Source organism: Nostoc sp. S13, assembly GCF_029379315.1.
Lineage (GTDB): Bacteria > Cyanobacteriota > Cyanobacteriia > Cyanobacteriales > Nostocaceae > Nostoc.
This window is the reverse complement of record NZ_JAQYWQ010000009.1, coordinates 1-112,693: the sequence shown is the minus strand read 5'-3', so window position 1 is coordinate 112,693 and position 112,693 is coordinate 1. Positions and strand designations below refer to the sequence as shown.

92 protein-coding genes and 7 pseudogenes are annotated in these 112,693 nt (G+C 42.3%); 58 read left to right on the top strand and 41 right to left on the bottom strand.

What is annotated here, in order from left to right; all coding sequences use genetic code 11:
* Window positions 1-507: 507 nt before the first annotated feature.
* Window positions 508-1,143 carry a hypothetical protein gene (locus tag PUQ00_RS05360; protein ID WP_300413863.1) on the bottom strand — a complete coding sequence of 212 codons (636 nt, stop codon included), beginning with the start codon at window positions 1,141-1,143 and terminating at the stop codon, window positions 508-510.
* Between the two features lie 342 nt (window positions 1,144-1,485).
* Between PUQ00_RS05360 and PUQ00_RS05355 the strand changes: the two genes are divergently transcribed.
* The 4 genes from PUQ00_RS05355 (at window position 1,486) to PUQ00_RS05340 (ending at window position 4,678) form a co-directional block, all read left to right on the top strand.
* Window positions 1,486-1,857: a hypothetical protein gene (locus PUQ00_RS05355; protein ID WP_300413861.1), complete on the top strand. Its 372-nt coding sequence runs from the start codon at window positions 1,486-1,488 to the stop codon at window positions 1,855-1,857.
* Window positions 1,858-2,002: 145 nt separating this feature from the next.
* Window positions 2,003-2,335: a DUF565 domain-containing protein gene (locus PUQ00_RS05350; protein WP_300413859.1), complete on the top strand. Its 333-nt coding sequence runs from the start codon at window positions 2,003-2,005 to the stop codon at window positions 2,333-2,335.
* 17 nt (window positions 2,336-2,352) lie between these two features.
* Complete coding sequence (locus tag PUQ00_RS05345; RefSeq protein ID WP_300413857.1) at window positions 2,353-3,360, top strand: glycerate kinase; 1,008 nt, start codon at window positions 2,353-2,355, stop codon at window positions 3,358-3,360.
* Window positions 3,361-3,439: 79 nt separating this feature from the next.
* Complete coding sequence (locus PUQ00_RS05340; RefSeq protein ID WP_300413855.1) at window positions 3,440-4,678, top strand: GUN4 domain-containing protein; 1,239 nt, start codon at window positions 3,440-3,442, stop codon at window positions 4,676-4,678.
* Window positions 4,679-4,862: 184 nt separating this feature from the next.
* On the opposite strand, the gene PUQ00_RS05335 is transcribed toward PUQ00_RS05340, so the two are convergent.
* The 4 genes and pseudogenes from PUQ00_RS05335 to PUQ00_RS05320 form a co-directional block, all read right to left on the bottom strand.
* Entirely contained in the window at window positions 4,863-5,498 is a 636-nt protein-coding gene (locus tag PUQ00_RS05335) for a restriction endonuclease subunit R (protein WP_300413853.1), read from the bottom strand.
* A gap of 266 nt (window positions 5,499-5,764) precedes the next feature.
* Window positions 5,765-7,153, bottom strand: coding sequence for a histidine--tRNA ligase (gene hisS, locus PUQ00_RS05330; RefSeq protein WP_300413851.1), 1,389 nt, complete (start codon window positions 7,151-7,153; stop codon window positions 5,765-5,767).
* A gap of 105 nt (window positions 7,154-7,258) precedes the next feature.
* Complete coding sequence (locus PUQ00_RS05325) at window positions 7,259-7,705, bottom strand: DUF3598 family protein (RefSeq protein WP_300413849.1); 447 nt, start codon at window positions 7,703-7,705, stop codon at window positions 7,259-7,261.
* Window positions 7,706-7,834: 129 nt separating this feature from the next.
* A pseudogene (locus PUQ00_RS05320) lies at window positions 7,835-7,960 on the bottom strand (hypothetical protein); the annotation flags it as partial.
* 51 nt (window positions 7,961-8,011) lie between these two features.
* On the opposite strand from PUQ00_RS05320, the gene PUQ00_RS05315 reads away from it, so the two are divergent.
* Window positions 8,012-8,176: a hypothetical protein gene (locus PUQ00_RS05315; RefSeq protein ID WP_300413847.1), complete on the top strand. Its 165-nt coding sequence runs from the start codon at window positions 8,012-8,014 to the stop codon at window positions 8,174-8,176.
* 606 nt (window positions 8,177-8,782) lie between these two features.
* Here the strand turns inward: PUQ00_RS05315 and PUQ00_RS05305 are convergent.
* From PUQ00_RS05305 to PUQ00_RS05290, 4 genes are all read right to left on the bottom strand, one after another.
* On the bottom strand, window positions 8,783-9,022 hold the full coding sequence (locus PUQ00_RS05305) for a hypothetical protein (protein WP_300413845.1): 240 nt from the start codon (window positions 9,020-9,022) through the stop codon (window positions 8,783-8,785).
* Between the two features lie 53 nt (window positions 9,023-9,075).
* Entirely contained in the window at window positions 9,076-9,255 is a 180-nt protein-coding gene (locus PUQ00_RS05300; protein WP_300413843.1) for a hypothetical protein, read from the bottom strand.
* Window positions 9,256-9,649: 394 nt separating this feature from the next.
* Window positions 9,650-11,071, bottom strand: coding sequence for an aldehyde dehydrogenase family protein (locus PUQ00_RS05295; protein ID WP_300413841.1), 1,422 nt, complete (start codon window positions 11,069-11,071; stop codon window positions 9,650-9,652).
* Between the two features lie 41 nt (window positions 11,072-11,112).
* Window positions 11,113-12,156, bottom strand: coding sequence for a nitrilase-related carbon-nitrogen hydrolase (locus PUQ00_RS05290; RefSeq protein ID WP_300413839.1), 1,044 nt, complete (start codon window positions 12,154-12,156; stop codon window positions 11,113-11,115).
* A 154-nt stretch (window positions 12,157-12,310) separates the two neighbouring features.
* Between PUQ00_RS05290 and PUQ00_RS05285 the strand changes: the two genes are divergently transcribed.
* The gene (locus tag PUQ00_RS05285; protein WP_300413837.1) at window positions 12,311-13,240 is read left to right on the top strand and encodes an NmrA family NAD(P)-binding protein; all 930 of its coding nucleotides are present in this window, start codon (window positions 12,311-12,313) and stop codon (window positions 13,238-13,240) included.
* 109 nt (window positions 13,241-13,349) lie between these two features.
* On the opposite strand, the gene PUQ00_RS05280 is transcribed toward PUQ00_RS05285, so the two are convergent.
* On the bottom strand, window positions 13,350-14,120 hold the full coding sequence (locus PUQ00_RS05280) for a red chlorophyll catabolite reductase (RefSeq protein WP_300413834.1): 771 nt from the start codon (window positions 14,118-14,120) through the stop codon (window positions 13,350-13,352).
* A 156-nt stretch (window positions 14,121-14,276) separates the two neighbouring features.
* On the opposite strand from PUQ00_RS05280, the pseudogene PUQ00_RS05275 reads away from it, so the two are divergent.
* Window positions 14,277-14,573: pseudogene (locus tag PUQ00_RS05275) on the top strand (zinc ribbon domain-containing protein); the annotation flags it as partial.
* A 403-nt stretch (window positions 14,574-14,976) separates the two neighbouring features.
* Here PUQ00_RS05275 and PUQ00_RS05270 read toward each other — a convergent pair.
* Window positions 14,977-16,608, bottom strand: coding sequence for a PQQ-dependent sugar dehydrogenase (locus PUQ00_RS05270; RefSeq protein WP_300413833.1), 1,632 nt, complete (start codon window positions 16,606-16,608; stop codon window positions 14,977-14,979).
* Between the two features lie 1,264 nt (window positions 16,609-17,872).
* Window positions 17,873-20,254 carry a penicillin-binding protein 1C gene (gene pbpC, locus PUQ00_RS05265; RefSeq protein WP_300413831.1) on the bottom strand — a complete coding sequence of 794 codons (2,382 nt, stop codon included), beginning with the start codon at window positions 20,252-20,254 and terminating at the stop codon, window positions 17,873-17,875.
* Window positions 20,255-20,818: 564 nt separating this feature from the next.
* Here pbpC and PUQ00_RS05260 point away from each other — a divergent pair.
* Both PUQ00_RS05260 and PUQ00_RS05255 read left to right on the top strand, forming a co-directional pair.
* Entirely contained in the window at window positions 20,819-26,488 is a 5,670-nt protein-coding gene (locus PUQ00_RS05260; protein WP_335030420.1) for an alpha-2-macroglobulin, read from the top strand.
* 60 nt (window positions 26,489-26,548) lie between these two features.
* Entirely contained in the window at window positions 26,549-26,800 is a 252-nt protein-coding gene (locus tag PUQ00_RS05255) for a hypothetical protein (RefSeq protein WP_300413826.1), read from the top strand.
* A gap of 670 nt (window positions 26,801-27,470) precedes the next feature.
* Here PUQ00_RS05255 and PUQ00_RS05250 read toward each other — a convergent pair.
* The 4 genes from PUQ00_RS05250 to PUQ00_RS05235 all read right to left on the bottom strand — a co-directional run bounded on the left by PUQ00_RS05250 (window position 27,471) and on the right by PUQ00_RS05235 (window position 31,370).
* Entirely contained in the window at window positions 27,471-28,226 is a 756-nt protein-coding gene (locus PUQ00_RS05250; RefSeq protein ID WP_300413824.1) for an alpha/beta fold hydrolase, read from the bottom strand.
* Window positions 28,227-28,293: 67 nt separating this feature from the next.
* Window positions 28,294-28,806, bottom strand: coding sequence for a flavodoxin FldA (gene fldA / locus PUQ00_RS05245; RefSeq protein ID WP_300413822.1), 513 nt, complete (start codon window positions 28,804-28,806; stop codon window positions 28,294-28,296).
* Between the two features lie 96 nt (window positions 28,807-28,902).
* Window positions 28,903-30,336 (bottom strand): chlorophyll a/b binding light-harvesting protein, encoded by a 1,434-nt coding sequence (locus PUQ00_RS05240; protein WP_300413820.1) that lies wholly within the window; start codon window positions 30,334-30,336, stop codon window positions 28,903-28,905.
* Between the two features lie 2 nt (window positions 30,337-30,338).
* Entirely contained in the window at window positions 30,339-31,370 is a 1,032-nt protein-coding gene (locus PUQ00_RS05235; RefSeq protein WP_300413818.1) for a chlorophyll a/b binding light-harvesting protein, read from the bottom strand.
* Between the two features lie 204 nt (window positions 31,371-31,574).
* Between PUQ00_RS05235 and PUQ00_RS05230 the strand changes: the two genes are divergently transcribed.
* The 20 genes and pseudogenes from PUQ00_RS05230 (at window position 31,575) to PUQ00_RS05135 (ending at window position 53,624) form a co-directional block, all read left to right on the top strand.
* Window positions 31,575-31,829, top strand: a complete 255-nt coding sequence (locus PUQ00_RS05230) for a type II toxin-antitoxin system prevent-host-death family antitoxin (RefSeq protein ID WP_300413816.1) — start codon at window positions 31,575-31,577, stop codon at window positions 31,827-31,829.
* A pseudogene (locus tag PUQ00_RS05225) lies at window positions 31,822-31,923 on the top strand (type II toxin-antitoxin system YoeB family toxin); the annotation flags it as partial. The gene PUQ00_RS05230 and the pseudogene PUQ00_RS05225, both read left to right, overlap by 8 nt.
* Before the next feature lie 172 nt (window positions 31,924-32,095).
* Window positions 32,096-32,182 carry a type II toxin-antitoxin system YoeB family toxin gene (locus PUQ00_RS05220; RefSeq protein WP_300413880.1) on the top strand — a complete coding sequence of 29 codons (87 nt, stop codon included), beginning with the start codon at window positions 32,096-32,098 and terminating at the stop codon, window positions 32,180-32,182.
* A 399-nt stretch (window positions 32,183-32,581) separates the two neighbouring features.
* Entirely contained in the window at window positions 32,582-37,246 is a 4,665-nt protein-coding gene (hpsA, locus tag PUQ00_RS05215) for a hormogonium polysaccharide biosynthesis protein HpsA (RefSeq protein WP_300413814.1), read from the top strand.
* Between the two features lie 29 nt (window positions 37,247-37,275).
* Window positions 37,276-38,025 (top strand): prepilin-type N-terminal cleavage/methylation domain-containing protein, encoded by a 750-nt coding sequence (locus tag PUQ00_RS05210; protein ID WP_300413812.1) that lies wholly within the window; start codon window positions 37,276-37,278, stop codon window positions 38,023-38,025.
* An 89-nt stretch (window positions 38,026-38,114) separates the two neighbouring features.
* Complete coding sequence (gene hpsC, locus PUQ00_RS05205; protein WP_300413878.1) at window positions 38,115-39,134, top strand: hormogonium polysaccharide secretion pseudopilin HpsC; 1,020 nt, start codon at window positions 38,115-38,117, stop codon at window positions 39,132-39,134.
* Between the two features lie 25 nt (window positions 39,135-39,159).
* Window positions 39,160-39,888: a type II secretion system protein gene (locus PUQ00_RS05200; protein WP_300413810.1), complete on the top strand. Its 729-nt coding sequence runs from the start codon at window positions 39,160-39,162 to the stop codon at window positions 39,886-39,888.
* Window positions 39,889-40,033: 145 nt separating this feature from the next.
* A complete protein-coding gene (gene hpsE / locus PUQ00_RS05195; protein WP_300413808.1) occupies window positions 40,034-41,113 on the top strand; it encodes a hormogonium polysaccharide biosynthesis glycosyltransferase HpsE in 1,080 nt (359 codons plus the stop codon).
* A gap of 23 nt (window positions 41,114-41,136) precedes the next feature.
* Entirely contained in the window at window positions 41,137-42,123 is a 987-nt protein-coding gene (gene hpsE / locus PUQ00_RS05190) for a hormogonium polysaccharide biosynthesis glycosyltransferase HpsE (RefSeq protein ID WP_335030415.1), read from the top strand.
* 45 nt (window positions 42,124-42,168) lie between these two features.
* On the top strand, window positions 42,169-43,134 hold the full coding sequence (locus PUQ00_RS05185) for a glycosyltransferase (RefSeq protein ID WP_300413806.1): 966 nt from the start codon (window positions 42,169-42,171) through the stop codon (window positions 43,132-43,134).
* A gap of 36 nt (window positions 43,135-43,170) precedes the next feature.
* Window positions 43,171-43,731, top strand: coding sequence for a type II secretion system protein (locus tag PUQ00_RS05180; protein WP_300413804.1), 561 nt, complete (start codon window positions 43,171-43,173; stop codon window positions 43,729-43,731).
* A gap of 39 nt (window positions 43,732-43,770) precedes the next feature.
* Window positions 43,771-44,418 (top strand): TIGR04282 family arsenosugar biosynthesis glycosyltransferase, encoded by a 648-nt coding sequence (locus PUQ00_RS05175; protein ID WP_300413802.1) that lies wholly within the window; start codon window positions 43,771-43,773, stop codon window positions 44,416-44,418.
* A 362-nt stretch (window positions 44,419-44,780) separates the two neighbouring features.
* Window positions 44,781-45,623, top strand: coding sequence for an HpsJ family protein (locus tag PUQ00_RS05170; RefSeq protein ID WP_300413801.1), 843 nt, complete (start codon window positions 44,781-44,783; stop codon window positions 45,621-45,623).
* 119 nt (window positions 45,624-45,742) lie between these two features.
* Entirely contained in the window at window positions 45,743-46,651 is a 909-nt protein-coding gene (locus tag PUQ00_RS05165) for a glycosyltransferase family 2 protein (protein WP_300413800.1), read from the top strand.
* A 198-nt stretch (window positions 46,652-46,849) separates the two neighbouring features.
* Window positions 46,850-47,149 carry a hypothetical protein gene (locus PUQ00_RS05160; protein ID WP_300413799.1) on the top strand — a complete coding sequence of 100 codons (300 nt, stop codon included), beginning with the start codon at window positions 46,850-46,852 and terminating at the stop codon, window positions 47,147-47,149.
* Window positions 47,150-47,409: 260 nt separating this feature from the next.
* Window positions 47,410-48,057: a DUF502 domain-containing protein gene (locus PUQ00_RS05155; protein WP_300413874.1), complete on the top strand. Its 648-nt coding sequence runs from the start codon at window positions 47,410-47,412 to the stop codon at window positions 48,055-48,057.
* Between the two features lie 381 nt (window positions 48,058-48,438).
* Window positions 48,439-49,080, top strand: a complete 642-nt coding sequence (gene nusB, locus PUQ00_RS05150; RefSeq protein ID WP_300413797.1) for a transcription antitermination factor NusB — start codon at window positions 48,439-48,441, stop codon at window positions 49,078-49,080.
* A 182-nt stretch (window positions 49,081-49,262) separates the two neighbouring features.
* Window positions 49,263-50,927, top strand: a complete 1,665-nt coding sequence (gene ftsY, locus PUQ00_RS05145; protein WP_300413795.1) for a signal recognition particle-docking protein FtsY — start codon at window positions 49,263-49,265, stop codon at window positions 50,925-50,927.
* Window positions 50,928-51,335: 408 nt separating this feature from the next.
* Complete coding sequence (locus tag PUQ00_RS05140; protein ID WP_300413793.1) at window positions 51,336-51,494, top strand: hypothetical protein; 159 nt, start codon at window positions 51,336-51,338, stop codon at window positions 51,492-51,494.
* A gap of 738 nt (window positions 51,495-52,232) precedes the next feature.
* The gene (locus PUQ00_RS05135) at window positions 52,233-53,624 is read left to right on the top strand and encodes a PP2C family protein-serine/threonine phosphatase (RefSeq protein ID WP_300413792.1); all 1,392 of its coding nucleotides are present in this window, start codon (window positions 52,233-52,235) and stop codon (window positions 53,622-53,624) included.
* Window positions 53,625-54,186: 562 nt separating this feature from the next.
* On the opposite strand, the gene PUQ00_RS05130 is transcribed toward PUQ00_RS05135, so the two are convergent.
* On the bottom strand, window positions 54,187-55,470 hold the full coding sequence (locus tag PUQ00_RS05130) for an ankyrin repeat domain-containing protein (RefSeq protein ID WP_300413790.1): 1,284 nt from the start codon (window positions 55,468-55,470) through the stop codon (window positions 54,187-54,189).
* Window positions 55,471-55,690: 220 nt separating this feature from the next.
* Between PUQ00_RS05130 and PUQ00_RS05125 the strand changes: the two genes are divergently transcribed.
* A complete protein-coding gene (locus tag PUQ00_RS05125; protein WP_300413788.1) occupies window positions 55,691-56,161 on the top strand; it encodes a DUF4079 domain-containing protein in 471 nt (156 codons plus the stop codon).
* A gap of 245 nt (window positions 56,162-56,406) precedes the next feature.
* Here the strand turns inward: PUQ00_RS05125 and PUQ00_RS05120 are convergent, their stop codons facing one another.
* Window positions 56,407-57,081 (bottom strand): DUF1997 domain-containing protein, encoded by a 675-nt coding sequence (locus tag PUQ00_RS05120; RefSeq protein ID WP_300413787.1) that lies wholly within the window; start codon window positions 57,079-57,081, stop codon window positions 56,407-56,409.
* 178 nt (window positions 57,082-57,259) lie between these two features.
* On the opposite strand from PUQ00_RS05120, the gene PUQ00_RS05115 reads away from it, so the two are divergent.
* Window positions 57,260-57,916 (top strand): NAD(P)H-binding protein, encoded by a 657-nt coding sequence (locus PUQ00_RS05115; RefSeq protein ID WP_300413785.1) that lies wholly within the window; start codon window positions 57,260-57,262, stop codon window positions 57,914-57,916.
* Between the two features lie 59 nt (window positions 57,917-57,975).
* Here the strand turns inward: PUQ00_RS05115 and PUQ00_RS05110 are convergent.
* Window positions 57,976-58,174, bottom strand: a pseudogene (locus PUQ00_RS05110) (IS4 family transposase); the annotation flags it as partial.
* Between the two features lie 277 nt (window positions 58,175-58,451).
* Here PUQ00_RS05110 and PUQ00_RS05105 point away from each other — a divergent pair.
* Complete coding sequence (locus tag PUQ00_RS05105) at window positions 58,452-58,925, top strand: hypothetical protein (RefSeq protein WP_300413783.1); 474 nt, start codon at window positions 58,452-58,454, stop codon at window positions 58,923-58,925.
* A 282-nt stretch (window positions 58,926-59,207) separates the two neighbouring features.
* On the opposite strand, the gene PUQ00_RS05100 is transcribed toward PUQ00_RS05105, so the two are convergent.
* Window positions 59,208-59,585, bottom strand: a complete 378-nt coding sequence (locus PUQ00_RS05100; protein ID WP_300413781.1) for a CU044_2847 family protein — start codon at window positions 59,583-59,585, stop codon at window positions 59,208-59,210.
* A gap of 67 nt (window positions 59,586-59,652) precedes the next feature.
* Between PUQ00_RS05100 and PUQ00_RS05095 the strand changes: the two genes are divergently transcribed.
* The 3 genes from PUQ00_RS05095 (at window position 59,653) to PUQ00_RS05085 (ending at window position 68,736) form a co-directional block, all read left to right on the top strand.
* A complete protein-coding gene (locus tag PUQ00_RS05095) occupies window positions 59,653-63,981 on the top strand; it encodes a caspase family protein (RefSeq protein ID WP_300413779.1) in 4,329 nt (1,442 codons plus the stop codon).
* 512 nt (window positions 63,982-64,493) lie between these two features.
* A complete protein-coding gene (locus PUQ00_RS05090) occupies window positions 64,494-68,321 on the top strand; it encodes a hypothetical protein (RefSeq protein ID WP_300413776.1) in 3,828 nt (1,275 codons plus the stop codon).
* A complete protein-coding gene (locus tag PUQ00_RS05085; RefSeq protein ID WP_300413773.1) occupies window positions 68,305-68,736 on the top strand; it encodes a hypothetical protein in 432 nt (143 codons plus the stop codon). Before PUQ00_RS05090 ends, PUQ00_RS05085 begins: the two co-directional genes overlap by 17 nt.
* A gap of 163 nt (window positions 68,737-68,899) precedes the next feature.
* Here the strand turns inward: PUQ00_RS05085 and PUQ00_RS05080 are convergent, their stop codons facing one another.
* A complete protein-coding gene (locus PUQ00_RS05080; protein WP_300413771.1) occupies window positions 68,900-69,031 on the bottom strand; it encodes a hypothetical protein in 132 nt (43 codons plus the stop codon).
* Window positions 69,032-69,036: 5 nt separating this feature from the next.
* Between PUQ00_RS05080 and PUQ00_RS05075 the strand changes: the two genes are divergently transcribed.
* The 6 genes from PUQ00_RS05075 to PUQ00_RS05050 all read left to right on the top strand — a co-directional run bounded on the left by PUQ00_RS05075 (window position 69,037) and on the right by PUQ00_RS05050 (window position 75,054).
* Complete coding sequence (locus PUQ00_RS05075; protein WP_335029573.1) at window positions 69,037-69,780, top strand: alpha/beta hydrolase; 744 nt, start codon at window positions 69,037-69,039, stop codon at window positions 69,778-69,780.
* 708 nt (window positions 69,781-70,488) lie between these two features.
* Entirely contained in the window at window positions 70,489-70,932 is a 444-nt protein-coding gene (locus PUQ00_RS05070) for a transposase (protein WP_335029570.1), read from the top strand.
* Between the two features lie 285 nt (window positions 70,933-71,217).
* Window positions 71,218-71,463 (top strand): DUF1902 domain-containing protein, encoded by a 246-nt coding sequence (locus tag PUQ00_RS05065; protein WP_300413871.1) that lies wholly within the window; start codon window positions 71,218-71,220, stop codon window positions 71,461-71,463.
* The gene (locus PUQ00_RS05060) at window positions 71,464-71,661 is read left to right on the top strand and encodes a type II toxin-antitoxin system HicA family toxin (RefSeq protein ID WP_300413769.1); all 198 of its coding nucleotides are present in this window, start codon (window positions 71,464-71,466) and stop codon (window positions 71,659-71,661) included.
* Between the two features lie 20 nt (window positions 71,662-71,681).
* Window positions 71,682-74,723 carry a UPF0182 family protein gene (locus tag PUQ00_RS05055; RefSeq protein ID WP_300413767.1) on the top strand — a complete coding sequence of 1,014 codons (3,042 nt, stop codon included), beginning with the start codon at window positions 71,682-71,684 and terminating at the stop codon, window positions 74,721-74,723.
* Between the two features lie 148 nt (window positions 74,724-74,871).
* A complete protein-coding gene (locus tag PUQ00_RS05050; protein ID WP_300413765.1) occupies window positions 74,872-75,054 on the top strand; it encodes a hypothetical protein in 183 nt (60 codons plus the stop codon).
* 57 nt (window positions 75,055-75,111) lie between these two features.
* Here PUQ00_RS05050 and PUQ00_RS05045 read toward each other — a convergent pair whose 3' ends face one another.
* From PUQ00_RS05045 to PUQ00_RS05020, 7 genes and pseudogenes are all read right to left on the bottom strand, one after another.
* Complete coding sequence (locus tag PUQ00_RS05045) at window positions 75,112-75,585, bottom strand: hypothetical protein (RefSeq protein WP_300413764.1); 474 nt, start codon at window positions 75,583-75,585, stop codon at window positions 75,112-75,114.
* Between the two features lie 124 nt (window positions 75,586-75,709).
* The gene (locus tag PUQ00_RS05040; RefSeq protein WP_300413762.1) at window positions 75,710-76,012 is read right to left on the bottom strand and encodes a hypothetical protein; all 303 of its coding nucleotides are present in this window, start codon (window positions 76,010-76,012) and stop codon (window positions 75,710-75,712) included.
* Window positions 76,013-76,472: 460 nt separating this feature from the next.
* The gene (locus PUQ00_RS05035; RefSeq protein ID WP_300413760.1) at window positions 76,473-77,876 is read right to left on the bottom strand and encodes a glycoside hydrolase 100 family protein; all 1,404 of its coding nucleotides are present in this window, start codon (window positions 77,874-77,876) and stop codon (window positions 76,473-76,475) included.
* A gap of 291 nt (window positions 77,877-78,167) precedes the next feature.
* Window positions 78,168-78,407, bottom strand: a pseudogene (locus tag PUQ00_RS32710) (SDR family NAD(P)-dependent oxidoreductase); the annotation flags it as partial.
* A 530-nt stretch (window positions 78,408-78,937) separates the two neighbouring features.
* On the bottom strand, window positions 78,938-79,372 hold the full coding sequence (locus PUQ00_RS05030; RefSeq protein WP_300413869.1) for a hypothetical protein: 435 nt from the start codon (window positions 79,370-79,372) through the stop codon (window positions 78,938-78,940).
* A gap of 159 nt (window positions 79,373-79,531) precedes the next feature.
* Window positions 79,532-80,794 carry a response regulator gene (locus tag PUQ00_RS05025; protein ID WP_300413758.1) on the bottom strand — a complete coding sequence of 421 codons (1,263 nt, stop codon included), beginning with the start codon at window positions 80,792-80,794 and terminating at the stop codon, window positions 79,532-79,534.
* Between the two features lie 30 nt (window positions 80,795-80,824).
* Window positions 80,825-82,711, bottom strand: coding sequence for an ATP-binding protein (locus PUQ00_RS05020; protein ID WP_300413756.1), 1,887 nt, complete (start codon window positions 82,709-82,711; stop codon window positions 80,825-80,827).
* A 262-nt stretch (window positions 82,712-82,973) separates the two neighbouring features.
* Here PUQ00_RS05020 and petN point away from each other — a divergent pair, with 262 nt between their 5' ends.
* The 3 genes from petN to PUQ00_RS05005 all read left to right on the top strand — a co-directional run bounded on the left by petN (window position 82,974) and on the right by PUQ00_RS05005 (window position 86,615).
* Window positions 82,974-83,063: a cytochrome b6-f complex subunit PetN gene (gene petN, locus PUQ00_RS05015; RefSeq protein WP_012408302.1), complete on the top strand. Its 90-nt coding sequence runs from the start codon at window positions 82,974-82,976 to the stop codon at window positions 83,061-83,063.
* 4 nt (window positions 83,064-83,067) lie between these two features.
* Window positions 83,068-83,232: a hypothetical protein gene (locus PUQ00_RS05010; RefSeq protein WP_300413886.1), complete on the top strand. Its 165-nt coding sequence runs from the start codon at window positions 83,068-83,070 to the stop codon at window positions 83,230-83,232.
* A 152-nt stretch (window positions 83,233-83,384) separates the two neighbouring features.
* Window positions 83,385-86,615, top strand: coding sequence for a GAF domain-containing protein (locus tag PUQ00_RS05005; protein ID WP_300413754.1), 3,231 nt, complete (start codon window positions 83,385-83,387; stop codon window positions 86,613-86,615).
* Between the two features lie 209 nt (window positions 86,616-86,824).
* Here PUQ00_RS05005 and PUQ00_RS05000 read toward each other — a convergent pair whose 3' ends face one another.
* From PUQ00_RS05000 to PUQ00_RS04990, 3 genes are read right to left on the bottom strand one after another with little or no spacing between them, the layout of a single operon-like run.
* Window positions 86,825-86,992 carry a DUF4351 domain-containing protein gene (locus PUQ00_RS05000; RefSeq protein ID WP_300413752.1) on the bottom strand — a complete coding sequence of 56 codons (168 nt, stop codon included), beginning with the start codon at window positions 86,990-86,992 and terminating at the stop codon, window positions 86,825-86,827.
* A 31-nt stretch (window positions 86,993-87,023) separates the two neighbouring features.
* On the bottom strand, window positions 87,024-87,170 hold the full coding sequence (locus tag PUQ00_RS04995; RefSeq protein ID WP_300413750.1) for a DUF3368 domain-containing protein: 147 nt from the start codon (window positions 87,168-87,170) through the stop codon (window positions 87,024-87,026).
* A gap of 26 nt (window positions 87,171-87,196) precedes the next feature.
* Window positions 87,197-87,451: a UPF0175 family protein gene (locus PUQ00_RS04990; protein WP_292760927.1), complete on the bottom strand. Its 255-nt coding sequence runs from the start codon at window positions 87,449-87,451 to the stop codon at window positions 87,197-87,199.
* Between the two features lie 32 nt (window positions 87,452-87,483).
* Between PUQ00_RS04990 and PUQ00_RS04985 the strand changes: the two genes are divergently transcribed.
* Window positions 87,484-87,663 (top strand): hypothetical protein, encoded by a 180-nt coding sequence (locus tag PUQ00_RS04985; protein WP_300413747.1) that lies wholly within the window; start codon window positions 87,484-87,486, stop codon window positions 87,661-87,663.
* Between the two features lie 244 nt (window positions 87,664-87,907).
* Here the strand turns inward: PUQ00_RS04985 and PUQ00_RS04980 are convergent, their stop codons facing one another.
* Window positions 87,908-89,836, bottom strand: coding sequence for an ABC-F family ATP-binding cassette domain-containing protein (locus PUQ00_RS04980; RefSeq protein ID WP_300413745.1), 1,929 nt, complete (start codon window positions 89,834-89,836; stop codon window positions 87,908-87,910).
* A gap of 72 nt (window positions 89,837-89,908) precedes the next feature.
* The gene (locus PUQ00_RS04975) at window positions 89,909-90,325 is read right to left on the bottom strand and encodes a DUF1824 family protein (protein WP_300413743.1); all 417 of its coding nucleotides are present in this window, start codon (window positions 90,323-90,325) and stop codon (window positions 89,909-89,911) included.
* Between PUQ00_RS04975 and PUQ00_RS04970 the strand changes: the two genes are divergently transcribed.
* The gene (locus PUQ00_RS04970) at window positions 90,312-90,554 is read left to right on the top strand and encodes a hypothetical protein (RefSeq protein WP_300413740.1); all 243 of its coding nucleotides are present in this window, start codon (window positions 90,312-90,314) and stop codon (window positions 90,552-90,554) included. The two genes, PUQ00_RS04975 and PUQ00_RS04970, sit on opposite strands and share 14 nt — an antisense overlap.
* A gap of 64 nt (window positions 90,555-90,618) precedes the next feature.
* On the opposite strand, the gene PUQ00_RS04965 is transcribed toward PUQ00_RS04970, so the two are convergent.
* The gene (locus PUQ00_RS04965; protein ID WP_300413738.1) at window positions 90,619-91,467 is read right to left on the bottom strand and encodes a prohibitin family protein; all 849 of its coding nucleotides are present in this window, start codon (window positions 91,465-91,467) and stop codon (window positions 90,619-90,621) included.
* Window positions 91,468-91,826: 359 nt separating this feature from the next.
* Between PUQ00_RS04965 and PUQ00_RS04960 the strand changes: the two genes are divergently transcribed.
* Window positions 91,827-93,368 (top strand): NAD(P)/FAD-dependent oxidoreductase, encoded by a 1,542-nt coding sequence (locus PUQ00_RS04960; protein ID WP_300413736.1) that lies wholly within the window; start codon window positions 91,827-91,829, stop codon window positions 93,366-93,368.
* Here PUQ00_RS04960 and PUQ00_RS04955 read toward each other — a convergent pair.
* The 4 genes from PUQ00_RS04955 to PUQ00_RS04940 all read right to left on the bottom strand — a co-directional run bounded on the left by PUQ00_RS04955 (window position 93,355) and on the right by PUQ00_RS04940 (window position 98,269).
* A complete protein-coding gene (locus PUQ00_RS04955) occupies window positions 93,355-94,029 on the bottom strand; it encodes a hypothetical protein (RefSeq protein WP_300413734.1) in 675 nt (224 codons plus the stop codon). The genes PUQ00_RS04960 and PUQ00_RS04955 overlap by 14 nt on opposite strands.
* A 614-nt stretch (window positions 94,030-94,643) precedes the next feature.
* Window positions 94,644-95,105, bottom strand: a complete 462-nt coding sequence (locus PUQ00_RS04950; RefSeq protein ID WP_300413732.1) for a hypothetical protein — start codon at window positions 95,103-95,105, stop codon at window positions 94,644-94,646.
* Window positions 95,106-95,132: 27 nt separating this feature from the next.
* On the bottom strand, window positions 95,133-96,971 hold the full coding sequence (locus PUQ00_RS04945; protein ID WP_300413730.1) for a bifunctional serine/threonine-protein kinase/formylglycine-generating enzyme family protein: 1,839 nt from the start codon (window positions 96,969-96,971) through the stop codon (window positions 95,133-95,135).
* A 488-nt stretch (window positions 96,972-97,459) separates the two neighbouring features.
* Window positions 97,460-98,269, bottom strand: a complete 810-nt coding sequence (locus PUQ00_RS04940; RefSeq protein WP_300413728.1) for an ABC transporter permease — start codon at window positions 98,267-98,269, stop codon at window positions 97,460-97,462.
* A 252-nt stretch (window positions 98,270-98,521) separates the two neighbouring features.
* Between PUQ00_RS04940 and PUQ00_RS04935 the strand changes: the two genes are divergently transcribed.
* The 4 genes from PUQ00_RS04935 to PUQ00_RS04920 all read left to right on the top strand — a co-directional run bounded on the left by PUQ00_RS04935 (window position 98,522) and on the right by PUQ00_RS04920 (window position 101,147).
* Window positions 98,522-98,752 (top strand): hypothetical protein, encoded by a 231-nt coding sequence (locus PUQ00_RS04935; protein WP_300413726.1) that lies wholly within the window; start codon window positions 98,522-98,524, stop codon window positions 98,750-98,752.
* Window positions 98,721-99,347 carry a TonB-dependent receptor gene (locus PUQ00_RS04930; protein ID WP_335029572.1) on the top strand — a complete coding sequence of 209 codons (627 nt, stop codon included), beginning with the start codon at window positions 98,721-98,723 and terminating at the stop codon, window positions 99,345-99,347. Before PUQ00_RS04935 ends, PUQ00_RS04930 begins: the two co-directional genes overlap by 32 nt.
* A 75-nt stretch (window positions 99,348-99,422) precedes the next feature.
* On the top strand, window positions 99,423-99,707 hold the full coding sequence (locus PUQ00_RS32705) for a TonB-dependent receptor (RefSeq protein ID WP_334739387.1): 285 nt from the start codon (window positions 99,423-99,425) through the stop codon (window positions 99,705-99,707).
* A 354-nt stretch (window positions 99,708-100,061) separates the two neighbouring features.
* On the top strand, window positions 100,062-101,147 hold the full coding sequence (locus PUQ00_RS04920; RefSeq protein ID WP_300413724.1) for a glycosyltransferase family 4 protein: 1,086 nt from the start codon (window positions 100,062-100,064) through the stop codon (window positions 101,145-101,147).
* An 82-nt stretch (window positions 101,148-101,229) separates the two neighbouring features.
* Here the strand turns inward: PUQ00_RS04920 and PUQ00_RS04915 are convergent.
* Window positions 101,230-102,861, bottom strand: a pseudogene (locus PUQ00_RS04915) (DUF655 domain-containing protein).
* Between the two features lie 217 nt (window positions 102,862-103,078).
* Between PUQ00_RS04915 and PUQ00_RS04910 the strand changes: the two are divergent.
* From PUQ00_RS04910 to PUQ00_RS04890, 5 genes and pseudogenes are all read left to right on the top strand, one after another.
* A complete protein-coding gene (locus tag PUQ00_RS04910) occupies window positions 103,079-104,248 on the top strand; it encodes a cysteine desulfurase family protein (protein WP_300413865.1) in 1,170 nt (389 codons plus the stop codon).
* Window positions 104,249-104,316: 68 nt separating this feature from the next.
* Window positions 104,317-104,754 carry a cold shock domain-containing protein gene (locus tag PUQ00_RS04905; protein ID WP_300413722.1) on the top strand — a complete coding sequence of 146 codons (438 nt, stop codon included), beginning with the start codon at window positions 104,317-104,319 and terminating at the stop codon, window positions 104,752-104,754.
* A gap of 342 nt (window positions 104,755-105,096) precedes the next feature.
* Window positions 105,097-105,492: a hypothetical protein gene (locus PUQ00_RS04900; protein ID WP_300413721.1), complete on the top strand. Its 396-nt coding sequence runs from the start codon at window positions 105,097-105,099 to the stop codon at window positions 105,490-105,492.
* A gap of 644 nt (window positions 105,493-106,136) precedes the next feature.
* Window positions 106,137-106,364 carry a type II toxin-antitoxin system VapB family antitoxin gene (gene vapB / locus PUQ00_RS04895; RefSeq protein ID WP_300413719.1) on the top strand — a complete coding sequence of 76 codons (228 nt, stop codon included), beginning with the start codon at window positions 106,137-106,139 and terminating at the stop codon, window positions 106,362-106,364.
* A pseudogene (locus PUQ00_RS04890) lies at window positions 106,365-106,811 on the top strand (type II toxin-antitoxin system VapC family toxin).
* Between the two features lie 709 nt (window positions 106,812-107,520).
* Here PUQ00_RS04890 and PUQ00_RS04885 read toward each other — a convergent pair.
* Entirely contained in the window at window positions 107,521-108,195 is a 675-nt protein-coding gene (locus PUQ00_RS04885; protein ID WP_300413717.1) for a cold shock and DUF1294 domain-containing protein, read from the bottom strand.
* A 135-nt stretch (window positions 108,196-108,330) separates the two neighbouring features.
* Between PUQ00_RS04885 and PUQ00_RS04880 the strand changes: the two genes are divergently transcribed.
* Together PUQ00_RS04880 and PUQ00_RS04875 are read left to right on the top strand one after the other, a co-directional pair.
* Entirely contained in the window at window positions 108,331-109,065 is a 735-nt protein-coding gene (locus PUQ00_RS04880) for a DUF1995 family protein (protein ID WP_300413715.1), read from the top strand.
* Between the two features lie 203 nt (window positions 109,066-109,268).
* Window positions 109,269-109,697, top strand: coding sequence for a KTSC domain-containing protein (locus PUQ00_RS04875; RefSeq protein WP_300413713.1), 429 nt, complete (start codon window positions 109,269-109,271; stop codon window positions 109,695-109,697).
* Here PUQ00_RS04875 and PUQ00_RS04870 read toward each other — a convergent pair.
* Window positions 109,687-112,131 (bottom strand): PAS domain S-box protein, encoded by a 2,445-nt coding sequence (locus PUQ00_RS04870; protein WP_300413711.1) that lies wholly within the window; start codon window positions 112,129-112,131, stop codon window positions 109,687-109,689. The genes PUQ00_RS04875 and PUQ00_RS04870 overlap by 11 nt on opposite strands.
* Between the last annotated feature and the right edge of the window lie 562 nt (window positions 112,132-112,693).

Genomic DNA, 112,693 nt, shown 5'->3' with positions numbered 1-112,693 from the left:
GAACGCGGACACGAGAAAGCGTGACGCTATCAGTCGGGGATTCAGACCCGCGACTTTCTTGTTGACCACCAAATTTCAATTTGGTGGGGGTGTAAAAACGCCGATTATTCATCCACCAGTCGTCAGAATACCTTTCCTGTATTCTGACGACTGGCACCTTTATTCTGTTCGATAAATTTGGTGAGGCACTGCGTTCCTAAGCTACCCCTGTGCGGGGGTTCCCCTCGTTGAGGGGAGTGGCGTGTCGCCTTGCGTCGGAAAGCAACTGCCTTTGCCGTTGGGCACATTCGCTTATATCCCCCGACTGAAGTACGGGGGCTTTACGCATCACAGCGCGTAAAAATAAAAATTTGAGCGAAGGGTAAATAATGCCCAGCCTACAAAAATTGCTTCTGTACTCAGCACTTAGGGACTGACAAATAAAAAATACTCAAATACTACTTATGGGGCCGGCTTTTCGGCCCACAAGTAGTAGTAATTTATTTGTTTGAAGTCCCTTAGCACTATTTATTGACTCAGCACTAGTTGCCATTCTCTGTTTTGGGAATTCCACTTAGGTAATTGAGTTTCACCGACAACATAGGGGCCCCAGTAACGACGGGAACCATCTTCTGCAAAAGCAACTAAAATATCTCCCTTCTCCAGCTTTAAATTATTCTCAGGTAGGGATAAAATCAGTCCTTTATCACCACCTTCTTGGGGAGCAAAATCCCAATGTGCCGGTACATCATAGTTAGTCTGTTTAGTACCAGAGCCTTTTGCTACCGACTGTCGCGCCAGTAGAGCTAGCCGCACAGGCTGATTTGTTTGATTGCTCATCCGTAAAGTCCCTTGATCCTTGCCTTTGCTAGTTGATTTATCACGATCTGCCAAGACAGGGTGAGTATTCTCTTTGCTGCTATGTTCTACTTGATTGGTTGGGGTATTTGCTGGAGTAGATAGACTAGCGGAAATACCTTTTTCAGGTGAAACAGGTGTAGGTGAACTTGTCTCCCACTGGGTAGTTTCAGTTGGCAGTTGTGAAGATGTATCTGGGTTTGTGGACTCAAAGGATACGCTCACTCCAAAGCATCCTAGTAGAGCAACAAGCAGTCCCAAGCAACAAGCTGTAACACCGACGTTACGATACATAGAAGATTTCATATTGATAGTTATTAGAAATAAATATTTTGTCTAGGCTTGACCAAATAGTAGCCTATTATCCTAAAAGGCAATCATAGAAAGTAGCCTAATATAGACTTCCCTAAAATTAGGGAAACGAATGTATTATAAGTATCATTTTGAGTAAAAAACATGTGGAGGAAATTATTTCCTTGATGATTGACAAACAAGGGGTACAGACACCCATTACTTCAGATATTGATCGTAGGCTTGGATAAAACCAAGAAAATTAGATACCGAGCCAGCCAATTGATTTGCATAAAAAAATATTTTATTTTTGAAATACACGTAGGGTACGTTAGCAAACTGTAACGCACCTACCGAATGTTTTGTGCGTTACGCTACGCGATAACACAACGCCCTTCGGCTTCACCAGTCGCCTACAGAAGGAAACCTTCTTACAGCGCTGGTTTACCAGTTTCTACAACGGATAGCGCAGCCCTAGCGAGTAATCGAGCGTCGGGAACCTCCCTTCTCCTGTCGGAGACGCTACGCGAACGGGTGACGCTCCTACGTCGCTACCGCTACGCTAACACTAGTCGCCTACGGCGGGAAATCCGCCTACAGCGTTGGATTCACCGCAACGCACTGGCTCCCCTAGACATACTTAAATTTTTTCCCAAGTCAAATCGGATAGCTATATCTATAATATTAACAAACAAGCTTAGGCTAAAACCAATATTCTCTTTAATATAGAGATATTTTTAGATATCTAGGACTTACGCAAAATTAGACGCCCTGTAGAGGCAATTCATAAATTGCCCCTAAAAAGAAAATCATTCTTTTCGGCTATTGTTTGCGTAAGTCATGATATCTTGACTTTTTCCCAGAAGTCTATCTGATGCAAAACACTCGTTTGAATAACTTGTTGGATGCCATTGCTACACGCTTAGGGCAATGGTTTTTAAATCCTTGGCGGCGACTATCGTTGCTGATAATTAGTTTTTTGTTCGGTTTTTTTCTGGGAAACGCAGTTTCCACTACAGCTGGTCAACGGGCAGAATTAGATATTGTGGCAGCTGGTTTTTTAGTACTGTTGACGGAAATTACCAGCAGGATATTTTACAGTCAGAGCTTTTTCGCGAAGCGATCGCTCTGGGTAGAATCACTAAATCTCTTGAAAGTTGGTTTCATCTATAGTCTGTTTCTCGAAGCCTTTAAGCTGGGATCGTAGGGGGGGAGATAAGGGAGATGAGGGAGATGAAGAAGCAGCAAGCAAGAGAAGCTGCGCTGGTAGATAGGTTAAGGGCTAAAGCTTTTGGGATCACGCTAGAAAATGTCGATGAAGTGATTGAAAGGCGATCGCATTTACTCAAATCTGTCCTACCAGCTTTTAGCCAATTCTGCCAAACTAGCCTTCAGGTACAACCCCAGGAAATGTTACAGGTGTTGTGGGACTTGTGGCTTCCTTTGGCGATCAAAGTAGCATCGGGACGCCAACAGTTGGGACGCCCGCTAATTCAGGGAATATTAGGAGGACAAGGTACTGGGAAAACCACAATGTCTAAGGTTCTCAGTTTGATTCTCGATCAGTTGGGATACCGGACTCTGAGTTTATCTTTAGATGATTTATATAAAACTTACAGCGATCGCTTGATTTTAACACAGCAAGATCCCCGCTTGATTTGGCGTGGCCCACCAGGAACCCACGATGTAGATTTAGGTTTAAATGTACTAGATCAAATCCGCCAGTTGCAAAGTCCAGTTATGGTTCCCCGCTTTGATAAATCTGCATACAGAGGCGCTGGCGATCGCACTACTTCAGAAATGGTTACAGGTGTAGATATTGTACTATTTGAAGGTTGGTTTGTGGGTGTGCGGCCAATCGATCCAGATGTATTTGATACTGCACCGCCGCCAATTGTCACAGATGAGGATAAAGCATTTGCCCGTGATATTAATCATCGCCTTTACGATTATTTACCACTGTGGGAGCGATTAGATAGCTTAATTTTGCTCTATCCAACCGATTACCGTTGTTCTTTGGAGTGGCGCAAACAGGCGGAACAGCAGATGATTGCTGCGGGGAAATCAGGGATGAACAATGCAGAGATAGAGGAATTTGTCAATTATTTTTGGCGATCGCTTCACCCGGAATTATTTATCAAGCCGTTGGTAAAAGATGCAACAGTGGTTGATATGGTGATTGAGATTCATGCCGATCATAGCTTTGGTGAAGTGTATTGCGATCGGGCTTAGGGCGTTAGTTCTCAAGCAAATCAGCTAAAAACACTATAATTTTCTTAAAGCGTAATTTCTCCTACTCCTTATACCAAAAATGCCAGAGGTATTGTTAAAGCTTTTCTTTTCTTACTCTCACAAAGACGAAGCTCTACGGGATGAACTAGCTAAACACCTGCGTACTTTGATACGGGAGGGTGTGATTTCAAGCTGGCACGATCACAAGATACTACCTGGAGAGGAGTGGGATCACCAAATTAATGATAATTTAAACACTGCCGACATCATTCTGTTGCTCGTCAGTTCAGACTTTATTGATTCTGATTATTGCTGGGATGTCGAAGTTAAGAAGGCAATAGAACGTCACGATGCTGGAGAGGCTTGTGTTATCCCGGTTATTCTGCGAAGCGTTGAGTGGAAGAGGACGCCATTTGCAAAACTTCAAGCTTTGCCTAAGAATGCTGAACCTGTAGTGTCAAGAAATTGGCACAATCAAGATGATGCCTTCACAGATATACATAGAGGAATTCGGAAGGCTGCTGATAACCTAAATAAGCAAAGAGACGAACGAAGGCAAAAACAGGAAGCAGATAAGCTGCAACTACAGGAACAAGAAGAAGAAACCAGAAAGTTACTACAACAGGAACGAGAAAGGCTGCGGCTACAGGAACAACAAGAAGAAGCAGATAGGCTAAAAAGACAGGAAGCAGAAAGACTACAAAGACAACAAGAAGAAGCAGATAGGCTACAAAGACAACAAGAACAAAAAAAAGCCGATAAGCTGCGACAACAACAGCAATCTACTGATAATGATCTCCTCTCTGAGAAAGGTGTAGACTATAGGCGGTTGCGCGATTTACTGAAAGCTGGACAGTGGAAAGAAGCTGATCAAGAAACTCTAGTTGTTATGCTCAAAGCCACTGGCAAAGAACAACAAGGCTGGCTTGATATTGAATCTATTTACAACTTTCCTTGCACTGACTTACGCACCATTGACCAACTGTGGGTAAAATACAGTGATGGGCACTTTGGGTTTAGTGTGCAAAAGCGCATTTGGGAAAGTGTTGGAAAAGACAGTTTCGAGTTTTCCAATCACGTGGGATGGCGAAAACGAAAAAGGGTATTTTCTTCACAAAGGTGGCGATCTTACTCAGACCTGAGCTTCACAAAAAACTCTCCGCAAGGACATTTACCTACTTACCAAAATGGATATCAGGAGAAGTGGGATTGGAGCGGATTTCATTACAAGCTAGGGGATGAAATTTTTCGAGGAGGTATGGAAAACCTTTATTTCCACTGGTACTATAGTAGCTTATTCCCACTGGTACACTGGTAGGGGAGCAACACGGTACACTAGTGGTTAGTATTTCCACTGGTACACTGGTGCTAGCGTTGGGGAGTAAGACTTAAAGCCTCTCTCCTTGTAGAAGAGAGGTCAAAACTGTATTGCACCTAAGTGAGAACCGATATATTGTAATATTCAAATATTAATATTATTCAATGTATATTTAAATTCCATTTTAAAGCTGACAAATTGCTTTTAGAACTTGTAGCAACTGACTTGAACGCTCTCTTTCCATTAAATTTAATTCAGGTAACAGATAATAAATAGGGGGATTTCCTTGTTCAATATAGACAAGCTGATAACTTCTACCATTAGTTGTTAATCCCCAAACTGATTTTTTATTATCTAAATTTTTATAAGCATAGATGAGTAGCTGAGGTAAACCTGTTGATATATCAATCTGACTATTTTTAGATTCAATTAACAGTATCCAGAAATATGTTTGAGGTTTTGTATGTTTAGCTTTACTAATAGCTAAAAGATCAAATCTTCCTTTAATTTTGATATCTTCATCTTCAACTTCAATATCAGCAATATTCTCCTCCAAAACAATTTCAATAGGATAGCGATAAAAACCAGCTAATCTTAGTAAAGGCGCAACTGCAAGAAACTTTACCTGACCTACAGAAACTTTGCCTGCTGTAAGATATCTATCAAAGTCATGCTGAATTTGTTTGAGTTCCTGCTGTTCTGCTTCTGTGAGAGCTTCTAGAGATAAGTAGTTTGAAAATGAGTCACTGTATTGTTCTTGAAAGTCAAACAGACGCTGAACTTCTTCTAAAGATAAATTACGAGCGTTGAGAATTGTCATATATTTTTGCTTGATTAAGGTGCAACCCAATCCAAATTACCTATATAAAATCTATTTTAACTACTGGTTGACTAACCAACTTCGTTAAGCTGCAACGAAAAAGATTTGTCAGTTAATCAAATATTAACCCTCAAGAAACTCCTCTTTAACTTCTTGACTCTGTGTTCTCTGTGCCTCTGTGGTTAAATAAAAAAACTTTTGAACCGCAGAGACGCGGAGGGCGCAGAGAGAAAAAAAGAGATTTTAGAAGTCACCTTGAAAGTTTATTAGCCAAGCCTTCTTTTAACTTCCTCAGCTAAATCTACCAGTAGCACTTCTACTTGCTCACCTGTTTTCAAATCTTTGAGTGAGGACTTTTGCGTTGCTGCTTCCTCAGAACCAATAATTACACAAAATTGAATTCCTTGTTTGTCAGCTAGCTGAAATTGTTTACCCAAGGGGCGCTTATCAAAGTTAGTTATAACATTAATTCCAGCCTGACGCAGATGTTGAGAAACTTTTAAATAAGTTGGCATTAAATCATCTTGCATATTTACTACCATCACCTGGGCTGGTGTCGCAGCTAAGGTACTAAGAATACCAGCTTTTAGTAAACGACTAATTAAGCGAGTTAAGCCGATAGAAATGCCTACACCAGGCATTTTTTCACCCAAAAATACTCCGACTAATTCTTCATATCTACCGCCAGAACAAATACTACCTAATGCTTCATGTCCTAATAAGGTTGTTTCGTAAACAGTGCCTGTATAGTAATCAAGACCACGGGCAATGGATAAATCAATACAGAAACGATTTTCGGCAACTCCGAGATTACGCACGCCTACAATTACCGTTTCTAATTCGGTAACTCCCAAGCTCAATTGCTCAGTTTCTGACAGATTTTCTGCGAGGTGCTTGAGCTTATCTAATACTTGATCAACGGAACCATCAATTTTAATAAAATCAATAATATTTTCAGCCTGTTCTGCTAAAATACCCTCTTTTTCTAAATCTTGTTTTACTTTAGTTTCACCAATTTTATCGAGAGTATCAACAATCCCAATACAGGATTTAATTTGGTTTTCAGCAATTCCCACTGACTTAAAGAAACCAGTAAGAACTTTGCGATTATTGATGCGAATCAGAAAATCACCAATATTAATTGCTTCAAATATCTCAGTGATAATTGCAGGCATCTGAGCATCATAGAGCAAGCTGAGTTCACGACGAGCAACTACATCAATATCACACTGACGAAACTGACGAAAACGCCCATCTTTCGCTCGTTCCCCCCGAAAAACCACATCCATTTGGTAGCGGGCAAAGGGAAAGGTTAATTCATTCAGGTGACGGGCAATATAAGCGGCCAAAGGAACTGTTTGATCAAACTTTAAAGCTCTTGCTTCCGAACCAGTTTCGCCCGATTTATCTCTCTCGGCTTGTCGATTTGGTGGCAGAATGGGATCAATGCCATAGATAATATTGTCGCCTTGATTCCCTTTAGCTTGCAGCACTTCTAAACGTTCTACAGCAGGTGTTTCGATGGGCGTAAATCCATAGCTTTCAAAAACTCTACGGATGATATCTAGCAAATAAAATTCTAGACGCTTTTCGCTAGGAAGAAACTCAGGGAAACCGCTAGGAGTAGAAAAGTTTATTTTGTCACCTTTGGCCATGCGTGTACCTTACTAAGTTGAGATGAGAGTCATACGGAATCCGCCGGCATAACCCACGCAGACGGATTGGAGAATAATTAGTGGTTATCTCTGAGGGGAGAAATACTATTTTAGCCGTTGTTCTTGAATTAGGGTGCGTTGAAAGATTTGATTATTCTTAAACCAATGCCAAGTGCGGGCACGATTGTTATTGTCAGGACTAATGTAGATCATTTCATATATGGTCATTTCTGGGTTAGTCTTATAAGCAAACCACAAAATAACAACTGAATCATCAGCTTGCCAAGCTTTTCCTTGAATGCGATCGGTGTCAAACCAGAGTTTATTATCTTTATAGCTTCCGGGAAATTCATACTCTTCTCGTTTCCCATCAGACCAATTGTAGCGATTGATTTGGTAGTAAGGATGAGGGCCATTTTCTGGAAATTGACAAGTTAAGTGCGACTCATACTTGTCGAGAATTTTTCCTGTTGTATCAATTAATGTATAAGTTCCTACCCAATCTCCTTCATGACGGGCAAGTACGGGCATTCCTTCTCGAATATTTGACATTGCAATTCACCTTTTATTGTTCTAACATCTGGAAAAATCGAGTAAAGTAATCGGAAAAAGTTTTCGCTGTACAACCAGAGTCTTTTATTACAATGCCTGGAACCTTTAAGCCAGTGACAGCAAATGCCAATCTTCACTAAATAAGGCATTTTCTAAAATCGAGTCACCTGGCGCTAAGGCCGCAACAAGTAATGCCCGATTGGTAATACTTTTAGAAACAGGAATCTCTACCGTGGCATCTACTGGGCGATTCAGAACAGGGAAGTCAGCTACAACTTAATTATGTTCGCATATTATGAGTGGGAAGTGGGGAAGGTATCAAAGACGGCTTTAATCATCGCTGGCGTAAATTCTTTAGAAGATAAACTGGCAAAACCAGTACCACGCGCTGCCATAACATCGCTGTGGCCGCCAAAAATTGAGAGGGGTTGCGCCTTATTGATCTGTCCAGTTGAGCAAATTCATATCTAGCAACCTTTTTGGACTCTCCTATCCGTCAAACTCACGTTAATTAGTGCCAAAATCCTGACTGAAAATTCTGCAATGCAAAGAGTCTGCGAAAAATTGGGCTTCTGTATTCATCCCACTGCTGAGACTTCAATCGTGAGAGCATAAATTATAATTTGACGTGAAGCATAACGAATTCCGTTTTTCTCCAAGCGATCGCGTTTCTCATCGAGCTAAGTTAAGCGGTGGCTAGTATCCTTTGTTTAGATATCCTTTTTATCTTCGATCGCCCGTTGCTCATATTCTGTAATGATGCTCTGAATGCCATCTGCGGCAATATCTACTTGTTCAGATTTTGCATAAATAGTCAGCAAAATAATTCCCGTTGCTGTCTTGACATAGTAAATCAGACGATAGCCACCGCTTTTACCTTTTTGAGTGTCGCTATTTCGGACTCTTAACTTGAAGACCGCATAACCAACCCCAGGTATTTGATCTCCTGCAACTCTCCCTGTTCAAGTTGTTCGATGACGGGTTGTATATCATTCCGAATACTGCGATACTTCTTAGCAAGAGTGCGTAGATTTCGGTTGAACGTTGGCGAAACTTCAACTTGAATTGAAAGGCTGGTCAGTCATTTTCAAGCCCTTCCCAAAGTTGAGCTACAGGGATAGTTTGCCCAGTCATAGCTTCGTGCCAAGCTTGCCGGAAATCTGCTAAGACTTCTGCTTGAGATTGATCATCTAGAACTTCCTCTTCTGGAATTAGAATAATAACTTCTACGCGGCTATTTTTATCTGTTATGAGAGGATGATCTAAGGTTAGTTGTCTTTGCTCATTAATCGTTGCCATGACTTTAACTGCTTTCATTGCTAATCCAAGATATTAAGTGGTAGTGGTTAGGTTAATGTCCAAGGCTTTTCCTAAACTCGACTTTCACACTTTCGGCTCCAAAAGCTGAAAGATAGACTCACGCTAACCAGTTCAGTTGTTTCACCTTCAGCGATTGCTTGCTCCATTGCCACGTCTTCAATAATTTCTGCCAGAAATTCAGAGACTTCTTTTCGATTGTCACGAATTAATTTGATGATCGCGCTTTTCAATATTTCCTTAAGTTGATCTGGCAGTTACTTCATTCCACAGTTCATAGTCCAGGGTGTTCAGGTGCAATACATTTGTCTGCCCATCTCCCGCAATCAAGTTCAGCGTCCGCGCTACCGGCACCGCTTTCTCATCAAAGTCGTTCGCGTCCTTCTCTAGGAGACGCTGCGCGAACGCGGTTCGTTAAAAAAATTGACTTTGACAAAGAGTTAAGCCTTAACTGAAGCGTATTGACCCATAAAAATAAATATTTTCAACAGAATGAGAATGCGATGCCTTCTCTACGAGACGCTTTGCGTAGCTTGCTTCCACGTTCGCGGAGCGTGCCGTAGGCAAGTGGTACGGCGGCAAGCTACGCAATTGGTTACGGTAATGAGTTGCATAGTGATGATGGCATCACTCCCCATTCTCAAACCACCAAGGGTCATAAGTAGCGTTAGTTTTGATCAAAATAGCTTTTTTTCGCATAAACCGTTTCAACGCCGCCGCACCCATGCGTGACCCTCCCACACCAGAGAATTTAAAGGCGTTTTTCTCTCCCTCATGTATCATGGCGGTGAGTCCAGCATCGTTGATACTGATGCCACTTGCATCTATCTGGTAGGCAACTTCTAAGGCTTTTGCTTCGGACTCGGCAAACACAGCAGCACTCAATCCATAAATTGAGTCATTCGCTAAAGAGACTGCTTGCTCTACTGTGGCAAAAGGCATCACTGGCATAATCGGGCCAAAAGTCTCTTCGGTCATCACTTTCATGGAATGGTTAACGTGGGTGAGAACTGTCGGACGACACCACCGACCCCCACCTAAGTCCTCAACTACACCGCCGCAGTGAATTACTGCTCCCTTTTCAACTGCATCTAGGAGATGGTCGCTAATAATTGCTGCTTGTCTTTCGGCGATGATCGGGCCAATTTCTCCACTTTCGACTGTAGGATAGGCTAGCCTAAGGTGATGTGCTTTGGCTACTAGTTGATGGTAAAACTTTTCAAATATCGATTCAGCAACATAAATTCGCTCAATTGATAGGCATGACTGTCCGGTGTTGACGACGGAACCCCACAATATTGCTGAGGTTGCTAATTCTAAATTGGCTGATTCTAAAACGATCGCCGGATCTTTTCCTCCTAATTCCAAAAAAGCTGGAATAAACCGTTTAGCAGCTGCTTCTGCTACTTTTCGCCCGGTGGCTACACTGCCTGTAAAACATACCAAATCTACATTTTCAATCAAATCAGATCCGGTTGCGCCTGCTCCTTCAACAAAAGTTAATACATCGTGCAGTTTGGGAACGGCGTTGAGTGCTGTAATCATTGGTGCTACGAAGCGGGGAGCAATTTCACTGGGTTTGACAATCACGGCACAACCCGCCAATAATGCCGGAATGGTATCAATGGTAGACAGCAACAGGGGAAAATTCCACGGGCTAATTATCCCAACTAGGGGATAAGGAACGGATGTTTGTTGCAAGGCGATAAACGGAATAGCTGTATTTTTTGCAGATTCTTGCAGCAACTCCGGCGCTAACCGACACCAGCGATCAATGCTAGAGAGGAAAGAATCTATTTCTAATACTGAGACTGACAATCTTCCCGTATCATTTACCAAAGCTTCCGTTAAGCGATCGCGTCCAGATAATATCGCTTGTTTCCACTGCTGTAAAGCTTCAATTCTCCCTTCTAAACCCAACTGCTGCCAGCGAACTTGTGCTTTACGCGTGCGCTTACATTGCTGCACCAGCAGCTTTGGGGGCGGAGGGATAATTACGTAGTCAAATTTGCCAGTTCGCGGATTGCGGACTTCTATTGGTTTTGTCATTTATTTCCCCGTGCCCAATGCCCCATGCCCCATGCCCCGATTCAAATTATCCCCAATTTAGCTAACCGCTCAATGGTGGCTTGCTGCGTTTGGAGGAAGTGTTTGCGATCTACTTCTCCTTCCAGCATAGTATTAGCAGGGTAAAAGTGTGATTGGCGATAACTTTCGGCGTATAGCTCAAACCGTTGGCGTGAAAGTAAATTATTTAACCCCGGTCGGCGGCGATCGCGGCGTAATGCGGCTAGGTCAATCTCTGCGAATGCTGCCATGCTCTCGCCTGCACCTGTCTCAGCTAAAACGATTCCGCGATGGTCGATGATTTTAGAGCCACCATCAGCCGAAGCAATGGGGATAGCAATATTAGCAATACCTGCGGTATTGGTTGAGACTACGTATGCCATATTTTCGACGGCGCGAGTGATTTTTGCCGCGTCTTTGGGCGTGAGGTTTTTGTTGTATACTTCCGAGGTGGAATGCACAAAAATCTCCGCTCCTCGCATCGCCAAACACCGCGCTACTTCTGGATATAAAATTTCTTCTGATGCTAAAGCTGCCAAATTACCGATCGCAGTTTTGGCAACTGGGAAAACTCCCTCTAAACCATAGCAATCAAGATATTTATCCCAAACATCATGGGGAGTGGGGGCAAACAAGGAATTCAGCCGCCGATACCGCAAAATAATTGAGCCAGAGGGGTCAAGAATAAAGCAGGTTTGGAAATACAATCTAGGAAAGTTGGGGTCAACTTCGTAGGCGTTACCAGCTAAAAATATTTTATGCTTTTGAGCAATTTTACCAAGTGCCTCATACTCAGCACCAGCCATTTCTATACAGGCTTTTTCTGCCCACCCTAAGAGAGAATCTCCCATTGGGAAACCAGTGAGAAAATATTCTGGCAGTACAATTAAACGACAATCAAAGCCAATGAAAGCGATACTGGCAGCAATTTGTTGAGCTAGACGGTTGATGGAGTTTTGCATCAGCGATCGCGCTTCGTGGCGGTCGCTTGTCTGGTTGACTGCATAACAGGTAACTTGGAGGGCCAAAGCGCGGTAGGATTCTAGATTATCAGTATTATCTGCCATGCTGTATCCAAATTTTCTTACTACCTTGTAGGCATAGCACAAGTTTATCTCTCAACTCAGATTCGTTTAAATCAGGTTGCTACTTAATTATTGTTTGCTTCTTCTGTCTTTGTATAAACTTAATTTAAATAAAGAACTCCAGGTAGAAGAGAGAATGTCAAATTTCCCCGATCGCACAGAGTCAAACACCGATAAAGTCTTACTCATCGGAGTTACTGGCGGCACAGGTGGAAATGTCGTCAAGGGATTTCTCGAACAGGGAGTTACAAAGATGCGAGTCATCACTAGAGAAATTGATCTTAATCGTCCAACTCTTGCAAAGCTCAACGATGCCGGAGTTGAACTGGTAAAAGCCAATCTCGACGATGAAGCCTCCCTCATAGCAGCCTTTGCAGGGATTTCGGCTGTTTACTGCCATGCAACTTCTGCGGACTCTCCTAAAATTGACCCGTTAGAGGTGGAGAGGGCAAAGCGAGTTGCACAAGTTGCCAAACAAGCTGACATCAAACACTTTGTCTACAATTCCGCAGGTGGGGCGGACAGGAATTCCGGAATCCCCCGCATTCAGCAAAAGTACCAAGTGGAGAAAATTCTCAAAGAAGCTGGCTTACCGACTACTATGTTGCGAGCTTGCTTGTTTATGGAGGAGTTTTGGAAGAAGTACACGCGACCTTCCATCCTCAAAGGTAGTTTCCCATTTTCCATTCAGCCAGACAAGCCCCTTCATCTAATTACAACGAAGGACATGGGCCGCGTTGCTGCCTACGTAATCAAACATCCCACCAAGTATATTGGTCAAGAAATTGAGCTAGCTGGCGATGTGCTGACTCCTCTTCAGATGACAGAGGCATTCTCCCAAGCGCAGGGGATGAAAGTTGTCTACAAAGAGACACCCGCCTGGATTTTCTTACTCTTGCTACAAAAGGAACTGTTCGATTTGATTCAGTGGTATCGCAAACAAGGTTATCAAGCCGATGTCCAGCGTTTACGAGAAGAGGAGTTTCCTGGACTTCTGACCACATTTAGCGAATTTCTGGCAGAAACCAACTGGGCAAATGCGGAACTCACTTACGAGAGTCTGTGATCGGATTAGTACACTATGGCATTGTTCATTGGTCATTAGTCATTTGTCATTGGTCATTAGCAAAGGACAACTGACAAAGGACAACTGACCAATTCAGAGAATGCGATGCCTAACGGCCGGCTACGCCTACGTCACCCCAGAGCGATCGCACAAGTCTATCTGTCAATTCCGATCCAAATAGCCGCACAGCGATTTGGTTGTCTACGTCGCGTTCAGCACTGCTCCGGCGCAACCACAAATCACGAGCCGCTAGAGCATCCCGTGCATCTTCTGGCACAGGTTCAGCTGCATCTACCCAAGTTAGCCAGCGATCGAGTGTTTCATGTGTAAGTGTGCGAATTAGTTCGAGAGTCTCAAAAGTAGGTGCGCCTGTGTAACACAACTTAACAGGAGATTGAAATAGGCGAATATACACACTTTTGCTGGTAAATAACTTGAGCCGCGAATCGGACTGCAACTTTAAGAATGTTTGGTTAACTGGTTCATAGTAGCGATCGAGATATGCCAAATCGGTTAAAAGCTCAGTCCGGGGGATGTAATCTATATAAAAGAAAATATTTGGAAATATGCCAAACTCAAACGCTAAATGAGGAACTTGGATATGCGACTTTAACCAAGTCGTGAGACGCATGGCGCTGAAGTTTGAAGTTTCAGGGTTTCCCAGCCACGAATGAACTAGCCAGTCAATTTCTGACCCAAAAAAAGTGGTCAGCGATCCGTTGATATTGCCATCAAGACTGCGATATGGCTGTAAATCTTGTGTAGAAGGGTCTGGATGTAACTGAAAACGAGCCTCCAGTTTTTGGTAGAGTTCGTTGGTAATTCCCCACAACTGCTCAAATACAGCTTTATTGTCTAGATCAGTTGGTTGCTGAGTCATAGTTTGAGTTTGTTGCTTTATTTATATAGACTTTGAGACTTTCCCCATCTGTGCTCAGGGCGAATATCTGTGCGCTGCTACCAAAGCCTATATTACAAGAAAGATTGGGAAGTTTGAAAGCCACTGAGTAAGCATTGCGTAGCAATGTCTTACGTGCTTCAGACATTTGCAAAAGTATTTAAACGTGTCACGGTTGCGGTTAATCCGCAATACACAAGCCAGGAATGCTCTAGTTGCGGTGAAGTTGTTAAGAAAACACTATCTACTCGAACCCATGCTTGTAAATGTGGTTGTTTGATGGATAGAGATGAAAACGCGGCTAGAAATATCCTTAGTCGGGGATTGGGTACGGTAGGGCATATCGGAACCTTTGCGCTAGACGCAAGCAACGCTTGGGGAGATGAAGCCTCTACTCTTGTTGGTGAAAACCTGCCTGAGCAAGTTATGTCTTAGATTCAAGAATCCCCGTCGCTTCAGCGCGGGGAGTGTCAATTTAACCATGATCCAAATACGTTGGTAGGGGTAGAGCAATGCTGATCTCTAAATCCTGCTTCTAGACTAACTTTCAAGTTAAGTTGATACGAATGAGCAATGTTCCCTACAAGAAATCTATATATATCAGGTTTTGTAGAAAATGGGATGAAATCTGGAAATCATTTTTATCTGGGGAATGGTTCGCGAACCATTCCCCCTTTTTCATATCCCTTGAAAAGTCAGCATGGTTAGAGGAGATTCAACCTCTGTGCAACAAGCCAGAAACTTCTTTAATTGTTGAGAGTGCCATGTCAGGACTTGTCGAGGGAGGATTGTCAGCTGCCTAGATAAATTTAGCTACAATCGTTAAAAAAACTTGGTACTAGTTTACCTCTAGGAACGATATTGAATCATTCAAGTCATTTCCAACAAATTTATAATCACCAGGACTAAACTTGCGGCATAGACCACTAGTTTCACGTTGGCATACACGTACCACTGTATCTGGTGGCACGCGTAATGAACTAATAGTGTCATTACCAACGATATTTAAGTTACCTTGGTTGGCTTTATATACACCTGGACTTGTGGGAAAAGACTGGGAAATTCCAGTAAAGTTAGCGTCCTTGTAGACCTGAACCTGTGCAACTGGCGGCGTGTAGATGAGCTTATAGATAGTACCACTGTAATCATCGGAGATTAACAAATTGCCCTGCTGATCTACTGCCGTATCCACGGGTCGTCCCCAGATTTCTTGCGTTGCTGGAGCTACCCAGCCGCTGACTAAATCTATCTGGTTTCCTGGGATCTTTGTCGTAGTGTCCCAGGGAAAGTAAGCTATTTTATAGCCTGTTTTCTGCTGCCGATTCCATGAGCCGTGCAGTCCTACCACTACCCCAGTTGAGTACAGGCTGGGAAACTTCGTATTTTGTAAGAAGGTTAGTCCCAACGGAGCCGAATGCGCTTGGATACCTTTGATAATCTTGTCCATCGCATTGCAATTAACATGCCCATCAGCATTGTACTCATAGTCGGGGTCGAAGGGCATATAGTAAGAGCCATTTGACGTGTCAGGATTGGGGTTGCAGAATGGCCAACCGTAGTTGCCGCCATCTCGGACTCGCGTAAACTCCTCTGGCGGGTGATTGTCCACATAGGACGGGATAACCTTACCGTAGTTGTTAGTGGCATCCTTGAAGGGATAGGCTATGTTGTCTCGATTATTAACGGCTACCCAGAGGTCATTTGTACCAGGGACGAATGCCAGTCCTTCTGCATTGCGAAAACCTTGGGCAAAAAGCCGCGGATTGGTTCCATCAGCGTTGTACTGGTAAATCGCACCGCGCCGTGGATTACTGACAGTATCTGACACGCAGGCATTGCATGTCGAGGCGATGGACACGTATAGTTTGTGGTTGGCATCAAGTGCGATATTTTTCAGTTCGTGACCGTAAGCACCTTTGAGTTCCGAGGTGCTGCTGTCTGGTAAGCCAGCTACGACAACTTGGCGATTCTGCGCGGTTATGTCTCCAGATTTGTAGATGAACCGGTTAATTTGATTACTCTCAGAGATATAAATGTATGTGATGTTGTCAATCGTGTGAAACACGATGTCGTGCGGTTTCTTTAGACCTGTCACGAAGTCAGAAATAATTGGGTCTTTGTTGCCATTTGCCCTGACAATTAGTACTTTACCGGTACTGGGCTGCGATACTAGAAGATTGCCATTGGGAGCAACTGCTATAAAGCGGGCAGCGACAATCCGAGCATAAACGGTGATGTAGAAATTGGGCGGCACTTTCAAGTAACGGCTAATATTGAAAGGCCAATAGCTCATTGTATTAGGCACCTTAATCTTAACGTCAACAGACGCAGCTGGTGGGATGGCCAACGCTGGGGTGGAAAGAACCTCGAAGTGCATCACAGTAGTAAGCAGGGCGAGGAAACTAACTAGCCGCAAAGACACTATCTGTCCGAGCCACTGTTTTGGCTGTAGAGGAAACACAATTGACATTTTCAATTTCCTTTTGATGTGGATAGAAAAAGAGATAACTGGACTTAAGGCTGTGTTTAAAGTCTTAGTTGTAGCAGCCAGGAACGCCAGAAACGCTCAGGATGGTTTCAAACTAGGACTAACGCTCTTTTATCTGTCCTCAGAGAGATAAATAAGATGCTGACCTTGAATCTTTTTCAAAGCCTCGCTTTATCAGCAAAGCCAAAAAATCCTTGTTTGCAACCAACCACGGAGAAATCAAGTTTTAATATTCTCTAACGAGAGCGATAAAAGACCGCTAATTGCAACTAACCGTAAGTAAAACAAGTATTTTATTTACTACTTCTAGTAGTACTTTGTCAAGCTAGTTCTGACTACGAACTTGCTTATCCATCAATTAAAATAACATACGAAATCGGGCAAGCAGTCACAATTAAACAAAACTATTTTTTTGCTTGTCAACTATTTAAATTATCATTGATGCATTGTTTTAAGACATATCAATCTTGCCTAAAAACCTTACAGAAACTGGGTTAAAAGTTTCTGTAAACGTTTAATTGTTACCCAAAAATACCTGAATTCTAGGTTGTATTGATTAATATTGCTCTTGCCGAACCCTCTTTTATCACTCTCGGAAAACAATAATCTCAGCCAAATTCTGAGACTTAGATCTAATCCAGATTTGAGGCTCTATTTTCTAACAGAAACTAAAATTTATAGACAAAAGGTAGAAATTAAAGTCCCGTAACGGTTTGAGGATTGGATTCTCGCAAGGTGACAAAAGAGGGTTAGATTTAACTAGCATATATACAACTCCGGTTAGATTAGGGGTTTCCAACAAATAAATTATCCAATCTCGTAGGGTGGTTCGAAAAGTTCGCCTTGGTCTATGGACGGGCTTTTCGGCCCACCCCACAAGAACTAATTGAGGATTTTTTGAATTGGAAATCCCTTAATGAAAACTTTTTAAGATAATTGCTAGACAAAGGTTTTAGTCTCAGTATGCTGATCATCATTCAAGTCTAATTCCGATATGTGGTTACATCCTATTGAGATAAAAGTGAAATGTAACTCGTATATTCACTAATATTTCAACTTCCTAACGAAAAATTTTTGAGTAAATTTACGTAACCTAGAATTTAATATCATGTTTTAGCAAAAAGTGGCGATACTCAAATACAAGTTATTGTTAAGTTACTGACATCAGTCCTCTATCTTCATTCTTCTTTTTCGCTGAAAGTATTAAGTGTATAAGTTTATTTATTCACGCTTACTTACTATTTAATTAGGGACGATTCATCTTTACCGGAGAATTACTAATTGAAAATCCCCGACGCGTGGGTTTAAGAGTAGCTAATTCCACCTGAAAACTTAGTTTGTCACTCATTTCCCCACTTCTCGCCTCCAAAGTCCAATTACCAGGACGTAGATACCAAAAGAAAGAATTAGCTGAGTTTGTATCTAACTTTTTACCATTCAGCCACCACTCCACAGGCGCAGATTTATTTCCCACTAGCTTAAATTCGAGTTTTTGCTTCGCTTCTTCACCTGGATACAGTAAGAATAAATCGCCATGATGCGGAGATAAAATTCTCAAATTGGTAGAAGTAAGATTCGATTGCTGTTGTTTTGCCAACCACTCATCATACTCTGGTGGTAAATTGAACTGATTTTCACCTTCGTACTTACTTTTATCTTCAGGATAGAAATATTCCTGCACCACTGAGGTACAGTCTGGTGTTGGTCGTAACCCCGAAATTGCACAAACAGGTAGTTGCACTAAACCTTCTGGAGGCGGAAAACCGGCTGGTTCTTGATGTTCGTGCAGGTGTAACACAATCCGATTCCACAAGGGTGCAGCCCCTGTAACACCTGAAACTTGTCGCATCGGTTCGCCGTTGAAATTGCCTACCCAAGTAGCGACAGTGTAATCAGTAGTGAAGCCAACAGTCCAAGTATCACGAAAATTGGAAGAAGTACCAGTTTTAACAGCAGAAGGAAAAGGTAAATTTAACACTGAGTCTACACCAAATGCTGTTGCACGAGCATGGCGATCGCTGAGTATATTGGTGATTAGTTGCCATATCGTCGTCGAATTTTGGATTTTAGATTTTGGACTTTCCTGCGGAACGCTACGCGTAGCTTGCTTCTCCGAAGGAGTACGACTTCTCTCAGTCGAACGATTTTGGATTGGGGAATTGGAAAATGTGCTTACTAAAGAGGTAGCATCTCCTTGTCGTGCTATGGTCAGGTAGGCATGGGCTAATTCCCAGAGGCTGACTTCGCCACTACCTAGAGTCAAACCCAAACCATAATGTTCTGGGGTTTGATTGAGGTGTTCAAATCCCAGTTGATGCAGTCGTTCTAAGAAAGTTTCCACACCTACTTTTTCTAACACCCGCACTGCGGGTACATTCAGGGAATTTGCTAAGGCGATTCGCACTCGCACTGGGCCAAGAAAGCGTTCGGTATAATCTGTTGGGCTGTAAAGTTTCGCGCCGGGAATGGCATAATGAGCGGGTACATCTGGTAAAATGCTATTCGGGTGAATTAAACCTTTTTCTAAGGCTAATTCATAGACAAAAGGCTTAAGGGTAGATCCTGGTTGACGTAGCGCCTGCACTCCATCATTACGTCCCAATTTTGCTTGATTAAAGTAATCAGGTGAACCGACATAAGCCAAAACTTCACTAGTGCGGTTGTCAATTACCAATGCAGCTGCATCATGGACGTTGTTAGCGGCTAAAGAAGAAATTACCTGCTGTACCTGTGCTTCGACAAACTGCTGCAAAGGGCGATTTATAGTGGTGCGGATGGGGGAATTTTCTTCTGTTTGCGTTTGGGATAGCTGACTAGCCAGCCAAAATAAGAAGTGTGGTGCGGCGATAATTCCTCGCTGGCGAGACTGAAACACAACTTTTTCGGTGTGTGTTCGTGCTGCGATCGCCCCACTAATATAACTTTCTAGTACCATACGATTGAGGACGTACTTTTGTCGCTGCTTCAGCCGTTCCCAATGCTCATAAGGGTTAAAGTATGTGGGATTATTGGGAATAGCAGCCAACAAACTAGCTTGGGCAAGATTCAATTCACTAGCTGGGATGGAAAAATAAGTCCGCGCGGCTGCTTCCACACCATATATATTCCCTCCCATTGGTAGCCGATTGATATATGCAGCCAGGATTTCATTTTTGTCCATCCCTGCTGTTAACCGCCAAGATAGCCAAATCTCACTCAGTTTACCAGAGAAGCTGCGGGGGACGGGATCTAACATCCGCGCCAATTGCATAGTAATAGTGGAAGCGCCGGAAACAACTCTTTTGGCGTGGATGGCTTCTTTGCTGGCGCGGATAACAGCTTTCATATCCAAGGCGCCGTGATGGTAAAAGCTAGCATCTTCGGCGGCTAAAATGGCATGGATAAACTGGGGCGAAACCTGATTCAGTGGTACTACTGATGTATGCTCTTGGTCATGGGTGAGTAGTATTCCTAATGGTAAACCATTGCGATCGCTAAATTGCATTGCCAGTTGATTTTGGGCAATATCTGCGGCACGAATGGGCGCAAAATAAGGTAGTAGGCGTACCACTAGGCAGATTAGCAGCACAGCTAGGATAACTTTACTAGTGTGCTTTATTTTGGTTAGCGATCGTGAAATTAGTTTCATCAGGGAATCCCCTGTCTAAAAAAACTTACCTTAATTTTGCCGCCGATTTACTTACATCTAGATCAGTAAATATGTCAAATCCTTAATAATTCATTTTTACTAACTTAGCAGATATAAATTAATGTTTGCGAAATTTAAATACTTCTTTATAGTTAAGAATTGTAATTATTTTTTGGAACAATCACACTGAATTAGTTATCAATGTAAATAAACATAGTTAAATCCAAAGTTTGGGTATAAATAACTAGTCATCTTGCGTCCTTTATTAGTCTTGGCATTGCCCAGTTAATCAGGGAGTGCGAACTTTTATTAGCTATAATTTGTAAATTTTGAATTAATAAAAATATGATTATTAGATTTTTACTCCGTTCCTGCCATAAAATTCTCTATCTCTTCCTTCTCTTCTCTACAAGAGGCTGCGCCAACAAGACGCTGCGCGTTCACGTAGTGTCTCCTACAGAAGGCATCCTTGGTGTCCTTAGCGGTTTGTTAAAAAAAATTAGTTATTCTTCAAGGCGCAAGAGAAAAATACAGTTTATTCTTCTCTTTACATTTATGTTAGGAATGGCAGGGTGTAATTTTTTTGGTATCAACTCAAGTAAAGAACAACTCCCAACAGTATCCCCACTCACACCCCCAAAATTACCAGACTGGATTGAACAAATTAGTCCCATTGGGGATGCAAAATCTCTTAACCAAATCCGCATCCGTTTTAAAGAAGCTTTAATACCAGTTGAAAGTCTTGATAGCCCAGAACAGCAAAAATTATTACAAAAATTTGCTATTTGGCCGCCTTTACCCGGTCAATTTCGTTTTTTAACACCGCGCATGGTGGGATTTCAAGCTGATAAAGCATTGCCAATAGCGACAAGATTTCAAGTTACTCTCAAAGCAGGTTTAGCCGATTTAAAAAATCATCACCTAGATAAAGATTTCCCTTGGACTTTCAATACCGAATCTATCAACCTAACTAGTCTACCCGGTGTCAATCCCATTGAAAAGGCTGATGTTGAACCAATTGATTTACAACAAAAGTTACAGTTTACTTCAAATGTAGAATTGGATTTAGCTTCTGTACAAGAACATTTGCAATTAATTCCCGAAAGTAAAAATAAAGGTACAGGTTTTAAAGTCGAATTAAACAAAGAAAAAAAAACATTAAAAAATGAAGAAGACCCTTTAGAAAAATTTGACCCTTCAGCACGCAATTGGATTTATAACCTCATCCCCCAGCAAAATCTCGAAAAAGCAACCCGTTATCGTCTGGTATTTTCTCCCGGAATCCGTCCTGCTTATGGCAATTTACTTACAGAGAAACAATTTGCCACTAAGTTAGCAACTTATTCGCCTTTGGCATTTCAGAAAATTAACTTTTATGGACAGCCAGATTCAGGTGGAACTTTTGGAAGATTTCTTAAAGGCAGTCCGCAGCTAGAATTTAATAATGTCTTACTGGCAGATTCAGCTAAAGAAAATATTACTATTAATCCAGCACCAAAAGCAATTTCGAGAATTATACAAGTAAATGATGAAGATAAAATTGTCGGCATCAATCCTTATGCGCTAGAACCTGCGAAGAGTTATACAATTACTATCGGCGCTAATCTCAAAGATAAGTTTGGGCAAACTTTGGGTAAACTTGTCACACTTCAATATGATACTGGAGATTTAGCTGGGGATATTTGGGTACCATCAGATTTGAATATTTTCCCCACAAGTAAAGATTTACAGCTAAATATTAGTGCGGGAAATCTGCCAGAATCTAACTACAAAGCAGCTTATAAAGTAGTTAAACCGACAGATTTAGTTTATTTTAATAATAGTAGTGATTTATTACCACAACCTTCTGAATGGCAAAGCTTTAAGGTATCGGGTAAGAAAAATCAATCAGTTGACATTGCTGTTCCTCTGCGGGAAAAAATAAGTGGTGCGACGGGAATGCTAGCTTATGGAGTGCAAGCACGCACTAATAAATATCAGGAGAATGGTAAGGAACTGTGGCGAGAACCTACGACTTATGGCTTAGTTGAATTGACGGATTTGGGCATATTTACTCAGTGGTTTCCTGAGTCAGGCTTAATTCGCGTCAATCATCTTACAGATGGTTCGCCAGTTCAAGCGGCTGCTGTGGAAATTTATCAATCAAAATTACAGGCAAAATCTCGCCCGGCACCTGTACCTTGTGCAACGGGTAAAACTGATGAAAATGGAATTTTTAGAATTGTTCGTGAAGGATTAACGCAATGTTATTCTGGGAATAAAAGTTCTAGTAAATCACCACAATTATTAGTAATTGCACGTGAAAATCAAGATTGGGCATTTGCCAGAACAGAGGAATATAGCGGTGTTTATGGCTACGGTATTGATGCAGGTTGGCAAGATGGTAAACCTGAATCACGCGGGGTAATTTTTTCAGATAGACAGTTGTATCAACCAGGTGAAAAAGCTTGGTTTACTGGTTTTGCTGACTATTTACAAAATGGTGCAATCCAACAAGATAAAAATGCTGTTTACCAATTAACTTTGGTAAATCCTGATGGACAAAAGACCAATTTAGGTAGGCAAACTACAAATGAATTTGGTACATTTTCTTTGGAAATGCCAATCAATACTACTCAGCGCTTAGGCTACCATACAATCCAGGCGAAGGGAAAGAACGGGCAAGAAATTTCTGGAGAATTTCGGGTAGCTGAGTTTAAGCCACCCAACTTTAAAGTCGAACTCAACTTAGATAAAGAATTTGCTCTCATTGACGAGAAAGTAGATATTAATGCTACAAGTAATTATTTATTTGGTGCGCCTGTAGAAGGTGGAGAAGCAAAATACTTTATTACTCGCCAGCAATCTAATTTTGTTCCTAAAGGCTGGGACGAATTTACATTTGGTAGACAATGGTTGTGGCCGGAGGAAACCCCGACTATATCTAGTGACGTGTTGCAAACTAATGCCCAGTTAGATGCTAATGGTAAAAGTAGTCAAACTCTGAATGTGGCTAAGGATTTACCATATCCGATGACTTACCGAGTGGATGTACAAGTTGCAGATGTTTCTAATCTGTCTGTAGCGAATTCTAAAACTTTTATAGCCCTACCAAGTAATCGCCTCATCGGGTTAAAAAGCAATTTTATCGCTGATGCTGGTAAGGCTTTTCCGATTGAAGTGATTGTTACTGATCCTACAGGAAAACCGATAACAGGTCAACGAGTACGGCTGGAATTACAACAGATTAAATACAGCAGCGTCACGCAGCTGGTGGAAGGTAGCCGAACACCAAAAAATCAAGTTGAATATAAAACAGTGGGACAAGCAGAAATTACATCTGCTAGCAATCCGCAATCCGTAAGTTTGACAGCACTGGAATCTGCTTCATATCGGATTAGAGTTAATTTTAGCGATGCCAAAAGCGAATTAAGTGCCACAGATTTACAAATTTGGGCAACTGGAGAAAATCCTGTATTTTGGGGTTCGGGAGAAAAAGATGTCTTAGAAGTTAAATTAGATAAAAAAGAGTTCAAACCTGGTGAAACCGCTACTGCACTAATTCAATCCCCCTATCCAGATGCCGAATTGTACTTTGCTGTAATTAAAGACAAACCACTTTATCAGCAGATTACGAAAGTTCAGGGAGGCGCACCACAAATTCAGTTTCAAGTCACGCCAGAAATGCTACCAAATGCAGCGATAGAAGCTGTATTAGTCAGACAAGGTAAACCCATCAACCAAGTGGAAGCGGGAAGTTTAGATAACTTGGTGAAGATTGGTTTTACACCTTTTAAAGTTAACTTAGAGGATAAGTATTTAAAACTGCAAGTTAAACCAGTACAAGCATCATTAGAACCTGGTGCAGAAGAAACGGTACAACTGGAACTGAAGGATAATCAAGGCAATCCCACCAAAGGACAGTTTACAGTTATAGTGGTAAATGAAGCGGTGTTACAACTTTCTGGTTATCGTCCGCCAAATTTAGTAGATACAGTTTATGCAGAACAGCCAATATCTACCCGCTTTAGCGATAATCGACCGAATGTAATATTACAACCACAAGATGTAGCTAAACCTAAAGGTTGGGGTTATGGCGGTGGTTTCTCAACTGGTGCGGCCAATACTCGTACCCGCACCGATTTTCAAGCCTTAGCTTACTACAACGGTTCTGTCCTCACCGATGCAAATGGTAATGCAAAGATAACTTTTAAATTACCGGATGATTTAACTACATGGCGGGTGATGGCTGTGGCCACCGATGGAAATCTGCGCTTCGGTAATGGGGACGCGACGTTTATCACCACAAAGCCACTGCTAACTAATGCCATCTTGCCACAATTTGCCCGTCCAGGCGATCGCATCCTCGCTGGTTTATCTGTAACTAACAACACCGGGAATACAGCAAATCTCTCAATTAATGGCGAACTTAGCGGTAATGTGAAGTTTGCCGATAAAAACCCCACAGCTACTTCTTTGCAAACCAAAGCTGAATCCGCAACTCACGCTTATCGCTTTCCAATGGTGGCGGATAGTGTGGGAGTTGGTAAAGTTCGCTTTAGCACTCAGCTAAATGGTACAGCCGCAGATGCTTTTGAAGTACCTTTGGAAATTAAGCCAATTGAAATTACAGAACAAGTCGTTGAAACTGGGGTCACTGAAAAACAGGTGAAGATTCCCCTGAATGTTGATAAAAATACCTTCCCTGATGCGGGAGGTTTAGATATTCAGCTGGCAAGTACTTTGATACCGGAGATTCAAGCACCAGCAAAGCAGGTGTTAGAAGATGATGATTTACCGTTTACAGAACCGGCTGCAAGTCAGTTAATAATTGCTACCAATCTGCAAACTATTGCCCAAAAATATGGTCAGGTATTTGCAGAATTTAATCCTAGCCAACAGGCAAGTAAATCAATTGAGAAATTACAAAAACTCCAAATAGCAGATGGTGGTTTTGCTACTTTCCCCGGACAAGAAAAATCTGACCCTTGGGTTTCTTCTTATGCGGGTGAATCTTTGGCTAAAGCCAGTCAGGTGTTCCCTAATTTAGTCGATTCTGCAATAGTGTCTCGCCTAAAAGTTTATTTGCAAAAAGTTCTGGCGAATCCTGGAGAATACGAGTTTTGTAAACAGGAACTGTGTAAAAGGCAACTGCAACTTAATGCTTTAATAGCACTTGCACAACTGGGTGAAAAACGCAATACTTTTTTTGCAGATATTTATGAACAGCGCAATAACTTTGATATAGTAACTCAAATTAAATTGGCGCGATACTTATCTCAATTCCCAGAATGGCAAGACGAATCTCAACAATTAGTGAACAAACTGCAACAGAATATCTATGAAACTGGTCGTACAGCAGTTGTAAGTTTACCAGGTAGTTGGGGGTGGATGAGTTCATCTACCGCGACGCAGGCGGAAGCTTTACGCTTATTTATTGCCAAGCAGAGTCAACCTGAAGTTATAGATAAGTTATTCCAAAGTCTTCTCGCATTGCGACGGTATGGCACATGGCAAACTAACTATAATAATGCTCAAGCCTTAACAGCTTTGGTAGAATATAGTCAACTGCAACCCACGCCGCCTAATTTTGTTGCCACAGTGCAATTAGCTGGTAATAAGTTAGGAGAAAATCGCTTTGAAGGCTATCAAAATCCTAGTTTACAGCTAAATGTGAGGATGAATAAATTACCTCGTGGTCGTAATGATTTAACGCTGCAAAAATCAGGTAATGGCAGTTTGCACTATCTGGTTGCTTATAATTATCGCTTGCAGGGAAATCAACCAGGCAGATTTAACGGTTTACGCATAACACGAGAAATTAGTCAAGTAAATAAAGAGAAAGTTTTACAAAAAACAGGTCTTTATGCTTTCGATAAACCCTTGACTTTAGCCTCTGGACAGGTGTTTGATATTGGTTTAGAGATCATCGCCGATCATCCTGTGGATCATGTGGTGATTAAAGATCCTTTACCATCAGGTTTTGAGGCGGTGGATGCAAGTTTTCAAACTACCACAGCTGCATTACAAGCAAAAGCCGATAGCTGGCAACTTGGGTTTAAAAATATCTACCGCGATCGCATTATCGCTTATGCCGACCACCTGGAACCAGGAGTTTATAGCTTGCATTACTTAGTCCGTTCTGTGACTCCTGGGACATTTTCTTGGCCTGGTGCCCAAGTTCACCTGCAATATGCACCAGAAGAATTTGGGCGTACTGCTGAGTCTACATTGGTGGTTGAGGATAAGTCGTGACAACTTAAGATGTAAGAAAGGGAATCTATAAATGTTCAAAGCCTATGGGAGATCAAGGCAGTGACATATATTCTGAAAGTTAACGAACATGGCGATTTGTATTTACCATCTGAGGTGCTGGGAAAACTACAACGTGGCACATTCTACAGCTTAGAAGTTCAGGGAGATATACTGATTTTGCGTCCTGAACGTTCAGGCGTATTGTCTCCAGAAGAGAAAGCGGCAAAGTGGAGGAGGTGGGCTGCAAGTCATTCAGCTAACAGTCCAGGCTTGCCTGATGAGGCTTTGCGCCGGGAGAATATCTACGATTGACTATTCGTTACTTGCCTTGCTGAGAGTGAACTGACTATATGGCATAGAATTTGTCTGGTGATGACATGGTGACTTATCATTTACGCACTCTTGTATCTTACTCAACAATTAATCAAATAAATTTAACAAAGCTTTCGCCGTCCCTTGTTGCAAGCATTACAAGCAGAAGTTTTAGGCTCAAAATCAATACAGGCGATATAAATAAGCCAGAGAGGTTGGCGAAGCGGGCGTTACCATTCCACCAATCAAATTTGACGTTGGGATTGCCGTATGTCTGCATTGTTAAACAATGAATAGTTGTTGCCAATAATACTCAATTAATTAGTTCTTATTTCAGTAGTTAAATGTCGCGTGAGTGCTGCCACACTAGACGTGAAGCTTTTACCTGAACGAGAATAGCTTCTTCCGATTCACCGCAGGCGTTACCGATTGTCGTCAGATATTACTTCTTGCCACATCCTCGACTTATTGAAGCTAATTACTAATTATTGAGATTAAAAACTTAGTTTATTGAAAGTAATTCTTATTTAGCTAGTCTCTTTACAAAATGTAATTATTAAAACTAGAAGAAAAATAGGCAGCCCAAGCGGAGCGATAATAGTAACTATCACCGCTCGAACTATGCAAGTAAATATTAGTTTTTAAATGTGGGTTATTCTGCCTTCTGCCTTTATAAATATGTAGAAGTGCTTAGAGATAGTGCAGATGCTTCTAGTAGATGCGGATGGTGGGGTTGCCAAAAACTCAAAATCTGTTCGCCAACCTGTTGAGGATAAAAGTAGTGAAAAAAATGATACCCTTGTGGGCATTCCCAAAGTTTATCTTCTGGCTTAAACCAATTCAACCAGTCATTCAATGCAGGTGGGTTGACTACCGGATCACTCTTGCTACCACATACCATCATTGGCATAGAAACTCCACCCTTGGGTAAATAAACTAACTTAAACAAAGAGTGTTGCGAGGGAGATTGTTCTAAATCTTTATCTAAGGCAGCTACTAACTTCTTAGTGGTATGAGGTGGTTGATTTCCAAAAAGACTGCGAACGCTGCTTGCCAAAACTAGTTCACGGCTGATGTTAAAAAGTTGTCTTTGAAAGTAATAGTGAGCGTGCCAATTGTTTGCAGGTTGAGCTGCTACAGCTAGCAGGGTGAGCGATCGCACTTTTTGAGGAAATCGACGGGCATAGCTTAAGGCGATCGCACCACCCACACCATGACCTCCTAAATGCACGGGGCGATCGCGCCATTCTAAAAAATCAGATAGCAACTCCACAGCTTGCTCTATGGAACTGCCTTCATCTTTAGTTTGCTGGTATTCCCACTGGGCGATTCTTATATACCCAGATAAATAATCAAGTAATGGTTTATCAAAACGCTGCAAAACAGGACTGGCACTTAACCACAAAACATCAAATGAATCAGACATAAATACCTATAACTTCTAAATTCTCGATTTCACTAAGGGCGCACAGCTAGCTGTACGCCCCAAATCTCTACAAACCAAATTCTTTCTTCAACTGAGCAACCCAAGTTTTAATTCGCTCGTCCGTTAAGTCAGATTGACTACCTTCATCAAGTGCCAATCCGACAAACTTGCCATTTCTCAAAGCTCTAGAGTTCTCAAACTCATACCCTTCAGTTGGCCAGTAGCCAACAGTTTTACCACCGCGCTGAGAAATTTTTTCTTCGATAATTCCAATTGCATCTTGAAAATTATCGGCATAGCCATATTGGTCTCCATCACCAAAATAGGCAACCAGCTTACCCTTAAAATCTATTTCATCTAGATCGGGGAAAAAGCTTTGCCAATCGCTCTGAAGTTGACCAATATCCCAAGTGGGAGAGCCAATAATCAGCAATTCATACTCATCGAAAGTGGTAGTATCGGCCTCGTAAATGGGATGTAATGTTACAACATCACCACCAAATTCATCCCGAATTTTTTCAGCATCAGATTCAGTGTTGCCGGTTTGAGTACCGTAGAACAGACCAATTTTTTTCGACATATTCTCACCTGATAAATAGTTTTGCGATCAATCAAAAGGACTTATGCAAAAATAGCTATTTGTCCTGTATGTAAACCTGACATAAGTTGATGCAACTTACAAAAACAAACTGCTATTGGTTAACAGCAAGAAGGCAAACAAAGCTCCTCCGCAGCTACCCACTGTCCAGCCAGCATTAAACTCGCTCCAAGACTTAGCCGTTTTCATGTTTTCCGGTAGCTCCCCTTGAGCAGGTTTGCGTTTTTGAAATGACACATTACCATACAACCACAAGCAAATAGACAAAATCAATACCAGACCAATTGTGGCAAGTAACCCTGCTTGATTCGCCAACTCCGTATCCCGCAACGGCCCTAACTTGACAAATGGGCCAATCAAAAAGTAGCCGTGCGCCATGCCAATTTCCAGCCCCCGTGAAAAAGGAGATAAACCTTGACGGTAAATAGGAAGATTTGCCAATAACTTTAAGGTGATATCGGAAGCATTCACTGGGGTATCAAAATTGCCCATTTCCGGCATTCTGGCAGGATTGACAACTCCCTGCTGAAAATCAAGTCCAGCCGCTATGACACGTACTCTCAATGCGTGCCAGATATGACCCGCTAAAAATACAACTGCCAAAGCAAAGTGACTGGTTGCTAGCCAAGTACGAACCGTAATTACTCCCGATGCAGTAGTACTCAGTCCTAACGGGCCATAGAAAACTGTGGGATAAACGGTATCATTTACCGTGACAAAATATGCTGCCAAAAAACCCATGTAAGCCAGAGCGCCCAGGCTATAGGATAGGTAAGCCTCACCAGACCAAAACAGTATCTTTTTTGCCCAATCAAAAGGCTTGGTGAGAATGTGCCAAAAACCTCCAACAATGCAAAGTATTCCAACCCAAATATGTCCACCGATGACATCTTCTAGGTTGTTAACTGCTGCCATCCCCTGTTTGCCAAAAGCACCGAAGAGATAGCCAAAGATCCGACTAGGGTTAATAGTCGGTTCAGTAATTACTCGTACAGATGCTACTGCCGGATCATAAAGACCACCCCAAAACAACGCCTTTGCCACCAATAACCACGCCCCGAACCCTAATAACAGCAGATGAATGCCGATGATAGTGGTCATCTTGTCTTCATCTTTCCAGTCGTAGCCAAAGAAGCCAGGAAAAGAGGTGTTGTCACTTAAGACTTCCGGGCCTAAAACGGCGTGGTAAATGCCACCAGCTCCCAGTACAGCAGAACTAATTAGATGTAAAACACCAATGACAAAATAGGGATAGGTATCAATAATTTGGCCGCCGTCGCCAACACCAAATCCCAAGGTTGCTAGATGGGGCAGCAGGATTAACCCCTGTTCATACATCGGTCGGGAGGGATTATAGTTGGTGAGTTCAAACAGGGTCATTGCTCCTGCCCACAGGACAATCAACCCAGCATGAGCAACATGAGCGCCTAAAAGCTTACCCGACAAATTAATAAATCGGGCATTGCCAGCCCACCAACCCGATTCTGGGGTCGTTATTGTTGCAGTTACCATTGTTAGATTGCCTCCCCACGAGTTGAACGGACGACTCTCCAAGCGCGAAAGTCAAATCCAGCAGCACGTAAAGCGTGCCAGAGATGCCCTTGAAGAAAGAAGAAACCTAGCCAGAAATGAGCATTCGCCAGCCAAACGCGAGAGGAGAGTAAATCTCCACTCTGGAAGTAGGGAAAACGGTCAAACCCAATACTCAGGGGTGGCCCATAAAATTCCGGTGGGTAAGCTAGTGTGTTAACAGAGACAAAATAGGCAGCAATCAAACCCATGAGAGCTAAAGCACCCAAGCTGTAAGAAAGGTATGCTTCTCCTGACCAGATAAAAAGCTGCTTTGCCCAGCCGAAAGGTTGAGTTGTAATGTGCCAGATACCACCAGCAATGCAGAGAATGCTGACCCAAATGTGACCACCAACCAAGTCTTCCAGGTTATTAACTCCAGCAATCCAATGCTTGCCACCGCCACCAAATAAGTAGCCAAAAATGACGACGGAGTTCAAAGTAGGGCTAGAAACTACGCGCACCTCACCCACCGTAGAATCGTACAAGCCGCCAAAGAATATGGCTTTAGCAACCAATAAACCGGCTCCTAGACCCAGCAATACTAGGTGAATACCCAGAATAGTGGTCATTTTATTCGCATCTTCCCAGCGATAGCCAAAGAAGGAAAATCTCTCTTCTAAGATGGCGGGGCCACGTAGGGCATGAAAGATACCGCCAAATCCCAGGAAGGCGGAGCTAATTAGGTGCAATACTCCAATGACGAAGTAGGGATAGGTATCTACTATCTGTCCACCACTTCCAACACCCCAACCGAGGGTTGCTAAATGAGGCAATAAAATCAACCCCTGTTCGTACATTGGTTGCGCTCTGTTGAAGTGGGCAAGTTCAAAAAGGGTTGTTGCACCAGCCCAGAAGACAATTAATCCCGCATGAGCAACGTGAGCGCCCAAAAGCTTACCTGAAAGGTTGGTTAACCGGGCGTTCCCTGCCCACCAGGGAATCGACTCCGGTGTTTGAACAGCAACGCTTGTCATAGCGTTATCTCCTGAAAAAGTTTGCAAATAGCTGAAATATATCAGTGACTTAATGAGTATTTATATCAATAAGCCTGAAGATATCCTATCAGACTTATTGAAAATTATTTTCATTTGTCAAAAGTAAATTTTTATAAAGTTTTTCCGGAAACAAATTGAAGAAAACCCGATACTTGTACAAGAAAGAGTACAGGTTCGCGCCAGATGAAAGTTATCTCTTTTAGCGAGGCGAGAAATAGCCTGAAGACGGTTTTAGATCGGGTGACGGAAGATGCCGACTATACGATCATCACCAGACGAGATGCGGATGATGCGGTGGTGATGTCGCTGGAGTTTTTCAATAGTCTGATGGAGACTGTGTATTTACTGAAGTCTCCGACAAATGCAGCCCATTTGGAACGTTCGATTGCTCAATTTAAGCAGGGGAAAGTGGTAGAACCAGATTTGCTGAATGACTAGAATGCTGGCATGGAAGGATAAGGTTTGGGCTGATTGTCTTTACTGGCAAGGGCAAGACAAGAAGACACTCAAAAGAATCAATAAACTGATTGACCTTTTTTTAATTAAAAATTAAAAGTTAAAAATTAAGAAGAATAATAATTTTTAATTAATTTGGGGTTCAGAGCAACCACTGATAGCGAAGCGTTAGCGAGTCCTCGAGCGTCTTGCAATTTTTAATTAATAATTTTTAATTTTTAATTGGAGCAAAGCGACTTGACGAGGCGATGCGGATGCCTTTTGAGGTTATAGGTAAGCCAGAATCTCTACGGGAAAACTTAGCTGGATTTTGGTCGCGATCGCGGCGAATCTAAGCCGAACCTCTGATTATTTTGCACCCAACTGATATCTTTCCTATAACAGGTGGGTATTATAAGCTTGCCATGCTAACAACGTCTACATAAAAATACATTTAAACAATGCATATTTACGCAATTATACTGTTATAACATCCTATTATTATTTCTGGAATTGGATTAAATAATTCTCAAAAAATCAGTATTTACCGGATAAGATGAACAACTTATAAATGATATAACTTTAATAAATTATCTTTTTTTTTAGCTACTTGATTTAGAAGTTAGTAAAGCCAGATGCAATAGTTACATAAATATAGTTTCATTCTTTGCCTAAAATTTAATTTTTTAGGCAGAATTATCAATTTTGATAAAAAATTAACAATCCGTTATAAACCACTTGACAGGGAAGCAGCTATGTCTCGAAAAGGTCAGTTATTCAAGGTAATTCAAAAAACCTTTAGACAAATTAGCAAGCAGTTTTTATCTGCAATTAATAAGCAAATCATTTGGCTACTGCGGACTATTTCTGGCACTCGGAGAAGACCCGGTTCAGTGAATGCTGGCTTTATTTTACCAACAGTAGCGATGGTAACGTTGGTTGTCGTGCTGTTAACAACTGCAATTCTATTTCGGTCTTTTGAGCGCTCTAAAAACGCTAGTAATGTCCGCGTGAATGAGGCTGTGCTTAATGCTGCTACCCCAGCGATTGATCGTGCCAGAGCAAAATTAGACAAGCTATTTGATGACCGCCGACTTCCACGAGCCACACCTTCAGATAAAGTTTTAGAGAGTACCTTAAGTAGTACTGCTAATTTGCCTGAATATACTTTTGGAGACGAAACTCCACTAAAGGTGTCTTATACCTATACAACTCCACCAGTAGAAGGTCAGCCAGACCCTATACTAACTGCATGGATGTTCCCTGTTGATACAAATAACAATGGGAAATTTGACACCTATACTCTTTATGGAATTTACTTCAAAACTCCGCCCATAAGTGGTGGCACATACAGCCGCGCTAGAAATCCTCTAGAGGCCAGAACTCCACCCATGACCTCTGGTAATATAAGCACCGGTTGTCAAGATACTTTGGGAACAAGTGCTACTTTGGTAGGGAATACGGGCTGGATTAATATTGCTAGTAAGCTGAAAAAAAGCTTTTTTGTCTACACTGCTAATGTTCCCATCACTACTAACCCACCTAACACTGGAAGTGATGCAGGTAAATACGAAGTTTTTCAAGGGAATAAAGGTTTTTCCGGTTTAGAGTATCAACAAGACCGTATACAATTACCGCTAGTTAACAATGCGGTGGTTTATGACGATGATATAGAAATTACCCCTGGTGTCGAATTTAACCTAAATGGACGGATATTGACTAATAGTAATTTACTCACTGGTACTAATGGTTCTGGAGTAACACTTTATCAGGTTAGTAGTGAAAATTCCTGTTTTTACGATGATGACAATGCCAAAATTGTTGTAGGTGGCAATTTAGCAGCAGGTGTTTTCACTGGTACAGGTGATTTAAATAACAGTACATCGGTGCATTTATTCCAAGGCCAAGGAGTTGACCCTATTCAAAATGTTGGTGTTACTGCTAACAAATCAATCAGTCCTGAAACACCGAATAATATTGCCTACAATAGTTTAGCTTATGTACAGCGCATCAATCTTTTAGTACAAGCACAGACGGCTAACGCTGAATCTAGTGATCCACAGGAAGTCAAAGATGGTATTACACAGCAACTAAAAGTATTAAATCTCACTACTTCCACTGCCACTGCATCGCAACTAGCTACTATCCGTAATAACCAGCTACAACTTTACTTTAAAAAACGTACCCGTCGTGTACCTTATGGTGAAGTTGGTTTTGGTGGAATTGCAATACAACAGACGACTGGTGTAAATTATACGACTACTACAGTCCTACAAGGAAGTGGTGACTCACTTCGTCCACCAGACACTTGGGTTTATCCCTTTAAAGCTAGTGATGGTAAAAGTAAAAATGATGGCACTTTAATTTATGCCAATTTAACACTTAACATTAGTGGTTCTAATCTGCTACCTAAAGCCACAGAAACAACTAAGCAACAAAAACTGGGTAAAGAACAATACGTTGGCGATCGCATTTTGCTTGGTAATAACCTACCTGCATTATGGTGGAACACGACGACATCGACATTTGTTGGTTCAGATAGCACAGATACCCAAGATATTACAGGTATTAACTGGGACGACGGGGATGGAACTCGCAATCGCCGCAGTCGTGTACAGCAACTGGCTGATTTAGGAACTGTTGACCGAGATGGAGACTGGGAATCAACAGCAGCTACAATACCAAGTACTCCCCAAGATTCTGTAGGCGGCTTACGGGTAGTAACTGGTGCAGGGATTTATTTACCTAATGATTTATTTGTTAGTAGTCCAAGCTTCAGCATACCTGCACCCCGAATCTGGTCAGATATGATGCCAGTGCCTTCGGGAACAGCTACCGTTGGAACAAGCGCTGATGCTAGAGGTATAATAGGCGGTTTTAACTACTCAACAATCCAAGTATCAACTCAACCATATTTACGGATGCGGGCTACAGCAGTGTATCACTACCAAGCTAGTGGCTACAGTGCGACAAACCCTGCACCCATTGCTTGTATAAGTAGTTACTATGACCCCACTAATAGCACTACAGCTAAGAATCTGACAACTCTTCCATATAACAATACGGGTGGCAACTCCAATAATGGTATTGTCTACGCAGCTCCAACAAAGGCTGTTTCTGACTATTTAGCTTTACTAACCTACCAAGCTAGTTTAAAGTATCCCAATGGGCGGTTGGTGAATGAACTACTGAAAACCGCTCTGCCAAAAGCAGCTTCCTCTCGGACACTCTCAGAGCAGTCTGCTATTCATGCTGCTATTTGTGCGATCCAAATATTAGATGGTAGTATCGGCTCTCCAAGTACTAGCGTTATCCCTCACGGCGCAATTTACGAAACTGCTTTTTTAGATGCAAGACAGATTAAGGCAATTCATAAAGATGTATCAACACCTGGTGTAGAAACGTTCACCAACGCTGATGGTGTAAATGGAGATGGAACAGGTACCTTTGCTAGTGTCCCAAGTGTCCCAGATCCATCTGCTGGTTCCACGGCTCCAGACTATGAACTCGCCAAAGAAACCCGCCAACCCCTGGAAATTCGCGCCACTGTATTAGACATTAGTAAGTTACGGGCAACAACTTATGGCACAGCAACATCACAAGAATACTTAATTCCCAATAGCGGTATTATTTACGCTACTCGTGATGATGCACTTTTGGATTTAAGTGCCAGCTCTAGTAGTGGCATAGATGCACAAAAAACAAGTAGTCCTGTAGATTTCAAACTTGATCCGACTCGTCGTCCCAACGCCATTATGTTAATGAACGGCGACCCAATCTGGCGTGTTCTGGGTTTCAGAGATGCAGAAAAAGGCTTGATTTTAGCCTCTAACTTGCCTGTATATATTAAAGGCGACTTTAATAAACATACCCAAGAAGAGTTTAATACAGCTCTAAGTAGTAATTTGAACAATTTCTACTCTCGCGCTGCAACAGACCGTAATCCAAACTTTGCTTGTCGTACTGGTGACGCTAGATTACCAAACTGTACCACTGGGGACGCATGGCGACCTGCCAGCGTTTTGTCAGATGCGATCACCCTTCTTTCTAATAACTTTCAGTTTGGCTACCGCAGCGATGGAGACTATGACCTAAATAATAACCTGGGTGATACTAATTCCATTACCGGTACTGGTAGTGGTGTTACTCCTGTTATTCCCGGATTTCAGAAGAATGGGTTTGCTACCAACAACACTAATGTCGTCAATGCTCTCTGGTATGACCCTACCAATACCTCTAATAATGTCTATCCTGTTGCCACTATAAACAGTTCTTACCTGAATAACTTTGTTACACCCATCCAGCGAAGGAGAACTGCCCCAGAGTATTTAATGGAAGTATGTCCAAAACTACCTGTTTCAGCTTGCGATCCGGGTACTGATTGGTGGGTAGCACTACCCGCTGATGTTGTTGCATATCCAGCAGGTCTAAGAGCCTCGGATGTTACTGGTACTCCTGGACAGACTTTTTCTCTGAGTACCCATTTAGCAGGTACAACAGCACAATCACCGACTAATTCTAAATATCTAGGTTATCCTCGCCGTGTTGCCTTTCTCCGTAGTACATCTGCTGGTACATTGGGACAACTTACGCTTGATGCTAGTACTAATCCTAAACCAATCATTATAGGTATCCAGAGCGGGAAAATAACTTCATTTCCACTGAGTAGTTTTAGTTCTACCAATAGACCAGATCCCACAGCTAATGCTCTATGGTTCCTAACAAGTGCTGCCAATGACGATAATCAACCGCCAAACTTTACTCTAGGCTCAGGTACAAGCGATCAACCAGCTTTATCGCCAATGTTACAAATTAAAGTGGCTTTCAACATTAATGAAGATGAATCACCAATATCAAGTAATAACAAACTGGGTCCTGGCGGAAGTAATAACTCACTGGTTAGTAACTGGATGCAACAAGCATCAAGTTTGGGTACTACCTTTAACTTAGTCGTAGCAGGGGGAGACACCCCAGCTCGACCTACAGAAGAGAATGGTGGTTTACAAAGCTTTGTCCGCTTCTTGGAAAATTGGAACCCAACTGGAGGGTCAGGCGATGCTATTACAGCTAGGATTAACGGCTCTTTTATCCAAAGAACTCGTAGTGTCTATGCTACTGCGCCAATTGTAGCATACTTAAGTAATGCCGGCTCATCTCTTGCACCATATCCGATCGCTAATGCTAGTGGTCAAATACCTTTTTTACTACCTCCTAAACGGCAGTGGGGTTATGATGTCGCCTTGCTGTCGCAATCACCAGACGCATTTTCGCAAAAGTTAGCGATAACGCCAGATGACAAACCCAATGAGTATTTCCGGGAAGTTGGTCGAGATGATGCATGGGTGCAAACGTTGTTGTGTGCCAAAAAAGCCTCAGACAGTACTTATGCCGTCGCTGGCGATCATACTAGCTGTAGTTAATCTTTAATTCCTAGAAACGGTGAGCAACTATGATTAAGCGCAAACAACAGCAAGTAAGTCAAACATCTGATGAGCCTGGTTTTACGATTATTGAGTCACTGGTAGCACTACTCGTAGTTGCTATTTTACTAACAGCGATCGCGCCTGTAATCGTCCTAGCAACAGCAACGCGAGTTCAGTCTCGACGAGTGGAACTGGCAACCCAAGCGGCAAAAACATTCATTGATGGCATCAGAACTGGAGCTATTACAGCGCCAAGTGCAGTTACTACACTTACTGCTCCTACATCAGATGCACCCAGACGCATTTCAGATGTAGCAGCTATACCAGCTGTAGCTGCTGTAGCTGCTACGGGAAGTACACCAGCTATACCAGCTGTAGCTGCTATACCAGCCGTAACAGGTAGACCACAAGACTATTTAATTAACACTACAAATATGGCTGCTCCCACATCAGCAACTGGTCTGTATTGTTTTAACCAGAATGGCACTATTAGTACTACAGATTGTTCAAGCAATCAGTTTTACATTCAAGCCGGTCAAATTATTGGGGTAAAGGATGGCTATCGTCTGGGAATTAGGGTTTATCGAGCAGATGCTGACTTTCCCTTAATAGCCAGCACTGTTGATACTAAATACACACAAACACCTTTCACTGCTGGATTAGGTAGCCGCAAAGCACCATTAATTGAAATGACAACCGACATCAGCAACACTACCACTACATTTCAGGCTTTATGTCAACGACTAGGTACTGCAACAAATCAAAGTTGTCAATAAAAAACTGGGCAAGTTTATATTACCTCAGCGATCGCTCTTTATGCGATTGCTCGCTGTGCATCTATTAGCAAAGAGAATACCGCAGTATGATCATGACACTAAAATTTATGCTCAGTATACAGCTGAAGCGCTCCAAGGGCATTCAGCAAGTTGATGGTTTTACCCTAATTGAATTGTTGGTAGGCATGATCCTAGCCTTCCTGATCATCACGCCGTTGCTAGGATTCATGGTTAATATTCTGGACACCGACCGAAAGGAACAAGCCAAGGCAAATTCTGAGCAAGAAATTCAAGCTTCACTAGATTACATTGCCCGTGATTTACAACAGGCAATCTATATTTATGATGCTACTGGAATTGCTTGTCTAACCGGTACTGTTGATACTACTACTTGCCCAAATGCAAGTACAAATCAACTACCTAGCCCAACTGCAACAGATAGAGTTCCTGTGCTTGTCTTTTGGAAACGAGAATTAGTTAGTCAAGCAATTACAATTACAGGAACTCAAAAAGATGATACTTTTGTTTACTCATTAGTTGCCTACTATTTAATTAAAGACAGTAGTACTACTTGGTCTAACGCTGCTCGTATCGCCCGATGGCAAATTAAGGATGGTGTAGCAGATCCCGGTGGACAAGCTTGTACTGGATATACTGGAAAGTATGTCACTGACAGTAATAATAAATATTGTCCTAGTCCAGGTTTTGCTCTATTTAAACTTGATGGAGCAGGCACGATAACACAAAAAATGAATGCTTGGACAAAAGCTACAGCAAGTTACACTGCCGATACCACAGTACTTGTTGACTTTATTGATCAAACCAAAACTGACGACGCTTCAAATCCCGCGCCAACAGCAGTCTGCTCTCTCACTAGCGTACCAGCCTCTTTCAGCGTACCAGCTTCTTTCAACACTCGTGATACAGCTAAAATGACTAGTTTTTATGCTTGTGTTGATAGAGTTAATACAACAGCACAAGTATTTTTACGAGGCAATGCACTCGCACGCATACAAAACGATAACCTTAATTATAAAGATAGCAGCAAAACTTATTTTCCAAATGCAAGTATACGAGTACAAGGACGCGGATACTTATTTACTAAATAAATGCTGAAGTTCAAAGGATTACTTAATGGCAGCCATTATGGAAAAGTTAAGTTTGAAGTTATTTAACCTAAACAGTAGAAATGAAACCGGTAAACAGCGATGTCTAGTTAACAGACTGGGCTATGCTTCTGGATACACCCAACAAGATGCTGGCTTTAGCTTGCTGGAATTACTCGTAGTAATCCTGATGATCGGAATTTTATCAGCGATCGCAGCTCCTAGTTGGTTTTCCTTTGTAAATCGACAGCAGGTAAATAAGGCTAACGACGCTGTTCTCGCCGCACTGCAAGAAGCACAGAGCCAAGCCAAAAAAACTAAACTTAGTTACAGTGTCAGTTTTCAGAAAAATAGCGCAACCAAAAATGTGGAGGTTGCTATTTATAGTACTAATGCTGGAATCAGCACATGGAAAACATTAGGATCGGATGTGGGAGCCAATTCTAATCAATTACTGCTGGGTGCAAATCTCAATGGCGAAAATGCTGTTAACACTGCCAGTATTACTGATTCTACTGTACACTATCCTCTCCCAATTACGCCCACAAAAATTACCTTTGACTATATGGGAGCTCTGACTTTGCCAAATAACTTGGGAACACCTGTATCGCCTTCGACAGATCCACCTGGGTTAAAAATAGTGGTAGCTCTACCAAGCTCTGCAAATTCTACATCGCCTAGTAGCGTGAAGCGATGCGTCATTGTGAAAACTCTCTTAGGCTCAATGGCCACAGCAAAAGACTCCCAATGCAGTTAAGTAATCTTCATAGTTAAAATTTATAAAAATACGAAATAATACTGAACGTAAAACTGCACTTTGAGAGCAAAATTGTAACATCTAGCGCAGTTTTCTGATTTTAAATCTCTCAAAAATCGCCTTAATAAAATATAACTTTTGTCAAATGACTGAAAACATTGACTTTACTGTAGCTATCCCAACTTATAACGGTCAAAGTCGTTTGCCTGAACTACTAGAACGACTACAAAATCAACTATATACAGAACATTTATCTTGGGAAATTATAGTTGTAGATAATAACAGCACTGATAACACGAAGAGAGTTGTTCAAAGCTATCAACAAAATTGGCAGTGTCCTTATCCACTAAAGTACTTGTTTGAAACGAAACAGGGAACAGCATATGCCAGACAAAGGGCAATTGAAGAAGCTAAAGGCAAATTTATAGGTTTTCTTGATGATGACAATTACCCAACATCTACCTGGGTAGCAGCAGCTTATGCTTTTGGTGAACAGCATCCTTTAGCCGGTGCTTATGGTGGCCAAGTTCATGGTGAGTTTGAAGTTGAACCACCAGAAAACTTTAAGAAAATAGCTTGTTTTTTAGCCATTACCGAGAGAGGTACAAAACCCCTGCAATACAAAGCTCCCATGAAAATGCTACCTCCAGGGGCTGGCTTAGTAGTTCGCAAGCAGGCATGGGAGAGAACAGTTCCTAAAAATCTAGTTTTAAATCATAAAGGTAGAGAAGCTGGGTTAGCTAGTGAAGATTTAGAAGCAGTACTACATATCCAGCTAGGAGGTTGGGACATTTGGTACAACCCAGAAATGTCTATTTACCATAAAATCCCAGCATGGCGATTGCAAAGAAAATATTTAATTAGTTTATTTCGCTGTGTGGGTTTAAGTCGGCATCACCTTCGTATGTTGAGAATACAACCTTGGCAAAGACCTCTGGTAAGTTTAGCGCATTTAGTTAATGATTTACGCCAAATTATACTTTACGCGCTCAAATATCGAGGTACGTTTCAAAGTAACTTAATTGCTGCTTGCGAGATTGAACTGCTCATGAGTAGCTTTATCAGTCCTTTTTACCTACTTAAAAAAAGATATTTGAATATAGCGGTTCCCGACCTGCTGATGTACCTTTTCAAAGCTATTAACCTTGGTAAAAAAGATTGGGGTATCCCTCAGTTGCTTAGGAAAAGCCCTAACCAGTTATTACCTTATCATAAACTATCATAAAAAACATACAAGTTGTGGTAATTATGATGGATAAATTAATTGAAAATCCATTTTTAGACTTTACTGTAGCTATTCCTACATATAATGGGAGAAACCGATTACCTCAAATATTAGATTTACTTTTGAATCAAACAGGAGTAGAACACCTCAATTGGGAAATTATTATTGTTGATAACAATAGTTCCGATAACACAGCCGAGTTAATTCAGGATTACCAAAAAAGCTGTAGTAATAACTTTCCTTTAAGGTACTTCCTAGAAACTAAACAGGGAGCCGCTTTTGCAAGGTTGCGGGCTGTGCGCGAAGCCGGAAGTCAGCTTATTGGATTTTTAGATGATGATGTCCTACCTGCGCTTGATTGGGTTGCACAAGCTGTAGCCTTTGGTAAACAGTATCCTCACGCCGGAGCATATGGCGGTCAAGTTCATGCTGAATACGCAGTAAAACCACCAGAAAACTTTCAAAGAATTCAAGCTTTTTTAGCTGTAACAGAACATGGGCCAAATCCACATTTGTTTGATGCGGATAATTTAAGACTTCCTGCTGGTGCGGCGCTTGTTGTTCGGAAACAAGTATGGTGTGAAAATGTACCAGAACGACCTACTTTAAGTGGGAAGTTGCCTGGTATTTTGGTGCAGGGTGATGACTATGAACCATTGCTTTACATACATTATGCAGGCTGGCAAATTTGGTATAACCCTACTATGCATAGTTATCATCAAATACCACATTGGCGACTTGAGAGAGATTACCTCCTAACTCTGGCACGCGGCTGTGGCTTGTGTGTTTTCCAGTTACGCTTGATAAATACTAAAAATTGGCAAAAACCAATAGTGTTTGTGAAAACTATTTTAGGAAATTTACGCCGAGTATTAAGGCACTTTATTCAGTATAGAGGGCAATTAAAAAATAATCTAATTGCTCTTTTTGAAATGGAATTTTACTTGGCTAGCATGATGAGTCCTTTTTACTCTTTGAAGCTTTATCTTAGGCAATTTTTTGTCCAATGAATAACTATATAAAATGAAAAAGTAATAATTAATAAAAGCAAATATATGACTTATATCTCTGTAATAATACCATCTTATAACAGCGAGAAAACTATAAAAAAAACAATTGAATCCGTTCTCAATCAAAGTTTTTCAGATTTAGAATTAATTATAATCAATGATGGTTCAAAAGACTCAACACTAGAGATTATTTCAAATTTTCAAGACTCCCGAATAAAAATATTTTCCTTTGAGAAGTCTGGTGGAAATATTAGTCGGAACCGTGGGCTAAAACATGCTACGGGAAAATTTGTTAGTTTTTTAGATGCAGATGATATTTGGACAGCCGATAAATTGGCAAGCCAGTTGCAGGCTCTGCAAGAAAACTTAGGTGCTAAAGTTGCTTATAGCTGGACTGATTATATCGATGAAAATGATGAAATCTTGCTTTCAGGTATGCATATTACTGTCAATGGTGATGTTTATGAAAAGCTATTAGTAAGTAATTTTCTAGAAAATGGTTCCAACCCCTTGATTCTTAGAGAAGCAATAATAGAATTAGGTGGATTTGATGAATCACTAAATGCTGCTCAGGATTGGGATATGTGGCTGCGATTAGCTTGCAAGTTCGATTTTGTATGTGTACCATCTGTACAAATATTATACCGAATCAGTCCTAATTCAGTTTCTTCTAATCTTGCAAGGCAGGAAAAAGCCTGTTTGCAAGTTCTTAAACGTGCCTATCAGGTAAGACCATTAACTGATAAAAGTATTTGGAGCTTAAGTCTCACGAACCTTTATATATACCTAACATGCAAAGCCCTAAGACAGCCATTAAATCGATATAAAGGTGCAGTAGCAGCCATATTTCTTTGGAAGTATTTACTCAACGACTCTTCAAGGTTCCAGCGAATAAATCTAATCTTAAAACTTTTATTTAAAATTGCCGTCATCTTTATACTACCCACTACTTTGTCCACAACATTACTAACAAGCATCAAGAGAAAAGCTAAGAAAGTAAAATATTCTTAAATATGTGGTTAGTTGAAAACTAACTAAAAAATAACAATGAATACCCCAGTGCATTTTTTGTATCTAGTTAATACAAAATATCTCTTTAATAATCGCTCTAACAGTGGTTTCACACTGCCAGAGATGTTAGTAGTTATTGTATTAGTTGGTATATTAGCTACGCAGGGAATACCCAACTGGCTGGCTTTTGTGAACACTCAACACCTCAACACTGCCCGAAGCGAAGTTCACCTTGCTATGCGCCAAGCCCAAAGACAAGCTACTAAGGAAAAATTGACTTGGCAAGCTAGTTTTCGTGAACAAAACGGTATTGTTCAATGGGCGGTTCATCCTACTACCGTAAAACCATCTGCCGCTAACTGGAATAATCTACATTCTAATGTGCGTTTAGATGGGGAAACAACCTTGCAAGCGTCAAATGATATACACAAAGTTGAATTTGACTACAGAGGTAATGCTAAAAATTTAGGAAGGATCACGCTATCCAGCAAGTCTGGTGGTAAAGCTAAACGTTGTGTAATAGTTTCTACAATTTTAGGGGAAATGCGAACGGCAAAGGAGCATACTACAGCTAAAGACGACAAGTATTGCTATTAGCTATTAAGATATTTCTTGTTGATTCAAACAAGGTATTGTGTGCTGAACTTACCAGTAAACCCAAAACAGCACTTGATTATTTTCACTCGCTATCCAGAACCAGGTAAGACCAAAACCCGATTGATACCTGTTTTGGGAACTCTTGGTGCTGCCAATCTTCAACGAGAAATGACTGAATATACAATATTTCAGGTTCAAGAATTGCAAAAAGCCATTGCCATATCTGTGGAAGTGCGGTTTACAGGTGGCGATTTGCAACTCATGCAAGACTGGCTGGGGTTGGATTTCGTTTATCAGTCTCAAGGTGAAGGCGATCTAGGTTCGCGGATGGCCCGATCGCTTAGAAATGCCTTTCAATCTGGTGCAGAACAAGTAATTATCATCGGTACAGATTGCCCTGGACTGAATACCCAGATTCTAACAATAGCCTTTGAGAAATTACACACCTTTGACCTCGTACTTGGCCCTGCGATCGATGGTGGATATTACTTAATTGGTTTGCGCCAACCCATCCCGGAGTTATTCGTTAACATCGAGTGGGGAACTGCTCAAGTATTCCAGAAAACCGTGGATATTGCCCACAAACTGAATTTATCACATGTGAACTTGTCGCCTTTAGCTGATGTTGACCGACCTGAGGATCTGCCGATTTGGGAACAAGCCCTTGCAGGGGAGATGGAAAAATGAGGGAGATATAGTTAAAAGGGCGGTTAGAAACCGCCCTTTTAATTTGAACGTATGCACATCTGTGGTATAGAAAAAATCCCTGTATTACGACCGATTGGAACTGCAATAAGGGAAATCGGGTAGTTCATTCAGTCTTTTCCTCCAGCCCCGCATTAGCTTCGTATCTTCAAATACTAGGAATTTCCTGAAGACACTGCACATAACAAATGTTACTGTGGCCTAGTTGAAAACCAAGAGGCAGATAGCCTTTACCAGTATTAAATCTACTTTGTGTTTTTACACAATAGTCACGGTCATGGGCACAATATTTAAGTAGCTTGAAATATGAACATCACTCGTATTCACCGCCAGTTTGAAAAATTATGGTTAACCGTTTTACTTCCGTGAGTACTGCCCTTACAGTTAAGGTAGTTGGAATAATCTGCATTTTGTCCTTTTTCGTTGACTTTTTGATTCTATTGTTACCCTTTCAACCTACTGATCGGCTATGGCAAATCAACTTGGGAACAGCGCTAGTTGATCGGGGAATTGTTCCTTTAGTAGGTTTGGGGCTTCTGTTTGCTGCCTATTGGATTGATAGTGCTGATGCCGGAAGCGATCGCCCCCAAGGTATCGATTTAAGATTTCCCGCCCTGATCCTCTCAAGTATTTTAGGATTGATGTTCTTGCTGATTTTTCCCCTGCACCTCAATAACGTGAATCAAGTTAAGACTCAAGCAGTCAACCGCATCACTCAAGAAGCAGATCAGGCAGAAAATCAACTGAACACTCGGTTATCCCAATTGCAAGCACAACTGACTACTGAGCAAGGAAAAGCTCAATTAGAGCAGCTGCGAAACCAAACCAAAGCTCAGTTTAGTGAAATCCTCAAAGATGATCAAAAATATAAGCAAGCACTTGAAAGCTCTCAAATTCCCGCAAATATTAAAGAGTTACTGAAGAAGGCTAAAAAAGATCCCCAAGTACTTGACAAAGCTATCGAACAACAAACAGATATTCAGACGCTGCAAACTCAACAACTGAGCCAACTTCGCCAGCGCAGAGACGAAGCACAGCAACAAGCTAAAGATACTGCTTGGAAGTCTGGACTGCGAATTGGGATTAGCAGTTTGCTGTTGTCCATTGGTTACATTATCATTGGCTGGACAGGCTTAAGAGGTAGAGGTGCCGTACAAGGTGGTAAACCTAGAGCTACCGCACGCTAATCGACTATTGGCATGGCAGTAGGACGTATCCAATAATTGTTGACGGCTGATACTGCCATGCATCTAATAACAATAAAAAGGCAATTATCACTGAGTAAAATCACTATAAAACTTGACTAATGTTCTCAATTTACATACTGACATATAACGAAGAACTAGATATTGCTGCTTGTATCGAATCGGCGATGCTAGCGGATGACATCATTGTTGTGGATTCATGCAGTAGCGATCGCACTGTGGAAATCGCCAGTCGCTATCCCATTCGCGTCGTCCAACACGCTTTTGAAAGTCACGGACGCCAACGCACCTGGATGTTAGAGTCTATATCCCCACAGCACGAATGGGTTTACATTCTCGAAGCTGACGAGCGCATGACACCAGAACTGTTCGCAGAATGCGAAAAGGCAAGTCAGAATCCAGACTACATCGGTTACTACGTGGCTGAACGTGTGATGTTCATGAATCATTGGATTCGCTACAGCACACAGTATCCCCGTTACCAAATGCGCCTCTTCCGTCACGGTAAAGTGTGGTTTACAGACTACGGTCATACTGAGCGGGAAGTTTGTGACGGTACAACTAGCTTTTTAAAAGAAACATACCCTCACTACACTTGTAGTAAAGGCTTGAGTCGCTGGATTGAAAAACACAACCGTTATTCTACAGATGAAGCTCAAGAAACATTGTATCAATTAGAGCAAGGAAACGTAAACTGGCGAGATTTATTCTTTGGCAAATCGGAAATCGAAAAACGCCGCGCCCTGAAAGATTTGTCTTTGCGTTTACCCGCCAGACCGTTGCTACGGTTTATATATATGTATTTTATCTTAGGCGGATGTTTAGATGGACGCGCTGGACTTGCTTGGTGTACATTGCAGGCATTCTACGAATACCTGATTTTGCTCAAAGTTTGGGAAATGAAGTATCTACCAAAACCTAATTTAGACGCAACAGCAATTCTGGCACAGGAGAGTATACAACAGTTACAGTGCACGGATTCAGAAACTACACAGGCTGATGCAGTATGAAGAAGTTTTGATTCAAAAGCAGCGATCGTCTATGGTGGGCGGGTACGCGATCGCAAAATCAGTACGGCCGCATAGATGTGCTAGACAGATCCCCACCTTCTTTGAGAACTCGGGGATCTTGGCTCAAATGTGAGTGACTGACCAGATAAAATAATTTCTCAGTTTACCCGGTGGTACTTTCACAATCATCAGCAGCTTTTGATTGAGCGCGGTAGATTAGTAATAGGTTTGATTTATCAAAAGCAAGAGGAATCTTACACTAGCAAGGCTAGTGCTTTGGATAGTGACGAGTTGCCCGTTTACAACGCTGATAAACCTGCTACATACGAGTTTTCTGGTAGGCGAGTAAAAAGGGGGTTGTATCAGAGTACATATGGACATCTGGTTAATGCAGATTCAAATGGGGCTGCGAATATCGGAAGAAAAAGTAAGCAGAATGGTTTTACCGGACTGTCTAGAGGCTGTTTGGCACAGCCGTTACGAATCAAGATCCACTAGGGTTTTATCTCTTAAGAATCTCAGTTACCAAGCGTGCTGAGAGTGTCAATTACAAGTCTTACAAAGAAAAGTAACATCCTCTAAAAATAACCAGTCGCCATCGGATTGGTTGATGTCTATGTGTATGCTGTAAGAAAATAGCTGATTTCCGCAACAAGTACGTGTTTTTGCGGCAGCAGCCAAGGTGCTAGGTTTTGGACAGTTAGTTGCGGCAGAAGCTGCCAAAGTTAAAGTCTCCGGAATTTAACGAATCTGCTGATATACATACCAATAACAAAAATTCCTCTAGCTTAAAACAGGAGAATCGGGGCTTGGTAATCGATCGCCTAAAACAGGACTTAAAAAACGACCTGATTGCTGGTTTGTTGGTAGTAATTCCCCTAGCAACCACTATCTGGCTGACAATTACCATTGCTACTTGGGTAATCAACTTCCTCACCCAAATTCCCAAACAACTGAATCCCTTTGATGGGTTAAACCCAATTCTAGTAAATATACTGAATTTGTTAGTAGGGTTGGCTGTACCCTTACTAAGTATCCTGTTAATGGGCTTGATGGCTCGCAATATTGCTGGGCGGTGGTTGTTAGATTTTGGTGAGCGATTATTACAGGCAATACCTTTAGCGGGGCAGGTATACAAAACCCTCAAACAGCTTTTAGAAACAATCTTAAAAGATTCTAATGGTAAGTTTCGCCGTGTAATTTTGGTAGAGTATCCCCGCCGAGGAATTTGGGCGATCGCCTTTGTCACTGGTGCAATCAGCAGTGATATCCAAGCCCAGATGTCTCGCCCGGTGCTAAGTGTTTTTATCCCCACCACCCCGAATCCTACTACTGGATGGTACGCAGTCGTTCCTGAAGACGAGGTGGTGAACCTTTCCATGTCCATTAGACTTATCCACAAATAAACCTCAAAATAGCTGAAACCCTTACATAGCTGGCTTTTTAGCTTATATAAAACAGGAACCTCTAAAACCCTCTCCAGAGCTAGGTTTCAGCCAAATAAAGTTCTCATTTCCGGATAAGTCTATTGAAGATGCCTTTAAAATAGTTGTATCAGGTGGGATTGTCGCCCCCAATACGCCCTTGGTTTTCGCCAAAGAGTCCACACTGGAAGTGAAACACGACGAAATCAAGCAGCAGGTTATTCCCGTTGAAGAAATTTAAAATCAATCTGGCATAGTCACAAGCAAATTCGTAATCTTGTTGTTTGACTGTGCCAAAGTTGATACACTTATAAGTTTGTCCCGCCTAGTTAATCAGTTCTCGCACAATCACCCCTCAGTTTTATGCAACCTCGTAAACCCCAGCAAATTGCTCGTGAATTGGCGCTTTTAAGCCTTAGCCAATTACCAGTCAACCCAAAGAAATTAGATAAATTGGAAGACGATCAATTAGTATCCAAGTTGGTGCTAGGAGCAGTACGCACCCTAACTTCAGAAGTGCAAGATACCCTCGATAATGCCGCAGGTGAACTGCAACGCAGTAACGATCGCCTCTTAAGTAGCCAAACTCGCGCCTCCGACCTCGATACTGCCAGAACAATGCTGCAAGAAGCGATCGCCTGCACCCAGACAGCAATCAATCAGTTGGGTACGGCAGTTGATTTCCCAGTATTGATTCAGTTAGCTAATCAGGATAAGGGAGTCCGTAATTACGCAAAAGAGCTTGTGATTACCATCAACGAAAATCGACACATTATAGATGAACTCCTTTCTAGTGCCTTAGTAGATTGGCAAGTAACTCGCCTGGCCCAAATTGACCGCGATATCCTGCAAATCGCTGTGGCAGAAATGAAGTTCTTAGGAGTTCCAGACAGTATCGCCATCAACGAAGCTGTGGAACTAGCCAAACGCTACAGTGGAGAAGATGGTCATCGGTTTATTAACGGTGTTTTGCGCCGAGTCAGTGACCAGAAAAAAAGTGCGTAGTTTTTTATACTTATTTGTCATAGTGAGGAGGATGAGCGGGATGAGGGGGGATGAGGGAGACAAGGAGAATCACCAATGCCCAATGCCCAATGCCCAATGCCCAATGCTCCATGCCCAATGCCCCAAGTTAAATTAAACTCATAACTTATAACTTATAAACTCATATAACCAATACTGCTGCAATGGTTTTTAATTGGTTCCGTCGTCAATATAACAATTCGTCTGATACTCCCTCTGATCAGAAGCAGAAAGAAACTCCTCCTGCACAAGAACCCCAACCAGAGCCAGCCGAAACGTCAACACCAACTGCTGAAACTGTACCAGAGACAACGGCAGACTTGTTGGCGTTTGCTAAAGCTGCCTACAAAAACATTCAGCAAAAACAACAAGCCGAGGTAGTAGAAACCCCGCCTGATTCAGCAGATACCTCAGCACCATCAGCACAACCTGAAACCCCAGAAACGGCAATTGCCCAAATCACCGAACCAGAAGCAACTGAGTCACCTGTTAGTACAACCGTAGAAACAGCACAGCCAGAAATTATCCAAGCTGCTACTGAGGAAGAAAGTACAGAAGATTCCTTAGTGGCAGCAATTGCTGAACAGCCAGATATCAAAAGCCCAGAACTAACCGCAAGTGAAGTTGAACCAACACCCACCGAACCACTAGCTACGCCAGAGGCAGCACAGCCAACAGCACTATCTTTCTTAGAACGGGCGGCGGCAGAACGGCAAGCCAAGCTGGAACAACTAGTAGCCACCGCCATTGAAGTCCCAGAAACGGAGGTAGTACAGCCAGTAGCTGCAACCTCAGAGACAGCAGAGGAAATTCCCGGACTGGTATTTGATGATGGGTTTGTCTGGTCGGCGAAAGTTCTCGCAGCTCAAGGTAGAAGTGCAGAAGACGTTTCTATTGAAGAAATTACCTGGCTGAAAAAGCTCCGACAAGGGTTAGACAAAACTCGTCGTAGTATTCTCAACCAACTGAAGGCGATCGTCGGTCAAGGGCCGCTTAACCAAGCTGCTGTGACGGAAATTGAAGCATTGCTCCTGCAAGCTGATGTGGGTGTAGAGGCGACAGACTTTATTATCAATGCCCTACAGAAAAAACTTCGAGAAGAAGTTACCGCACCAGAAGAAGCGATCGCTTACCTGAAAAAAATCCTCCGGGATATGCTGGATGCACCGAGCAAAATATCCCATAAAACTAGCTTTACCCCAGAAAAAGAAACCTTAAACATTTGGTTAATCACCGGGGTGAATGGTGCCGGTAAAACCACCACCATCGGCAAAATTGCCCACTTGGGACAAAAATCTGGCTATAAATGCTTGATTGGGGCAGCAGATACCTTCCGCGCTGCCGCCGTGGAACAGGTAAAGGTTTGGGGTAGCAGAAGTGGTGTGGAAGTAATTGCCAATCCTGGAAAGAATACAGATCCGGCAGCAGTTGTGTTTGATGCGATCGTTGCCGCCCAAGCGCGTCAAACAGAATTACTTTTGGTGGATACAGCTGGACGACTACAAAACAAGAAAAATTTAATGGACGAACTCAGCAAAATCCGCCGAATTATCGACAAAAAAGCCCCAAATGCCAAAGTAGAATCACTGTTGGTTCTAGATGCCACTTTAGGTCAAAATGGACTGCGGCAAGCCGAAGTTTTTTCGCAAGCTGCCCAACTAAGTGGCGTTGTCTTAACCAAGCTAGATGGCACCGCTAAAGGCGGCGTTGCCCTTGCCGTAGTGCAACAGCTAGGTTTACCGATTCGCTTTATTGGTGCTGGCGAAGGAATTGAAGACCTGCGCCCCTTTTCTAGCTATGAGTTTGTCGAAGCTCTCTTGAGTGGCTAGTTGAAAAATTTGGGGTTAAAAATTTTTCTTGACAAACTGATAAATTTAGGGCTGACTGATCTGGTATTATCACTTGAACTAATTACAAACAAAATACTGGAAACAGCTCAAGTGCTAAAGTTTGTCACAATCAATGGGTGACTTTTGCTAAAATTTCAAGCTAATGCCCTTTGTTCACACCCCGAATGGGCTTTTTAAATGTAGCAGCACGGGAATTTAGTTGTGACACACAAAAGTCCCTAAACTCCCATTTTGCAGCAATTTAAAGGGCAGGCGAGATGCTCACCCCCACAAATACAACTATTGTGGGATGGACAGCAGTCTGAGCGGTGAGCAGTGCGTTGGGGAGCCAGCACGAAGTTCGTAGTAAGCACTTTAGTGCTTAGAAAATGGTAAAGTTAGTCGCTCATGGGGAGCCAGTGCGTTGGGCGGCTTTGCCCCACTTGTACCCTTGCGGTGAAGCAAGCTATGCGTAGCGTCTTTGAACAGGAGAAGCAACTGGCGTGGAAACCCCCTGTTCCGGCGCTAACTGACTACAAACCCTTGATTACTAGCTTGAGAAAGTAGTAAGGATACGAGCGTCAGCTGTTTGCCCAGCGCCTACCTCAACAAAAGGAAGGCTTCTGACCCCCCTAAAATCAATTACAGGCTAATGGTTTAAGTCTGTTACCACTGACTCAAAAAATAGGGTTATCTCATTTTTATCCCGTTTCAATGGGTTTAAGTTTTGCATCTTCAGCAATTCCAAATTTGCAAAACGAGAAATTAAAAATGGAAAAGCTCAATCTTGGCGATTATCCCGGCAATTATGGTATACAAATTAAGTATTTGAAGACTTATTTACATATTCTCAGGTTTGGGAATGAGTGTAAGTCTGTTTTTTCCCAAACCAAGCTGGATTTGAGCGCTTATAGAGGTTTTCACTCAAAAGACTTCTAGTCTCCTAGTTGCCTCTGCCCAAACAGTCACTCTGAAAACGTGATGAATTATTCTTTGAAGAGAGTATTTTTATGACTTTAGAGATATGCTTTGGGAATTAAGTTATGAAAAAATGAAAAACTTTCTGAACTATCACCGAAACTAGTAATTTTTACAGGTTGGATTTGGACTAAAAATACATGATTTGAAATTCCTAATATTTGATTAGAAATACAATAAGCAAATAAAATACTTATAAAATTTGCCTGTTACGTCTTTATACTCTTGCTAAAATGACAAGTCTTGTCTAAATATGGTTTAGCAATACCAAAGCCAAAAGATTTATAAGTAATCTAAAATCAGCCAATATAAAGTGCAATAGTACCTGTGCCTGTGTCTCAACTGCCTTCTCAACCCACTGACAACAATAGTAGTGCCGCGACGGATGTCACACCAGTCGTAGCACTCAAAGAACTCGTGGCAAGGTTGCACCGGGAACAGAACAAAATTCAAGATTTGCTAAGTTCTTTAGGATTTGCCCTGAGAAGTTTCAATAATTTGAATCAGTTTTTGGAACTGATCCCGCTGATGGCAACAAGAGTGACAGATGCAGACGGCAGCGCCCTGTTTCTCTATAAACCTAATGGTCAAGTCAGGTTAGAGCAGTTACATTGGCAAGATAGTCGCCAGCGAAAGCATATCCGCAAAGCGCTAGAAATAGCCAGCAGTCAAATCACGCTTGTGCCCAATACTGCCCCTCTAGCGAATGCCACCGGGATTTTGGATGACCAGATGCATCGCTATTTGGGGCCAGATGTGCAAATCTTTGGTACAGCGATTCTGGTGAAGCATACAGAACGGGGATGGCTCTATGTCTTGAGCCGCGATCCAGAATATAGTTGGACAGAAACTAGACAAAAGTTAGTTAGGTTAGTAGCAGACCAAACAGCAGTAGCGATCGAAAACGATGAACTAGCTGTAGAACTAAGAAAAAAAGAACGCCTAGACCAAGAACTAGAAATTGGCGCAGAAATTCAACGGCGACTTCTACCCCGTCAATGCCCTACAATCCCTGGTGCAGTCCTAGCGGCACGCTGTAAACCTGCTAATCGTGTCGGCGGAGACTACTACGATTTTATTGCTACCAATCATAATCGGATTCAGCCCAAGACCAAAGGCGGCACGGAAACTAGTCGCTGGGGTTTGGTTATTGGAGATGTCATGGGCAAAGGTGTCCCGGCGGGGCTGATTATGACAATGATGCGGGGAATGCTACGGGGAGAAGTGCTACATGGTAATTCCCCAGCCGGAATTCTGCAAAACTTAAATAGAGTTATGTATGCGGATTTGGAAAATTCGCACCGCTTTGTAACGCTATTTTACTCAGAATATAACCCCCACAGCCGAATTTTGTCTTATAGTAATGCGGCACACAATCCTCCTTTGTGGTGGCACGCAGCGACAAAAACTGTCAGCCGTTTAGATACTCTCGGAATGTTAATCGGTTTGGATGCTAACAGCCAATATGAAGATGCCCAGGTGCAGTTAGAGCCTGGGGATACAATTATTTATTATACAGATGGCTTGACCGATGCCGCTGCTGCGGGTGGCGATCGCTTCGATGAAGAGAATTTTGTCACTGGCTTCAATACGGCTTGTAAGTACTGCAATGGCCCACAGGAGATTGTGGATTACCTTTTTGACCAAGTTCAGCAATTCATTGGTGATGAGAAGCAAAACACTGATGATATGACACTAGTTGTTCTCCAAATTTTATAGTCATTAGACATTTTTGTTTGGTCAAGTCATCAGTCAATGCTTAAACTTATTGTGACTAGGGATTCACCACAGGGATTAAATTTTTTATTTATTTTTCTTTGACTTTCCCTAGCGATCGCCTAAATGGTCGCACATCAACCCTTTTTGTGACTTATTTGTATTTAGCCTTGAAGATGATACATAAAAAATGATGCTTAGAATACTTTTCTCTTCAAGCAAAAACTATATATTTTGCACATCTAGCACAGTAGGAAACGCCGAGGGGGAGAGTAGGTAAAAGCTAAAAAGTACAAGGTAAAAAGTAAAAAGTAAATTTAATTCTTCATTTTTGCTTTCTTTCGATCCTTGTGACACAAGCATTTGGCCTGCTCCGTTTTGGCGTTTTAATTTTTCCTTTCTCCGCCGTAGCAAGTTTACAACAGCTACGACGGAGTTTTGCTTTCTTTGTTTCTCACGTCTAGATTTGGTTGTTTTAAACTTCCTTGGTATTTAAGTTATTAACCTTAATTTAATGATTTGTCAAGATATTTATGAAAATATTTTAGATGAAGAATTCAGATAATTATTCTTGCGCCCCAGCTTTTTGCAGACTCCGCACGACATTCTTATAACTATTAAATTCTGCAATCATCAAAGCAGTATAACCACCCCGGTTTTTCAAATTCACATTTGCCCCAGCTTGGAGTAATAACTGCACAATTTCGTCATAACCTGCTGACGCGGCCCACATCAATGATGTTGCCCTCGCTGAGTCTTGAAAATTCACATCTGCCCCCTTTGCCAGCAGCAAATGTATAATCTCTGTGTGATTGCGTTCGGTTGCCTTGATTAAAGCAGTTTTGCCACCATCCCCCGGAGTGTTGGCATCAGCACCATAGTCTAGCAACACTTTCACTGTTTGGGTGTGTCCTTGTGATGCAGCCAGAGTCAAAGGTACTTCACCAAGGTTTTTCCCAGTAATATCTGCCCCAGAATGCAGCAGTGCCTCGACAATTTGGCTGTGTCCCTGCAATGCTGCTACAAGCAGTGCCGTATCACCCAGGTGGTTGCTAATTTGGACATCTGCACCCCTGTTAAGTAACACTTGCACTACATCAATGTAGCCTTCCACAACGGCAAGATGTAGGGGAGTTTCACCATCTTGATCTTGCAGATTAATCTCGGCACCTCGATCTAGTAAAGCTGCTGCGATCGCACTGTGTCCAGCAGCAGCTGCTGCTGATAAGGCAGTTCCACCATCAGCGTTTTTCACATTCACATCAGCCCCTGCTGCCAATAGTGCTTCCACAATCTCCAGATGTCCCAAGTCTGCCGCTAGCATTAAGAGTGTCTCACCCTCCTCATCTGGGATATTGACATCGACACTAGTTTGGAGAATTGCTTCTATAACTTCTATTTTTCCCTGCTTAACGGCGAGTTTCAACGCAGTATCATCATCTTTATCTGCGATATTAACTTGGGCACCAGCAGCCAATAAGACTGGTACTACATCGATATGACCTTTGAGTACTGCTGCCATTAAAGCTGTGCTGCCATCTTCATTAGTGGCATTGACATCAGCACCTCTGGATAATAAAAGCTGCACAATGTCAAGCTGTTTGGCACTAGCTGCCAACATCAAAGCCGTCAAACCATAGAGTTTTCTGGGCAAGTTAATATTTGCCCCAGCATCCAGCAGCGCTCGCCCAATTTCGGTGTAGCCTAAATTGGCAGCAAACATTAACGCGGTCGTGCCTTGGTGATCGCACGCGTCTACCAAGGCACCAGCAGCCAGTAGCGCACACAGTCCCTTGATATCACCACTTTTAGCAGCTTTTAGCAGCAAAGTATCGTTGTTTTCAGTCATGGATGAGATCCCACACAGGGGGTTTTGTTCGTCTACCCTCAAAATTCAGTCTGAGATTGTTTATCCACTTTGGCAAGAGGGTGAAGAAAAATAGCAGGGGAAGATGAGGGAGATCAGGAAGCAAAATCTTCCTTATTCTCTTTTAATTTGTGCAACTTTAAGCACAGAAAATAGAGTTATGCTAATTTTTATGAAGATTTAATAATTAAGGGAGAACACGATGAGTTTGGAACTTTCTGCGTCGGTGAAATATTGGCTGAACTTCATCCATCCGGTGCTTATGTGGGCGCTATTAGCACTCTCAATTTATGCTGCCTATTTGGGACTGCTAGTACAGCGTACCAGAAATGCTCAGGGGGAAGAAAAGAAACAACTGATTAAAGGTAAATATAACCTCAAACACTACCAAATGGGGTCTATACTCCTAGCTTTGATGGTGGTAGGTGCGATCGGAGCTATGGCTGTCACCTACATCAATAATGGTAAGTTATTTGTTGGGACTCACCTGTTAGCAGGACTGGGCATGACAAGTCTAATAGCATTTTCTGCTGCTTTGTCCCCTTATATGCAGAAAGGGGCAAATTGGGCGCGTGCAACTCACATTCTGTTAAATTTCACGCTTTTGGGACTTTTTGCTTGGCAGGCTGTCACCGGCGTGCAAATTGTTCAAAGACTTCTCACTAAAGCATAGTAAGTAGTCATTTGTCAGTTGTCTTGAAGAAGAATTCAGAAGTCAGAATTCAGGAGTCAGAATGCAATCAGTGGGGGATTCAGACCCGCCACTACGAAAGTTGACCACCAAATTTTCTTGTTTTGTGGGGGTGCAAAAACGCGGTTTATTCATCCACCAGTCGCACAAAATTCATTCTGAATTCTGGCTCCTGACTCCTGAATTCTGTTTGATAAACTAATAGCAACTGACAAATGACTGTTGACTCACCGTTTTTTATGAGAATTAGCACCAGAGGGTATTTCTAAAGATTTATGAAAATCTTCCTGAACTTTGCGAGTTAAGCGGCGGGAGACTTGGCGGACAATTTGGTTAAGTAAGCGATCGCCTGTAGATTGAATTATAGACTGGGGTAATCGCTGAATAAACCTGGGAAAGTGCAAATAAACCATTAAATCCAATTCCCATTCAACTCTCGTCACCTCACCAATACTAGTGGAAGCATCGGTTTCTATTAACTGTAGAGATGCCCGATAATCTACGTCATAACCAGGCGGAAGGTAATCAGGAATGGGGATTGTACGGATGCGGTAGATACCTTCCTCTGGGGGCAACAATTCCAAACCAATTTTCGGTTCTACTTCATAACCAAAAGCACCAAAACGACCAATTACTAAAGCGTAGCCATTTTCCCCAAGTGATTGCACTTTCATGGGTTCAGCGCAATGAGAAAACCATGAGGCGTGAGCATTAAGATACTCAGCAACCTTCTCTATTGGAGCAGACATTTCCATAAAATCTTGATAACGACCGGAAAATGTTGTGAGTGTCGGTACATTTGCTTGTGTTAATACGTCATCGCCTTCTTCTTGGTTGGACGCTACAGGTAAAACTGCTTCTGTTATTTGCCAGGATTTATATTCGCCGTTTGTTGAGAGCATAAATACGTTACTGTATACTTTGGCGTTCGTCTATATTAATAATTCCCCAGATGCTTGGGTCATTTCGTACTAGTATCCCATTTTCACCGAAACCTCATTAATCTACCATCAAGTCCATAGAATTACTAAAATAAGGAACTGAACAAGCACACAATAGTTTCCCAGGATAGCATTTCTCATGAAAGCATTTGTAGCAGGGGCAACGGGTGAAACAGGTCGCCGGATTGTGCAAGAGTTGATAGCGCGGAATATTCCCGTCCGAGCCTTGGTGCGGGATATAGAGAAAGCTAGAGGTATTCTGTCTCCTGAAGCAGAATTGGTAGTAGGCGACGTGTTACAACCAGAAAGTCTGACTGCTGTGTTGGGAGATAGCACAGTTTTGTTGGTTGCTACTGGAGCAAAACCTAGCTTTGACCCCACTGGCCCCTATAAAGTGGATTTTGAAGGGACTACAAATTTAGTAAATGCTGCTAAGGCAAAGGGAATTGAGCATTTTGTCTTAGTTTCTTCTTTATGTACTTCGCGGTTATTCCATCCACTGAACTTGTTTTGGCTGATTTTGCTGTGGAAAAAGCAAGCTGAAGAGTACATCCAGAAAAGTGGTCTTACCTATACGATTGTGCGGCCTGGTGGGTTGAAGAATGAAGATAACCCCGACTCCATCGTGATGCAGAGTGCAGATACACTGTTTGACGGTAGCATCCCCAGGCAAAAAGTTGCCCAAGTTGCTGTTGAGGCGTTGTTTGAACCAGATGCACGCAATAAAATTGTCGAAATTGTTGCCAAACCGGAAGCAGCCTTAAAAAGCTTTAAGGAGCTATTTCAACAGTGCTGATATTCCAGAGGATTCTATTGCTTCTGCCTCCTATTACCATCGCCAAAAAGATCGGCTCACATCATCATTGGCAAGGTCAATATTCTATCTCGGAACTAGTTTCTGTTGTTTGTTTTCACACAATCTCAGGGGTTTAAAGTTGAGGGGAGATAGTAGTGAAAATATCTCTGTCTCGATTTACTCAATTGGCGGCGCTGGTACATGTTTTTGCTGCCGCGGGTCGGGGTTTCCAATTCTGGCTGGGCGTTTTGTACTCATGATGTATCACTAAGAACATCTTAGTGATTGTCTCGTTCCCAGTCTCCGACTCTTAATGCATTCCGAGAGGGCTGCCGCCTTAAGACTTGCGGCAGAGCCTCGATGAGGTGCATTAAGAGCCTCTGGCTGGAAACCAGGTTTTAAAAAGCTTTCACCTTAAGTTGACACCAATGGGCATTGCCGTGCCCCTACTTGGTAATCTTTATTGGTGTCATAGAAATTTAAATTGTATATGTGGGCACTCTAAATTTAAGAAACATACCGGAGACTAATTTCTATGTCCACAGCCCCAATTAGTGCAACACTAGCGCAATCAGAGAGAGATGCTGTGTTACAAGCGATCGCTACAATTAAAGAAAAGCTACCATTTTTGATTGATTTAAGTAACGAGGAACGGAAAGCTTTACCCAAAATGGGAGATAAAAGCCGCGCCTTTGTCAGCAAAGCATTAGAAGTGGCGACACAGAACCCAGAGTTTTTACCGCGATCGTTTGACCTCGATGAAATGCGGAAGGATGTACAATTGTTTGAGGCGTTGTATCCAGTATTGCTGTCGCTGACACAATTCCAAGAATTGGTGGATGATACATTTTTGGCGGTGGGTAGTGAAGCCTATGCAGCCGCGTTGCAGGTGTATACTTATGCCAAAGCTAGTGGACAAGGTGCGGGTTTAGAGACAGTAGTTGAGGAAATGGGGCAAAGGTTCGCCCGTAAATCTCGGAAAGTCAAGCCTCAAGCAGCAGCGTTGTAGAAAATAACTCGGTGATTGCACTTCTAAGGTGCAATGTTGAGGCTCAGAACTCGGATGTTGGAGTAAATTGCTCGACGTTCCGAGTTCTGAACTCGAAGCTTCACCCTCTGAACATGGAATTTCGAGATGAGAACACGAAACTTGAAGCTCTGAACAGCAACATCCGAGATCCAAAGGTGAATGATGGGAGTGGAGAGCTTAAGCGTAGCGCGTCGGAGCGATCGCTTCTATAATTTTTAGCAGAGTTAAAGGTATAAAGCCCATCCCTGCTAAAACAAAACCTCAAGTGCTGGAATTTTGCTTATTTTCAGGAAACTTACACTTCACCTCTATTTCAAAATTACTCTCCGCCGAACCTTCAGTTACAAAGGGGATGCCAGTTTTTCCGCCTATCTTCAAGCCAAACTTTAAAGTAATCTCTTCAACTTCGGCAGTACCTAAATTTTTAAAAGCGCCAATGGCATATTTGGTATAAGCTCGAATTTGATGGTGAACTTCCTCAATCTTGACAAATGCCTCTTCCCGCCAGCCGTAGGATTCTTTATCTTCATCAACCTCCGGTGTGACAACTTCTGGTATATTTGGCGTTTCCTTTGACTCGAACAGAATTGTATAGATTTCCCCGTCTTCTTCAAAGACTAAACGTTCTATGTTCGACATCAAGCCCTCAGATTTTAGGTGTATTTACGTTATCTTATTCTGTAACAGACAACTTAAATATGTATAGATGGCTCGTTACGCGCTTGTAGTTGGCATTACAGATTATACAAATCAGCTTTCCAACCTCACAAAACCAGCTACGGATGCAGAAGCGGTAGAACAGGTACTAAAGGCGCATGGTGATTTTGAGGATATCGCTGTTCTTAAAGGGAAAGTTAGTACAACTAAGTTGGCTGAAGCTTTAAAAACACTTTTGCAACAACAAGCAGTTAAAAACGAAGCGCTAATTTACTTTACAGGGCATGGCATCACCGTATCTGACAGCTTAGGAACACAACAAGCATATCTAGCCACTTCTGACTTGACAATTGTCACTCAAGGTAAACAAATTATTGAACAAACAGGCGGGATTAGTCTTCTCAGCCTGAACAATTTAATTAGAGACTCCGACTTGAGTAGTCTAGTAGTGCTGTTAGATTGCTGTCATAGCGGTGATTTTCTGGAACGCAATCTCATCGAAAAAACTCTTACCGCCTTTATTTCACAGCGCGATTACTACTTTATTGCTGCTTGCAGAGGTTTTCAACAAGCCTATGCCAAAAAAAGCGAACAACACAGTATTTTTACAACAGCTTTGCTGGCTGGTTTGTCACCAGAGAATACTAACGATCGCGGACAGGTGACAGGCGATCGCCTCTTCGATATACTTACCACAGAACTTAAAAACAGTGGTCAAGAACCAATCCGCATGGGTTGGGGGCGTTCCATTACTCTAATTACCTACAACAATCAAAGACAAGCTCAAACCTTTGAGGTAAAGGAAGAATGTCCTTACCAAGGTTTAAAAGCCTTTGAAGCGGAACAAAAACAATTTTTCTTTGGGCGCAAGCAGGTTGTGAGGAAGATTCTGGAGAAACTGGCACAAAAGCCCTTCGTTTCCATTATTGGCGCTTCCGGGAGTGGTAAATCTTCTGTAGTTCAGGCGGGTTTAATTCCAGAATTAGATGATAGTGTCTGGCAAATTTTACCGCCAATCAAGCCAGGATTTCAGCTTTTGCAGGAATTGAGAGGAGTTCTGAAAGCATTTTTCCCGGGGGCGAGAAAAGAAAGATTGCTTTGGGAGTTGATTACTCAGGAACCGAATCCTTTACCTGTAATTTTGGAGCATCTCACAGGTGCAGACAAATTTTTATTGGTAGTAGATCAGTTTGAGGAACTATTTACTGTCTCTGTTGCTGAAGAAAAGCAGAGATTTATTGAATTGCTGACTCAGGTAGTAGAGATGACCGATTCGCGGTTGTCAGTTGTGATTACCATGCGATCGGATTTTCTCGAACCATGTTTAGACTATCCGTCTTTAAATAAATTGATTGAAAATCAGCTTGTTTTGATACCTCGTATAACTGGAGTTGATTTAAAAGAGACAATAACCGAACCTGCTAAACTTCAAGGTCATAGTGTTGAAGAAAGACTAGTCCTGAAAATTTTAGAAGATGTTGGTAAAGAACCGGGATACTTGCCCTTGATGGAGTTTGCTTTAACTAGACTCTGGGAAAAACGCGACCAACAAAAGTATCAACTCACCCTAGAACAGTATGAAAACTTCCAAGGATTGACAGGGGCGCTAAATTTTCATGCAGAAAATGTTTATCTTTATGAAGATTATCAGCAGGATTCCCCGACTCAAGAACGAAATGAACAGGAGAAGGACTGGATTAAGCAAATTTTTCTGCGATTAGTGCGAACCGGAGAGGGAGAAAAGGATACGCGACAGCGCCAACCAAAAGCTGAACTGTTAGACATTGCTGGTAATGAGCAAGAACAGCAGCAAGCATTAAGTGAATTGCTAGATGAAGGATTAGTGAAAGGACGTTTGCTAGTTGCTGGGAAAGATGAACAAGGAAAAGCGTGGATTGATTTAGCCCATGAAGCCTTAATTGAGGGTTGGCAGCGATTTGCCCTATGGCGACAACAAGACCGAGATTTGCGACGGTTGAGCGATAGGTTAGAAGATGCTTTACGCGAGTGGGTGAATAAAAGGGAGAATGAAAAATACTTAATGCAGGGAGGATTATTGGCTGAGGTGGGGGAAAATTGGGAAAAGCTAGAGTTTTTCTCATCACCTCAAGCCAAGAATTTTTATCAATGTAGTGATGCTTATGAACAGCACCAGATTGCTACATTAGAAAAGGCACTCACTGAATCACGATTGCGAGAGAAAGCCGCTAGGGTAGAGAATTTATTAATAGTCCAACCCCTAGATAGTCTAGTTTTGGCAATTCAAGCTATGGGTGAGAATTTGGAAAAACTACCTCAGCAGATTCTCGCACCAGTTCAGAACAGTTTGAATCGTGTGATGAATAAAGTAAGAGTCTCCATTCTTTTATGTGGTCATCAAGATTATGTCAATTCTGTCGCCATTAGCGCCGATGGGCAGACGATTGTTAGTGGCAGTAAAGACGGCACGGTACGGTTGTGGAAACTCCAAGGCCTTCCCTTCGCTGAAGGGTTACGTATTCATCAGGGGAATGTTTCTTCTGTCGCCATCAGCACTGATGGGCAGACAATTATCAGTGGCGGTGGAGACGGCACAGTGCGGTTGTGGAACGTGCAAGGTCATCCCCTGACTCAACCCTTCCGTGGTCATGAGAGTAGTGTCTCTTCTGTCGCCATCAGCGCCGATGGGCAGACAATTATCAGTGGTGGTCGTGACCGTACGGTGCGGTTGTGGAATCGCCAAGGTCTTCCCTTGGCTGAACCATTGCGTGCTCATAAGGGTGATGTCAATTCTGTTGCCATAAGTGCTGATGGGCAGACGATTGTCAGTGGTAGTGATGACGGCACGGTGCGGTTGTGGAATCACCAAGGTTTTTCCTTAGCTGAACCATTGCGTGGTCATGAGGGTTGGGTCTATTCTGTCGCCATCAACGCCGATGGGCAGACGATTGTCAGTGGCGGTAATGACCGCACAGTAAGGTTGTGGAACCGCCAAGGTTTTCCCTTAGCTGAACTATTGCGTGGTCATGAGGATTATGTCTCTTCTGTCGCCATCAGCGCCGATGGGCAGGCGATTGTCAGTGGCGGTAATGACCGCACAGTAAGGTTGTGGAACCGCCAAGGTTTTCCCTTAGCTGAACTATTGCGTGGTCATGAGGATTATGTCTCTTCTGTCGCCATCAGCGCCGATGGGCAGGCGATTGTCAGTAGTGGTAATGACGGCACGGTGCAGTTGTGGAACCGCCAAGGTTTTCCCTTAGCTGAACTATTGCGTGGTCATAAAGGTAATGTCTTGTCTGTCGCCATCAGCGCCGATGGGCAGATGATTGTCAGTAGCGGTAATGACCGCACAACAAGGTTGTGGAACCGCCAAGGTTTTCCCTTAGCTAAACTATTGCGTGGTCATAAGGGTTATGTTAGGTGTGTCGCTATCAGCGCTGATGGGCAGACGATTGTCAGTGGCGCTAATAACGGCACGGTGCGATTGTGGAGCTACCAAGGTTTTCCCTTAACTGAACCATTGTTTGGTCATGAGGGTTGGGTCAATTCTGTCGCCATCAGCACCGATGGGCAAGCGATTGTTAGTGGTGGTAAAGACGGCACGGTACGCTTGTGGAACCTGCAAGGTCTGACCTTAGCTGAACCATTGCATGGTCATGAGAATTATGTTAGGTGTGTCGCTATCAGCGCCGATGGACAGACGATTGTCAGTGGCGGTGGAGACGGCACGGTACGCTTGTGGAACCTGCAAGGTCTGACCTTAGCTGAACCATTGCATGGTCATGAGAATTATGTTAGGTGTGTCGCTATCAGCGCCGATGGACAGACGATTGTCAGTGGCGGTGGAGACGGCACGGTACGCTTGTGGAACCTGCAAGGTCTGACCTTAGCTGAACCATTGCGTGGTCATGAAAGTTATGTCTATTCTGTCGCCATTAGCGCCGATGGGCAGACGATTGTTAGTGGCGGTAAAGACGGTACGGTGCGGTTGTGGAATCGCCAAGGTCTTCCCTTGGCTGAACCATTGCGTGGTCATAAGGGTGATGTCAATTCTGTTGCCATAAGTGCTGATGGGCAAACGATTGTCAGTGGGAGTGGTGACGGCACGGTGCGGTTGTGGAATCACCAAGGTCTTCCTTTAGCTGAACCATTGCGTGGTCATGAGGGTTATGTCTATTCTGTCGCTATCAGCGCCGATGGGCAGACGATTGTTAGTGGCGGTGAAGACGGCACGGTGCGGTTATGGCGTGGTGGCTGGCGTAGATGGTTGCAAGTCTGTTGCGACAGGTTGCGTTACCATCCCATCTTCACCAATCCGCAAACCGAGGAAGCAAAAGCCGCTTGCGAAGTCTGCCGTAAATATGTTTGGAGTAAAGAAGAAGATAAAAGCGGGGATTAATGAGAAGAAAACAGGAGAAATAAACCTCTAATCTCCAAAGTTGACCCTCAGAACTCCAGTTTTCACCTTCAGAACTCGAAACTTCGACCTCTGAACTCGGAACTTCGCCCTCTGAACTCAGAACTTTGACCTTTGAACTCGGAACCTCGACCTCTGAACTCGGAACTTCAACCTGTGAACTCGGAACCTCGACCTCTGAACTCGGAACTTCAACCTTTGAACTCGGAACCTCGACCTCTGAACTTGGAACTCCGAGATCCAAGGGTGAATGATGGTGAGTCAAAGACGTAGGGTAGCCCGTCGGAGCGATCGCTTCCGTAATTACTAGCGGACTGCCAGGTATAGAGATTATCCCATTGACTAAAACTTTAATCTTGTGCTAATACCACGTGTTGCTGAACTGATAGTGGAATTTTGAATCTAGAGTTGTTAAGTATACTGAGGAAAATACTTCTTGATTTGGGTATCTTAGTAGACATAGACGAATTACCCAATAGTTTTAACAAAATAAGATGACACAATACGCCCTTGTCGTTGAAATTACTCAGTATGACAACAGTATAGACAGTCTGACTAAACATACTAATGATCTCGAAAATCTTCATGGCACAGAAAAATTTTTGCTGTTAGTAGATCAATCTGAGGAAGTATTTACAGTTTGTGCAGATCACAAAGAACGACAGAGATTCATTGAACTACTGACTCAGGTAGTAGAGATTCATAATTCGCGGTTAGCAGTTGTGATTACTATGCCAGCGAATTTTCTGGAACCCTATTTGGAATCTCCCTCCCTGACTCACCTGATTAAAACCGAGGCAGTTTTTATGCCGCCTTTAACCGGGGTTGATTTAAAGCAGACAATCACCGAACCTACCAAGCTTCAGGCTGATAGTGTTCAAAAAGCACTACTATTAAAAATTCTCCAAAATGTTAAACAGCAACCAGAGTTCTTGCCTTTGTTGGAGTTTGCCTCAACTAAACTCTGGGAAAAACGCGATCAAAACAAAGATCAACTCACCTTAGAACAGTATGAGAAGTTGGGAGGATTAACTGGGGCGTTAAATCTTTATGCAGAAAAGGTTTATCACTACCAAGATTATGAGGAGGAATCCCCAACCCAAGAACGCACTCAACAGGAAAAAGAATGGATTAAGCAGATTTTTCTGCGGTTAGTGCGAACGGGAGAGGGAGAAAAAGATACCCGACAGCGCCAACCAAAAGCCACACTATTAAATATTACAGGTGATGATCTCAATCAACAGCAAGACCTGAGTGAATTGCTAGATGGTGAAGCGGGATTGGTTAAGGGACGCTTATTAGTCAGTGGGAAAGATCAAAAAGGAGAAGTCTGGATTGATTTAGCCCATGAAGCTTTAATTGAAAGCTGGCAGCAGTTGGCCCAGTGGCGACAACAAGACCGAGACTTGCGGGGGTTGAGTGACAAATTAGAAGATACCCGGCGAGAATGGTTGAACAAAAGGCCGGATGATAAACATTTGATCCAAGAGGGACTGCTGGCAAAAGTGAGGGATAGCTGGCAACAATTACAGCCCCATTTACAATCACCCCAGGAAGTTGAAGCTTTTTACCAGCACAGTGATGCTGATGAAAAAGACCGCATTGCCGAACTGGAAAGGGCACTCACTGAATCCCAGTTGCGAGAAAAGGCGGCAAGAGTACAGAATTTACTGTCTTTCCAACCCCTAGATAGTCTAGTTTTGGCAATTCAAGCTATGGGTGAGAATCAAGAGAAACTACCCCAGCAGATTCTCGCACCAGTTCAGAACAGTTTGAATCGGGTCGTGAATAAAGCAAGAGTCTCCATTCCTTTCCCTGGTCATGAGAGTGATGTCAATTCTGTCGCCATCAGCGCCGATGGGCAGACGATTGTCAGTGGCGGTACTGACGGCACGGTAAGGTTATGGAACCTCCAAGGTCTTCCCTTAGTTGAACCATTGCGTGGTCATAAGGGTGATGTCTCTTCTGTCGCCATCAGCGCCGATAGGCAGACGATTGTTAGTGGCGGTACTGACGGCACGGTGCGGTTGTGGAATCACCAAGGTCTGACCTTAGCTGAACCTTTGCGTGGTCATGAGGGTGGTGTCTCTTCTGTCGCTATCAGCGCCGATGGGCAGACGATTGTTAGTGGCGGTTATGACGGCACGGTGCGGTTGTGGAACCACCAAGGTCTGACCTTAACTTTGCGTGGTCATAAGGGTTATGTCTCTTCTGTCGCCATCAGCGCCGATGGGCAGAAGATTGTCAGTGGCGGTACTGATGGCACGGTGCGATTGTGGAACTACCAAGGTCAGACCTTAGCTGAACCTTTGCGTGGTCATAAGGGTGATGTCTCTTCTGTCGCCATCAGCGCCGATGGGCAGACGATTGTCAGTGGCGGTACTGACGGCACGGTGCGGTTATGGAACTACCAAGGTCTGACCTTAGCTGAACCTTTGCGTGGTCATGAGGGTTGGGTCTATTCTGTCGCCATCAGCGCCGATGGGCAGACGATTGTCAGTGGCGGTACTGACGGCACGGTGCGGTTATGGAACTACCAAGGTCTGACCTTAGCTGAACCTTTGCGTGGTCATGAGGGTTGGGTCTATTCTGTCGCCATCAGCGCCGATGGGCAGACGATTGTTAGTGGCGGTGGTGACGGCACGGTGCGGTTGTGGAATCACCAAGGTCTGACCTTAGCTGAACCATTGCGTGGTCATGAGGGTAATGTCAGGTCTGTCGCCATCAGCGCCGATGGGCAAACGATTGTCAGTGGCGGTGGTGACGGCACGGTGCGGTTGTGGAACCGCCAAGGTCTGACCTTAGCTGAACCATTTCGTGGTCATGAGGGTTGGGTCTATTGTGTCGCCATTGCTGGGCAACGCGATGGGAACAGCGCCGATGGGCAGATGATTGTCAGTGGCGGTACTGACGGCAAGGTGCGGTTGTGGAACCGCCAAGGTCTGACCTTAGCTGAACCATTTCGTGGTCATGAGGGTTGGGTCTATTGTGTCGCCATTGCTGGGCAACGCGATGGGAACAGCGCCGATGGGCAGATGATTGTCAGTGGCGGTACTGACGGCAAGGTGCGGTTGTGGAACCGCCAAGGTCTGACCTTAGCTGAACCATTTCGTGGTCATGAGGGTTGGGTCTATTGTGTCGCCATTGCTGGGCAACGCGATGGGAACAGCGCCGATGGGCAGATGATTGTCAGTGGCGGTACTGACGGCAAGGTGCGGTTGTGGAACCGCCAAGGTCTGACCTTAGCTGAACCATTTCGTGGTCATGAGGGTTGGGTCTATTCTGTCGCCATTGCTGGGCAACGCGATGGGAACAGCGCCGATGGGCAGACGATTGTCAGTGGTGGTAGTGACGGCACGGTGCGGTTGTGGAACTTCCAAGGTATTCCCTTAGCTGAACCATTGCGTGGTCATGAGGGTTATGTCTATTCTGTCGCCATTGCTGGGCAACGCGATGGGAACAGCGCCGATGGGCAGACGATTGTCAGTGGTGGTAGTGACGGCACGGTGCGGTTGTGGAACTTCCAAGGTATTCCCTTAGCTGAACCATTGCGTGGTCATGAGGGTTATGTCTATTCTGTCGCCATTGCTGGGCAACGCGATGGGAACAGCGCCGATGGGCAGACGATTGTCAGTGGTGGTAGTGACGGCACGGTGCGGTTGTGGAACTTCCAAGGTATTCCCTTAGCTGAACCATTGCGTGGTCATGAGGGTTATGTCTATTCTGTCGCCATTGCTGGGCAACGCGATGGGAACAGCGCCGATGGGCAGACGATTGTCAGTGGTGGTAGTGACGGCACGGTGCGGTTGTGGAACCTCCAAGGTATTCCCTTAGTTGAACCATTGCGTGGTCATGATGGTTGGGTCTATTCTGTCGCCATCAGCGCCGATGGGCAGACGATTGTCAGTGGCGGTACTGACGGCACGGTGCAGTTGTGGAACCGCCAAGGTCTACCCTTAGCTGAACCATTGCGTGGTCATGAGGGTTATGTCAGGTCTGTCGCCATCAGCGCCGATGGGCAGACGATTGTTAGTGGCGGTGATGACGGCACGGTGCGGTTGTGGAACCTCCAAGGTATTCCCTTAGCGGAACCATTGCGTGGTCATGAGGGTTATGTCTATTCTGTCGCCATCAGCGCCGATGGACAGACGATTGTTAGTGGCGGTGAAGACGGCACTGTGCGGTTGTGGCGCGGTGACTGGCGTGCATGGTTGCAAGTTTGTTGTGACAGGTTACGTTACCATCCCATCTTCACGAATCCGCAAACAGAGGAAGCAAAAGCCGCCTGCGAAGTCTGCCGTAAATATGTTTGGAGTAAGTAGGCAGGTAAAGAAGGGCACGGCATTGCCATGCCCCTACGAGGGTCTGCACTCCACTCAATTGCAAGCGGTTATAAAAGCAGCAAATAAAGAGAGGAGGTTTTTCTTTGGACGCAAGCAGGTAATAAGGAAAATTCTGGCGAAACTCACACAAAACCCCTTTGTCGCAATTATTGGCGCTTCCGGGAGTGGTAAATCTTCTGTAGTTCAAGCGGGTTTGGTTCCAGAATTAGATAATAGTGGCTGGCAAATTTTACCGCCAATCAAGCCACGATTTCAGCCTTTGCATGGAACCCAAGGGTTGTTGGGGCTATCTCTTTCCCCACACCCCACACCCCGCCCCAACGGGGCTTGGTCAAACCAATTATTTAAGTTTAATAATCCTCAAAAAAATCGTGAATATCATCTATTAAGATGAGATGAAGCGATTACAAAATTCGTTCAACTGATTGGACTGAACATCCAACCACTGCACCCGTCATCAAACAACAGGAATGATGCAAGCAATAAATCATTGCTTGATTGAGACTAACGGTATCAAAATGCATATTGCTGAACAAGGTCGAGGAAACCTTGTAATTCTATGTCATGGGTTTCCAGAATGCTGGTACTCTTGGCGACATCAACTTGCAGCGATCGCACTGGATTCCACGTTGTTGCGCCAGATATACGTGGTTACGGGCAAACCAACCAACCAGAGTCAGTTGAGGCATAAAATATCCTTGAGCTAACTAGCGATATCGTTGGGCTGGTTCATGCTCTCAACCAAGAACAAGCCATTATCGTCGGGCACGATCATGGTGCAATTTTAGCTTGGCATTGTGCGTTGTTACGTCCAGATTTATTTAAAGCGATCGCTTTACTAAGTGTCCCTTATCGCGCTAAAGCCTGGGAAAGTAGACCGCCAACAGAAATGTTAAAACTGATGTCGGGTGAGCAACAGTTTTATATGTTGTATTTTCAGGAACCTGGTAAAGCGGAGGCAGAACTAGAAGCTGACGTTCGTAAGTCTCTTCGCATGATGCTCTATTCTGCCGCCGGAGATCCACCTCCTGAAGAAAGATGGCGGTTTCTATTCGACAAATCAGAAAAATTCCTAAACACTTTAACAGAACCAGAGCAGCTTCCGAGTTGGTTAAGTGAGCAAGACCTTGATTTTTTCACCCAAGAGTTTGAGCGAACCGGATTTCGAGGCGGTTTAGCTCGATATCGAAACCTGGACAGAGATTGGGAACTCACATGCTTTTTGAGTGGCGCAAAGCTCCAACAACCTGCTTTGTTTGTTGGGGGAGAGTTCAATGCAGTCGTGACGAGAAATCAAGAACTCATCAACAATTTAGAAAAAACAGTGCCGAACTTGAGAAAAAAGGTATTGCTGCCAAACGCCGGACATTGGATTCAGCAGGAACGACCCGCTGAAATCAATCGGTTGCTGACCGAGTTTTTAATGAACGCGGCATAACCAGTCTGGATAAATTAGATGATGCTTTGCAAGAGTGGTTGCACAAAGAAAACAGGAGAAATAAACCTCTAATCTCCAATGTTGAGGCTCAGAACTCCAGTTTTCACCTTCAGAACTCGGAAGTTCCACCTTTGAACTCGGAAGTTCCACCTTTGAACTCGGAACTTCCACCTTTTTACTCGGAAATTCGACCTTTTTACTTGGAATTTCGACCTTTGAACTGCAACAACCGAGATCCAAGGGTGAATGATGGTGATTAAAAGGCAAATATTTACCTTACTATCCCATTTTCACAAACCTGCAAACTAAAGCTACCACAAATATCTTGCGTAGGGGCACAACATTGTTGTGCCCTGATAGAACTGTTCACCGCAGCCAACATTTTATTTGTAATTTTCCGTAGAGGAATTAGTATCATTCAAATGTAATATGCATTGTGCAAAACAATATTGTTTCTTGTTGAGATGCCAAATGGGTAGGAGGGCACAGCATTGCCGTGCCCCTACGTTATTTATATCAATGGCAATATAAATTATCAGTATCATTCAAATGTAATACGCATTGTGCAAAACAATATTGTTTTTCGTTGAGATGCCAAATGGGTAGGAGGGCACGGCATTGCCGTGCCCCTACGTTATTTATATCAATGGCAATATAAATTATTAGTTAAAATAAACACATATTACTAATAACTGTATGTAAAAATCAATGCCCTATGATCCACAAATACACCACCGCCATTCTATTCGCTTGAAAAGGTACGATTACACCCAACCTGGTGCATATTTCATCACCATTTGCACCAAAGCGCGGCAATGTTTATTTGGTAATGTAGTTAAGGGCGAAATGCAATTAAATTCTTTGGGTCATATTGCCTTCAACTGCTGGCAAACAATACCCGATCATTTTCTCCACATTGAATTAGATACCTTTGTGGTCATGCCTAACCATCTACACGGCATCTTAATCATCACAGATAAACCTGTAGGGGCACAACATTGTAGTGCCCTCAATCAACATCTTGACTGCAACACAGAACAATTCGGTAAACCTGTACCTGGTTCTATTTCTACAGTTATTCGCAGCTATAAAGGCGTTGTCAGCAAACGCATTAATATAATTTGGCAGACCAAAGGACAATCAATCTGGTAAGGCAATTTTTATGAACACATTGGAAGAGAGCAAAAATCTGTAGATAATATCCAACAATATATTTTAAATAATCCCCAGCGTTGGGCAGATAATCCAGAAAACCCGCAACGTAATTCTGATAATCAAGATTTCCTGTTTGATATCCCTTTTTGATTTAAAATCGTGTGTTATGTCATAAATATGAATTCGCGTTGGGATGCAACACGTGGTAAGGGCACAACAATGTTGTGCCCCTACTAATGACTCGTATATTCTAAAGTGGAACTACGTTGTAAGCACTCGATGATGGCACAAATCACATTTAAGGTTGAAGCATTTTGGGATTCAGACGCAGAAGTTTGGGTAGCAACTAGTGATGACGTACCTGGATTGGTAACAGAAGCTTCTACGATTGAGGTTCTGACGCAAAAGCTGCGAGAAATAATTCCAGAACTGATCATTCTGAACAAAATTGTCCCTCCTGACTATGTGGGTTCTATCACCTTTGAGTTAACTAGCTATCGAGAAGAGTTGATTAAGGTGGCTTCATAAATGGGTGCGTCGTTTACTCCTGAGTTGAAAAAGATGCTTTCAGAAGTTGGGTGCTACTTTGAACGGCAAGGCAAAAAAGATCATGAAATCTGGTACAGTCCAATCACAGATCGTCTATTTGTTGTAGACGGAACCATCAAGTCACGCCATACCGCTAACGGAGTTTTGAAACAACCTGGACTTCCCAAAGCCTTTTAGGGGGGTAAAATTAGATATCAATGTATTGGAAATGGGGCTTTAGACTATTAATTGTATTCTTGGGGCTGTGGCTACTGTTGGATCTGGGTTCCCGCCTGGGAGCAGAGATTTTTTGGTTTCAGGAAGTCGGCTACTTGCAAGTATTTCTGTTGAGGGTGGTAACTCGTGGTGTTTTGTGGATAGTGGTGGCTGGGATAACTGCTGCCTATCTACTGCTAAACCTGGCTCTAGCACAACGACTGAAATATCCCCGGTCTCTAAAGATTGAGAAAGCACAACTCAACAGTGAATTAACAAATTTTCTCAGTCCTGATTATCCCAGACGCAACGAAACCCGGATACTTGCGCCGCAACGTTTTCAACCATTAAAATTGCGCTGGTTATTACCTCTAACTCTAGTACTGAGCTTGTTGATCGGGTTGATGCTGGCTCACTATGGTCAAATTGCTGTTTTATACTGGCATTCTCCAGTTAATCAGGGTATTTTACCTATTCCCGCCCTATTTCGACCAGAGACAATCTGGCAACTCTTAAGGCAGATTGTCTTTCAAGTCTGGTATCTCGGTTTAATTGTGGGAGTAGCGATCGCAATCCTAATTTATCCCCAATTTTTATTAACAGCGATCGCAGTTTTGTTCAGTCCCATTTTTGCATTCATCCTATTCCGCCACTGGCCAAAGGTGCTGCAATATTTCCACCCCACCCTTTTCAACAGCACTGAGCCTTTATTTGGTCAAGATATCAGCTTTTACGTATTTTCCTTACCCTTTTGGGAACTGCTAGAACTCTGGCTGATGGGATTATGTTTGTATGGTTTCGTCGCTGTTACTCTCACTTATCTCCTGTCAGGGGACAGTTTGAGTCAGGGAATTTTCTCCGGTTTTTCGCCCCAGCAACAGCGTCATTTATACAGTATGGCTGGCTTGTTGATGCTGGTAGTAGCTTTAAGTTATTGGCTGAGTCGCTATGAACTCGTGTATTCTACGCGTGGAGTAAGTTATGGTGCCAGCTATACGGATGTGACAGCCCAGTTGCCAACTTACACCGTCTTGTGCATCCTGGCAGTAGCGATCGCAACTTACCTACTTTGGCGAACGTTTTTCTGGAAACCCCAATCTCAGTATCGTCCCTTGATGTTTTACGGGTTAGGGGTTTATCTAATAATGGTTGCAGCAGCTGATGTCGTTGTACCTACTGTGGTGCAATATTTAATTGTCCAACCGAATGAGTTGCAACGAGAGCAACCCTACATTCAGCGTACTATTGCCTTGACTCGCCAAGCATTTGATCTAGAGGCGATCGATGCTAGAACCTTCAACCCGCAAGGAAGATTGACCGAAGCTAATATTCAAAAGAATGACTTGACAATTCGGAATATTCGCCTTTGGGATCAGCGACCACTGTTAGAAACTAACCGTCAACTGCAACAAATTCGGCCCTACTATCGGTTTCCCGATGCCGATATTGATCGCTACACTCTAGTAACAGATATAACTTCCCGCCGACCTGCTGCTCCCCAAAAACCACCAGAACCTCAGCCGGAACCAATTGAACCAACAGAACGGCGGCAGGTACTGATTGCTGGACGAGAATTAGACTACAGCGCTGTACCACAGGAAGCTCAAACATGGGTGAACCGCCATTTAATTTATACCCACGGGTTCGGGTTTACTGTTAGTCCAGTTAATACAGTTGGGCCGGGTGGGCTACCAGAATATTTTGTCAAAGATATTAGCGGTGATAGTAGCGCCCTCACAACTTCTAATGAAGCGATTCGTGACAGTATTCCCATTGGGCAACCCCGGATTTATTACGGCGAGATTACTAATACTTATGTGATGACTGGCACAAAAGTTAGAGAGCTAGACTACCCCAGTGGTAGTGACAATGTTTACAACTCTTACGATGGTTTGGGTGGCGTTGAAATTGGTTCAGCATGGCGACGCTGGTTATTTGCAATGTATTTGAAAGATTGGCAGATGGTACTAACACGGGACTTTTTGCCAGAGACAAAAGTGCTAGTTCGGCGAAATGTCAAGGAAAGAATTCAAGCGATCGCACCCTTCCTCAAATTTGACAGCGACCCCTATTTAGTAGCTGCTGCTGCTAATCAAGATTTCCCCAGTAATCCCAGTTATCTTTACTGGATTGTTGATGCCTACACGACGAGCGATCGCTATCCTTACTCAGACACTGGTAGCGATGGAATCAACTACATTCGCAATTCTATCAAGGTAGTAATTGATGCCTATCATGGCACTGTTAAGTTTTATATTGCCGATCAGAGCGATCCGATAATTGCCACTTGGTCAGCGATATTTCCCAACATGTTCAAACCGCTCAGTACAATGCCAGTCAATCTCCGCAGTCATACCCGGTATCCGGTGGACTTTTTCAAAATTCAATCTGAGCGGTTGATGACCTATCACATGACTGATCCCCAGGTATTTTACAATCGGGAAGACCAGTGGCAAATCCCTAACGAAATCTATGGCAGTGAACCCCGTCCGGTAGAGCCGTATTATTTGATTACTAGTCTACCCACCGTAACCTTTGTTAGCGCAGCCCAAGGTAGAGAAGAATTTATTCTGCTTCTGCCCTATACTCCCAGACAACGGACTAATTTAATCGCTTGGTTAGCGGCGCGATCGGATGGCAAGAACTACGGTAGGCTAGTACTATATGTCTTTCCTAAGGAACGCCTGGTTTACGGGCCAGAGCAAATCGAGGCACGGATTAACCAAGACCCAGTAATTTCCCAGCAAATTTCTCTGTGGAATCGCCAGGGATCGAGAGCCATTCAAGGCAATCTATTAGTAATTCCTATTGAGCAATCGCTGCTGTATGTCGAGCCAATCTATCTAGAAGCCACACAGAATAGTCTGCCAACTTTGGTGCGAGTCGTCGTGGCTTACGAAAACCGGATTGTCATGGCACAAACTTTGAAACAAGCATTGCAGGGAATTTTTAAACCAGAAGTTACACCAGCCCCTGCGATTATCCGTCCCTTTGAAGAAGCAGCCCCGCCAGCGCCTTTGGGGAAGTCAAAAGTTAAAAGTTAAAAGTAATTCGTTATTTGTAATTTGTATAAACAAAAAGAAGCCCCTCGTCTTGTAGAGTTGGGGAGCTTTTGCAAGATATCTGTTAACAAAATTTATTGCGACAGCCATAGTTTAATAGTTCAACATATGTAATAGACACTAAAAGTTAATGGACATGGTACAAGATAACCAACTAGAGATTCGCCACATTAGTCCTAAAGTAAGGCAGTTGATTAAAATGTACGCCGATGTTAATAACTGTACGCAATCTGAGATGTTAGAGCGGATTATTTTGGAGTGGAACGCCCAACAAAGCGAGAGTGAACGACCGCCAGGAGACGAAGATGAATAACTTTCTGCGACAATTCTTAGTCCGCTTTTAGCGAGAGGCTTTGATTAATTTTGCTTTCTAGTTCAAGAAAAATTTTCCAGAGATTGGGTCTTGTTTGAGAGATTGAATAAAATCCCTCAAAGTCATCATGCTGCCCGTTAAGGTGAATTTGGGAGTGCCATTTTGAGCAACGATTCTCACTTCACCGTCTTGGATCTGAATCTTATTTTTAATGCTGTCCCATAGAGTATCGAAGCTTTGATCATCCTTGCAACCATTGGCTTCAAGGAACTTTTGGCGCACTTCTGTTTTTAGTGCTAGTGCTTCTGCTCCTTGAGTACGCGCCTCAAAGTGCTTAATTACATCTTCATAAGCACTCTCCCTTAGAGTTTTGTTTTCAGCCTGAACTTGCTCTAACTGAGTTTTTATGGCTTGCAATTGCGACGCTAAAGCAGCTGATTTATGATATTCAACTTTTAAAGCTTGCTTTGCATTGACTAACAAGGTTTTATAATCTAGCTGATCTTGATCTTGATTTTTTTCCAATTGCATTTTTATCTCTTGATCAACAGATTTTTCAGTGATCAACTCTCGCCAGTTATATGACAAAAACTGGCGAGAGTTTATTTAGAACTACTGTTAGCGGTAAGTATTCTCTGTGTTATCTGAGTATTAGTTAGTTCACTAGTAATGGTGATTCCGAGTGAGGATTCTCTTTGATACTACTCACACAAAAACTAATGTGGGAGCGGATAGCTCGCTCATAAACTCCAGTCTGCTGAGTGCGTACCCCTATAGGCTGATATATTAAGTTAACTTCGGGGAATTCAGACCAATACATCAAAAAAATGTCTTTCGCTGGAGTAATAATTTCATAATTATTCTCTTGTCTTTTCTTTCTGAGCTTACAATTATTTAGTTGTAATTTTTGTCGGAATAGTTTTTCAAATTCTGGAATTAAATCTGAAGTAGTTTTCATGTTTTATACACGTTAAAACGTGTTAAGGATGCAAAGACTATCTGATGATATTACTAAGTATGACACTTCAGATACCTCTTACTATATAGTGTATCAGTTATCGGGTATTTGAGAAGGGAATTTAAACACCGGGTAACTCGTTGGCGCAGCTTTTGGTAGAGAAGAGGCTGTGCGATCGCCGCAACCTGTTGATCAGGATTTTAGATAGCATAATTCTGCTATTTATTAACTTCTACTTACTAATATTTTGACCGCTTGTGATTATATTATCTCCGTTTAGCTAGTACAAACGGAAGTTTGCCTACCTTTAACAAGGGGCTTAAGCCTCTTATTTATCAATTGTTTGGTTAATAGAGATCGCAGCTGGACTTTCGCCACGCTGTACTAGTTGGTAAAAACACCCTGTATAATTACACCCCTAAATCATCTTCTGTTTACAGCCTTGCGGGGTAATCAGTACCTATAGGCTACAGCCTGGGCCTTCAAGACCCTCTGCAAAGCTGATTAATTCCAAATACTCTGGATTTTCCACCAACTGTTTAGCTGCAAGCAATCCAGCAATGCTCCAAGTTTGATAAATTCTGGCTTCTTTGCCAATTAAACGACCATTGTTGCCATCGTAGTATTCGGGGAATTTATCCTTAAATAAACGCCTTTCGGCAATGGCGATCGCTGCTTGGGCAAGTTCTGTTCGACCTGCTTTTAGTGCCGCTGCGGTAAATAACCACAGTAAAACGGGCCAGTTACCGCCGTTGTGATAAGACCAAGCCCTGTTCTTAGAGTCACATCCTGTAACAATTCTCCACTCTAAACCTTCCAAAGCTGGAAAGCAGATTTTAACAGGCATATAGCCGATCAAGTCTTGCCAACGTTGGGCAAATAAATTCATAATGCTTTGAGATTCTTTTTCGCTGGCTAAAGAAGTTAAGATTGCCATCAGATTTCCCAGAGCAAAAAAGCGAAAATCTATCCGTCCCGGCCCCAGATTTCCCGCTAAATATCCTCCAGTTTCGGGCAACCACTCGGTCAACCAACTGGGGATTGATTCTGAGTTGATGTTGAATTTATTAACAATTTCTTTACCAAATTCGTTATCCTTGTAACGATAGATTTCCCCCAATCGCTTCAGGTCTAGCCAGTAATAGTTGCGGATATGATATTTCAAAGATCCCAATCGCCTATTGATTTTGGTAAGGTAGCTATCGCCATCCCCATCTGGTAAAAGCAATTCACTAGCAGCCCTGAGGGACGCATAGAATAACACCTGAATTTCTAGAGGATGTTCGTAAACTCCCATGCGACGGTCAATCATAAACGCGCCATCGGGAACTAACATAGTTGGGTACATAGAAAAGCGATGTACCAGGCAAAGATCCAAAATTAACTTGATTCCTACTTGAAAATCTGGCTGACGTGCTAGGGACATATCGCCTGTAGCTTTTTCATAAGCCCTTAGCAAGAGAATCCACCACATACAGGAATCAATTGGGGGAACGCGAGCGATCGCCTGCTCACCAAAATCAGCGACCAAAAATTCCTCATTCCCATTAAAATGTACTTTGAAACTTGCAGGCATTAATCCCGCTCCTGGTTCAAAGCAGTCTATCTGCTTTTCATGACTTTGTAATTTCAGTGTTTCTACTAAGAAGTTGCGGACAATCTCTGCTTTGCCGTGCATGAGAAACACCAAGGCAGAAGGGACAAAATCGCGGAGGAAGCACTGGTCATAATTGAGTGTCTCTAACTCCGGATCGTGAGCGGCTACAGTCCCAATAGGTTTCCCCTGGTAATAAATTATGGACTTTTCCAACAGTTTCCAGGCTTCTGCTTCTAGCAAACTGTTATTATTGATCGCGCTAGTCATAAGCGTTTAATTCCACTAATGGTATGTATCGGCTCAGTTGTGGAAAGTACGCAAGCTTACCTGAAATTGACCAAGTTTCTCGGAAGTCAGCATACAGAGTCAATCCACAATCTACAAACAACGTTTGTCCGGTGATGTATGATATACAGCAGAATTCAGAATTGGTGAATGGACTACGCCCCGCTCTGCTAACAGAAGTAAAACAGTGTTTATACCTGGCTTTGGCACGAATCGTTGTGTACTTCACCTTGCTTGAAATCTGCTGTACATCGGTCGAGGAATAATTTCCTAAACACTGGAAATATTAATAATCACCCCCGAACAATTAAGAGACAGGAGGTGTTTAATAGTTTCACGGACGCAGAGACACTTTTGCTATGCCATCTTTTCCGTGTCTGTTGCAGCTTTATGGTCTTTGCGGTAATTGATGGCGATGTTGCACCCTTGTTAGGCAAGTCTGATTGCGATCGCCTGACTGATACCTAACGTTGCACCTGTAATTAAGGCATTCTTCCCTTCTAACCCTATCATATTTCTTGCTCTAGCTGCCCTTGCTTGAATTCGCACTCAGTCAAACAATTTTAGATTTTAGATTATTCCTTTAATCCCAATAAACCACCGATTCCAAATCAATACTTCTCTATCTTGGGCTGCGCCAACGGCAACCTCAGTAACCATAAAACGCTTACGCTGTATACCTGTTTGAATCTTAAATTTTGAATTCCGCCGAACTGTAATAGATTGATTAATTTAATTAATAATACAAATTTATTTTTATCCTTATAGCGGTTCTCGACCCAGTGAAGTACAATTTTTACCTCGCTTCATTCCTCTCTCCTAAAAGGAGGAGCTACTGCGTTGGGCGGCGAGCCACTCTTGTTGCATGTGGCGTCAGAGGCTTTGAATTGTTCTCCCTTCCCGAAGCGGGAAGGGGTTTAGGGGGTTAGGTCTATTTCCATACCTGTACCTCACGTAATTGAAAATGGCTATAATGCTTAATTCTTTAGTATCTACTACTTGCAAAAAGTAGAATATCTATCAATAACTTAGGGAAAGGGAATTTAGATTGATGAAAAAGGTTTGACCCAACGGAGTTGAATAGCCATATCAAGAGCGATCGCAGCCATTCCAAACCATAATACACTTTCAAAAGCCAAGACCACAAAAGGCAAAATTGTGCTATGAGAATTCCACCCAAGTTCTATCTGAGTTAATCCCCGCACCAAGCCAAAGGCCAGCACACCACCAGCTTTGAGTTGAGGATTTTGATCTGAGCGGATGATATAGCGGTAGGTGACACCAAATAACAAACCAGTAAAAGTTGCAACTGCACCACTCATCAACCACTGCCAGTTAAAATCACTTTGCAGACTTACGAGTGTCTGAAAATACTTTGCCAATACAAAAGTATTCAACACACTAACAATCGCAAAAGCGAAACACACAGATAAACCCCCAATTATTCCAGCTTTGAGGGATTCTAGGCGTTCTGCCATTAATTGAGGATCTAAAGAAGTTGAATTCACTCGATATAGAAATTAGGGATTGGGTACTTGTACTGAGCGTTGTCGTTGGCGCAGCCCAAGGTAGAGAAGTATTGGGAAAATTCTTTCCCAGTCTTCAGTATGATAAATGCTAGAGCAGTTTTGTAGCTCTCATGTGGGAATTTTGATTATAAAATCGGTTCCCACACCTGCTTGAGAATTCACTTCTAAAACACCTTTGTGTTTCTCTACGACTATTTCATAGGCTATCGATAAGCCGAGTCCAGTGCCTTTCCCAACGTTTTTTGTGGTAAACAACGGCTCAAACAAGTGTTTTTTAAGCCGTTCAGGCACACCAACCCCATTGTCAGCAATCCGAATTACAACCATTTCTTCAGAATCTATTTCTGTTGCAATTTGAATCTGAGGAATTAGATTGCTCATTTTGCCTTGCATTATAGCTTCATCAAGGGCATCAATTGCATTTGCCAGAATGTTCATAAATACTTGATTCATCTGCCCAATATAGCAGCTAACCTCTGGTATTACTCCATAACTTTTAATAACTTCAATGCGGGGACGATCGCCATTAGCCTTGAGGCGGTGTTGCAAAATCATTAGTGTACTATCTAGTCCTTGATGCAAATCAGCAGATATTTTGGTATCTCTATCCGAGCGACAGAAGTTGCGGAGTGAATTAGAAAGGTTGCGAATTCGTTCACTTCCTAGTTGGAGTGAGTTCAATATTTTTCCCATATCTTCGAGAACAAAGTTCAAATCCAAGTCCTCAAGAGTAGTGGTAATTTTAGCTGTTGGGTTTGGATATTCTTGTTCATACAGTAAGAGCAACTTGGTTACTCCTGCAATGTATTCTTGCAAGGGTAAAATATTGCTAGAAATAAAGTTGATCGGGTTATTGATTTCATGACCAATACCAGCGATTAACTCTCCGAGTGTTGATAGTTTCTCTTGCTGCACTAGTTTGACTTGAGCTTGTTGCAAAGCCTTGGTGCGATCGCTGACTTGTTGTTCCAAACATTCAGTCAATTGTTTAAGTTGTAAATGCACGCGCACTCTGGCAATGACTTCCTCTTGTGCAAACGGTTTAGGGATATAGTCTACCGCACCAAGGGAAAATCCCTTCGTTTTGCTCTCCGTATCTGCTAAAGCAGTAGTGAAAATAATCGGAATATTTTGGGTAACAGGATTAGCTTTCAGGCGACAACAAGTTTCAAATCCGTCAATACCTGGCATTTGTACATCCAGCAAAATCAGCTCTGGTTGATTACGTTCGGCTTGGGCGATCGCGCTTTCTCCATCGACTGCAACACGGAAACGAAAACCCTCACTATTGAGCGCTTCACACAGCACAGATAAATTTGTCGGATTATCATCTACAATCAAAATAAATCCAGTATTTGGGTTCTTGTTCATGATGGATTTAAAAGTGAAATTCAACTCAAATTAATTAATGTATTGTTGAATAAAACTTTCCAAACGTTTGAGTTGGAAATTACTAGCAAGCTGGACAAGCTGCTCGGCAAAAACGTTTAGCTGCTCATCAGATGCCGAAAGTTGTTGAGCCAGTTCTAAAACCTTTTGAATATCGCCGTCTTGTGCGAGTTCGAGTAACTGTTGTAAAACCTCGTTGGCAGGATAAATCATCTCATTTGGTTGATCCAAACCACCTGTCTGGTTTTTTTTGATTGCATCTACCTTACCGTCAAAAATCCATTCCAATTGCAAAAATTGCCGTAACATTTCTAGCAGCGTTTCAGCTTCTACAGGCTTTGGTAGAAATACATCTGCACCGACATCAATACTCTTGTACTGGTCGGCTGCAAACACACTGGCTGACGAAGCGATGATCGCAATCTCTTGAAATTGCTCAGACTGACGCAAACGAATAATCAACTCAAATCCATCCAATATAGGCATTACTAGGTCAGTGATAATCAAGTCTGGTTTGTGTACTAGAGCCTGTTCCCATCCTTCCTCGCCCTCACTAGCTTCTACAACAGTAAACCCAACTGGCTCTAGTAAATTTACAATTACCGCTCGGTTTTCCCATCTGTCATCCGCAATTAAAATGGTGCGCCTTTGTCCTTGATAACCAATAATAGTTCCTTGCTCAACCACTCTGGAAACCTTTGCCCAATCTTTAGATTGTGGCAATTTTGCCTCAAACCAGAAAGTGCTACCTTTGGATAAGGTACTTTGCACCTGAATTTGACCACCCATCAACAAAACAATTTTTTGGCTGATTGCTAATCCCAAGCCTGTACCTTCAGATTGTCGTTTCTGATTTCCCACTTGCTCAAAGGGCTGGAAGATTTTCTCGGCTTGTTCAGGGATTATACCCGTGCCGGTATCTATTACCTCAAAGCGAATTTGGTAGCTTGTCTGTCCATTGGCATTTGATTCTTGAGCAATCACCTGAACTTTGAAGGTAACACTGCCTTGATGAGTAAATTTAATGGCATTACCAAGTAAATTAATCAGTACTTGTCGCAAGCGTTTTTCATCAGCATGAATGCCCGTTGGCAAATCAGGATCGAGTTGGATGTGAAATGCGATCACCTTTTGTTCTGCCCGGATGCGGCAAATTTCAGTCACGCTATCTATAAAGGCAGGCAAATAGAAATCAACAGGATGCAATTCCAGTTTCCGAGCTTCTATCTTGGAGAGATCCAAAATATCATTAATCAGGGTTAAAAGATGGGAACCACATTGGTAAATGATGCTGACTCCTTTACGTCCTTTGTCACTCAAAGATTCTGTGCGTTGGAGGATTTGTGTAAAGCCCAAGATGCCGTTGAGAGGTGTGCGTAGTTCATGACTCATATTGGCGAGAAATTCACTCTTGGCTTGGCTGGAGTTTTGAGCGACTTCTTCTGCAAGACGTAGTTCTTTCTCAATGCGCTTGCGCTCTACAATTTCAGTTGAAAGCGCTCGATTGATAACTTCTAACTGGGCTGGGCTGGGTAGCGTCAGAGCTTGAGGCATGAGAAAAAATAACGCAAATGCCGTGTATATCGAAATTATGGCAGTTAGAGCTTTTAAAGCACCTGCAATCCAATAGTCTGGATGCCAAAGCGTCCAAATTTCCATCAAGTGTCCAGTACCGCAGACAATGATAAAAGCACCAAATAACAGAAAAACTCCATTAAAAGGAACGTCTTTGCGCTTGGAAATAAAGTAAATTAGTAGGAAGGGAATTGAATAATAGGCAAGAGCGATCGTGGCATCAGAAATAATGTGGAGCCAAACTAATCCAGTTTGCCAAAGATAACAATGTCCGTGGGGAATAAAACCGTTAGAGTGAAAAGGATAGTTGAAAAATGTCGGCATGATATTAGGGGTTGCTGGATTTGAAATATATATCCATAACCGTAGTATTCCCAAACCATCAAGTGGAAAACCCTGATCGCTACTTTTTTATGACGTAAAGTACTACCGTACCAAGAAAAGATGTGTGTCCTTTGCAGCAGCTAGCCTGTCGTAAACATCGCCTGCAAGACTTCCAATGTCATTGATAAAAAAAATCTCAGCCTGCCCTTTCCCAGTATGATAACTATTAGAGACCTTTTGTAATTATTTGAAAAGTGGGACTATGGAGATTTTGACACTAGGTTGGGTATCACTGTTAGTTGTGTTCACTTGGTCAATTGCAATGGTAGTCTGGGGACGTAACGGACTGTAAAGGCATGGTGGAAAGTCCATTCTTGAGTATTTTGGTTTTAGTTGCTGTAGTGCTGCTCTTAGTAGTCACTGGTGGTATTGGTTATTTGACCCTGGCAGATTGGCGCGATCGCCGTCGTCGAGATGAAGACAAACGCACCACCCGCAGCGCCACTCCTAAGCGGCGATAATTTTCTCGTGGTTAAAAATGTTTTTGTAGGGACATGATGATATCGTGTCCCTACAATGTTTTTCTGGTATTTTAAGGAAATAATTGTTACCTTTCTACTGTCTAGGGGAATTATGAGATAGAAGACTTTCAATATTTAAAATCCGGCTGGCAATGGAAAACGCCTCTAATATTCAACCAAATTCAGAGCAGCAACAATCTCCTTCAGATATGACATTCTCCCTGCCTCAGAGTGAGAAACAAAAAGCTCTATCTGGAGTTATTGCCCGCATTCGCGAGTCTCTAGACATAGAAACCATCTTCAAAATTACAGTCACTGAAGTACGCCAGCTTCTGAAAACCGACCGGGTTAGTGTGTTTCGTTTTTATCCCGATTTAGGATGGGAAGGGGAATTTATTTATGAAGATGTGGGAGCAGAATGGGGTTCGGCACTAGCAGCCAAACTGAGCGACCACTGCTTTGCTGCGGAGTTTGCAGGAATATATCAGCAAGGGCGAATTAAAGCAATGGCTGATATATATCAAGCTAATGTAAGTGATTGTCACGTTCAAATGCTACAAAGATTCCAGGTACGTGCCAATATAGCCGCCTCTTTAATTAAAGGTAAAGATTTATGGGGATTGCTGTGTATTCATCAGTGTAGTAGTCCTCGCCAATGGGAAGCATCAGAAATTGAGTTTGTGGAATTAATCGCCGAACATCTGGGAGTTGCCTTGCAGCAAGCAGATTACCTGGAACAAGTGAAATTACAATCAGCACAACTAGCACATGCAAAAGCCGTAGAAAAAGCCGCAGAATGGCAGAAAACCATCGCCATAACCATTGAGAAAGTTCGTCAGTCTCTAGACTTGGAAAGCATTTTCTACACAAGTACCACAGAACTTAGAGAAGTGCTGAATGCTGACCGCGTGGCTATCTATCGCTTCAATGCAGATTGGAGTGGTGAATTTGTGTTTGAATCAGTGGCGGAAGGTTGGTCTTGCCTAATGCAAGACCAGTTGCTGCGACCAGAATTGAAAGAAAACATCAGCGCATGTAGTGCCAAAGATTTAGCTAAACCCCCATTAGCTGATACTTACTTACAAGATAAACAGGGTGGTCGCTTCAGCAACTGTGAATTATACCGTGTTTGTAATGATATTTACAGTGCAGGTTTTAGCGACTGCTACATTAAGGTATTAGAGAGCTATCAGGCAAAAGCTTATGTGATTCTGGCCATTTACCACGGTCAAAAGCTTTGGGGCTTGATAGCAGTATACCAGAACACCAAAACCCGTGATTGGCAAGAAGATGAAATCTATTTGCTTACCCAAGTTGGCATTCAACTAGGCGTAGCCTTGCAGCAAGCGGAATTCTTACGACAAACACAAATTCAAGCCGCAGAGATTAACAAAGCCGCAGAACGACAAAGGGCTTTGGCGAACACCGTAGAAAAAATTCGTCAGTCTTTGGATATTGACACTATTTTTAATACCACTACTCAAGAAGTTCTACGGCTATTAGAAGTGGAAAGAGTAGCAATTTATCGTTTCTGTGCTAATGGAAGTGGCGAATTTGTCGCTGATTCCATTGTTGATGACTGGATGTCAATGGTTAAGTCGCAGCCGATAACGGAAGGCGTTCTTGTGCAAGGAAAACAAGCGGGTAAGTATGCACGTAATGAAGTTTTTGTACCAATTTCTCACGGCGAAAAGCTGTGGGGATTGCTAGTAGCTTATCAAAATTTCCAGCCCCGTTATTGGCAAGATGAGGAAATCAACTTGTTAGCACAAGTTGGTGTCCAGTTGGGGGTAGCATTACAGCAAGCTGAGTCATTGAAACAGGTGCAGGCGCAAGCCCAAAAACTGGCTAAAGCCGCCGAACGAGAACGGAAAGCAGCCGAAAGGGAGAAAGCATTAGCCGCAACAGTAGAGAAAATTCGCCAGTCTCTTGATATAGCCACCATCTTTGCTACCAGTACAGAAGAAGTTCGGCGGCTATTGGAAGTTGATAGAGTCACAATCTATCGATTCGGGGCTGATTGGAGTGGGGAATTTGTTGCTGAGTCTTTAGCCGAAGGTTGGACACCAGTAAAAGAAATTGTAGCTGCGATGTCTACGACGGTCACTGAGCTTGCCTGCCCTGAGCCTGCGCCGTACCCCTACGGGGAAGCAAGCTACGCGCAGCGTCTGGTAGAGAAGGGTCGAAGTGTGGACTACGCCTACGCAGGTAATTACTTGCAAGAAACCCAAGGTGGAGATTTTACTAATAGTAAAACTCTTGTTATTAAGGATATTTACAGCAGCGATTATTCTATTCCTTATATTGCCCTGCTCGAACAAATGGAGGCTAGGGCATATATAATTGTGCCGATTTTTCAGGGTGAGAAACTTTGGGGATTGCTAGCAGCTTATCAAAATATCAAACCCCGTGATTGGCAAGAAGATGAGGTAGATTTGCTAATGCAGATTGGTACTCAGTTAGGAGTAGGACTTCAGCAAGGCGAATTACTCGAACAAACTCAACGTCAAAAAGAAGAAATCACCCAGACTTTTAAAGAATTACAGCAAACTCAAAGCCAGTTGATTCAAAGTGAAAAAATGGCAGGCTTAGGGCAGTTAGTTGCTGGTATTGCACATGAAATTAATAACCCGATTAGTTTTATTTACGGCAACATCACCTATGTTACGGAACATGCCCAAAATTTATTAAAATTACTGCGCCTCTATCAGAAACAGTATCCTAAGGCAACAGGAGAAATTCAAAAGCAAGTAGCAGCAGAGGATTTAGATTTCATTAGTGATGACTTGCCCAAAATTCTGACTTCAATGAAGATGGGGGCAGATCGAATCTCTCAATTAGTCTTGTCGTTACGAAGTTTTTCTCGGCTTGACGAAGCAGGAATGAAATCAGTCAATATTCATGAAGGCATCGACAGTACTTTGCTAATTTTACAACATCGACTGCAACCAGAGACTAATTCTTTTGCTATTGAGGTAGTCAAGCAATATGGTGAATTGCCCCTGGTAGTCTGCTATGCAGCCCAGATGAATCAAGTATTTATGAATATTCTTAACAATGCGATCGATGCACTGGAAAACTCAGAGAAAGCTGGAAAAAAAATTGATAATCCTAAAATTTTGATTCGTACAGAAGTCATAAAAGAGAATACTATTCTGATTTGGATTGCTGACAATAGTTATGGGATTCCAGAGGTAATGCGATCGCGCATTTTTGAACCTTTCTTTACCACCAAGCAACCTGGACAAGGTATTGGTTTGGGGTTATCTATTAGCTACCAAATTATTGTGGAAAAACACGGCGGTAATATCAAGTGTGTTTCTGAAGCTGGTAAGGGCTGTGAGTTCTGGATAGAAATTCCGATGAAACGAATAGTTAGTTAAGAAAAAACAGGTGATACCTTCTGGTGCATCCACTAGGCGTAGCTTGGCTTTTGAGGGTACGCCTACGCTATTTTAAATGAACCACAAAGACTAAAAAAGAGCGATGCTTTCTCTAGGAGACACTAGGCGTAGCTTGCTTCCCGTTCGCCCCTGGCATCCCGTAGGGAAGGGTACGGCGGGCTTTACCTGCGCTTGGTGGAATACATATCTTATTGCTGCTGTTGCAACCAAGCCAATAAATCAGCTTCAGTGCAAAAATCTAGTAAAGCTTCGGCTAAATCCTCTAAATTAGTTAAGGATAACTCACGCAGTTGCTCTTGTAATTCAGGAGTAATCACACCAATTCGCCTTGTTAATTGACGGTGGATTATTTTCAATTCTCCTTATTATAGAGTTTTTGCACTTACACTACTCACCAACAAGTCTAAGTGCTGACTCCAAAACTTGTGTACTGACTCTAAAACCAACCTGAATCAGTTGTTCAAAAATCGGTTTAGCGGTTTCGACCTTACCTTCCCGTTTTGCAAGCAGAATAACACCGAGAGTTCCCCGCACCGGAATTTCTAAAGCAAGTGCTGCGGTTAGTCACGCGCTAACTCCTGGGCTAATTCTTCAGGAGTTACTTGAAAAGGTGAAACATTATAGCGATCGAGTGCTTCTAGGAATTGGTGACGGCTAACTCCGGCAATTTCAGCAGCCTTAGATTGGGAAAGCATACCAACTTCATACCATTTGACAGCAGCCGCTAAACGCATCTCTTGAACAAACGTTTCTGGGTTACTGCGGAGTGCTGAAAAAACATCATTTGGAAGTTCGATGTTAATTTGGATGGTCATAAATTCAGTATTATTTATGGAGAGCTAATAGCGTGGTCAAGAAGAACAATCAAATACTACCATTACTACAGATTACTAACAGAGAAGAGTTAGAAGGCTTTGTGGAGGTGTTAGCAAATGTAACTAAGCTTTCCGTTGAAGGGCAGGAATATACGATTATGACGAGAACGAAGCCAAAGATAACCCCTGGCGATCGCTCATCGACAGTCTAGACAATTTCTGTGATGATTTTATGACTAATTGCGATCGGCCGCTCATCGACACCAAAGAGAGTTTTGTAAATCCGGGCGAATGGAATTCGCGGCTATACAAGCAAAGTCCACCTCCGTGGACTAAGGAAAAATCAAGGGTTTGAAACCCACGGAGGCGGGTTTTATATTTCGACTGCGCTCAACACAAGTCTGTATAGCCGCGATTTCTAATCGCTAGGTATTTGCAAACGTAAGATGCTTACCATCAAGACTCCATCTCTGCCAATTCTAACCAGCGTTCAGTCGCCACATCGATCGCTTGCTTGAGAGATTCCACCTGATTGTAAAGTTTTTGCACTTGGCTATAATTACCCGGTGAAACATTCGCTAGTGTTTTCTCGGTTTCTGTTTTCTCAGCCTCTAACTGGGCAATTTTACCTTCCAACTGCTCAAATTCTTTTTTTTCCCAATTAGATAATCTGCGCCGCTTTTGATTTTCTACATCTTTGGGTGAAGCCGCACCATTTTTAGCTTCGACATTTTTAGGCTTCTCCTTAGTATTAGCAGCTTGTTGCTGTGCTTCTTCAGCCTTCTTAAAGTCCAGATAAATCGAGTAATTACCTGGATATTGCCGGAGATTACCGCCTTCCTCAAAGGAAAATACTGTGTCGATGGTGCGATCGAGAAAGTAGCGATCGTGAGAAACTACAATTACACACCCGGCAAAATCCTCTAAATAATCTTCTAATACCGCCAATGTCTGTACATCTAAATCATTTGTCGGTTCATCTAAAATCAAGACATTCGGTGCACCCATCAAAACCCGCAACAGAAATAAACGTCTTTTTTCCCCACCTGAAAGTTTATGAATTGGGGCATACTGCTGATTCCCAGGAAACAGAAACCGTTCCAACATTTGGGAAGCAGTAATTTGAGTACCATCGGTAATTTTGACAAATTCTCCTTCTTCTTTGATGTAGTCAATCACGCGCTGATTTTCATTCAACGCTGTGAGCAATTCTTCAGAATGTTGGTCAAAATAACCGATGTGAATTGTAGTACCAATTTCCGCAATCCCAGAATCTGGCTTAACCCGCCCAGTAATCATATCCATTAAAGTGGATTTACCTGCACCATTAGCGCCGATGATGCCGATGCGGTCTTCTCGGCTAAATTCGTAAGTGAAATTATTAATCAGGGTACGTCCATCGTAGGCTTTAGAAATTTGATTTAATTCAATAACTTTTTTGCCAATGCGACGACCAACTGTAGAAATATCAACTTTACCCTGAACTTGTTTAAATTCAGTATCCCGCAGAGCATGAGCGCGGTCAATTCTAGCTTTTTGCTTAGTACTTCTGGCTTTCGGCCCTTTTTTGAGCCATTCTAACTCGCGCCGCAACACGCCTTGATGTTTACGTTGACTACTTACGGCTGATTCTTCAGCTAGAGCTTTCTTTTCCAGGTAATATGAATAGTTACCTGTATAAGTGTAAATGTCGCCTCGGTCAATTTCAATGATTCTATTAGTAACCCGATCTAAAAAGTAGCGATCGTGGGTGATGAGAAACAGTGCGCCGCGATAGCGATTCAAATAGCTTTGCAACCATTCTACAGAAAGAGCATCGAGATGGTTTGTCGGCTCATCCATGAGCAAAACATCGGGTTCTGCTAGCAACGCTGATGCTAAAGCAATACGCTTGCGATAGCCTCCAGACAAAGTGCTTATTTTTGCATCAAAGTCAGAAATTCCTAATTTTGTCAGGATGATTTTAGCATTAGTTTCTAGTTCCCAAGCACCACTGGCATCTATCCGTTGCATCACGACAGAAAGGCGAGACATCAGTTGGTTATCATCTGGATAGTGAACTAATTTATCTGACAGTTCTTCATACTCACGCACCAAAGCCATGTGTTCGCCACTGTCGGCAAAAACTTGCTCTAAAACTGTGTGATTTTCATCTAAATCTGGCTGCTGTGGTAAGTAAATAATTTTAGAACCGGAGTTAATTAAAATTTGACCGCTATCAATGGATTCTAGACCAGCTATCATTTTTAATAAGGTTGATTTACCAGAACCATTAGTACCAATTAAACCAACTTTATCGGTAGCATCTAAGCTAAAGCTAGCATCTTTTAAAATTTCTTTGATGCCAAAGTCTTTTTTTACTGATTGGAGTGTAAGAATACTCATAAGATTTAAGTCATTAATGATTTTTCATTAGTTAGTAGGCAAGGCACATACCCTACCTACATTCGCCGAATTCTATACAAATAAATCCAAGGGTAAATGTCCATACATCTCGTTAATTCCCTCTTCGTCGTCAGATTGGCAAGATACTAAGACACCACGGTGATGTCCAGCATAAGAATCGAGATAACACAAGCCATTTTTACCATTTAATTTGATATAAACTGGGCCTTCAGGTGTAAGTAAATTGTTTGGTGGTTCATAACCCAAAGCCAGAGAATACGTTTTCATAGCCAGTATTCCTTCTTCTGCTGTATCAGCACAAATTCCTAATATTTGATAATCGGCAAGGTTGGTGAGCAAAATTAAAGCACTACGAACTACTGCTTTTTCTGATGGCTTGAGGACAGGCGCAATGTCTAGACAGTTGAATTTATTCAGTAATTTTTTCGCTTCTTCGGCGGTGAGATTGGGATGATTGGGGGTTGACATAAACTCCGTTTATTATCTTGTTGATTTTGCTGTTGTGTTTGAGTTGGGACTAGCCCAACTTATACCATTTTGGATTTTAGACTTTCCTGCAAAACGCTACGCCAACGGCGTGACACTTCGACTTCTCTACGAGACGCTCCGCTTGCTTCCCCGTAGGGGTACGCTCAGTGCAAAGACGCTCAGTCGAACGCTTTTAAATTTGGGATTGGGAATCGTCCAAGTGTTGTAAAATTTGTCCGAGGCCAGAGCAAATTCCCTAATTTTGGAGCTTGTTATCTAATGCCCACTGCCTTTTACGGTTGATTTTGGACATTCCCAAGGTTGAATATGAAGGGGACGCCACTTTTTGAGTCACCACCCATAACCAGGACTTTTGGCATCTGAGCGCCGCCACTCTTCCAAGCTTCAATTGCTTCTTTTTGTAGAACCAACTGTCCTCCTTGGGCTTTAAGTGTCTCTGCTAAGAGTCTTTGAGATTCTGCTTTACCTTTGGCGCGATTCACATCTGCTTGTGCTTCTTGTTCAGCTTCCCGTGCTACATAAACGGCTCTTTGCGCCCTCTGTTCAGCAATTTGTTTTTCTTCGACTGCTTTGGCAAATTCTGGTGAGAACGCTAAGTCAACTACGCTAGTATCTAACACAATTATCCCATATTTGTCTAAGCGATCGCCTAACGCATTATCAAAGTCTTCTTTCAATTCACTTCTTTTGGTAATTGCTTCTTCTACTGTTCTTCTGGCTGCTGCAATTTTAAATGCTTCTTGTGTCTGAGGTGCAATGATTTTTGATACAATATTTTCTAAAGTTCCTTGTTTCCTTCTCACCTCAACTACCTGCATGGGATCGAGGCGAAAATTGATCGCAAATCTTGCAGATAAATTTTGCAAATCCTTAGTAGAACTCTCTGCTGGCACTTCAAACTTTTGCACCGTCAAATCATACACATCTATCACGGAGATAAAAGGCGGTTTTACATGAATCCCTTCTAATAAAGCGCCATCTCTAGCTTTACCCAAGATGCTAATCACTCCTGCTTGTCCAGGGGTGATAATGATAAAGGAATTTAGTCCGATAATCACTAGTATTGCTAACACAATTCCGAAAACTGTGGTTTGCCAATTTCCCAATTGCTGATTTTTCAAATTCCTCTCTCCATGTGGGTGATGAGTGCTGAGTGCTGAGTTAGGAGTGGAGCCGGAGACGCTCCGCCTCCGGTTAAAAATTGATTATTCTCTTTGTGATCTTCCTTCCCCATTCCCTAGTTCCCAGTCGTTAGTAAAATAGTACGGATAAATTTGAGAGTAGTAAATAGTCAAAAGTTTTGCTTTGACTTGAGTAAACTCAGTTACTAGTTTAAGTTTCTCATCAGTTTGTCTAAATCAAGTCTTTAATCTTCAGACTCAGGACTCAGAACTCAGAACTTTGTTCCGTGGTAATATCAGTTGCACGAAACCGCAAAAAGCCGTGGCTACTGTATTAAAATCTCATCGGGTATAGGGATATGCAAAACACAGATATAGTTGTCATTGGTAGCGGTATTGGCGGTTTGAGTTGTGCTGCTCTTTTGGCACGGTATGGCTTTGATGTGATAGTCTGCGAAAGCCACTCCATTGCTGGAGGTGCTGCCCATACTTTTGAGCGCAATGGTTTCAAATTTGACTCGGGCCCGTCCCTGTACTCTGGACTGTCTTACAGCCCCTCTGCCAACCCGTTGCGACAAGTGCTAGATGCCATTGGTTCTGAATTACCATGTGTAACCTACGATACTTGGGGTTGTTGTCTACCAGAAGGTGATTTTGACACGTCGGTTGGTGCCGAGCAATTTTGTGAAGTACTGATGAAATTCCGTGGTGATGATGCTGTAGCCGAATGGCAGGAACTCCAGCGCGTTATGAAACCATTCGCTAGTGCAGCAACTTCCATACCACCAGCCGCATTACGCTTTGATCTTGGTGCAGCTAGAACTGTGGGGCCGTTTCTCCCATCTCTGACAAAACATGTTGCGAATATAATCAAGCTGACAGGCCCCTTCAGCCGGATTATGGATGGCGTTATCAAAGATCCATTTACCCAAAACTGGCTCAATTTGCTGTGTTTTCTGCTTTCTGGGCTGCCAGCAGATGGTACTAGTGCCGCAGAGGTAGCATTTATGTTTGCGGATTGGTATCGACCAGACGCAGTACTTGAATATCCAATTGGTGGTAGTGGTGCTTTAGTTGACACTCTTGTCCAAGGATTGGAGCGTCACGGTGGGAAGCTCATATTAGGCGCTCATGTGGAGCAAGTGCTTGTAGAAGGTAATCATGCGGTGGGTGTGCGTCTGCGCGATCGCCAAGAAATTCGGGCGCGTCGGGCAGTGATTTCTAATGCTTCGGTTTGGGACACACTGAAGCTACTACCAGAAAAAGCAGTACCTAAACAGTACCGCACCAAACGACAGGCAACGCCTGAGTGTGATAGCTTCATGCATCTACATTTAGGCATTGATGCTCAAGGATTACAGTCAAATTTGCGGTGTCATTACATCGTGGTCAATAACTGGGAATTGGGCGTGAAGGCACCTCAGAATGTTGTCGTGATATCAATCCCTTCAATTCTCGACCCATCCCTAGCACCACCAGGTAAGCATGTGATTCATGTGTATACTCCTGGTAATGAGCCGTATGCTTTGTGGCAGGGAATGGATCGAAGGAACCAGGAATATGCCGAACAAAAGCGATCGCGTGCAGAAGTAATGTGGCAAGCGCTACAGCGGATCATTCCAGATATTCGCTCTCGTTGCGAAGTCACGCTTGTTGGTACACCTCTAACCCACGAGCGTTTTCTCCGCCGTCACCAAGGTTCCTACGGCCCAGCAATTGCGGCAGGATCTGGTATGTTTCCTGGCCCTGGCACACCTCTACCAGGACTGATGTGCTGTGGAGACTCGACATTTCCCGGCATTGGTTTACCAGCAGTCGCTGCCAGTGGGATGATTGCCGCCAATACACTTGCACCTATTAATAAGCATTTAGCTATGCTTCAGGATATCAGCTGCATTTAATTTTTTGAGTAGAAAATCTAGTTGCCAAGAGAGCCGCACCTGCCACCAAAGTTGCTAGTACACTGTCAGGTTCAGGTACGGCAGCAACTTGAGCATCAATTCGTGCAGTTCCAGCAAACAAACCGCTCAAATTAGGCTCGCCTAGTATACTAGCAAACTCTGGAGAAATTAACAATTTAACATCAGGGATGGTTAAAGTTTGGCCATCAAATGCCACAAGTCCCTGAGGGCTTAAATCAAACAAAATTGTATTTAAAGAAACTGTGTCTCTTAAAACAAGTCCGCTGGCACCTGTGACAGTACGTCCGGGAGCCAAACCTATTGAAAAGTCACCAACAGTAATTTCCTTATTAAAGGTAACAGTACCAGTATCCTCAATTGTACCTGAGAGCGGAGTAAAACCGCCTTCGTCACTGAAGGTGAAGTTGGTGGCTGAGTCGATGTTGAAGCCAACCAAATAATTGCTGGGAATTGGTGCGACTGTATTATTAGTACCTGTCAAGATTAGCCCGATACTACTAAGAATCTCCTCGTGGTCACGATCAATGCTAGTGACTCCAGATATGACTTTAAAAGTTGCAGCTTCTACCTGTATGGGTGTAATTGATATAAAAGCTGCTGTAGTACAACCAAGAATCCCTGCAAACTGATAAAAACGCATATATATTCCTTATATTCGTAGTTATTCTATCTCAAAAAATGCTCTTTATTAATGTAACAAATCAGGCATTTGCGCGAACCAACTACTTCAAAATATCAAAGATTATTATCTTAAACTTTATATTAAGTAAGTGTCAAGTTAATACAAAAATGTAATTTTTACAGTTACAAATACAAAATTAATTAAGTGGGTAAAAATAAATTTCATTGTTCAGGATGGAGTATAGAGTATGAGGCATAAGGCATTAAGTATAAAAGATGATAAAAATATAGTTACGTTTAATTATGTCCAATTCCAATTATTTAACCTTAAACGTAACAATTATGATGTGGTCAAATATAAGTTTTACCTCTAATATTCATAAGGTTAGGTTAAGACGTGAAGCACTCTCTTATACCGTTTCACTTTAAAAATGATCCAAATACGTTGGTAGGGGCACAGCAATGCTTATGCGTGTCAAGTTAAGCCAAAACACAAGATAAAATTCTCGTTATACAGCCTCTGGCTGGAAATGCACCTCATTTTCAGGAGGCAACACCCCCATAATAAGCGTTCCCAGTCAGAGTTTGAGAACGAGAGAAAGCTGATTTGTTCTCGCCGACTTACTTCTTGGTTTATAAACTTGTTCTAATCCACCAGTTTATTTTCTCCAAGTTAGGATCTATTTCCTGCCAAAAGCTTGCTGATGAGTGTGCTTTCCTTGTTGCTGAGAGTATTTTATCTATACTGTCAAAGTTTTTTTTAATCAACTGCTTATCTAGTTTGGGAATATCTAATTTAAGATATTTCAGACGGTTGGGTAACTCTACTTTCTCTGTTGTCAACAAGTGGGGAATCTGAGTAACTTGTTCGATAATTTTGTCTATTGATGCCATTACTTCTTGCAGGCTCGGCTTTTTAGTTTGTAATTGCAAATCTTTTTGTTCAAAGTTTTCTTCTTGATTACCTAACTTTACTAACACTATTTTTACGAAGAAAATATTGTAATCAATCTCACTTACTTCACCCACTTGCTTGTAGTATTTTCCACTTTTATTTATAAGTACTATGTCACCTTTGTCAATTCTGTCGTTCATAATTTATATAGCCTCTGAATTAAATTGCTAAATAATCTCCTCTACGGAAAATACTACTCTAAAGCCAGAAATTCTCAGTCCACCTTCTGATTCATTCCAGCTACGACTGGCGCTGCGACAAAGTTCTGCATTGAAACTCCAAGAACCACCGCGCAGCACCCGACGATGTATATCACCGCCTACTTCCCAAGCTGTTCCATCTAAGGGTGCGTCGCTGTAATTGTTGTGCCACGAATCAGCGCACCATTCCCAAACTAGCCCGTGCATATCGTACAATCCAAAGGCGTTGGCGACTTCAAAACTACCGACGTTTGTTGTTTCTTTACGGAATTTGCTTTTTGGTTCGATAGTGCAACTGACTAACTCACAGGTAATTGTTTCGCCAAAGTGGAAGGAGGTTGTAGTTCCAGCCCGACAAGCATATTCCCATTCAGCTTCACTCGGTAAACGATAGTCGCGTCCAGTTTTTTCTGATAGCCTGAGACAGAATTCTACAGCCTCATACCAAGATACATTTTCCACTGGTCTATCTAGACCTTTGAATTTCGATGGATTGGGATTTAAAGCGTGTTTGACTTTGGGGAAAGCTGCTACTACTCTCCACTGTGCTTGAGTTACGGGAAATTTCCCCATAAAAAATGGTTCAACGGTAACTTTATGTCGAGGACGTTCGTCAGCATCCCCTTCAAACTCTGGTGAACCCATGATGTAAGTACCACCAGGAATCGATACCATTTCTAATGTGACAGACTTACCCAATTCTTCAGCAAAGAAGTTGGCATTGCAGTTGATACGGTTTACTTCTCTACCACCTGTGTCTACTGTCACTACGTTAAATTCAAAAGTTTCTAAGGGGGGTAATGGTACTATTACTTTTGGTGGTAGCGGCGGTAATCTGGCTTGAGATATCGAAACAATTTTGAGGGCAACAGGTTCAATATTCGAGGTCGTAAACTTCAAATCGTTGATAGCTTCTACTGCTGTTTGATACCTTTCACTCGCTAAATGTTTTAGTAATTTATCTAGAATTTTCCCTAAGTCGTCGCTGATAGTAATACTTTTTTGCTGTAACCGTTCGCGCCACAACCACTTAGCATTCATAGCATCATAAATAGGGTCATTAATCTGTCCAGAAGCATCCTGTAAAGGTAAACATCGAGTTAAAAGACGCACGCAAGTTACACCCAAAGCATACAAATCACTGCCGTGACAAGCAAATCCAGCCATTTGTTCAGTTGGGGCATAACCAAGGGTATAAATTACTGTAGCTTGTCTTCCTAAACTGGTTTGTGTTACCTGTTTAGCCCCACCAAAATCAATTAAGACGGGTTTTTCATCACTTGCACGGCGGATAATATTTTCTGGTTTGATATCCCGATGAATGACATGATGAGCATGAATGAATTGCAGAACTGGCAATAAATCGGCTAAAAGTTCCCAAATTTGTTTTTCAGTATAGATTTGTTGCTGAACTTCTTGTAAGAGAGTTTTTCCTTGAATAAATTCTTGAACAAGATACAGGCTAGTACCTTGTTCAAAATAAGCTAGTAATCTGGGAATTTGGGTATGATTTTCTCCCAGTTCATACAACCGAAAAGCCTCTTCTTTAAAAAATTCTGCTGCTTTAGTGCGTTGTCCAGTTCCCTGAAATTGTGGGAAAAATTGCTTGATGACGCAAGGGGCATTTAGTCTGTCTACATCTTCTGTAGCATAGGTTCTGCTAAACCCACCTTCACCTAAGAGTCTCAATACGCGGTAACGGTTTCTAAGAAATTTGCCAAAGTTGCTTTGTCCGCAACTCACGCAAAATCTATTGCTATCAGAGTTGAATGGATTTGAGCAATTGGGATTTTGGCAGATTTGCATAATGAGACGGAAATAGCATCTTCTCCAAAGTTAGCCCCAATATTATCTAATTGAAAACAGTTATGTAGAGAAGCGAACACGGAAGTTTATTTATGTGCTTAAAACTATCTTTAACATGAGGAGAGAAGGAAGAATAAAATCTATTTATTTACTTATTTATACTAGAGTTTTTATAAATACAAGTAGATATAAATACATAAAATTATATTACATAAATAATATGTAAAACCTTTGATTATGTCAAGAGGACAGACAATTTTAATCAGGTGTAAAACTTGATTTCTGTAGGGGTAGCTAGTGCATTGCGAATTTTCCTAAAGTTGTAGCAACTGGCGTTGTGTTAGCAGAAACTACGGCAATATTCCCATGATATTGGTGCGTGACGGCAAGCCGAACGTACCCTAGATTTTAATATAGCTGTTATTCACTATCCAAAAAAGTTCGCAAAGAACTAAATCATCCATAATTACTATTGGCAATTGCAACTCTTATTTGAAAGTTTTATTCTCTCCAGAAGCACGAATTAATTCAGCGACAAGAGCAACGATCGCAGATACTGAAATTAACATCACACTAAGAGCATTAATATCAGGTTTAACTCCTGTTCTAATGCGGCTAAAAATTTCCATGGGCAGGGTGTTAGAACCGCTACCAGCCGTAAAACTGGCAATCAGAAAATCATCTAAGCTGAGGACAAAAGCCAAGAGACAACCAGCTACAATACCAGGCATTAATTGAGGTAGCAATACTTTGATGAATGCTTGGGTTGGTGTAGCGCCTAAATCTAGTGCTGCTTCTTCTAAGTGAGGATCTAAATTAGTCAGTCGGGAAGCAACCACAAGTCCGACGTAAGCCAGACAAAACACCGCATGGGCTGCAACTATTGTCCCCAAACTTAAAGGTATTGCAAAGGCTGCTAAACACACCAGGGTAGCCACTGCGATCGCAATATCGGGAATAATTAACGGTAGGTAAGCAATACCGCGATACAATTTCTTACCAGGAAATTCGTAACGCGCCAACCCAACTGCCATTAAAGTTCCCAGCACTGCTGAAATTCCCACTGCACAACCAGCAACGATCATACTGTTTTGCAAAGCTGATAAGATGCGATCGTCACTAAACAACTTGCTATACCAATCGAGAGTGAATCCTTGCCAAGTTGCACTATAGGGCGACTGATTGAAGCTATAAAAGCCAAGTACCAGTATAGGTAGGTACATGAACACAAATATCAGCAGTGAGAAAACCGCTTGCCATGAGACACGCGGTTTTTTGAGAGATGGAGAGATATTCATGTTTATATTTGATTTTTATTGATAGCAACATAAAATATCATATTTTATGTAAAAAGTCAATGATTTAACTTTCCTCAAACACGACATGTGGGTGTAGATATCCATATATCCTCTAATGTGTTAAGAACCTTTTTCCCACCTTATTACTAGAATTAGCACAAATGGTAGGGTGAGCGATCACTGCTTCGACTAAAAATAAAGTCGCCATTCTGCAAGATACTAAAGATACTTGTGGTTGAGCAGTCAAAGGCTATGGAGATAATTACATCAGCACAATACCATCAACAGCATATAGAAAGCCGCAAGCAGTATGAGGTTGTCTACAACACTGAAGGTTACGATCGCATTGTCAAATATAGCGATCTTGCTAGTGCGTATATCGGAGTGATTGCCAGAGGCATCGCCAATCACAGAAGCGATTGTCTAATCATCCAACGCTTTCAGTCGTGCGATCGCTACCTTAATACTACAAGAACTCTTTGAGCCAGAGCGGGGCAACCAATACGAAGTCGGCATCAAAGCAGACATCACTAATACTCTATCTGCCACGTTAGCTGCTTTTCAAATTACTAAGACCAATGTGCTAACCAGTGACCCTGTTGATCCTATCAATTTCCAGATCCAAATCGGTGAGCAGCGCAGCCGAGGAGTTGAATTCACCATTGGGGGCGAAATCCTACCGGGATGGAATATGATTGCAGGCTATGCTTATACCGATGCGCGAGTTACCGAAGACAATGATATTCCAGTGGGTGAACTTTTGCAAAACGTTCCCAAAAATGCGGCGAACCTGTGGACAACCTACGAAATTCAAAGCGGTGACTACAAAGGATTAGGCTTTGGATTTGGGCTAGTCTTTGTGGACCAACAGCAAGGCGAGTTTCCCAATAGTAACTTCCAAGTTCCCAGTTACGTCCGTACTGATGCTGCCTTGTTTTACCGCCGAGACAACTGGAGAGTTGGTATCAACGTGAATAATCTTTTTGACGTGGAATACTATGAGACTGCTACAAGACGAACCCTCGTCTATCCAGGCGCACCGTTTAATGTGCAGGCAACGATTTCCTACGAGTTCTGAATTAGGTGCTTGATTCAAAATGCAGGGAATCTTTTCTTAGGATTTGTATAAAAATAACCTTATTGTTTGTGAGAAATGCGGCTTATTCAGATAGGAGAGCAAACAAGTCAGGGGATTGAGTTGGATATTACAGGTAAGATTTTACCAGGCTGGAAGGCGATCGCTTCTTATGCTTATACCAATGCAGAAATCACCCAGGATAATTCTAACTCTCTTACTATTGGCAATAGATTGGAGGATGTGGCAAAGGATTTCAAACTACCCTATCTTATGAAAATCTACCCTTTGGGCGGCTCCCGGTTTTCCTTTAGGTACGGAAAGCCGCCCAAAAAGTGGCTACACACTTTATTCTTGAATTAACATTTGAAAATCAGATAATTAACCGGCGATAATACAGCTTTTTAGTCCAATATCATCATTAAGGTGAGATTTTGACGATTAAATAAAATTCATCCTTAATAAAAAAATCTGTATTTTAAATTGTACCAAATCACCAAAACTTAATAAATTAGATGGATTTACCTCTTTAGGAGTGGGTAATTTCCGTACTAGGATAGACGAAAAAGATAGAAATAAGAGCATAAGATTTGAAGGAAATTGTTAATAAGCTTAGTATCTGAAGTTACTTTCTGATGCAGAGTGAATCAATTAGAAGCACTCCAACAACAGAAAAAAAAACTTCTAATTCGAGTTTTATTTGTTAGGAGGTTTGTGATGCGAATTGCTCAAATAGCTCCACTGTGGGAGAGAGTTCCACCTCCAGCTTATGGTGGTGTAGAGTTAGTAGTGGGGTTACTAACCGATGAATTAGTCCGACGCGGACACGAAGTAACTTTATTTGCATCGGGAGATTCTATTAGTCTGGGAACACTAACGTCAGTTCATCCCCGTGCCCTCAGACTCGATGCTACTATCAAAGATTACGGCATTTACGAATTGCTAAATCTAGCTTCGGTATATGAACGGGCAGAAGAGTTTGATATTATTCACTCCCATGTAGGGCATGGAGCACTGACTTACGCAAATCTCGTCAAAACCCCTACGGTTCACACGTTGCACGGTATTTTTACCCCTGACAACGAAAAGATATTTAGTTTTGCTAAAAAACAACCCTACGTGAATATTTCCGATGCACAACGAGAACCAAGGTTAGGGTTGAACTCTATAGCAACGGTCTACAACGGGATTGATGTCAGCAGTTATAAGTTTCACTCCCAACCAGAAGATCCGCCCTACCTGGCGTTTTTGGGTCGGATATCTCCAGAGAAGGGAACGCACTTAGCAATACAAATTGCCAAACAAGCTGGTTGGCGTTTGAAAATGGCAGGTAAGATAGATGTCGTTGATGTGGAATACTTTGAGAAGGAAATCAAACCACTGATTGACGGTGAGCAAATTGAGTATCTGGGTGAAGCCAACCATGCTCAAAAAAATGCTCTGATGGGAGGTGCGGTAGCAACTCTGTTCCCGATCACTTGGCGAGAACCCTTTGGATTGGTGATGGTTGAGTCAATGGCTTCGGGTACGCCAGTGATTGCAATCAAATTGGGGTCTACTGAGGAGGTAATTTACCACGGCAAGACGGGTTTCCTCTGCAATAATATTCAAGAGTGCATCAGTGCTATTGACCAAGTAACAGAGTTAGACCGCTATGCCTGTCGTCAGCATGTCGAAAATCTTTTCAGCGTTAAGCACATGACTGATGGCTATGAGGCGGTTTATCAGCAAATAATAGCAGAACGATTTTCTCAGAATGGGCATTCCCGCAGTTTGACTGGTTTAGCTAGCGATCGCGTTTAAATATCGCATTTCTGTAATCTTACATGTTTTTAACTACCTAGAATACAAACCATACTAGGGGCGCACAGCTAGCTGTGTGCCCTTACCAAATTACGCGCTCACTCCATTTTTCTAGCGTCTTCGCACTAACTCCTGAAACTCGTTCCAAGTCTTCTAAAGATGTAAACTTTTGCTGTTGACGGCTAATAATTATCCTCTGTGCTAACTTCTTACCCACACCAGGGAGAGTTGCTAATTATTCTAGACTTGCGGTGTTGATATTTACTTTTTTAATTGCTTGTAGCTCAGTTGATGAAGAAGTTTTTATCTGGGGACACCGTGTTTGTTCTAATTTAATTTTTTCTTGAATTCCTGGTGGTAAACCCAGTTTAATTTTGGTATAAAGACGATCAAATTCTCGTACATAATGGGCAGCAACTATCGGACTCTCAATCACTACAAGTGTCTCATCGTTACCACTATTAGCAGCATTTGACCAATTATGAGAACCTGTAATTACTGTTTGAGTATCAATAACACCAAATTTGTGATGCAATAAATCACCTTTAGGTAACACAGGTACACCTACAGTAGTAATTGGATTTGACCAAGGATGATTATCAACTTCATATTTACATTTGTTACTCAGAGCAACCCCCATCATATCCAATGCTTCGCTATAAGGACGATAGGCAAATTGTGGTTCAATTAAAGCGCGAATTTGCACACTTTGTTCATGGCGTTTTTCTAAAATATTGGCAAGACGCTGCTCAGAAAATACGAATAACGCCATATCAATAGATTTGGTTGCTGAATCTAAACTTTTACCAATTAAACCATTACTACTGTTACTCCAAGGTTGAGTTGGAGTAGTAGGCGAAAATTGCACAGTAATTTGGGTGTTACCTAAAGTTATTTGTTTAGGTAAACGCATTGGCTTTTTTAAACCAAATCGACTATCCGGCTTACCTCCTGGGCCATCTCCCCACATGATGTTAAACTCTTCTGTAAATAAAGACGCTAATTCCGGGCTGTCAATCTGCAATAAATTATTTGCATTCCCTAAACTGCTAGAATTTGTAAAATCACCAGAAGTATCACTTAAAGTAAAATTGGCCGAAGTGATAATTACAATGCGATCGTCCACAATCACAAATTTGTGATGCATCAAACTGCTACCGGCTGAACCATCTGCTTGATCATCTATCCAGAGAATTTTGGCATTCTGCAAAATCCTCAAAGCATCTCTTTGATTGATTTCGGTTGGGCTGAGTTGATTATCTTGGTTAATATCGACAAATTGGCGAAATTCGTGATAGCGTTCCTGTTCTCTTTTATCTAACTTACCTACTTCAGTAGATGTTAAACTACTCCAAGGTCGGCTATAGGTATTTTCTAAAATGATCCTGACTTTTACCCCAGCTTTTTGTCTATTAACCAATGCTTGGGCAACTCTGGGTAAACGTAATTCTTGCACCGCCACATCTACTGAAGATTTAGCGTGCGAAATAGCATCGACAATCTGTTTTTCTAAATCATCCCCCAGGCGAGTTTGCTGACGGTAAGCTTCTTTGTATTCAGAAGACTCAGAATGGTTAAAGTAAACTTGAACTAACGGGTCTTGTGGTAAGGGTGCTGGACGCTGATTGTAGGATTGGACTCGTTGACAACCAGGGAGAGAGAATATCAGTAAAAAGATATATAAAAAATATCTTCGTCTAGAGATAAGTTGCACTGTAATCTGTTAAAAGTGGATTGGGAGTGGATATATTTATCATTCCCAAAATCTTGTGTTTTGAATTAAGTAGAGAAATAGCTTTCCAAACCAAGGGAAAAATCTACTGCTTGACGCAGAATTACAGAGATTTTTTCAGGATTTGTTGACTCAAACTGTATATGCTGACAAGATCAGCAGTTTACTATCAACCTGTGTTCTCACCATTATCGGTTATATGCAAATTTATCTAGATTACAGTGCCACTACACCCACTCGAAAAGAAGCGATCGCAGTTATGCAAACAGTCCTCACTCAACAGTGGGGCAATCCATCTAGCTTACATGAGTGGGGGCAACGGGCTGCAACGGTTGTGGAACAAGCCAGAGTCCAAGTTGCTGGTTTAATTAACGCCGCCAGTCCTGAATCGATCATTTTTACCTCTGGTGGCACTGAGGCAGATAATTTGGCAATTATGGGTGTGGCTCGGTTATATGCTGTTCCTCAACATCTAATTATCTCCAGCGTTGAGCATTCCGCAATTTCTGAGACAGTCCGGTTGCTAGAAATGTGGGGTTGGGAAGTTACGCGCTTGTCTGTAGATGTTAAAGGCAGAGTCAATCCCCTAGATTTAAAAGCCGCATTGCGACATAACACAGTCTTAGTTTCTGTGATTTACGGTCAAAGTGAAGTCGGAACTGTGCAACCGATCGCAGAACTGGGTAAAATTGTGCGATCGCATGGTACTTTGTTCCACACAGATGCGGTGCAAGCTGCGGGACGCTTACCTATAGATGTGCAACAACTCCCCGTAGACTTACTTAGCCTTTCCAGTCATAAAATATATGGCCCACAAGGTGCAGGGGCGTTGTACGTGCGTCCTGGTGTGGATTTGATGCCCTTGCTGGGTGGTGGTGGACAAGAAATGGGATTGCGTTCTGGCACGCAAGCAGTACCGATAATTGCGGGATTTGGTGTAGCAGCAGAATTAGCAGCCCAAGAATTAGCTACAGAAACACCACGGTTAATCAAGTTACGCGATCGCGCCTTTGCCCAATTAGCTGAGATTCCTGGTTTAATTGCTACAGGGGATGGCTGCGATCGTTTACCTCACCATGTCAGCATGTGCCTACAAAACGCCGATGGGAAAAAACTTAGCGGTAAAACCTTGGTACGACAGCTAAACCTTGCTGGCATCGGCATCAGTGCTGGTGCTGCCTGTCACAGTGGTAAACTTAGCCCTAGTCCGATATTGTTAGCGATGGGTTATTCCGAAAAAGCTGCCTTGGGGGGAATTCGGATCACATTGGGGCGTGATACCACCGAAGCTGATATAGATTGGACAGTGATGGTATTGAAGCAAGTTTTGCAAAGGCTAACACCGGATTTATCTTTAGTTAAGCGTTAAAACAAGTGTGACAAATCGCATACCTGTGGGAATACTAGCCGTATAAGCTAGTTAAACACAGGTGCGCTATGAGACAAGTTGGAGTGGTGGAGTCATTTAAAGAAGTTGGCAAAATTAAATGGTTTGGTGGTTTCAACAATCAAACAGGTCAAATAAATGATTATGAATTTGTAGAATGTCAGGGAAGAGATGATATATGGGTGCACAGAACAGAAATTTATTGTTCAGAATTTGATTTAAAAGAAGGAACACTAGTAAAGTTTGAATTAAGAATATATGGCAACGGATATAGAGCAAGTAATTTACATTTACTTAATTTAAGTGAAGAAGAAGATTCAGATATTATTGAATGCTGCTTGAAACATAGCGATCCTAAATTTTGTGCCTTGGCATTTTGGGGATATCTCAACAATAACTCAATCGAAGAAGCTGTTTCATTAGCGTATAAAAAGTTAAAAATTTTTCTGCCGTGGCAAAAGAAACGTTTTTTAGATTACATACCATAGGCTATTCTACTGCACTATCAAGCTCGAAATATTCGACAAATATTACCATATGATAAGCAGTTAGAGTTATGCTTACAACTTTTACCTGATAAATTATCAAGATAATATTTTTAAAATTGCAGAGATACTTGAAGATTCAACAGAAGAAAATATCACAAAACTAATTTCTATATTTAGACACAAGGATTTGGTTAAATCTCACGACGCAATTTTAAAATTCCTACCTGCTCTTGAACAAATTACTATTCTGAGGGAAAGGCTGAACACTAATATTAGTGAAAATGCTAAAACTATATCCATGCAAAAATACTTGCTAAATCTTCAAGTGATGAACTTTAATTTTTGCTATCTAAACTACCAGAGAGCGTTAAAAGATGGGATGAAATATTAGAGTTTCTGCCGCCAAAAGAAAAAATGTTAATCCTGTTATCAAAGCTTAAAAAAGAATATAAATTAGAAAATCAAGATTTCATCCAAAGAATTGGAAATGTGATTAATGATGTTTCCAATGAAAAACGTATAAAATTAATTGACCAACTTCCAGAATGGGTAAAATACAAAGAACCAATCCTTAAATCATTCCATTTTTTGCTTCCAGAAGATCAAATTAAATTAGTGTGGAGTTTTATAGCAGTAATTTATTTGAACCAAACAGAAGGTCAAATTCAAATTTTGGTTTGTATGGAGCGCGTTTATCTGCTGAATGTTCACAAGATTGGAAAAACTGGTCTTTACTAGAACTTTTTAAAGCAGTAGATATTGTGCCATCTATGCCTGATTTGAAAAGACCGGAGGATTACTTACCAAAACTATCAGGGTGGATTAATCGCATTAACGAAATTCGCTTAAGACTTAAGTGTTCTGTATGTGAAGATATAATGCCACACAATATAGAATATTCTAAATTTAGTGCTAGATTTATAGTTACAGTTTTTTCTTGCAAACAGGGAGAAAGTCATGACCATAATATTTATTTAAACGACTGCTGGGGATGCAGTGAAATAATTGATAGTAGAGAAAGCAGATACCAGTCACCAGAAAAGAACTATTACATCTGTATTCACTGTGGAAGTGGAACACAACACAGCAACACTTATACTCAAGGCGATATTTGCCCAAAATGCGGCACGATAGGAATGAAAGTTAGTCCGTCTAACAAGCGTTACCGTCAGTGTCACTCCTGTAATCACTCAATCAAACTACTTGAAGAGAGAAAAATAACTGGTTCCGAATGTCCTCGGTGTGGAACACGAGGGATGATGCTGACAGTTAATCAAAAGAATGAGAAAATTCGCGTGTGCCGTTCTGATTTCTGTAGAAATTCAATATCAGCAACATAACCCATGTTTTGGTTTATGTATTAATAATCCTTAAACACCACCATGAACACTGCTAAACTCACCACTGATGGCACTCACCAAATCGTTATTTTGCCCGAAGAATTTCAACTTACTGGGACTGAAGTTTACATCAAAAAAATTGGTAACGCCATTGTCCTGATTGCCAAAGACAACCCTTGGGAATCCCTCATTGATAGTCTAGATAATTTCTCCGATGACTTCATGAATTCTAGAGATCAGCCAGTTATTGATACTAGAGAAAGTTTTTAAATGCGATACCTACTTGATACCAATATCTGCATTTACCTCATCAAGCAAAAACCCCAAAAAGTACTGGATAAATTCCAAACCCTTAGCATTTATGATATCGGTATCTCCTCCATCACCGTTGCTGAACTCGAATATGGAGTTGCTAAAAGGAGCTAGTGCGTTGGGCGGCTTTGCCGACTTAAAGCAACTAGCGTCCAACAGCAACAGAAAAACCGCATCGCCCTGCTGCAATTTCTGCTACCTCTAGAAATTGTCGAATTTAATCAAGCATCTGCAACGATTTACGGCAGCATCAGAAGCGATCTCGAAAGTAGAGGACTTATTATTGGTGCAATGGATATGCTCATTGCTTCTCATGCGCTGAGTTTAGGAGTTACCCTCGTCACCAATAATGTGGGAGAGTTTTCTCGTATTCCTACGCTCCTATTAGAAAATTGGGTTGAGTAGTTGTGAATAGGCTATGTGTCATAAAATTGCGTTGCTGGGATTTCCCCGGTTGTACCCCTACTCTTAAACAAGCTAGCAAGAGCGTCTCCTAACAGGAAAAGTAAGTGTCCGTGGCGCTTACGCTTTTACCACAATGATTTTGCGTCTCTACAACAAGATTCATACATCTAATCAGTAACGCGGCCGAAAGTGAAAAACTACGTTTTTTCCCAAAAGGTAATATTTTGAGTCATAAAGGAGTTCAAGCATGACTTATTTTCATTACTTTTGATTAAGGCTTTTCTTGAATGAGTAAAACCATCATTGGAATTGGGATGTTTCTTGGCTCTACGATTGGCAGCTACATCCCTGCATTGTGGGGTGGAAGTTTGCTATCGTTCACCTCGATATTCTTGGGTGTCATTGGTGGCCTTGTGGGGATTTGGCTTGGCTATCGCGTATCAAAATATCTAGGTTTTATCTGATTGGCGCTTTATATAACTGTCGCTGAAAGCCTTAAATGGGTCTTTTACTAACAGGTAAAATTCTGAAGTGTGTCTTCTATGCGATGTCTACGACGGGCTACGCCTACGCACTCCTAAAATTGGTATGTGAAGCACCTTTGCGTTTACTCCTATAAACTTTCTTCCTCAACTTCAGCAGAAAATTGAAAAATGGGCAAGCAGTCAGGGAATCTCGACTGAGCAGTTTGTTTTGCAAAAGTTTTCTGCTACCCTCTAAAAACAACGCTGAGAAATAAACCCACCAGTCTTTTCCCGAAGAAAAGCCAATCCAACCAAAATATAAGATGAATAGCTACTATTACCCAAAATACAACTTGGTATGAAACCTTCCTACTTTTGTGACGTAATCTTCGTTGGGCGATGAATCCTCCCAACCATCCACCCATGAACTCACACAAATGTAATCTCTTTTCTGGTACTCTCCAACGCCCCTGCTTTGCACGAGATTTATCATCCGCGTACAGTGCAAAGGTAATAAAACTCATTACAGGATACAGAATCAGAGGAATTGGGTTGAAAGTAGTCAATGCAAAATGCATTGCTCCTAAACCTGGTAATAAAGATAAGAGCACTACCTCGAACATTAAAGAAGATTTTGCTTGAGGCTGGAATGTTTCTTTCACGATTGCCAAAGATGAGGTTATCGGTATAGATTTGGATACAACTCCCTCAATGAAGGCATTGCAAGCATGAATTCTGCCGTCTTTACCAACCGTTAGCTGATAGCAAATCACATCACCAACTTGTGGACGATGATTTGTTTCTTTAAGTGCAGTGATATGAAGAAAAACGTCTTGACTGCCATCACTGGAGCGAATGAAGCCAAAACCCTTGTCATCCTTCCATCTTGTTAATTTACCTTTACGCAAAACAGGTTTCATGAAAAACCTTGATATCAATACTTTATTTTTAAGGTTCCCATATCAAGATCAAATTATTCATATTCAAATTTAGCAACGCCAAAATCAGAGCTAATACTGAAACAATGGAAGTAATGCTAAAGTGACATATAAACCATGAGCGAACTTCCCAATAGTCTTGAAGATGCGATCGCCCAATCTCGTGTAGCCGTCCAAGCTGCCCTGGCAAATGGCTGTACTCGTTTACAAGTTGAGTTCCTGTTCCCAGAACTCAAGTATATGCCGGTGGCAGAACAATTTCTACCCGTGTTTACAGAATATGATTCCCGTTTGAAGATTTTCTTTGCTGACGCTGGGGCTGCGGCCTTAGCCCGCCGCAATTGGGCAGATGCACCATTTCAGATTTCGGATATTGGTACGGGTAGGGCTGCTTCCTTGCAGACAAAAATTCAGCCAGAGGATGAAATTTTCTTATTCATTGCCCCCACTTCCGTAGAAGTACCGCAGTTAGAAAAGTTATGTGAAGAAATAGGCGATCGCCCTGTAGTCTTTTTAAATCCCCGCTTAGAAGATTCCGGGGTTGTGGGCATTGGTTATTCAGCAAGGAAAACTCGTGAGCGTTTCACCAATACCATTGAATCCTGTTATTACCTGCGCCCCATCGACGATCAAAGTGCCCTATATCGCTGCTACCCAGGACAGTGGGAAGTTTGGCTGGAAACCGGCGGCGAATATCAAAGAATTGCCGAATTACCCACAAAACCATCGGGTGATGATTTGGATCTCATCCTTTCAAAAGGACAACCACAAACAACAACAGATGCGACACCACAGAGAAAGCCCAGTGTGTTTAAGAGTTTGCAACGGTTCTTAAAGGCGTTGAGTAGTTAGGAGAAAGCAATAGTTCTCTTAAGCCGCGAATTCCATTCTGTGCCCCTACCGCGTGGTCTATTTAAGACGAAAATTGCTGTAAATTCTCGCTTAGTGAAAAAACTTGACAGCGAAGTGCTTTTATAGTATATTTGTACTATAAAAGCACTTCAGTGTTGCATAAAACTTTAACATTTACGACTACGCCAACAGGCACAAAATAAATGAAGCTATCTAAGGTAGACTTGAGCAGTTTAGTAGCGATCGCTCACTCTGAGGGATATTTGCAGTTGTTGCTCGATCGAGGTGATGAACTGGAGTTTTTGGAAATTCCCGCGCCGATACAAGCTTATGAAGGATTGCAAGAACTTAATGAGGTTATCGCTGAAACGACTTTACTACCCTTAGAAGAAGAACCAATTGTGATGCTACCAGTTATCTCCTCAATGGCCATGAGTGTAGGGTATGATCGCAACGAACACATTTTGCAAGTTGAGTTTCAAAGTGGAGCTGTTTATCAGTACTTAGGTGTAGACAAAGATACTTGGGAAGATTTACATTCCTCTGATTCAATTGGCAGCTTTTTCAATCAAGAGATTAAAGGTAAATATGACTGCGATCGTCTAGATAATGCAGATTATACTATTGACTAATAACTGCATGTAGAGTTTTCAATAATTCTTGCGTTGTGTAAGGTTTGGGTAAAAAGGCTGTATGTTCAGATGTTTTGTCGATTGGTACTTGTTCACTTGTTGCAAGTCCACTGACAACAATAATCGGCAATAACGGATTGATATTTTGCAATGTGCGAATGGTAGTTGCTCCATCCATATTCGACATGATCATATCAATAATTGCGGCACTAATTTTATCTTTATGCTGGGCGTAAATTGCTAATGCTTCCATACCATCACTAGCAGTAATTGCTGTGTAATTATAGTTTTCTAGGGATGTTTTAGTAATTTCTTGAATAGCAGCTTCATCATCTACAATCAAAATACATTCTCCCGATCCAGTTGGTATTTCTATATCTTCTAACAACTGAATTGGAACTTGATTAACTGCTGGCAAATACACCTTAAACTTTGTCCCCTTGCCTACACAACTTGACACCTTGATCAAACCACCGTGTTCTTTAATAATTCCCATTACTGTTGATAGCCCAAGTCCTGTACCTTTACCCAACTCTTTTGTTGTAAAAAATGGTTCAAATATTCTATCTAATATTTCACTGTTGATTCCAAGCCCTGTATCAGCAACTGTCAGGACAATGTAAGCACCAACTGTAGCTTCTATATGCATACTGGCATATGTTTCATCAATCCAAATATTCTCAGCAGATATTGTTAAAGTTCCGCCTGTAGGCATGGCATCCCGCGCATTGAGACACAAATTAATTAGTATCTGATGCAGTTGGGTACTATCGGCACAAATAGGTAACAACTCCTCCTGAATTTCTATGCATACTGCGATTGATTTGGGAAATGTTTGTGAGATAATTTGCTCCATTTCTAAAATCAGGTGTTTGACTTGAAGCAGGGTGTGTTGACGCGTAGCGACTTGTCCTTGAACATCACCTTCAATTCCTCTAGCAAATAACAGTACTTGCTTTACCAAATCAGCACCACGTTTGGCATTACTTTCTATTATTGACAGCATCTGGTTAATCTGTTGATCGTCGGTTTTAGCTTTGAGCAGATGCACTGACATCAAAATTGGTGATAACACATTATTTAAATCGTGAGCAATGCCACTAGCAAGAGTGCCTATACTTTCCATGCGTTGAGCATGTAAAATCTTTTTTTCTTGTTGTTTTTTCTGGGTAATATCAGTATCAACGGTAAGGATTGATTTGGTTTGAGAATGTTGATCATTTATCAGCGTCCAGCGACTTTCAATGATCAGTTTTTTGCCAGATTTGCTGGTTTTCTGGAACTCACCTTGCCAATATCTATCCTTTAAGACAGTCTGACAAACTTCTAGGTTTTGCGACAAAAATTCAGTGGACAAAAGTTCATCTGACTGCTTGCCTATAGCTTCTTCTGACTTCCAACCGTAAAGTTTCTCAGCATTTTTGTTCCATAATAAAATTTTGTTAGACAAATCTTGCACCACAATTGCATCACTGACAATATCCAGCAATGCCGCTTGCTCGCGAATTTTTTGTTCTATTTGCTTGCGTTCGGTAATGTCCTCAGCCACATAGGCGAATTGCGGACGGCTACCGCAACTTACCGCAATTGCTGAGACTGTCGCTGACACCCATCTTTGACCTTGGGGAGTATCGTCAGAATATTCAAACTTGACTGGTGATTGAGTGCGTTCTGCTTGACGGTAGTGATGAATCCACTCGGATACACGCTTATCTGTTGCACCCATCTCTCGCGCTAGGCGATTTTGCATTGCTTCTGGCGTGAGTCCAAAGAATTTTGCTGTGGCGGGGTTATCTGAAATATGCCGGATGTCATTATCTAGCAACTCGGCAATTCCCATCATCATCGGTGAACTGTTAAACAAACTGCCCAAAGTAGATTCGCTTTGGTGTAATGCTTCTTGTGCCTCTTTATATTTCTGTTTGATGCTTGCTAGTTCAACTAAGTTCCGCCGGAACTCTAGTTGTCTAACTATCACGCGGCTAAGATTTTGCAATGCTTCTACCTGTTTGGAACTGATTTGGCGTGGTAGGCGATCAACTATACACAGAGTCCCGATCGCTTCTCCTCCTGGTGCTAACAAAGGTACGCCTGCATAAAATCTCACACAAAGTTCAGCATAACTGAATAGAGAATTGGTAGCAAATCGTTCATCAACTAAGGTATCAGGAATAATCAAAACCTCGCCACTTTCCATGCAAATCGAGCCGAACCCCGTATCTCGTGGCATTTCCTGTACATCTAACCCCACCTTAGCTTTGAACCACTGACGGTTAGCGTCAATTAGATTAATCAAGGCGATCGGTGTGTTACAAATCTGTGCGGCTAAGAACGCTAGATCGTCGAATGTTTCTTCTGGTGGAGTGTCGAGAATCTGGTACTGACGCAGAGCCTCAAGCCTTGCTGCTTCATTGTTACACACTAAAGATTTCATTAAATTGTTCCTAACTATTGCTGAATGACAACTTGCCCACCCGACGATTTGTGGTCTAATCATTTGCAAAGCCTTGTAATAACTTACAGCTTTTATTAGGATGCGTTACGCACTCAAATGCTGCACCTACTAAACAGAAGTTTTGTGAATCCACGCTTCTAAGGGTAGCAGCGCTAAAATACTACTTACTAATATTTTAGTACTAAGTGCTATAATATACATACAATAATTAGTAGCCCAAATCGGAAGTTTGCTTGTTGGTCAATTCATCTGTCGCTGCACTTGATTGCTGAATGAAGTCAGATCGGATTATTTAAATAACATAGCAAGCATATACCTTGATTGGCTTTAATTATACTAATCTCCTTTAAAAAGGATCAGCAAGAATTTTGGTTATTTTAAGTAAATTTTAGAATATTTACACCCTGACAATTTTTTGTGGGCAAATAAAATTACTTACATTTAAGATAGGTAGGCGGTAATATATGTAACTATGTTAATTATAGGAATCCTATTTGAGTTTTGAACAAGCTCCGTACATCTGAAGAGTGGCAAAGTCAAA

Coding starts and splice junctions, on each gene's coding strand:
- PUQ00_RS04980 (WP_300413745.1), bottom strand. CDS start 89,836: ATGAGTATTCTTACACTCCAATCAGTAAAAAAAGACTTTGGCATCAAA.
- PUQ00_RS05210 (WP_300413812.1), top strand. CDS start 37,276: ATGATTAAGCGCAAACAACAGCAAGTAAGTCAAACATCTGATGAGCCT.
- PUQ00_RS05185 (WP_300413806.1), top strand. CDS start 42,169: ATGACTTATATCTCTGTAATAATACCATCTTATAACAGCGAGAAAACT.
- PUQ00_RS32705 (WP_334739387.1), top strand. CDS start 99,423: ATGCGGCTTATTCAGATAGGAGAGCAAACAAGTCAGGGGATTGAGTTG.
- PUQ00_RS04870 (WP_300413711.1), bottom strand. CDS start 112,131: ATGAAATCTTTAGTGTGTAACAATGAAGCAGCAAGGCTTGAGGCTCTG.
- PUQ00_RS05130 (WP_300413790.1), bottom strand. CDS start 55,470: ATGACTGAAAACAACGATACTTTGCTGCTAAAAGCTGCTAAAAGTGGT.
- PUQ00_RS05355 (WP_300413861.1), top strand. CDS start 1,486: ATGTTTTGTGCGTTACGCTACGCGATAACACAACGCCCTTCGGCTTCA.
- PUQ00_RS05035 (WP_300413760.1), bottom strand. CDS start 77,876: ATGACTAGCGCGATCAATAATAACAGTTTGCTAGAAGCAGAAGCCTGG.
- ftsY (WP_300413795.1), top strand. CDS start 49,263: ATGGTTTTTAATTGGTTCCGTCGTCAATATAACAATTCGTCTGATACT.
- pbpC (WP_300413831.1), bottom strand. CDS start 20,254: ATGAAACTAATTTCACGATCGCTAACCAAAATAAAGCACACTAGTAAA.
- PUQ00_RS05165 (WP_300413800.1), top strand. CDS start 45,743: ATGTTCTCAATTTACATACTGACATATAACGAAGAACTAGATATTGCT.
- PUQ00_RS05065 (WP_300413871.1), top strand. CDS start 71,218: ATGGCACAAATCACATTTAAGGTTGAAGCATTTTGGGATTCAGACGCA.
- PUQ00_RS05305 (WP_300413845.1), bottom strand. CDS start 9,022: ATGAAAGCAGTTAAAGTCATGGCAACGATTAATGAGCAAAGACAACTA.
- hpsE (WP_300413808.1), top strand. CDS start 40,034: ATGACTGAAAACATTGACTTTACTGTAGCTATCCCAACTTATAACGGT.
- PUQ00_RS04885 (WP_300413717.1), bottom strand. CDS start 108,195: ATGAAACCTGTTTTGCGTAAAGGTAAATTAACAAGATGGAAGGATGAC.
- PUQ00_RS05080 (WP_300413771.1), bottom strand. CDS start 69,031: ATGCCTCAACTGACTCTGGTTGGTTGGTTTGCCCGTAACCACGTATAT.
- PUQ00_RS05100 (WP_300413781.1), bottom strand. CDS start 59,585: ATGTCGAACATAGAACGTTTAGTCTTTGAAGAAGACGGGGAAATCTAT.
- PUQ00_RS05235 (WP_300413818.1), bottom strand. CDS start 31,370: ATGACAAGCGTTGCTGTTCAAACACCGGAGTCGATTCCCTGGTGGGCA.
- hpsA (WP_300413814.1), top strand. CDS start 32,582: ATGTCTCGAAAAGGTCAGTTATTCAAGGTAATTCAAAAAACCTTTAGA.
- PUQ00_RS05030 (WP_300413869.1), bottom strand. CDS start 79,372: ATGGCAGAACGCCTAGAATCCCTCAAAGCTGGAATAATTGGGGGTTTA.
- PUQ00_RS04950 (WP_300413732.1), bottom strand. CDS start 95,105: ATGAACGACAGAATTGACAAAGGTGACATAGTACTTATAAATAAAAGT.
- PUQ00_RS05290 (WP_300413839.1), bottom strand. CDS start 12,156: ATGGCAGATAATACTGATAATCTAGAATCCTACCGCGCTTTGGCCCTC.
- PUQ00_RS05325 (WP_300413849.1), bottom strand. CDS start 7,705: ATGTCAAATATTCGAGAAGGAATGCCCGTACTTGCCCGTCATGAAGGA.
- PUQ00_RS05105 (WP_300413783.1), top strand. CDS start 58,452: ATGTCCACAGCCCCAATTAGTGCAACACTAGCGCAATCAGAGAGAGAT.
- PUQ00_RS05360 (WP_300413863.1), bottom strand. CDS start 1,143: ATGAAATCTTCTATGTATCGTAACGTCGGTGTTACAGCTTGTTGCTTG.
- PUQ00_RS05090 (WP_300413776.1), top strand. CDS start 64,494: ATGACACAATACGCCCTTGTCGTTGAAATTACTCAGTATGACAACAGT.
- PUQ00_RS05050 (WP_300413765.1), top strand. CDS start 74,872: ATGGACATGGTACAAGATAACCAACTAGAGATTCGCCACATTAGTCCT.
- PUQ00_RS04955 (WP_300413734.1), bottom strand. CDS start 94,029: ATGCGTTTTTATCAGTTTGCAGGGATTCTTGGTTGTACTACAGCAGCT.
- PUQ00_RS04990 (WP_292760927.1), bottom strand. CDS start 87,451: ATGACCATCCAAATTAACATCGAACTTCCAAATGATGTTTTTTCAGCA.
- PUQ00_RS05250 (WP_300413824.1), bottom strand. CDS start 28,226: ATGTCTGATTCATTTGATGTTTTGTGGTTAAGTGCCAGTCCTGTTTTG.
- PUQ00_RS05335 (WP_300413853.1), bottom strand. CDS start 5,498: ATGACAATTCTCAACGCTCGTAATTTATCTTTAGAAGAAGTTCAGCGT.
- PUQ00_RS05345 (WP_300413857.1), top strand. CDS start 2,353: ATGAGGGAGATGAAGAAGCAGCAAGCAAGAGAAGCTGCGCTGGTAGAT.
- PUQ00_RS05055 (WP_300413767.1), top strand. CDS start 71,682: ATGTATTGGAAATGGGGCTTTAGACTATTAATTGTATTCTTGGGGCTG.
- PUQ00_RS05115 (WP_300413785.1), top strand. CDS start 57,260: ATGAAAGCATTTGTAGCAGGGGCAACGGGTGAAACAGGTCGCCGGATT.
- PUQ00_RS05285 (WP_300413837.1), top strand. CDS start 12,311: ATGTCAAATTTCCCCGATCGCACAGAGTCAAACACCGATAAAGTCTTA.
- PUQ00_RS04880 (WP_300413715.1), top strand. CDS start 108,331: ATGAGCGAACTTCCCAATAGTCTTGAAGATGCGATCGCCCAATCTCGT.
- PUQ00_RS05200 (WP_300413810.1), top strand. CDS start 39,160: ATGGCAGCCATTATGGAAAAGTTAAGTTTGAAGTTATTTAACCTAAAC.
- PUQ00_RS05280 (WP_300413834.1), bottom strand. CDS start 14,120: ATGACTCAGCAACCAACTGATCTAGACAATAAAGCTGTATTTGAGCAG.
- PUQ00_RS05350 (WP_300413859.1), top strand. CDS start 2,003: ATGCAAAACACTCGTTTGAATAACTTGTTGGATGCCATTGCTACACGC.
- PUQ00_RS05270 (WP_300413833.1), bottom strand. CDS start 16,608: ATGTCAATTGTGTTTCCTCTACAGCCAAAACAGTGGCTCGGACAGATA.
- nusB (WP_300413797.1), top strand. CDS start 48,439: ATGCAACCTCGTAAACCCCAGCAAATTGCTCGTGAATTGGCGCTTTTA.
- vapB (WP_300413719.1), top strand. CDS start 106,137: ATGAACACTGCTAAACTCACCACTGATGGCACTCACCAAATCGTTATT.
- PUQ00_RS04945 (WP_300413730.1), bottom strand. CDS start 96,971: ATGCAAATCTGCCAAAATCCCAATTGCTCAAATCCATTCAACTCTGAT.
- PUQ00_RS05260 (WP_335030420.1), top strand. CDS start 20,819: ATGGCAGGGTGTAATTTTTTTGGTATCAACTCAAGTAAAGAACAACTC.
- PUQ00_RS04905 (WP_300413722.1), top strand. CDS start 104,317: ATGAGACAAGTTGGAGTGGTGGAGTCATTTAAAGAAGTTGGCAAAATT.
- hisS (WP_300413851.1), bottom strand. CDS start 7,153: ATGGCCAAAGGTGACAAAATAAACTTTTCTACTCCTAGCGGTTTCCCT.
- PUQ00_RS05170 (WP_300413801.1), top strand. CDS start 44,781: ATGGTTAACCGTTTTACTTCCGTGAGTACTGCCCTTACAGTTAAGGTA.
- PUQ00_RS04910 (WP_300413865.1), top strand. CDS start 103,079: ATGCAAATTTATCTAGATTACAGTGCCACTACACCCACTCGAAAAGAA.
- PUQ00_RS04875 (WP_300413713.1), top strand. CDS start 109,269: ATGAAGCTATCTAAGGTAGACTTGAGCAGTTTAGTAGCGATCGCTCAC.
- PUQ00_RS05095 (WP_300413779.1), top strand. CDS start 59,653: ATGGCTCGTTACGCGCTTGTAGTTGGCATTACAGATTATACAAATCAG.
- PUQ00_RS05040 (WP_300413762.1), bottom strand. CDS start 76,012: ATGAAAACTACTTCAGATTTAATTCCAGAATTTGAAAAACTATTCCGA.
- PUQ00_RS05140 (WP_300413793.1), top strand. CDS start 51,336: ATGGGGAGCCAGTGCGTTGGGCGGCTTTGCCCCACTTGTACCCTTGCG.
- PUQ00_RS04935 (WP_300413726.1), top strand. CDS start 98,522: ATGGAGATAATTACATCAGCACAATACCATCAACAGCATATAGAAAGC.
- PUQ00_RS05220 (WP_300413880.1), top strand. CDS start 32,096: ATGCGGATGCCTTTTGAGGTTATAGGTAAGCCAGAATCTCTACGGGAA.
- PUQ00_RS05180 (WP_300413804.1), top strand. CDS start 43,171: ATGAATACCCCAGTGCATTTTTTGTATCTAGTTAATACAAAATATCTC.
- PUQ00_RS05020 (WP_300413756.1), bottom strand. CDS start 82,711: ATGCCGACATTTTTCAACTATCCTTTTCACTCTAACGGTTTTATTCCC.
- PUQ00_RS05060 (WP_300413769.1), top strand. CDS start 71,464: ATGGGTGCGTCGTTTACTCCTGAGTTGAAAAAGATGCTTTCAGAAGTT.
- PUQ00_RS05045 (WP_300413764.1), bottom strand. CDS start 75,585: ATGCAATTGGAAAAAAATCAAGATCAAGATCAGCTAGATTATAAAACC.
- PUQ00_RS05125 (WP_300413788.1), top strand. CDS start 55,691: ATGAGTTTGGAACTTTCTGCGTCGGTGAAATATTGGCTGAACTTCATC.
- hpsE (WP_335030415.1), top strand. CDS start 41,137: ATGATGGATAAATTAATTGAAAATCCATTTTTAGACTTTACTGTAGCT.
- PUQ00_RS05230 (WP_300413816.1), top strand. CDS start 31,575: ATGAAAGTTATCTCTTTTAGCGAGGCGAGAAATAGCCTGAAGACGGTT.
- PUQ00_RS05120 (WP_300413787.1), bottom strand. CDS start 57,081: ATGCTCTCAACAAACGGCGAATATAAATCCTGGCAAATAACAGAAGCA.
- petN (WP_012408302.1), top strand. CDS start 82,974: ATGGAGATTTTGACACTAGGTTGGGTATCACTGTTAGTTGTGTTCACT.
- PUQ00_RS04940 (WP_300413728.1), bottom strand. CDS start 98,269: ATGAATATCTCTCCATCTCTCAAAAAACCGCGTGTCTCATGGCAAGCG.
- fldA (WP_300413822.1), bottom strand. CDS start 28,806: ATGTCGAAAAAAATTGGTCTGTTCTACGGTACTCAAACCGGCAACACT.
- PUQ00_RS05025 (WP_300413758.1), bottom strand. CDS start 80,794: ATGAACAAGAACCCAAATACTGGATTTATTTTGATTGTAGATGATAAT.
- PUQ00_RS05010 (WP_300413886.1), top strand. CDS start 83,068: ATGGTGGAAAGTCCATTCTTGAGTATTTTGGTTTTAGTTGCTGTAGTG.
- PUQ00_RS05005 (WP_300413754.1), top strand. CDS start 83,385: ATGGAAAACGCCTCTAATATTCAACCAAATTCAGAGCAGCAACAATCT.
- PUQ00_RS04975 (WP_300413743.1), bottom strand. CDS start 90,325: ATGTCAACCCCCAATCATCCCAATCTCACCGCCGAAGAAGCGAAAAAA.
- PUQ00_RS05340 (WP_300413855.1), top strand. CDS start 3,440: ATGCCAGAGGTATTGTTAAAGCTTTTCTTTTCTTACTCTCACAAAGAC.
- PUQ00_RS05085 (WP_300413773.1), top strand. CDS start 68,305: ATGTTTGGAGTAAGTAGGCAGGTAAAGAAGGGCACGGCATTGCCATGC.
- PUQ00_RS05240 (WP_300413820.1), bottom strand. CDS start 30,336: ATGGTAACTGCAACAATAACGACCCCAGAATCGGGTTGGTGGGCTGGC.
- PUQ00_RS05070 (WP_335029570.1), top strand. CDS start 70,489: ATGCCCTATGATCCACAAATACACCACCGCCATTCTATTCGCTTGAAA.
- PUQ00_RS05295 (WP_300413841.1), bottom strand. CDS start 11,071: ATGACAAAACCAATAGAAGTCCGCAATCCGCGAACTGGCAAATTTGAC.
- PUQ00_RS04960 (WP_300413736.1), top strand. CDS start 91,827: ATGCAAAACACAGATATAGTTGTCATTGGTAGCGGTATTGGCGGTTTG.
- PUQ00_RS04920 (WP_300413724.1), top strand. CDS start 100,062: ATGCGAATTGCTCAAATAGCTCCACTGTGGGAGAGAGTTCCACCTCCA.